General features: G+C 69.9%; 71 protein-coding genes and 2 pseudogenes. 28 read left to right on the plus strand and 45 right to left on the minus strand.

Annotation, left to right across the window (positions count from 1 at the left end):
- The 9 genes from AB0J64_RS33875 to AB0J64_RS33915 all read right to left on the minus strand — a co-directional run.
- Nucleotides 1-1,056, minus strand: a 1,056-nt coding sequence (locus AB0J64_RS33875) for a Zn-dependent alcohol dehydrogenase (RefSeq protein ID WP_364036128.1), incomplete at its 3' end; no start/stop codon positions are given.
- On the minus strand, nt 1,053-2,513 hold the full coding sequence (locus AB0J64_RS33880; protein ID WP_364036131.1) for an aldehyde dehydrogenase: 1,461 nt from the start codon (nt 2,511-2,513) through the stop codon (nt 1,053-1,055). The genes AB0J64_RS33880 and AB0J64_RS33875, both read right to left, overlap by 4 nt.
- 1 nt (nt 2,514) lies before the next feature.
- Nucleotides 2,515-2,709 carry a ferredoxin gene (locus AB0J64_RS33885; RefSeq protein ID WP_364036134.1) on the minus strand — a complete coding sequence of 65 codons (195 nt, stop codon included), beginning with the start codon at nt 2,707-2,709 and terminating at the stop codon, nt 2,515-2,517.
- Nucleotides 2,710-2,717: 8 nt separating this feature from the next.
- The gene (locus AB0J64_RS33890; RefSeq protein WP_364036137.1) at nt 2,718-3,941 is read right to left on the minus strand and encodes a cytochrome P450; all 1,224 of its coding nucleotides are present in this window, start codon (nt 3,939-3,941) and stop codon (nt 2,718-2,720) included.
- Between the two features lie 22 nt (nt 3,942-3,963).
- Nucleotides 3,964-4,737: an SDR family oxidoreductase gene (locus tag AB0J64_RS33895; protein ID WP_364036140.1), complete on the minus strand. Its 774-nt coding sequence runs from the start codon at nt 4,735-4,737 to the stop codon at nt 3,964-3,966.
- Nucleotides 4,734-5,471 (minus strand): alpha/beta hydrolase, encoded by a 738-nt coding sequence (locus tag AB0J64_RS33900; RefSeq protein ID WP_364036143.1) that lies wholly within the window; start codon nt 5,469-5,471, stop codon nt 4,734-4,736. The genes AB0J64_RS33895 and AB0J64_RS33900 overlap by 4 nt, the downstream gene beginning before the upstream one ends.
- A gap of 123 nt (nt 5,472-5,594) precedes the next feature.
- The gene (locus AB0J64_RS33905; protein ID WP_364036146.1) at nt 5,595-6,770 is read right to left on the minus strand and encodes an FAD/NAD(P)-binding oxidoreductase; all 1,176 of its coding nucleotides are present in this window, start codon (nt 6,768-6,770) and stop codon (nt 5,595-5,597) included.
- Nucleotides 6,767-6,967, minus strand: coding sequence for a ferredoxin (locus AB0J64_RS33910; RefSeq protein WP_364036149.1), 201 nt, complete (start codon nt 6,965-6,967; stop codon nt 6,767-6,769). The genes AB0J64_RS33905 and AB0J64_RS33910 overlap by 4 nt, the downstream gene beginning before the upstream one ends.
- 23 nt (nt 6,968-6,990) lie before the next feature.
- Nucleotides 6,991-8,352, minus strand: a complete 1,362-nt coding sequence (locus AB0J64_RS33915; protein WP_364036326.1) for an MFS transporter — start codon at nt 8,350-8,352, stop codon at nt 6,991-6,993.
- A gap of 183 nt (nt 8,353-8,535) precedes the next feature.
- Here AB0J64_RS33915 and AB0J64_RS33920 point away from each other — a divergent pair, with 183 nt between their 5' ends.
- From AB0J64_RS33920 to AB0J64_RS33930, 3 genes are all read left to right on the plus strand, one after another.
- Nucleotides 8,536-9,186 (plus strand): TetR family transcriptional regulator, encoded by a 651-nt coding sequence (locus AB0J64_RS33920; RefSeq protein ID WP_364036152.1) that lies wholly within the window; start codon nt 8,536-8,538, stop codon nt 9,184-9,186.
- Nucleotides 9,187-9,673: 487 nt separating this feature from the next.
- Nucleotides 9,674-10,375, plus strand: a complete 702-nt coding sequence (locus tag AB0J64_RS33925; protein WP_364036155.1) for a helix-turn-helix domain-containing protein — start codon at nt 9,674-9,676, stop codon at nt 10,373-10,375.
- A gap of 5 nt (nt 10,376-10,380) precedes the next feature.
- Nucleotides 10,381-11,598, plus strand: a complete 1,218-nt coding sequence (locus tag AB0J64_RS33930) for a cytochrome P450 (RefSeq protein WP_364036158.1) — start codon at nt 10,381-10,383, stop codon at nt 11,596-11,598.
- On the opposite strand, the gene AB0J64_RS33935 is transcribed toward AB0J64_RS33930, so the two are convergent.
- Both AB0J64_RS33935 and AB0J64_RS33940 read right to left on the minus strand, forming a co-directional pair.
- The gene (locus AB0J64_RS33935; RefSeq protein ID WP_364036161.1) at nt 11,588-13,207 is read right to left on the minus strand and encodes a CocE/NonD family hydrolase; all 1,620 of its coding nucleotides are present in this window, start codon (nt 13,205-13,207) and stop codon (nt 11,588-11,590) included. The two genes, AB0J64_RS33930 and AB0J64_RS33935, sit on opposite strands and share 11 nt — an antisense overlap.
- Complete coding sequence (locus tag AB0J64_RS33940) at nt 13,204-13,794, minus strand: helix-turn-helix domain-containing protein (protein ID WP_364036164.1); 591 nt, start codon at nt 13,792-13,794, stop codon at nt 13,204-13,206. Before AB0J64_RS33940 ends, AB0J64_RS33935 begins: the two co-directional genes overlap by 4 nt.
- Before the next feature lie 52 nt (nt 13,795-13,846).
- On the opposite strand from AB0J64_RS33940, the gene AB0J64_RS33945 reads away from it, so the two are divergent.
- The gene (locus tag AB0J64_RS33945) at nt 13,847-15,364 is read left to right on the plus strand and encodes a carboxylesterase family protein (RefSeq protein WP_364036167.1); all 1,518 of its coding nucleotides are present in this window, start codon (nt 13,847-13,849) and stop codon (nt 15,362-15,364) included.
- Between the two features lie 43 nt (nt 15,365-15,407).
- Here the strand turns inward: AB0J64_RS33945 and AB0J64_RS33950 are convergent, their stop codons facing one another.
- The gene (locus AB0J64_RS33950) at nt 15,408-16,868 is read right to left on the minus strand and encodes a family 43 glycosylhydrolase (RefSeq protein ID WP_364036170.1); all 1,461 of its coding nucleotides are present in this window, start codon (nt 16,866-16,868) and stop codon (nt 15,408-15,410) included.
- A gap of 149 nt (nt 16,869-17,017) precedes the next feature.
- On the opposite strand from AB0J64_RS33950, the gene AB0J64_RS33955 reads away from it, so the two are divergent.
- Nucleotides 17,018-18,664, plus strand: a complete 1,647-nt coding sequence (locus tag AB0J64_RS33955) for an FAD-dependent oxidoreductase (protein ID WP_364036173.1) — start codon at nt 17,018-17,020, stop codon at nt 18,662-18,664.
- Here the strand turns inward: AB0J64_RS33955 and AB0J64_RS33960 are convergent.
- Nucleotides 18,646-19,206, minus strand: coding sequence for a helix-turn-helix domain-containing protein (locus tag AB0J64_RS33960; protein WP_364036176.1), 561 nt, complete (start codon nt 19,204-19,206; stop codon nt 18,646-18,648). The genes AB0J64_RS33955 and AB0J64_RS33960 overlap by 19 nt on opposite strands.
- Before the next feature lie 123 nt (nt 19,207-19,329).
- Here AB0J64_RS33960 and AB0J64_RS33965 point away from each other — a divergent pair, with 123 nt between their 5' ends.
- The 3 genes from AB0J64_RS33965 to AB0J64_RS33975 all read left to right on the plus strand — a co-directional run bounded on the left by AB0J64_RS33965 (nt 19,330) and on the right by AB0J64_RS33975 (nt 21,363).
- Nucleotides 19,330-20,076 (plus strand): glucose 1-dehydrogenase, encoded by a 747-nt coding sequence (locus AB0J64_RS33965; protein ID WP_364036179.1) that lies wholly within the window; start codon nt 19,330-19,332, stop codon nt 20,074-20,076.
- A gap of 8 nt (nt 20,077-20,084) precedes the next feature.
- Nucleotides 20,085-20,462 (plus strand): alpha/beta hydrolase fold domain-containing protein, encoded by a 378-nt coding sequence (locus AB0J64_RS33970; protein WP_364036182.1) that lies wholly within the window; start codon nt 20,085-20,087, stop codon nt 20,460-20,462.
- Between the two features lie 172 nt (nt 20,463-20,634).
- Nucleotides 20,635-21,363 carry an SUMF1/EgtB/PvdO family nonheme iron enzyme gene (locus AB0J64_RS33975; RefSeq protein WP_364036185.1) on the plus strand — a complete coding sequence of 243 codons (729 nt, stop codon included), beginning with the start codon at nt 20,635-20,637 and terminating at the stop codon, nt 21,361-21,363.
- A gap of 1 nt (nt 21,364) precedes the next feature.
- On the opposite strand, the gene AB0J64_RS33980 is transcribed toward AB0J64_RS33975, so the two are convergent.
- The gene (locus AB0J64_RS33980) at nt 21,365-22,504 is read right to left on the minus strand and encodes an SGNH/GDSL hydrolase family protein (RefSeq protein WP_364036188.1); all 1,140 of its coding nucleotides are present in this window, start codon (nt 22,502-22,504) and stop codon (nt 21,365-21,367) included.
- A gap of 76 nt (nt 22,505-22,580) precedes the next feature.
- A complete protein-coding gene (locus tag AB0J64_RS33985) occupies nt 22,581-23,555 on the minus strand; it encodes a LacI family DNA-binding transcriptional regulator (protein ID WP_364036191.1) in 975 nt (324 codons plus the stop codon).
- 260 nt (nt 23,556-23,815) lie between these two features.
- Here AB0J64_RS33985 and AB0J64_RS33990 point away from each other — a divergent pair, with 260 nt between their 5' ends.
- The 6 genes from AB0J64_RS33990 (at nt 23,816) to AB0J64_RS34015 (ending at nt 33,059) form a co-directional block, all read left to right on the plus strand.
- The gene (locus AB0J64_RS33990; protein ID WP_364036194.1) at nt 23,816-23,977 is read left to right on the plus strand and encodes a hypothetical protein; all 162 of its coding nucleotides are present in this window, start codon (nt 23,816-23,818) and stop codon (nt 23,975-23,977) included.
- A gap of 48 nt (nt 23,978-24,025) precedes the next feature.
- Nucleotides 24,026-25,348 (plus strand): MFS transporter, encoded by a 1,323-nt coding sequence (locus tag AB0J64_RS33995; RefSeq protein WP_364036197.1) that lies wholly within the window; start codon nt 24,026-24,028, stop codon nt 25,346-25,348.
- Between the two features lie 23 nt (nt 25,349-25,371).
- Nucleotides 25,372-27,780 (plus strand): glycoside hydrolase family 2 TIM barrel-domain containing protein, encoded by a 2,409-nt coding sequence (locus AB0J64_RS34000; protein WP_364036200.1) that lies wholly within the window; start codon nt 25,372-25,374, stop codon nt 27,778-27,780.
- Between the two features lie 21 nt (nt 27,781-27,801).
- A complete protein-coding gene (locus AB0J64_RS34005) occupies nt 27,802-30,066 on the plus strand; it encodes a glycoside hydrolase family 3 N-terminal domain-containing protein (protein ID WP_364036203.1) in 2,265 nt (754 codons plus the stop codon).
- Nucleotides 30,063-32,174, plus strand: a complete 2,112-nt coding sequence (locus AB0J64_RS34010; RefSeq protein ID WP_364036206.1) for a hypothetical protein — start codon at nt 30,063-30,065, stop codon at nt 32,172-32,174. Before AB0J64_RS34005 ends, AB0J64_RS34010 begins: the two co-directional genes overlap by 4 nt.
- 72 nt (nt 32,175-32,246) lie before the next feature.
- Nucleotides 32,247-33,059 carry a nucleotidyltransferase domain-containing protein gene (locus AB0J64_RS34015; protein ID WP_364036209.1) on the plus strand — a complete coding sequence of 271 codons (813 nt, stop codon included), beginning with the start codon at nt 32,247-32,249 and terminating at the stop codon, nt 33,057-33,059.
- Between the two features lie 54 nt (nt 33,060-33,113).
- Here the strand turns inward: AB0J64_RS34015 and AB0J64_RS34020 are convergent, their stop codons facing one another.
- Both AB0J64_RS34020 and AB0J64_RS34025 read right to left on the minus strand, forming a co-directional pair.
- The gene (locus AB0J64_RS34020) at nt 33,114-33,302 is read right to left on the minus strand and encodes a hypothetical protein (protein WP_364036212.1); all 189 of its coding nucleotides are present in this window, start codon (nt 33,300-33,302) and stop codon (nt 33,114-33,116) included.
- A gap of 477 nt (nt 33,303-33,779) precedes the next feature.
- Nucleotides 33,780-34,016 (minus strand): annotated as a pseudogene (locus AB0J64_RS34025) (CocE/NonD family hydrolase); the annotation flags it as partial.
- A gap of 733 nt (nt 34,017-34,749) precedes the next feature.
- On the opposite strand from AB0J64_RS34025, the gene AB0J64_RS34030 reads away from it, so the two are divergent.
- Entirely contained in the window at nt 34,750-34,902 is a 153-nt protein-coding gene (locus AB0J64_RS34030; protein ID WP_364036215.1) for a hypothetical protein, read from the plus strand.
- Nucleotides 34,903-35,384: 482 nt separating this feature from the next.
- On the opposite strand, the gene AB0J64_RS34035 is transcribed toward AB0J64_RS34030, so the two are convergent.
- Nucleotides 35,385-36,131, minus strand: coding sequence for a transposase (locus AB0J64_RS34035; RefSeq protein WP_364036329.1), 747 nt, complete (start codon nt 36,129-36,131; stop codon nt 35,385-35,387).
- 32 nt (nt 36,132-36,163) lie between these two features.
- On the opposite strand from AB0J64_RS34035, the pseudogene AB0J64_RS34040 reads away from it, so the two are divergent.
- Both AB0J64_RS34040 and AB0J64_RS34045 read left to right on the plus strand, forming a co-directional pair.
- Nucleotides 36,164-36,328, plus strand: a pseudogene (locus AB0J64_RS34040) (site-specific integrase); the annotation flags it as partial.
- A 36-nt stretch (nt 36,329-36,364) separates the two neighbouring features.
- On the plus strand, nt 36,365-36,994 hold the full coding sequence (locus AB0J64_RS34045; RefSeq protein ID WP_364036332.1) for a tyrosine-type recombinase/integrase: 630 nt from the start codon (nt 36,365-36,367) through the stop codon (nt 36,992-36,994).
- A 494-nt stretch (nt 36,995-37,488) separates the two neighbouring features.
- On the opposite strand, the gene AB0J64_RS34050 is transcribed toward AB0J64_RS34045, so the two are convergent.
- Both AB0J64_RS34050 and AB0J64_RS34055 read right to left on the minus strand, forming a co-directional pair.
- A complete protein-coding gene (locus tag AB0J64_RS34050) occupies nt 37,489-39,525 on the minus strand; it encodes an AAA family ATPase (RefSeq protein WP_364036218.1) in 2,037 nt (678 codons plus the stop codon).
- A 411-nt stretch (nt 39,526-39,936) separates the two neighbouring features.
- Nucleotides 39,937-41,148: a hypothetical protein gene (locus tag AB0J64_RS34055; protein ID WP_364036221.1), complete on the minus strand. Its 1,212-nt coding sequence runs from the start codon at nt 41,146-41,148 to the stop codon at nt 39,937-39,939.
- Between the two features lie 161 nt (nt 41,149-41,309).
- Between AB0J64_RS34055 and AB0J64_RS34060 the strand changes: the two genes are divergently transcribed.
- From AB0J64_RS34060 to AB0J64_RS34070, 3 genes are all read left to right on the plus strand, one after another.
- The gene (locus AB0J64_RS34060) at nt 41,310-42,365 is read left to right on the plus strand and encodes a tyrosine-type recombinase/integrase (protein ID WP_364036224.1); all 1,056 of its coding nucleotides are present in this window, start codon (nt 41,310-41,312) and stop codon (nt 42,363-42,365) included.
- A gap of 997 nt (nt 42,366-43,362) precedes the next feature.
- Complete coding sequence (locus AB0J64_RS34065) at nt 43,363-44,553, plus strand: hypothetical protein (RefSeq protein ID WP_364036227.1); 1,191 nt, start codon at nt 43,363-43,365, stop codon at nt 44,551-44,553.
- A 410-nt stretch (nt 44,554-44,963) separates the two neighbouring features.
- Nucleotides 44,964-45,206 (plus strand): hypothetical protein, encoded by a 243-nt coding sequence (locus AB0J64_RS34070; protein ID WP_364036230.1) that lies wholly within the window; start codon nt 44,964-44,966, stop codon nt 45,204-45,206.
- A 106-nt stretch (nt 45,207-45,312) separates the two neighbouring features.
- Here the strand turns inward: AB0J64_RS34070 and AB0J64_RS34075 are convergent, their stop codons facing one another.
- From AB0J64_RS34075 to AB0J64_RS34100, 6 genes are all read right to left on the minus strand, one after another.
- On the minus strand, nt 45,313-46,674 hold the full coding sequence (locus tag AB0J64_RS34075; RefSeq protein ID WP_364036233.1) for a hypothetical protein: 1,362 nt from the start codon (nt 46,672-46,674) through the stop codon (nt 45,313-45,315).
- 727 nt (nt 46,675-47,401) lie between these two features.
- Nucleotides 47,402-49,567 carry a geranylgeranyl reductase family protein gene (locus tag AB0J64_RS34080; RefSeq protein WP_364036236.1) on the minus strand — a complete coding sequence of 722 codons (2,166 nt, stop codon included), beginning with the start codon at nt 49,565-49,567 and terminating at the stop codon, nt 47,402-47,404.
- A 1-nt stretch (nt 49,568) separates the two neighbouring features.
- Nucleotides 49,569-50,045, minus strand: coding sequence for a hypothetical protein (locus AB0J64_RS34085; RefSeq protein ID WP_364036239.1), 477 nt, complete (start codon nt 50,043-50,045; stop codon nt 49,569-49,571).
- 107 nt (nt 50,046-50,152) lie between these two features.
- Nucleotides 50,153-51,127, minus strand: coding sequence for a polyprenyl synthetase family protein (locus AB0J64_RS34090; RefSeq protein ID WP_364036242.1), 975 nt, complete (start codon nt 51,125-51,127; stop codon nt 50,153-50,155).
- Nucleotides 51,124-51,447, minus strand: coding sequence for a hypothetical protein (locus AB0J64_RS34095; protein ID WP_364036245.1), 324 nt, complete (start codon nt 51,445-51,447; stop codon nt 51,124-51,126). The genes AB0J64_RS34090 and AB0J64_RS34095 overlap by 4 nt, the downstream gene beginning before the upstream one ends.
- A 2-nt stretch (nt 51,448-51,449) precedes the next feature.
- The gene (locus tag AB0J64_RS34100) at nt 51,450-52,967 is read right to left on the minus strand and encodes a hypothetical protein (RefSeq protein ID WP_364036248.1); all 1,518 of its coding nucleotides are present in this window, start codon (nt 52,965-52,967) and stop codon (nt 51,450-51,452) included.
- Nucleotides 52,968-53,485: 518 nt separating this feature from the next.
- Between AB0J64_RS34100 and AB0J64_RS34105 the strand changes: the two genes are divergently transcribed.
- On the plus strand, nt 53,486-54,703 hold the full coding sequence (locus AB0J64_RS34105) for a hypothetical protein (RefSeq protein WP_364036250.1): 1,218 nt from the start codon (nt 53,486-53,488) through the stop codon (nt 54,701-54,703).
- A gap of 299 nt (nt 54,704-55,002) precedes the next feature.
- Here AB0J64_RS34105 and AB0J64_RS34110 read toward each other — a convergent pair whose 3' ends face one another.
- Nucleotides 55,003-55,620, minus strand: a complete 618-nt coding sequence (locus AB0J64_RS34110) for a maleylpyruvate isomerase family mycothiol-dependent enzyme (RefSeq protein WP_364036253.1) — start codon at nt 55,618-55,620, stop codon at nt 55,003-55,005.
- A gap of 157 nt (nt 55,621-55,777) precedes the next feature.
- Nucleotides 55,778-57,094 (minus strand): M14 family zinc carboxypeptidase, encoded by a 1,317-nt coding sequence (locus tag AB0J64_RS34115; protein WP_364036256.1) that lies wholly within the window; start codon nt 57,092-57,094, stop codon nt 55,778-55,780.
- A 32-nt stretch (nt 57,095-57,126) separates the two neighbouring features.
- On the opposite strand from AB0J64_RS34115, the gene AB0J64_RS34120 reads away from it, so the two are divergent.
- Nucleotides 57,127-57,735, plus strand: a complete 609-nt coding sequence (locus AB0J64_RS34120; protein ID WP_364036259.1) for a TetR/AcrR family transcriptional regulator — start codon at nt 57,127-57,129, stop codon at nt 57,733-57,735.
- A 173-nt stretch (nt 57,736-57,908) separates the two neighbouring features.
- On the opposite strand, the gene AB0J64_RS34125 is transcribed toward AB0J64_RS34120, so the two are convergent.
- The gene (locus AB0J64_RS34125) at nt 57,909-62,786 is read right to left on the minus strand and encodes a DUF4132 domain-containing protein (RefSeq protein WP_364036262.1); all 4,878 of its coding nucleotides are present in this window, start codon (nt 62,784-62,786) and stop codon (nt 57,909-57,911) included.
- Between the two features lie 146 nt (nt 62,787-62,932).
- Nucleotides 62,933-64,054 carry an MFS transporter gene (locus tag AB0J64_RS34130; protein WP_364036264.1) on the minus strand — a complete coding sequence of 374 codons (1,122 nt, stop codon included), beginning with the start codon at nt 64,052-64,054 and terminating at the stop codon, nt 62,933-62,935.
- Between the two features lie 168 nt (nt 64,055-64,222).
- On the opposite strand from AB0J64_RS34130, the gene AB0J64_RS34135 reads away from it, so the two are divergent.
- Together AB0J64_RS34135 and AB0J64_RS34140 are read left to right on the plus strand one after the other, a co-directional pair.
- A complete protein-coding gene (locus AB0J64_RS34135) occupies nt 64,223-64,804 on the plus strand; it encodes a TetR/AcrR family transcriptional regulator (protein WP_364036267.1) in 582 nt (193 codons plus the stop codon).
- A 364-nt stretch (nt 64,805-65,168) separates the two neighbouring features.
- Nucleotides 65,169-65,825, plus strand: a complete 657-nt coding sequence (locus AB0J64_RS34140; protein WP_364036270.1) for a GPP34 family phosphoprotein — start codon at nt 65,169-65,171, stop codon at nt 65,823-65,825.
- 951 nt (nt 65,826-66,776) lie between these two features.
- On the opposite strand, the gene AB0J64_RS34145 is transcribed toward AB0J64_RS34140, so the two are convergent.
- From AB0J64_RS34145 to AB0J64_RS34160, 4 genes are all read right to left on the minus strand, one after another.
- The gene (locus AB0J64_RS34145) at nt 66,777-67,634 is read right to left on the minus strand and encodes an SDR family NAD(P)-dependent oxidoreductase (RefSeq protein ID WP_364036273.1); all 858 of its coding nucleotides are present in this window, start codon (nt 67,632-67,634) and stop codon (nt 66,777-66,779) included.
- Nucleotides 67,631-68,563: a helix-turn-helix transcriptional regulator gene (locus AB0J64_RS34150; RefSeq protein ID WP_364036276.1), complete on the minus strand. Its 933-nt coding sequence runs from the start codon at nt 68,561-68,563 to the stop codon at nt 67,631-67,633. The genes AB0J64_RS34145 and AB0J64_RS34150 overlap by 4 nt, the downstream gene beginning before the upstream one ends.
- Before the next feature lie 251 nt (nt 68,564-68,814).
- A complete protein-coding gene (locus tag AB0J64_RS34155) occupies nt 68,815-69,030 on the minus strand; it encodes a hypothetical protein (RefSeq protein ID WP_364036279.1) in 216 nt (71 codons plus the stop codon).
- A gap of 128 nt (nt 69,031-69,158) precedes the next feature.
- Entirely contained in the window at nt 69,159-70,097 is a 939-nt protein-coding gene (locus AB0J64_RS34160) for a LysR family transcriptional regulator (protein WP_364036282.1), read from the minus strand.
- Nucleotides 70,098-70,210: 113 nt separating this feature from the next.
- Between AB0J64_RS34160 and AB0J64_RS34165 the strand changes: the two genes are divergently transcribed.
- Both AB0J64_RS34165 and AB0J64_RS34170 read left to right on the plus strand, forming a co-directional pair.
- A complete protein-coding gene (locus AB0J64_RS34165; RefSeq protein WP_364036285.1) occupies nt 70,211-71,104 on the plus strand; it encodes an NAD(P)H-binding protein in 894 nt (297 codons plus the stop codon).
- Between the two features lie 74 nt (nt 71,105-71,178).
- Nucleotides 71,179-71,544 carry a darcynin family protein gene (locus AB0J64_RS34170; protein ID WP_364036288.1) on the plus strand — a complete coding sequence of 122 codons (366 nt, stop codon included), beginning with the start codon at nt 71,179-71,181 and terminating at the stop codon, nt 71,542-71,544.
- Nucleotides 71,545-71,580: 36 nt separating this feature from the next.
- On the opposite strand, the gene AB0J64_RS34175 is transcribed toward AB0J64_RS34170, so the two are convergent.
- The 3 genes from AB0J64_RS34175 to AB0J64_RS34185 all read right to left on the minus strand — a co-directional run bounded on the left by AB0J64_RS34175 (nt 71,581) and on the right by AB0J64_RS34185 (nt 72,759).
- Entirely contained in the window at nt 71,581-71,976 is a 396-nt protein-coding gene (locus tag AB0J64_RS34175; protein WP_364036291.1) for a VOC family protein, read from the minus strand.
- Nucleotides 71,977-72,079: 103 nt separating this feature from the next.
- Nucleotides 72,080-72,610: a hypothetical protein gene (locus AB0J64_RS34180; RefSeq protein WP_364036294.1), complete on the minus strand. Its 531-nt coding sequence runs from the start codon at nt 72,608-72,610 to the stop codon at nt 72,080-72,082.
- Entirely contained in the window at nt 72,607-72,759 is a 153-nt protein-coding gene (locus AB0J64_RS34185) for a hypothetical protein (RefSeq protein ID WP_364036297.1), read from the minus strand. Before AB0J64_RS34185 ends, AB0J64_RS34180 begins: the two co-directional genes overlap by 4 nt.
- A gap of 134 nt (nt 72,760-72,893) precedes the next feature.
- Here AB0J64_RS34185 and AB0J64_RS34190 point away from each other — a divergent pair, with 134 nt between their 5' ends.
- Together AB0J64_RS34190 and AB0J64_RS34195 are read left to right on the plus strand one after the other, a co-directional pair.
- The gene (locus AB0J64_RS34190; protein WP_364036300.1) at nt 72,894-73,985 is read left to right on the plus strand and encodes a histidine kinase; all 1,092 of its coding nucleotides are present in this window, start codon (nt 72,894-72,896) and stop codon (nt 73,983-73,985) included.
- Nucleotides 73,982-74,911, plus strand: a complete 930-nt coding sequence (locus tag AB0J64_RS34195; protein WP_364036303.1) for a DUF6262 family protein — start codon at nt 73,982-73,984, stop codon at nt 74,909-74,911. Before AB0J64_RS34190 ends, AB0J64_RS34195 begins: the two co-directional genes overlap by 4 nt.
- Nucleotides 74,912-74,945: 34 nt before the next feature.
- On the opposite strand, the gene AB0J64_RS34200 is transcribed toward AB0J64_RS34195, so the two are convergent.
- The 8 genes from AB0J64_RS34200 to AB0J64_RS34235 all read right to left on the minus strand — a co-directional run bounded on the left by AB0J64_RS34200 (nt 74,946) and on the right by AB0J64_RS34235 (nt 81,391).
- Nucleotides 74,946-75,116 carry a hypothetical protein gene (locus tag AB0J64_RS34200; protein ID WP_364036306.1) on the minus strand — a complete coding sequence of 57 codons (171 nt, stop codon included), beginning with the start codon at nt 75,114-75,116 and terminating at the stop codon, nt 74,946-74,948.
- Nucleotides 75,117-75,132: 16 nt separating this feature from the next.
- On the minus strand, nt 75,133-75,579 hold the full coding sequence (locus AB0J64_RS34205; RefSeq protein WP_364036308.1) for a hypothetical protein: 447 nt from the start codon (nt 75,577-75,579) through the stop codon (nt 75,133-75,135).
- Between the two features lie 30 nt (nt 75,580-75,609).
- Nucleotides 75,610-76,386 carry a methyltransferase domain-containing protein gene (locus AB0J64_RS34210; protein ID WP_364036311.1) on the minus strand — a complete coding sequence of 259 codons (777 nt, stop codon included), beginning with the start codon at nt 76,384-76,386 and terminating at the stop codon, nt 75,610-75,612.
- 133 nt (nt 76,387-76,519) lie between these two features.
- Nucleotides 76,520-77,170: an MBL fold metallo-hydrolase gene (locus AB0J64_RS34215; protein WP_364036314.1), complete on the minus strand. Its 651-nt coding sequence runs from the start codon at nt 77,168-77,170 to the stop codon at nt 76,520-76,522.
- A gap of 314 nt (nt 77,171-77,484) precedes the next feature.
- A complete protein-coding gene (locus tag AB0J64_RS34220) occupies nt 77,485-77,787 on the minus strand; it encodes an MFS transporter (RefSeq protein ID WP_364036335.1) in 303 nt (100 codons plus the stop codon).
- Between the two features lie 463 nt (nt 77,788-78,250).
- The gene (locus tag AB0J64_RS34225; RefSeq protein WP_364036317.1) at nt 78,251-79,633 is read right to left on the minus strand and encodes an alpha/beta fold hydrolase; all 1,383 of its coding nucleotides are present in this window, start codon (nt 79,631-79,633) and stop codon (nt 78,251-78,253) included.
- Nucleotides 79,634-80,228: 595 nt separating this feature from the next.
- Nucleotides 80,229-80,843 carry a hypothetical protein gene (locus tag AB0J64_RS34230; RefSeq protein ID WP_364036320.1) on the minus strand — a complete coding sequence of 205 codons (615 nt, stop codon included), beginning with the start codon at nt 80,841-80,843 and terminating at the stop codon, nt 80,229-80,231.
- Nucleotides 80,840-81,391, minus strand: a complete 552-nt coding sequence (locus AB0J64_RS34235; protein WP_364036323.1) for an RNA polymerase sigma factor — start codon at nt 81,389-81,391, stop codon at nt 80,840-80,842. Before AB0J64_RS34235 ends, AB0J64_RS34230 begins: the two co-directional genes overlap by 4 nt.
- Between the last annotated feature and the right edge of the window lie 554 nt (nt 81,392-81,945).

Below are 81,945 nucleotides of genomic sequence, written 5' to 3' on the forward strand. Positions count from 1 at the left end.
GACGCCCTCTCCTCGTTCGAGCAGGCCGATGCCGTCGTTGACTTGGTCGAGCGTGATGCGCTTGGACACCATCGAGGCGAGGTCGAGCTGTCCGGTCTCGGCCAGGCGGATGTAGCGGGGGAAGTCCCGAAGGATCTGCGACCCGCCTGCGACCGAGCCCTGGATGCGCTTGCCGGTGAAGATGGCCGCCATCGCCGGGAGCGTCAGGGTGGCGTCCATGGCCGGGGGCATGCCGATGAGCGTGACCGTTCCTTCAGGACGGGCCAGGTGGAAGGCCTGCACCATGAGATGGGGCAGCCCGACCGCTTCGAAGGAGTGATCGGCTCCGCGCCCGCCGGTCAGGGCGCGGACCTGTTCGATGGGATCGCCGTCGGCGGGGTCGAGGGCGTGGGTCGCGCCGACCTGAAGACTCGCCTCGCGACGGCCGACGGACAGGTCGACGGCGATGATCGTGGCGGCGCCAGCGATACGGGCCCCCTGGATGACCGACTGGCCGACACCGCCGCAGCCGATGACGGCCACGCTGGAGCCGGGCCGTACCTGAGCGGTGTTGAGCGCGGCGCCGACGCCGGTCATCACGCCGCAGCCGAGCAGGGCGAGCTGCTCGTCGGGCAGGTCGGTCCGGACGGCGACGACGGTGGCCTCGTCAACGACCATGGCCTCGGCGAACGAGCCGCACCCGCACAGGGCGGGCGCCTGGCGGCCGTCGGGCAGGTCGAAGCGGGGCACCATGCGGGACGCCCCGCGCCCGCAGTGGTTGGACATGGCGTTGACGCACCACCAGCACGCACCGCAGGCGGGTGAGACGGAGGCGAGCACCCGGTCGCCGGCCTTGACTCGGCGCACGTCGGGGCCGATGGCCTCGACGGTGCCGCACGCCTCGTGCCCGGGCACGAGGGGCGACGTCCGCTCGGCGCGGTTGATCGAGGTCAGGTCGGTGTGGCAGATGCCGCTGGCCGCGACGCGCACGAGCACGTCCCGCGGCCCGATGGCGGGGGTGGGCAGGTCTTCCAGGACCAGCGGCCGGTTCGGTTCGTAGGCGACGGCGACCTTCACAGGGCCTCTCCCAGGTGCGCGGGGATGCCGATGGTGCGTGGTTCGAGGAAGCTCTGCAGCCCCTCGACGCCGAGTTCGCGGCCCAGGCCCGACTCCTTGAATCCGCCGAACGGCGTCAGCGGCATGGGGGAGGGGCTGCCGTTCACGGTGACGCCGCCGGTGCGCAGGCGCCGGGCCACGGCCAGGCCGCGGGCCGGTTCGCCGGACCACACGCTGCCCGACAGCCCGTAGCGGGTGTCGTTGGCGATGCGGACGGCGTCGTCGTCGCCGTCGTGCGGGATGAGGCACAGCACGGGGCCGAAGATCTCCTCCTGCGCCACCCGCATCGAGTTGTCGACGTCGCCGAGGACGGTCGGCTCGACGTACCAGCCCTTGGGCAGGTGCCGGGGACGGCCGCCGCCAGCCACCACGCGGAAGCCCTCGTCCAGGTTGATGTAGCCCTCCACGCGGGCGCGCTGCCGCTCGGCCACCAGCGGCCCCACCACCGTGGACGGGTCGTGCGGGTCACCGATGGGCACGGTCACGGCCTTGGCGGCGGCGGCCTCCAGCGCCTCGGCGTACCGGGCGCGCGGCACCAGAATCCGGGTCAGCGCGGCGCACACCTGACCGGAGTTGTGCATCGCGCCGCCGACCAGCGTGGGGACGACGGTGGCCAGGTCGGCGTCGTCGAGGACGAGCGCGGCGGACTTGCCGCCGAGTTCCAGGGAGACCCGCTTGATCTGGTTCCCGCACAGGCTCATGATCCGCTTGCCCGCCGCGGTGGAGCCGGTGAAGGCGACCTTGTCGGTGCCGGGATGGGTGACGAGGTGTTCGCCGGCCGCGCGATCCCCGGGCACCACGTTGACGACTCCGGCCGGCACGCCCGCCTCGTGCAGCACCTCGGCCAGGATGAACGGGCTGAGCGGCGTCTCGGGCGGCGGCTTGAGCACCACCGTGCATCCGGCGGCCAGCGCCGGGGCGAGCTTCCACGCCGACAGGGTGACCGGGGCGTTCCACGGCACGATCGCGGCGACCACCCCGACCGGCTCCGAGGTCACCAGCCCGGTCATGTCACCGCGGCGCACCAGCCGGTCGAAGTCGTAGGTGCGGATCAGCTCGGCGTAGTACTCGAATACCGGCGCGACGGTGGCGATCTGGAAGGGAGCCTGGCTGCTGGCCACGCCCATCTCCTCGACCAGCACTCCAGCGATGTCGGCGGCGCGCTCGCGGGCCAGGTGGGCGGCGCGGACCAGGACGTCGGCCCGCTCGTCCGGCGTCAGCCGGGGCCACGGGCCGTCGTCGAAGGCGGCGCGGGCGGCGGCCACGGCGCGGTCCATGTCCTCGCTGGTCGCGACCGGGACTTCGCCGACGACCTCCTCGCTGGAGGGGGAGATGACCTGCAGCACCTCGTCACCGGCCGGCTTGACCCATTCGCCGCCGACGTAGAACTCCCGGCGGTACATCAGCTGATCGTCCATGTCACTCCTCGACGGTGATCGCCAGGGCGGGGCAGACCAGAGCGGCCTGTTTGACGTCCTCCAGCCGATCCGGCGCCGGGTCCTCCTTCAGCAGCACGACGATGCCGTCCTCGTCGCGCTGGTCGAACACGTCGTCGGCGGCCATCACGCACTGGCCGGAGGCGACGCACTTGTCCTGCTCGATGATGATCTTCATGAGGGTCCTCACCAGGTGACGGGCAGTTCGTAGGCGCCGTAGACGAAGCCGTCGTGCTTGAACGGGATCTTCTCGACGTCGGTGGCGAGCGCGAGGGCAGGGATGCGCCGCAGCAGGGCGGGGTAGGCGACCTGCAGCTCCATCCGGGCCAGCGGCTGGCCCAGGCACTGGTGCACGCCGTACCCGAAGGTCACGTGCATGCGGGCGTTGCGCTGCAGGTCGAGGCGGTCGGGGTCGGGGAAGACGGACGGGTCGCGGTTGGCGGTCTCGTTGACCACGACGATGCCCTCGCCGGCCTTGATGACCTGGCCGGCGATCTCGATGTCCTCCATGGCGACCCGGCGCAGCCCGCCGTGGGTGATGGTGAGGAAGCGCAGGAGTTCCTCGACGGCCGAGGTGATCAGTTTGGGGTCGTCGCCGTCGCGCAGGAGGGCGAGCTGGTCGGGGTTCTGGAGCAGGGCCAGGGTGCCCAGGGTGATCATGTTCGCGGTGGTCTCGTGCCCGGCGAACAGCATCAGCACGCCCATCCGGGCGGCCTCCGGCCGGGTCAGCTCGCCGCTCTTGACCCGCTCGACCAGTCCGGACAGCAGGTCGTCGCCGGGCCGGTCGAGCTTGTCGCCGAGAAGCCCGTCCAGATACTCGGCCAGCGCCTGCTGGGCCTGTCCCCGCTGCTGCGGGGTCGAGTTGCGGTTGATGATGACCTTGCTGTTGTTCTGGAAGAACTCGTGGTCGTCGTACGGGACGCCGAGCAGGTTGGAGATCACCAGGGACGGCAGCGGTAGCGCGAACGCCTCGACCAGGTCGGCGGGCTTCGGCCCGGCGAGCATGGCGTCGATCAGGTCGTCGGCGATCCGCTGGGTTTCCGGCCGCATCGCCTCGACCCGCTTGACGGTGAACGCGGAGGTGACCATGCGGCGCAGCCGGGCGTGCTCCGGGTCGTCCATCATGATGAAGCTCATGCCGCCCGCGTTCTCCTGCTTGGCCATGCTCTCCATGGCCGCCGCCTCGGCGGGCGAGAGCCGGGGGATGCCATTCAGGGGTGAGATGCTGATCTTGGTGCTGCCGAGCACGGCGCGGTGCTCGGCGTGACCGGTCACCAGCCAGGGGGTGCTGCCGTCCCACAGCCGGACCCGGGTCAGCGGGCCCTCCTCCTGGCGGGCGCGCATCGCGGGTGCCGGGTCGAGCGGGCAGGTCGCTGGGCGGGCGATGTCGTACTCAGGAATTGTCGTCATATTTCCTCCTTGGGTCTGTGATTCAGGCGAGCTTGGCGGACCAGCCGCCATCGACGGGCACGACCACTCCGGTCACGAACGACGCCAGGTCCGAGGCCAGGAACGCCGCGACATGGGCCTGCTCCTCCGGCCGTCCGGCCCGGCCGAGCGCCGCCTTGCCGCCCAGCTCGCGCATGATCTCGGGTGGTGCGGCGAGGTTCTTCTTGCTGAGGGTGAAGCCGGGTGCGACCGCGTTGGCGCGGACGCCCTGCGGGCCGTACTGGACGGCGATGGCCTTGGTGATGGCGTTGACGCCGGCCTTCGCCGCCGAATAGGCCATCGAGATCCGCTCGTCGACGTTGAACGAGGCGGCGGAGGAGAAGTTGACGATGGCGCCGCCGCCGGTGGGCAGCATCGCGCGTACGGCGTGCTTGTCGCATAGCACGGTGCCCCGCAGGTGAACGGCGGTCAGGTCGTCGTACTCCTCGGCCGTGATCTCAGGACTGCGACGGCTGCCAGGGATGCCGGCCACGTGCACCAGGATGTCCACCCGCCCGAACACCTCGATGGCGCGCGCGAACATCGCCTCGATGTCCTTCTCGCGGCGCACGTCAACGCGGAAAGGGGTCACGGAGGGGCCGAGCGCGGCGGCCGTCTCGTCCTGGCCGCCGCTCAGGTCGGCGGCGAGCACCTTCGCGCCCTCGTTCACGAACACCGCGGCACAGACCTGACCGATGCCCGCACCCGCGCCCGTGATCACGGCGACTTTGTCCTCGAGCAGTCCACCCGGCCGGCGAAGCGCTGCGGTGAGAGTCATGCGAGCGTTGCCTTCTGGCTGCCGGACAGGCGAAGGAGCAGGTCGGCCACGGCCTTGGGCTCGGTGAGCATCAGGTCGTGGCCGGTGTCGATGTCCCAGACCCGGCCCGCCGCGCCGGCCTTCGCCATCCGGGCGGGATCGCGATGAGGCAGGGTCGCCGTGCAGAGGATGTGGGTTTGCGGGATCTCCCACAGTGCGGCCTCGTTGGTCAGGCGTAGCGGCGCGGTGAAGCACCGGACGGGGTGCGGGGTCAGCCGGGGCGTCATCCAGGCGATCGTGTCCGGGTCGGTCACCCCGTAGTGCGGCATCGGTTCGGTGCCCGGGAAGAGCGTCAGTTCGACGCCGTCGATCACGCGGGCGTTGTCGCGGGCCGTCGCGGCGAGCGTGGCCGAGATGTCGGACAGCGACTCGCCGTTAATGGGAGTCGCGGCGTCGAGATAGACGAGGTGGCCGATCCGGTCGGTGATGCGGTCGGCGGCGCCGGTGATGACCATGCCGCCGTAGCTGTGTCCGACGAGGATCACCTCGCGCAGGTCTTCGTAGGTCAGGACCTGGACGATGTCGTTGATGTGCACGTCCAGATCGATATCGGCGTTGAGCAGGTGGGACCGCTCGCCGACGCCGGTCAGCGTCGGGGTGTACACGTCGTGTCCTGCCTGGCGCAGGAGCCGCGCGACGGGCTGGTAGCACCAGCCGCCGTGTGCTCCACCGTGCACCAGTACGTAAGTGGCCAACGTGGGCTCCTTGTCGTAGCGATTCGAAGCATGTGTTCCGACGTGGGAGGAGTGCTCGAACTTGAACCAGTCGGATTAAAAAATCAATCAGTCGGTTTAAAGCTAGCGCAGGATACGCGCGTGTCAAGCCGTCGAAGGGATGGCGGTGAGGCTCTGCCGGTGCTGGCGGGCCTGCTTGGGCATGTTCCAGCCCAGTACGGCGGTGGCCTGACCATCGCGGCGGTAGACCGCGACGAAGCGGCGCTCGGCCACGTCGCCCTCCACGATCGACACCTCGGCGTCCGGCGACGGCCACCCGTGCACATGGATCTTGGCGTCGAACTGATCGGTCCAGAAGTAGGGGATCGGGGTGTAGGGGCGGTCGTCGCCGAGGATGTTGCCGGCAACGGCGATCGCCTGTTCGGTGGCGTTGGTGCGGTTCTCCAGCCGTACTGCCATGCCGAGCATCTCGTGATGCCAGCGCGCGACGTCGCCGACGGCGTAGACGCCCTCCGCCGCCCGGCAGCGGGAGTCGCAGACCAGCCCGTTGTCCAGGTCGAGCCCGCTGCCGGCGAGCCATCCGGTCGCGGGTGCGGAGCCGAAGGCCACCACGACGACGTCGGCCAGCAGAACCTCGCCGCCCTCCAGGCGCACCCCGGTGACACGGCCCTGGCGTTCGACGAGCCCGCTGACCGCGGCGCCGAGCCGCAGCTCGACTCCGCGCTCGGCGTGCAGTTCGGCGAGCAGTTCCGCGGCCGGCCCGCCGAGCTGGCAGGCCAGCGGCGCCGACTGCGGCCCTGCCAGGGTGACCGGCACGCCCATGCCGCACGCGGTCGCGGCGATCTCGGCGCCGAGCACGCCGTCGCCGACGACCACCAGGCGCGTGCAGGACATCAGGTCCATCCGCAGCGCCAGCGCGTCGTCGAGGGTGCGCAGCACGTGAACGCCGGCCAGCCCGGCCTGTCCCGGCAGGGTGCGCGGGCGCAGCCCCGTGGCCACCACCACGGCATCCGCGCTCAGCGCGCGCCCCGAAGCCGTGCGTACCGTGCGGGAGGCGACATCCAGCCCGGTCGCGGGCTCGCCGAGCAAGAAGTCCACGTTCAGCGCGGACAGCGTGGCCGGTGGCCGCAACCGAGCGCGTTCGGGCTCCCAGGCGCCGGACAGAACCTGCTTCGACAGTGGCGGCCGGTCGTAGGGTAGATGAGGCTCCGCGCCCAGCACCGTGATCCCGCCCTCGTAGCCCTTGCGGCGCAGGGTTTCCACGGTGGCCAGGCCCGCGGCGGACGCGCCGACCACCAGCACGTCGTCCGGGGCGCTCACGTGTCCTCGCTGAGGAAGATCGCCGCTCCTGGGCAGACGTCGGCGGCCTCGCGGACGACCGGATGCAGCTCCTCCGCAGGTCGCTCGTCCAGCAGGATCACGATCCCGTCATCGTCTCGCTGGTCGAACACATCCGGGGCGAGGAGCACGCACGTGCCGGCACCGCAGCACTTGTCCTCGTCGATGGTGACTTTCATGGTCGTCTTCCTTTCGTGGGGATTCAGCCGGCGAGGCGCCGGCGGGGCAGGAACGCGGCGATGACCAGGGCCGCGAGCGAAGCGAGGGCGCAGACAGCCAGCACCACGCGTAGCCCTTCCTGCGAGGGCAGGGCGGCGCCGCCGAGGGTGATGGTCAGGCCGGCCAGGACGGCACCGGCCACCGCGCTGGAAACGGAGGTGCCGATGGCCCGCATGAGCGTGTTGAGACTGTTGGCGGCGGCGGTCTCCGACACCGGGACCGCCGCCATGACCAGGGAGGGCATCGCGCCGTAGGCGAACCCGACGCCGGCGCCGATGATGCAGGAGACCAGGACGAGCTGCCAGATCGCCGACATCAGTACGACACTGAGGCCGTAGCCGGCGGCCACCACGAGGGCGCCAAGCATCAGGGTGACCTTGGGGCCCTTGGCGCTGGAGATGCGGGCCGACCAGCGGGAGACGACCATCATGACCAGGCCCTGCGGGGCGAGGACGAGCCCGACGGCCAGCATCGTCTGGCCGAGCCCGTACCCGGTGGCGGTGGGCAGTTGCAGCAACTGGGGGAACACGAGCGACATGCCGAACATCGCGAACCCGAACATGGCCGATGAGGCATTGGTCAGCAGCACCTGACGCCGCGCGCTGGTACGCAGGTCCACCAGCGGCTGCCGGGTGCGCAACTCCCACCAGCCCCACGCCAGCAGCACCACGACGGCCGCCACCAGCAGTCCGATGGTCAGACCGCTGCTCCAGCCCCAAGTGGCGCCCTTGGAGATGGCCAGCAGCAGGCATACCAGCACGGCCGACAGCCCGGCGGCACCCAGCAGGTCGAAGCGCCCGCCCGTACGGATCCTGGACTCCGGCACGAGGGTGAACACGAGCACCGCGGCGACGGCGCCCAGCCCGGCCGAGATCCAGAACAGCACGTGCCAGTCGGCGTGATCGGCGATCAGCGAGGCGGCCGGCAGCCCGATGGCGCCGCCCACCCCCATGGAGGAGCTCATCGTGGCGGTCGCCGCGCCCAGCCGCTCGGCGGGAAGCTCGTCCCGCAGGATGCTGATGCCGAGCGGGATGACGCCGGCCGACAACCCTTGCAGCACGCGTCCGACGATCATCGGGGTCAGGTCGGTGGACAGGCCGGCGATCGCCGAGCCGACCGTCAGCAGGGCGAGGCTGACCAGCAGCATGCGGCGCTTGCCGAACATGTCGCCCAGCCGCCCCACCACCGGGGTGGCCACGGCGGCGGCGAGCAGCGTGGCGGTCACCGCCCAGGAGGTGTCGGAGGCGGAGGCGTTCAGCAGCGCCGGAAGCCTGGGCACGAGGGGGATCACCAGGGTCTGCATCGAGGCGGTGACGATCCCGGCGAAGGCCAGGACCGCCACGATGGCGCCAGACCGCGGCGGAGCGGACGCTCGATCGGTGGCGGCAGGTCTGGCAAGGGTTGGGCTCACGGCGAACCTCCATAGAGCGGCCACAAGAGCAAATAAATCAGATGATTGACGAATTAAACCATATGATTGACTGTGCGAGTCCCTACGATGCGATGAAGGCGATTGAGGAGGAAGGCGATGGCGGCCAGGGCGGTGCGGCCCGAGCGGGCGAGTGCGACGCGGGAGGTGATCCTCGCCACAGCGGAGCGGCTGTTCGCCGAGCACGGCGTGCATGCGGTGTCGAACCGGCAGATCAGCGAGGCCGCCGGGCAGGGCAACAGCGCCGCGGTGGGCTACCACTTCGGCACCAAAGCCGACCTGGTGCGGGCGATCGCGCGCAAGCACGCCGAGGAGATGGAACAGTTGCGCGTGTGGATGGTCGCCGACATCGTCGGCTCCGCCGACATCCGCGATTGGGTGGGCTGCCTGGTGCGCCCGTTCACCCGGCACCTGGAGGCCCAGGGCAATCCTGGCTGGTACGCCCGGTTCCGTGCGCAGGTGGCGGCCGATCCCGGGCTGTATCTGATCACGGTCGAGGAATCGCTGCCCTCGCCCTCGCTGCGGCTGCTCGTGGACGGCATGAAGCGCTGTTTGTCGGACTTGCCTGCCCCCGTGCGTGACCAGCGCTGGGTCATGGCGCGTCACGTCATCGTGCACATGTGCGTTGATCGCGAACGAGCCCTCGCCGAAGGCGATCCCACCGCCGAGCCGACCTGGGACGACCTTGCCGCAAGCCTGATCGAAGCGATCGTCGGGCTGCTGCAGGCGCCGGTGATGCCCCGGTCGTGACTGGTTGTATTCCGGCAGAGGGCTTGAGTGTCGCCCGCTGCCGGGGCCGGTGGGGCACGAGTCCGGCTCAACAATGGTGACCTTGATGCCGAACGGGGGGCTCTCCGGCCAGGGACTTTGGAAGTCCTTTCGGTGCCCACTTTGACGCGCGATGCGGACCCAAGTGATGACTGGCCCGCATTGTTGACGACGACGTCCAAGCGTCCGAAGTGCTCATGAGCGAGCCGCACTATGTCGGTCGCCGCCACTGGCCGGCCACATTCAGGGTCGGCGGCGGAGCCGCCGCGCCGTACATGGCGACGAGGTCTCCCAGGGAATCGGCGTCTCGGGCGGCCGCCACGACCTCATTGCCGCGTGACAGGGCGGCCCGAGCGAACTCGCGGCTCAGACCGCGCATGGAACCCGTGATGAACGACCTTGCGCGCGACATCCTCCCGGGTGATGCGGCCTCCAGCCCGGTTAAATCACGTGAGCGATTTTGTCAATCATGTGGTTTACTGGTGGCCGAGCCCTGGGAAGGGAGAGGACGATCGCTGGCATCGAAGAACGCCGCGGCGCGACGCGGGACGTGATCCTGGCGACCGCCGAGCGTCTGTACGCCGAGCGCGGGATCCACATGGTGTCGAACCGGCAGATCAGCGAGGCTGCCGGGCAGGGCAACAGCGCCGCGGTGGGCTACCACTTCGGCACCAAGGCCGACCTGATCCGCGCGATCGCGCGCAAGCACGCCGACCAGATGGAGCGGATGAGGGTGACCTCGGTCGCCGAGATCGTCGGTTCCACGGACATCCGGGACTGGGTGGCCTGCCTGGTACGCCCGTTCACCGGACACCTGGCCGCCCTGGGCAAGCCCACGTGGTACGCGCGTTTCTGCGTCCAGGTGACCAGCGACCCCGCCCTCCACGCGATCATGACCGAGGAGGCGCTCACGTCCGCCTCACTGCGAATGCTCGTGGCAGGCCTGCACCACCGCCTGCCTGGACTGCCACCGTCGGTGCGCGACGAACGGTCGATCATGGCGCGTCACCTGATCGCGCAGATGTGCGTCGAGCGGGAGCGCGCCCTCGCCGAAGGCGCGCTCACTCTCCACCCAAGCTGGGACGACCTCGCCGCCAGTTTGATCGACGCGATTGTCGGGCTCTGGCAGGCTCCCGTAACTCCTCGACCGAGACAACAGAGAAAGGACTGATGAGCATGACGAGCACGTCGCATGCCACGAACGAGATCCCGGACTTCCCGATGGCGCGGGATGCCCGCTGCCCGTTCGACCCGCCCCCGGCCCTGTACGACCAGCGCGAGCAAGGCCCGATGACCAGGGTCCGGCTCTGGGACGGCAGCACTCCCTGGTTGATCACCGGATATGCCGAGCAGCGCGCTGTGCTGGGCGACCCGAGGGTCAGCGCCGACCTCAGCCGTCCTGGCTACCCGGCCACGGTGCCCTTGCCTCCCGGTGGTGTGAAGCGGAGCTTCATCGGGATGGACGACCCGGAACACGCCCGGCTGCGCCGGATGGTCACCGCGCCCTTCGCCATCAAGCGCATCGAGGCCATGCGCCCGGCGGTGCAGAAGATCGTGGACGGCCTGATCGACGACCTGCTGGCCGGCCCCAACCCGGTGGATCTGGTCCAGGCGTTCGCCCTGCCGGTACCGTCACTGGTGATCTGCGAGTTGCTCGGCGTCCCGTACACGGACCACGACTTCTTCCAGGACACCAGCAAGACCATCATCAACCGCACCTCCACCCCTGAGCAGCGGCAGGCCGGCCACCAGGCCCTGCACGCCTACCTGGACGACCTGGTCGGTCAGAAGCTCACCGACCCCGGCGACGACCTGCTGTCCGGGCTGGTCGAGCGGGTCAAGGCCGGTGAGCTGTCGCGGCAGGAGGCCGCCCGGATGGGTGCGTTGATGCTGATCGCCGGCCACGAGACCACCGCCAACATGATCGCCCTGGGCACGCTCGCCCTGCTGCAGCACCCTGACCAGCTCGCCCTGCTGCGTGACGGCGACGACCCGAAGCTCGTCGCCTCCGCGGTGGAGGAGCTGCTGCGCTACCTCAACATCGTGCACAACGGCCGGCTGCGCGTCGCGACCGAGGACATCGAGGTGGCCGGCCAGATCGTCCGTGCCGGCGAGGGCCTCATCATGGCGAACGAGATGGGCAACCGCGACCCCGAGGCGTTCTCCGACCCGGACAGGCTCGACCTCCGGCGCGACGCCCGCCGCCACGTGGCCTTCGGTTTCGGCGTGCACCAGTGCCTGGGGCAGCCGTTGGCGCGGATGGAGCTGCAGGTCGTCTACGGCACCCTCTACCGCCGTGTCCCGACCCTGAAGCTGGCCACCGGCTTGGATCAGGTCCCGTTCAAGTTCGACGGAATGGTCTACGGCGTGCACGAACTCCCCGTCACCTGGTGACGGGAAGGATCACCGCCGACGGGTGCTGCGGGTCGTGGAAGACCTGCTGGTCGGCGGCGAGCAGGGTGGTAGCGGTGGCGCGGGGTTCGCCGGTCCCAGGGTTGCGGTTGTAGCGGGGGAAAGCGCCGCTGGACACCTGTACGCGGATCCGGTGGCCGCGTCGGAAGCGGTAGGCGGTCGGCCACAGCGTCACGGCGACGGGTGTGATCTCGTCGGCGCCGGTGACGCTGATCAGGCCGTCGCAGACGTTGCTGGAGCGTCCGCCGGCGTCCACGTCGCACAGGCGGACGAAGACGTCGGCGTACGGCAGGCTGGAACGGAAGAAGATCTCGGCGCTCACCTCGCCGACGACCTCCACGTCCTCCTCCAGTACGGGCGTGGTGTAGATGAGGACGTCGGGCCGGGCCTCGAGGGCGGCGTTGTTGACGCGTCCGGCCTTCTCGCCGAAGGCCATGCGAACGCCGCCGAGGGCGGGAGTCGGGTCCGCGGGGTCGTAGCGGTAGCCATCAGGTGGTGACTCGGCGGGCGCCTCGGTGGCCAGGGCGCCGCCGGGCTGCAGGTGGAAGCGTCGCGGCTCGAATCCAGGAGGCGGCCAGGACGGGAAGTCGCGCCACTTCTCCTCGCCCATGACGAACAGGCGGACCGGGGCGCGCCCGGCGGGCTCCTCGCCCCGGGCCAGGGCCATGCCGAAGCCGATGGCTTCGGCGGCGGAGATCTGCCCGACGCCTGTGGAGACATGCGCCCAGGGGCCCACGGTGAGGCGGGCGAGGGGGTGCCCGTTGTCCTGCAATGTTCGGAAGTCGCGGAGCTGGCCGGGCAGGAAGATGTCGTACCAGCCGCCGACGGTGCTGACCGGCACCTGGATGCCGGCGACCCGGTGACGGTGGTCCAGGCCCTGCCAGAACGGGTCGTCGGCGTCGTGGGCGAGGATGTCCTGGAGGTAGTCGTAGCGGTGGCCCAGGGCGGCGGTGTCGGCCCGGTTCAGCGGCAGCGTGCGCAGGGCGCGTTGCACCCTCTTCCCGCTGAGCAGGGCTCGCGGCATGGCGAAGCGCCGTTCCTGCCCGGCGACCTGAACGCCCCAGACGAACGGGGTCTCCAGGGAGAACGCGTCGGCACGGAGGAAGTCCAGGGTGAGAGCCGACTCGGAGACTCCCGGGATGATGGCCTTGACCTGGGGTGGCACGGCGTCGGCCACCGCCCACTGGACGAAGCCGAGGTAGCTGGAGCCGTACAGGATGATCGACTCGCCGAACCAGGGCTGCTTGATCACCCAGTCCAGGGTGTCGAGGCCGTCCTCGCGCTCGCGACGCAGCGGGTCGAAGGGGCCCTCGGAGCCGAACGTGCCACGCGTGCTCTGGATCAGCACCTGAAAGCCGCGCTCGGCCAGCGGCCGGGCCATGGGGTCGGCAGTCATGCCGGCCCGGCCATAGGGGGCGCGGATGAGCGCGGTGGGCAGGCCGTCGCCGCCGGTCTTCGGGGCCCAGCGGTCGGCCAGCAGGACGGCGCCGTCGCGCATCGGGACGCGCAGGTCGCGTTCGATGATCAGGTCCCTGGTGAGGGGCGGGGGCAGGCGCAGCAGGCGCTGGACGAGGTGGCTGTTCAGGTTCATCGCAGGCGGTCTCCGTGGGTGAGGACGGTGGACAGGCGGACCAGCCGGTCTGTCAGTTCTTCGGGGTCGAGGGGGTCGCCGGCGCCGATCAGCCAGTCGTTGACGATCGTGCCGGTCCCGCCGCTGATCAGCGTCGCCAGATCCTGCGCCGTGGCGTCGTCGAGATCGCCGAACGTCGCCCGCAGGCCCTCCCTGGTGATGAGCGAGCCGAACAGCCTGTTGAGGGCCTGGCTCATACCGAAGGCGCAGGAGCCGGTAAGCATCGCGCGATAGAACGGGCGGTGCCGGGCGAAGTGCCGGGCCATCGCCAGCACGCGCGCGCGAACCGGCGCACCGGCGTCGCCCGCCACGGGCATGAGTTCGCGCTCGACCAGATCGGTCGCGGCCGCCACGAGCAGCGCGTCGCGGTCGCCGAACTGCAGGTACACCAGTTGCCTGCTGACATTCGCGGCCTCGGCGAGGTCGGCGACGGGCAGGGCGGTGGTGCCGCGCTCGGTGACCAGGCGGACGGCGGCGGCCATGAGAGCGGCGCGGGAGCGAAGCACCCGGCGGTCTTGTCGATCCAGCACCTCTCTGACACTAGACATGTGTTAGAAAATAGACAACTGTTAAATCGATTGATTTAGTCAAGGAGTGGCCATGCCCATGATCGAGGTCCGCACCGCCGCCGGCGTGGTGCGCGGACGCGCCGAGGACGGCCTGGCCGTCTTCCGCGGCATTCCGTACGCCGAACCGCCGCTCGGCGAGGCGCGCTTCCAGGCGCCGAAGCCCGTGGCCCGCTGGGAAGGCGTCCGCGACGCGCACGCTTTCGGCCCGCCGCCCCCGCAGGACGCCACCATGGCGGGCCGCAGCGGCGGAGACCTCTTCGCGGGTACGGGTGACGACTGGCTGACGGTCAACGTGTGGACGCCCGACGCCGATCCGCCCGCGCGCCGCCCGGTATTCGTGTGGATCCACGGCGGCGCCTACAAGCACGGCTTCTCCGGCAGCCCCGGCTACGACGCCCAGCACATCGCCCGCGACGGCGACGTCGTCGTCGTGTCGCTGAACTACCGGCTCGGCGCGGAGGGCTTCGCCTGCATCGACGGCGCGCCCGCCAACCGTGGCCTGCTCGATCAGGTCGCCGCCCTGGAATGGGTGCGGGAGAACATCGCGGCGTTCGGCGGCGACCCTGACCAGGTGACCGTCGCCGGTGACTCGGCCGGTGCCGGATCCATCGCCGCCCTGATGGTCATGCCGCGCGCGGCGGGTCTGTTCCGGCGCGCCATCGGGCAGAGCGTGCCGGGCACCTACCTGTCCGACGCCCTGGCCCGCGACGTCGCCACGGCCATCGCCGCCGAGGCGGGGCTGCGCCCGACGGCGGCGGAGCTGTCCGGCGTGGATCCACGGGAACTGCCGAAACTCGCGCATGCGGTGGAGACGAAGATGCGGCAGCACGAGAATCGCTGGGGTGCGTTCGCGCACACGCTCACCCTCTTCTCGCCCGTCGTGGACGGCGAGGCGCTGCCGCAGGCGCCCTGGCAGGCGCTGGCCGCCGGCGCGGGACGGGACGTGGAGCTCATCATCGGCCACACCCGCGACGAATGCCGTACGTTCCTGCTCTTCGCGGGACAGCTTGGCAAGGTCACCGAGGCGCAGGCGGCCGAGGCGCTGCGCCACTTCGGCCCCGGCGACGACGGCGAGCGGGCCTACCGCACCGCGTTCCCTGGCGCGTCCGCCGAGGAACTGTACGAACTCGTGCAGAACGACTGGCTGTTCCGCATGCCGACGCTGCGCCTGGCCGAGGCGCAGGCCGCCGGCGGCGGGCGGGCCCACCTGTACGAGCTGGCCTGGCAGTCGCCGGGCAGCGGCGGCGTACTGCGTGCCTGCCACGGCCTGGACGGCCCGCTGCTGTTCGGCACCTACGACGCCCACCTCGGCCCGGCCGCCATCGGCCCCGAGCACGTCGCCGAGGCCCGCGAGCTGACCACCCAGATCCGCACCGCCTGGGCGTCCTTCGCGAGATCAGGCAACCCGGGCTGGCCGGCGTACGACTCCGAGCAGCGGCTGACGCGGGTCTTCGACGCGACGCCGTCGGTCACGGCCTACCCGGAGGAAGCCTCCCGCCGCCTGTGGCAGGACCACGTCTTCGAGGCGCTGCCCCTGCTGGCCACCTGAGTGGCGCGGTCGGGCGGGAGCCTTGGTTCCTGCCTGGCCGGCGTCAGACCATCGTTTCCGGGTCGTCCGTGCCGAAGTAGGTGAAGGAGCGGAGAGCGAGCTCGCCGTCGGAGCAGGAGATGCCGATCATGCGGCCGGTGAAGCCGCCGGCGACCTCGGTGGAGAGGTAGCGGCCGTCGAGCCGTCCGACTTCGGTGAAGCCGCCGGGGCCGCTGACGCCGGCCACGATGGTATCGGGGCCCTGTTCGGCGCCGAAGCCGGGCGCCTGCTCGGTGCGCAGCTCCAGGACGGTCTCCGCGGTGGCGGGGGCCTCGCCGAGCACCACGTGGAGCGAGCCGATGTGGGCGACGGCGCGGGCGTTCTCGCCCTGGATCTCGACGGTGACGGCATGCCGGGGGTCGATGCGCAGTTCCAGGCCGCCGCGTCCGGAGGTGCGCGCCTGGGCCCGGATGTGGAGATGCTCCTGGCGGCGGCCGGCGAAGGCGCGTTCCTGCCCGGTGGAGGTGAGCAGCCAAGCGTCGCCGGTCTGTCGCAGGGCCTGGCCGGGCCAGCGGCCGGCGGTCACCCAGGACGGCGGCAACGGATCCGTGGGGGTCACTTCCTCGGTGACGGCGGTGGAAGGCGGCGGTTCGATCGGGTCGGCCGGGTGGGGCCAGCCGTCGGTCCAGGCGATGCGGGAGGCGAACGTCTCGCGGCCCAGGATGTGCCACTTGGCGGTACCGATGCCGCCCAGGGCGCGGACACCGAGGTAGAGCGCGACCCACTCGCCCTCGGCGGTCTGCACGAGGTCGGCGTGGCCGACGTTCTGCACGGGGACGTCGATGCCGCGCGCGGTGAGCAGCGGGTTGTGCGGGCACGGCTCGAACGGGCCGGACGGTGCGGGGCCGCGCGCGATGGTGGCGGCGTGGCCGCGCTCGGTGCCGCCCTCGGCGATGAGCAGGTACCAGTACTCGCCGATCTTGTACAGGTGCGGGCCCTCGGGGTGGCTGCCGCCGGTTCCCTGCCACAGCCGCCGCGGCTCGGTGAGCAGCTTGCCGGTCTCCGGGTCCAGTGCGGCCTGCAGGATGCCGCCCGGCTCGCCGATGCCGCACCAGGTGACATAGCAGGTGCCGTCGTCGTCCCAGGCGAGGTCCGGGTCGATGCCGAAGACATCGTCGACCCACACCGGTTCGGACCAGGGGCCCGCCGGGTCCTCGGCCGTGACCAGCAGCAGGCCCGGCTGGCGGAACAGGTTCGTGGTGATCATCCAGAACCGGCCGTCGTGGTAACGCAGGGTCGGCGCGAAGACGCCGCCGGAGGGCGGCATGTCGTCGATGTCGAGTTGTGACGGCCGGTCGAGCGCGTGGCCGATCTGCTTCCAGGTACGCAGGTCGGTGGAGCGGTAGATCGGCACGCCGGGCGCGTACTCGAAGCTGGAGCAGGCCAGATAGTAGGCGTCGCCCGCGCGGCACACGCTGGGGTCGGGGTGGAAGCCGGGGACGACCGGGCGGGTCGGCAGTTGCATCGTGTATCTCCGCAGCTTGTCGTGACTTCGCGCACCACATCCTTATTGACCTGGTGCACGGTCATCACACAGACTACAGCCCAACCGGACGCAAGAGTCCGGTTGTGGACGTGAGTATCGCCGTCCTCCATGCTGTGAAGGGATCTTCGATGACCGACCACTGGGACAGGACCGTTGACGTGCTCGTCGCGGGCTCCGGCGCGGCGGGCCTGGCCGCCGCCATCACCGCCGCCGCCGCCGAACTGGACGTCCTGGTCGTGGAGAGCACCGCACGCTGGGGCGGCACCACGTCCATCTCCGGCGGCGGGCTGTGGATGCCGGCCAACCCGCTCATGCTCCGCGACGGTGTCCCGGACTCCGCCGAGGAGGCCCTGCGGTACATGGACGAGGTCATCGCCGAGACCGGTCCCGCCTCCTCGCCCGAACGCCGCAGGGCCTACGTCGACACCGCCCCCGAGGTGGTGGCCTTCCTTGGCCGCAAGGGGGTGCGCTGGCGCAGGTCGCCCGACTATCCCGACTACTACCCGGACCGGCCCGGCGGCAAGGTGGGCCGCGCGATCGAGGCGGCGCCGTTCAACACCAAGCTGCTCGGCGACTTCTACGCCAGCGCCCGTTCCAAGGAGAGCGGCATCCCGGTGCCGCTCATGACCGATGACGTGTGGCTGCTGTCGCGCGCCTGGTCCACACCGAGCGGTTTCGTGCGCGGCGCCCGTTTCGTCTTCCGCACGCTGGGCCAGTTCGCGGCCGGCAAGCGCCCGGCCGGCGTCGGCGGGGCGCTGGCCTCTTCCCTCATGCACGTCGTCCGTTCGCAGCAGACCCCGGTCTGGCTGTCGGCGCCGGTCACCGATCTGATCACCGAAGACGGCGCGGTGGTCGGCGCGGTAGTGGACAAAGACGGACGCAAGCAGAACGTTCGCGCGCGCCGCGCGGTCGTCCTGGCCGCCGGCGGGTTCGCCAACAACGCCGAATGGCGCCGCAAGCACCACGGCATCCCCGGCTACTCCTCCGCCCCCGAGGGCGACCAGGGCACGGCCATCGAAGCGGGCGTGCGGGCTGGCGGCGCACTGGCGCTCATGGACGACGCCTGGTGGGGCGCGTCCCTGCTCAACCCCGACGGCAAGGCCATGTTCCTCGTCTCAGAGCGGTCCTTCCCGTTCTCGATCATCGTGGACGCCAACGGTGAGCGCTTCACCAACGAGTCAGCCTCCTACATCGACGTCGGCCACGCCATGCTGGAACATGACGTGGCCGGCCCCATGTGGATGGTCAGCGACGTCCGGCACACCCGCCGCTATCTCAACTCCGCCCTGGTCGGGCAGACCAAGAAGTGGATGAAAGCCGGCCTGCTCATCCAGGCCCCCAGCCTCCAGACGCTGGCGGAGGGAATGGGCGTGGAGCCCGCCAGGTTCCGTGCCGCCGTCGAGCGGTTCAACGGGTTTGCCCGTACCGGCGTGGACGAGGACTTTGGCCGGGGCCGGACCGTCTACGACAACTATTACGGGGACCCGCGGGTCAAGCCCAACCCCAACCTTGGCCCCCTGGAGAAGGGCCCGTTCCGCGCCGTCCGTGTCTATCCGGGCGACCTGGGCACCAAGGGCGGCCTGCTCACCGACGAGCACGCCCGCGTGCTGCGTGAGGACGGCACGGTCATCCCTGGTCTGTACGCGGCGGGCAACACCACTGCCTCGGTGATGGGCCGCACGTACCCCGGCCCCGGCTCCACCATCGGTCCGGCGGTCGTCTTCGGTTACCGCGCCGCCCGGCACGCTGCCGCCGGTCAGGCCTCGATGCCGTGACGGAGCATCTGCCAGATGCGCTCGGCGGCCTTCCTGCGTTCGGTCTCGGCGGGGATCTCGATGAGCAGGAGGGTCACCATGCCGATGGCCAGGAGCAGGTCGTGGGTCGTGACGTCCGCGCGCACCCGGCCCGCACGTTGCGCCTCGGCGAGCCCGCGCTCCAGCAACGCCCCCAGGCGCTCGCGGAGGCCGAGGATGCGCGGGTCGGGCTGTGGCGGAATGATGACCAGGCGGATGAACGTGGTGGAGGCGATGGTCTGCTCGGTGACCAGGGCCAGCACCTCCTCCAGGGCGGTGCCGGACTTGGCGGCCAGCGCCTCCAGCTCGGCGATGCTGTCCTCGAAGACTGCCAGGGCGAGACTGACCCGGTCGGGGAAATGCCGATAGAGGCTGCCCTGCCCGACCCCTGCCGCCCGCGCGACGTCGGTGAGCGAGGTGTCGTAGCCGGAGGTGGCGAAGGCTTCGCGCGCCGCCGCGATCAACGCCGCCCGGTTGTGTGCTGCGGCTTTCGGGCCTCTGTTGGGTCGACGGGCGGTGGTCACAACGATTATGGTAGCAACCGGACGATTGAGTCCGGTTGTGGGGAACTGATCCCCCTGTGAGCCCGACGAGGCCCGCGCGCTCTGAAGCCTTTGCAATGCCCTCTCCGAAAGGACGTTTTGAGTATGAACTTTGACGACCGCGTCGCCCTCGTCACGGGCGCGGGCTCCGGCATCGGTAAGGCGATGGCCGTCGCCTTCGCCAAGGCGGGCGCCCGCGTGGTGGTCTGCGACATCGATGCTGCGACCGCCGGACAGGTTGCCGCCGAGATCGGGGACGCCGCCGTCGCAGCCACCGCCGACATCGGCGACGACTCCTCGGTGGCCGCGCTGGTCGAGACGGCGGTCAGCACGTACGGGCGGATCGACGTGCTGTGCAACAACGCAGGGATCATGGACACCATGGCCCTGCCCGCCGACATCCCGCTCGCCCAGTGGGAACGCGTGCTGCGCGTCAACCTCACCGGTACCTTCTTGGTCACCCACGCCGTCCTGCCGCACATGCTGCGCCAGGGCGGCGGCGCGATCGTCAACACCGCCTCCGAGGCCGGGATCAGGGGCGCCGCGGCCGGCGCCGCCTACACTGCCTCCAAGCACGGCGTGGTCGGCCTGACCAAGAGCGTCGCCTGGGCCTACGCCAAGGACGGCATCCGCTGCAACGCCATACTGCCCGGCCCGACCATGACCAACATCGCCAACGGCGCCACCTTCGACCCGACCGGCAGCGCCCGCCTCGGCCCCGTCCTGGCTCTCGGCGAACGCCTCGCCCAGCCCGAGCAGATGGCCGACGCCGCCCTCTACCTGGCCTCCGACGCCGCCTCCTTCATCAACGGCGCCATCGTCCCAGTGGACGGCGGCTGGTCCGCAGCCTGAGGACAACGATGACATCTCCCATCTCCGCCACCGGTGGAGCGAGCGGCACGACGGTTGAGGACCACACGCTGGACGGCCCACATGGTCCGCTGCCTGTACGCGCCTACCAGCCCGCCCCCGAGGCCGCCAACGGCATCGGCCTTGTCTGGGCCCACGGGGGAGCCTTCATCTTCGGTGACATCGACATGCCCGAGGCGCACGACGTCTCCCTGGCGCTGGCCGCCCAGGGCGTCACGGTCGTTTCGGTCGACTACCGGCTCGCGCCGACCATGCCGGGCACCGCGGAGGCCGGGTTTCCCGAGCATGACGGCGTGCGCTTCCCCGTCGCCTCGGAAGAGGTCCCGGAGGCCTTTCCGCTGGGCCTCGCGGGACGAAGTGCTCCTTGAAGCGGACGGGGATATCTGGCGGGAAGCGCGCACGTCGCAGCAGGACAGCAAACACGTGTCGGTGACACGTGTCTGCAACGAGTATGCTGACGTTAACGGCAGGTATCCACGAGGCTGACAAGAGCTGGCTCCGTAACGGATCCGCAACGGCTCCTTCTCTGCGGAAAGGCCCATGACCTCCCCCGACCCCCAGCTTTCCGCATGCTGCACTCCACGCCGGACGGCCGCCGTGCACGCGGAATCGGCGGCGAAGGTGGTGGCGCGGCACGGCACGCACCTGATCGAGCAGTGCCACATCCCGGCCGGCGCCTTCCGTATGGGCGACCACCTCGGCGACGGCCTGCCCGGAGACGGGGAGACACCGGTCCACGAGGTGACGCTCGACGCCTACGCCATCGACACCACCACCGTCACCAACGCCGACTTCGCCCGCTTCGCCGGCGACACCGGCTACTGCACCGAGGCCGAATGGGAACGCGCCTCGCGCGGCGGCCTCGACGGCGCCCGCTACCCCTGGGGCGACGAACTCCTCGACGACGGCTGGCGGGTCAACATCTGGCAGGGCACCTTCCCCAGGCACAACACCGCCGAGGACGGCTGGCCCGCCACCGCCCCCGTGCGCACCTACCGGCCCAACGCCTTCGGCCTCTGGCAGACGGTGGGCAACGTCTGGGAGTGGTGCGAGGACCCGTTCGATCCGCGCGCGTACGCCAAACGCGCCCGCATGCGGGAGCCGGCGCACAACCCCCGCTCCCGGGTGTCACCGGTGCTGCGGGTACTGCGCGGCGGCTCCTACCTCTGCCACGACTCCTACTGCAACCGCTACCGCAACGCCGCCCGGTCGTCGAACACGCCCGACTCCAGCATGGGCAACGCGGGTTTCCGCACGGTGGCTCTCTGACCTACCGCAACGGACCCTCGTTGCCGAAGGCCAGGGGCAGGAAGCGCTCGGCCATCCGGCGGTACCCGTCCGCGTTCGGGTGCAGGCCGTCGGGCAGGTCGGCGATGTCGTCGGGGCCGAAGAGCGCGAGCCCGTCGAGGACGTGCAGGTGCGTGTCGCCCTCCTTGCGGCGCACGTCCACGTGCTGAGACAGGAGCTCGCGGACGCGTGTCAGCGTGAGCGCGCCGGTGGCCAGGTCAGCGGGTCGTTCGACCACGTGAACCTGGTGGTCGCCTCCCACGTGGGTCGGGCCGGGGTGGTTCTCGGCGGCCGGACAGAGGATCGGGGTGACGATGAGGATCGGCGTGGTGGGATGGCCGTCGCGGACGGTGTCGAGGAAGCCGTGGAAGGCCGAGGTGAAGGCCCGTTCGCGCAGGGAGTCGGCGTTGACGACGTTGATGCCGAGCTCCAGGCTGATCGCGGTCGCGGGCAGGTCGCGGATGGTGCGGGCGACGAACTGGTCGAGGTGGCACTGACCGCCGAGCCCGAGATTCAGCAGGGATCGACCGGCCGCTCTGGCCACCAGCGCCGGCCAGGTGCCGGTCGGGCGGTCGGCTTCCGAGCACTGGCTGATGGAGCTGCCGTGGTGCACCCACAGCGGCTCGTCCACCGGTGCCGGGCGCAGCGACGCTCCACCGGGAATCCGCACGTCCAGCACCTTCAGCGTCGCGGCGGCGGGAAACCAGATCCCGATCCGCCGCTCCTGGCCGCCCTCGCCGAGCTCGAACCTCAAGGTGGCCAGCCCGCCGGGCCGGAAGTCCGTGCCGCCGGTGACAGGATCCAGCAGGATGAGGGTCTGCTGCTCGGTGATCACCGGCTCGCGCAGGTCACCGTCGACCACGAGGTCGAAGGCGGTGCCGGTCACCGGCGTGCCCGGCATCAGGATCTTGGTGAGTTCCACGTCGACCTCCATGATCGAGGCGTCGGTGAGGGCCTCGATGCGCACCCCGGACGGCACGGCGCTCATGAAGTCGAAGGCAAGGTCTCCCAGCCGCGCTCGCGTCGTGGAGGATGAGCGATGGAAGATGACTCCCGTTGCGTCGGCGGTCGTCTCGACGGAGCCTGCGACGCAGGCGAGCACGCCCTTCAGGACGGACTGCATGGGCAAGATCCTCTCGATTAGGGCCGTGTCCGGGCAGGGGAGGGCGACGCCGTCTCCGGCGGCAGGCGGACCGGCCTCAGGTGGATGAGCGCTGGATGACGCGCGGATGGGCGGAAGAGAAGGCCCTACGGGGTTGCGCGTTCGTCAGGACCGCGACCACGGCCTCGGCGTGGTCCCGCGCGATCTCGTGGAGATCATAGGCCACGGTGGTCAGGGGCGGAACCGCGACCTCCGAGGTGGGGATGTCGTCGGCGCCGACCAGCGCGAGGTCGGTGGGGCAGCGCAGGCCGCGCTCGTGGACGCCGGCGAGGACAGCGAAGGCCGTCTCGTCGTTGAAGGCGCACACGCCTGTCACTGCCTGCTCCTTCCAATGCCCGACCGCGAGCGCCGCCTCGGAGGTCTTCAAGCCGACGGTCTGCACCACGGGCGGCTCCAGGCCCGCCTCAGCACATGCGTCCGACACGCCACGCAGCCGGTCGTCGGCCATCTGCCGCAGGGCCGCGTCCGCCGTGAACGCGTAACCGATGCGCCGATGGCCGCGGCCGATGAGATGCTCGGCCTGCACCCGGCCGACCTGCCACAGCGAGGCGTCCTCGTGCGCGAAGGGCAGGACGACGGCGGCACCCGCGTGCCGCAGGGCCTGAGCGGTGTCGGCATCGAACGGATAGAAGCCGATCACGGCCGAGGCGCCCAGCGTGGCACAGACGTCGGGCAGCGGACGGCCGTGCGCCCCTTCCAGATGCGTGACGAGGGTGAGGTTGAAGGCCGCGAGCGCGGTGGCGAGCTCCTCGACGAAGCGGCTGATGCTCGGCCCAATGGGCAGGTCGGGGACGGACAGCAGAGCGATGTCGCTGCGGCCGGACCGCAGCGCCCGCGCCCAGGCGTGCGGGCGGTAACCCAGCCGCTCGGCCGCCTCCATGACGCGACGCCTGGTCTCCTCGGGGATCGACTGGCCCGGCGCGTCGTTGAGCACGACGCTCACCGTGGTGCGGGAGACGCCGGCCTCGCGGGCCACGTCGGTGCTGGTGATCCTTCTGGCAGGTCGCGTCATGAATCCTCACGTCGCAGGCGGGGGCGGGCTCTCCATCTTAGGCGGCGCGGATGACACGTGTCTGTCGAGGATGGGCACTGGAAGGGCTGTTGCGGATCCGTTACGGGAGTCTCTCTTGTCAGCCCCGGGATACCTCCTGTTAACGTCATCCCCATCGGTACAGACACGTGTCACCTGCACGTGTCTGTGAGACACCTCGGCAGTCGCCCCATCGCCCTTCGCCCCCACGGCACCGCCGCCCCGTCACCCAAGGAACGTGCGTGCACAAGACGAACCACGAGCTCAAGGTTCATCAAACCGACCGCGCGCCCGGTCAGGCCGAGCCGATGGAGTCCCTGCCCCTAAGCAGGTGCGTCGCGATGAGCGGCAACCTGCCCGACCTCGACCGCCTGCTCGACAAGAGCGCCGCCACCAGCCGCTGACCTTCTCCATCCCTGCGAATGCCGCACTCATCCCCCTGCGAGGTTCCCATGGCATTCACCCACGCCGACCAGCCGCCCTTCGATCCACCGGCCGGTACCGGCCCCGTCGTCGGGCGGACCGGCGAAGACGATCTGCCGAAGGTGGGCGCCTCCTACATCTGGCTGCTCGTCCTGGCCGTGTTCGGCTCCTACATGGCGCTGGTCACGCCCATCTCGATCTCGCTCGCGATCAAGGTGGAACAACTCGCGCCCGCCAACGAGGAGTACCTCGGATACATCACCGGCGCCGGCGCCTTCACCGCCCTGATCGCCTCGCCGCTGCTCGGCATGCTCAGCGACCGTACCCGCAGCCGGTTCGGCCGCCGCCGGCCGTACATCGTCGGGCTCACCGTCGTCGGGTCCCTGGCCCTGGTGGTGATGGCGCAGGCGTCGAGCATCCTCGTGCTCGGCCTCGGCTGGATGCTGGCGCAGCTCGGCTGGGGCGGCATCATGGGCCTGCTGATCGCCTCCCAGGCTGACCGGCTGCCGGAGTCGCAGCGCGGCAAGGTGTCCGGGCTCAGCGGGGTCGTCCAGCAGCTCGCGCCGGTCTCCGGCACCATGATGGCCGGCGGGCTCGCCGGCAACCATCTCCTGTTGTTCCTGGTGCCGGGAGGCATCGGCGTGCTGGCCATGGTGGCGTTCGCCTGTTTCGTCCGCGAGCCGGACAGCCGCGACCTGCCCGCCACCACCACCCGGCTGACCGTCCTGTCGCTGGTACGTGTCTACCTGTTCGATCCACGCCAGAACCCCGACTTCGCCTGGAACTGGCTCGGCAGGCTGCTGTTCATGACCGGCCTGACCTTCAACACCACCTTCACCGCGTTCTTCCTGGCCGACCGGATGGACGTGAGCGTGGCCGAGGTGGCGGGCATCATCGCCGTCTTCGGGCTCGGCGGCATCATCGCCGCGTCGGCGGGCGCCATCGGCGGTGGCTTCCTGTCCGACAAGCTGCGCCGCCGCCGCGTCTTCGTGCTGCTCGGCGGCGCCGTGGTGGCCGTAGGCGCCGTCGTGATGGCGCTGTCGTCCAGCGTGCCGGTGATCCTGGGGTGTTCGATCCTGGTCAGCTTCGGCATCGGCATCTTCTCCGCCGTGGACATGGCGCTCGCCCTGGACGTGCTGCCCGACCGGGACGCCGAGGCCGGCCGCTACGTCGGCATCGTGGGCTTCTCCACCTCCCTCGCGCAGGGGGTCGCACCCCTCATCGCGCCGCTGATCCTGGCCATCGGCGCCAGCGGGGGAGAGAAGAACTACACCCTGCTCTACCTGATCGCCGGTGCGCTCACCCTGGCCAGCGGCCTGGTGGTGCTGCTGCGCGTCAAGTCCGTCCGCTGACATCTCTGTAACAAGGAGCACGCGTGATCCGCACGTCCTTCAACGACGGCTGGCAGGTGCGGCCGAAGGTCAATCCCTTCGCCGAACTCGCCGGGGTGGTGGTCCCGTACCGGGAGGTGACGCTGCCGCACGACGCCATGATCGAGCAGCCGCGCGTGCCCTCCGAGGAGGGCGCGGCGGGGGCGTACTTCCCCGGCGGGGTGTACGAGTACCGCAAGACGTTCTTCGTCCCGAAGGAACACCAGGGCAAGCGGATCGCGATCGAGTTCGAGGGCGTCTACCGCGACGCCACCGTGTTCATCAACGGCGACTACGCGGGCCAGCGCCCCTACGGCTACTCCCTCTTCCGCATCGACGCCAACCGGTTCCTGCGCTACGGCCAGGACAACGAGATCCGCGTCGAGTGCCGCGCCCACCAGGACTCGCGCTGGTACACCGGTGCCGGCATCTACCGTGACACGTGGCTGCTGGTCGGCGATCTGGTCCGGATCGCGCCGGACGGCGTCCGGGTCACCACCCCGGACATCGACGCGGAGCGGGCAGTGGTCGAGGTTGCCACCACCGTGGTCAACGACTCGATCGCGATCCACACGGCCGACCTGGTCGTCGAGCTGCGCGACGCCGCCGGGACCATGGTGGCGTCCGGCGCCTCGCAGGTGACCGTGCTGCCCGGTGAGCCCGCGACCGCCCGCCAGCGGCTCTACGTGCGCAACCCCGCCTTGTGGAGCCCCGACACGCCCGCCCTGTACACCTGCGACGTCACGCTGACCGGCCTCGACTCCGAGCGGGTGACCTTCGGCATCCGGTCGCTGCGCCTCGACCCGGAGCACGGATTCCGGCTGAACGGCGAGAGCGTCAAGCTACGCGGCGCGTGCGTGCACCACGACAACGGCGTCCTCGGCGCGGCCACCTACGCCCGCGCCGAGGAGCGCCGGGTGGAGATCCTCAAGGAGGCCGGATTCAACGCCATCCGCATCTCCCACCAGCCGATGAGCAAGGCCATGCTGGACGCCTGCGACCGGCTCGGCGTGCTCGTCGTGGACGAGACCTTCGACATGTGGATCTCAGCCAAGAGCCCGTACGACTACAGCCTGAACTTCCCCGAATGGTGGGAACGCGACGTCGAGGCCATGGTCGCCAAGGACTTCAACCATCCCAGCGTCATCATGTACTCGATCGGCAACGAGATCCCCGAGACCGGCACCCCGTCCGGCGCCACCTGGGGACGCAGACTCGCCGAGAAGGTCCGCGCCCTGGACGGCACCCGCTACATCACCAACGCCGTCAACAACATGCTCGCCGTCATGTCCGAACTGGGCGCCTTCATGCAGCAGGCCGCTGCCGACGATGGCGCGGGCATCAACACGCTCATGGCCGACGCCAGCGACGCGATGAACGCCGTCGCCGCCTCCGACCTGGTGACCGAACGCACCGCCGAGTCCTACGCCGTGCTCGACGTGGCCGGCATGAACTACTCCGACAGCCGCTACGCCCTCGACCGCGAGAAGCTCCCGGACCGCATCATCCTGGGCACCGAGACCTTCCCCACCCGCATCGACCGCCTGTGGGCGCAGGTGCAGCAGCACAGCACGGTGATCGGCGACTTCACCTGGACGGGCTGGGACTACCTGGGCGAAGTCGGCATCGGCCGCCCGCAGTACGCCGCCCCGGACGGCGAGCGGCCGCCGCACAACGCGCCGTACCCGTACCTGCTGGCCGGCTGCGGCGACATCGACATCACCGGCCACCGCCGCCCCGTCTCCTACTACCGCGAGATCGTCTACGGCCTGCGCACCGAGCCGTACCTGGTCGTCCAGCGGCCGGAGCATCACGGCAAGACGTGGACCGGGAGCCCTTGGGCCTGGAGCGACACCCTCGCGAGCTGGACCTGGCCCGGCCACGAAGGCGCGCCCATTGTGGTCGAGGTCTACAGCGACGCCGACGAAGTTGAGGTGCTCGTCAACGGCCGCTCCCTCGGACGTCGGCCGGTGGAGAGCTTCCGCGTCGCGTTCGAGACCACCTACGAACCCGGCGAGGTGACCGCCATCGCCTACCGCAACGGTACGGAGACCGGCCGTGACCTGCTTCGTTCCGCCACCGGGCCGGTACGGCTGCGCGCCGAGACCGACCGCCCCACGGTCTCGGCGGCAGGCGGTGACCTCGCCTACGTCACCCTCACCCTGACTGACGCCGAAGGCACGCTGCACACCGGTGCGGACCGGCCGGTCACTGTGGAGGTCTCCGGTGACGGCGTGCTGGCGGGTTTCGGCAGCGCTGACCCCTCGACCGAGGAACGCTTCGACGCCACCGAGCGCCGCACCTACGAGGGCCGCGCCCTGGCCGTCGTCCGCCCCACCGGCCCGGGCAAGATCCGCCTGCTCGCCACCGCCCCGGACTGCGACCCGGCCGAGATCGTCATCACTGCCAGCTGAACCGTAATTGGGAGAAATACCATGGCTGAGCCCCGTTATCTTGATCCAGCGCTGTCCGTCGAGGAGCGCGTCACCGACCTCCTGCCCCGCCTCACCCTGGAGGAGAAGGCGGGACAGTTGACCCAGTTCTTCTACTTCCGTGACGCTCAGGAGGTCCCCGACGACTTCGACCTCGACTCGCTGCCGCCGGAGCACCAGGTGTTCGCCAAGCAGCCGGCGATGGTGGAGGAGGCCATCGGCAGCGGCCGGGCTGGCTCGATGTTGTTCGTGAAGAACGCCGCGACCGCGAACCGGCTGCAGCGCCTGGCCGTCGAGCAGAGCCGTCTGGGCATCCCGCTGCTGTTCGGCTTCGACGTCATCCACGGGCTGCGCACCATCTTCCCGGTGCCGATCGCGCAGGCGGCCAGCTGGTGTCCGGCGACCATCGAAGCCGCGCAGGCCGCCGCAGCCCGGGAAGCGCGCGCCGCCGGCATCCACTGGACGTTCGCACCGATGATCGACATCTCCCGGGACCCCCGCTGGGGACGGATCATCGAAGGGCCGGGGGAGGACCCGTACCTCGGCTCCGCCGTCGCCGCCGCGCAGGTGCGGGGGTTCCAGGGTGACCTGGGCGACGGCCGCATCGTCGCCGGGCCCAAGCACCTGGCGGGGTACGGGGCGGCCCGCGGCGGACGCGACTACGACGACGCCGAGATCTCCGACTCCGAGCTGTGGAACGTCTACCTGCCGCCGTTCCGGGCCGCCGTCGAGGCGGGAGCGCTCAACGTGATGAGCGCGTACATGGATCTCAACGGCGTCCCGGCCTCCGGCAACCGGTGGTTGCTGACCGAGGTGCTGCGCGAGGAGATGGGCTTCGACGGGTTCGTGGTCTCCGACGCCAACGCCGTGCGATCCCTTGAGGTCCAGCACTTCGCCAGGGACCTCACCGACGCGGCGGCCCGCGCGGTCAACGCCGGGCTCGACATGGAGATGTGCATGTTCGACCCCGCCTTCGCGCACCTGCCCGAAGCGGTGGACCAAGGACTGGTCGAGGAAGAGGCGATCGATCAGGCTGTACGCCGGGTTCTGGCGATCAAGTTCCGGCTGGGCCTGTTCGAGAACCCGTACACGGACGAGACGTCCTCATTCGACCTCGCCGAGCACCAGGAGTCGGCGCGGATGGCGGCCGAACGCGGCATCGTCCTGCTCAAGAACGACGGCGATACGCTGCCGCTGGACACCGGGGCGCTCACCTCCGTGGCCGTCATCGGGGAACTGGCCGACAGCAAACGCGACACCTTGGGGCCCTGGGTCTTCGCGCACGACACCGACGAGACCGTCTCGATCCTCGAAGGCCTGCACGCCCGCCTCGGCGACCGGATCCAGGTCCGGTACGCGCCCGGCGCGGGCATCCCGCCTCGGACGTTCCCGTCAGTGTTCGACCAGATGGACCCCACGATCGTCGCCACCGGTGCCGACCACGACGACGACGCGGAGATTGCTCGCGCGGTCGAGCTGGCCGCCGCCTCAGAGGTCGCGATCGTCGTGGTGGGCCAGCGGCAGAACCAGATCGGCGAGAACGCGTCGTCGGCGACCCTGGACCTGCCCGGCCGGCAGCTCGAACAGCTGCAGCGGATCGTCGCCACGGGCACGCCGGTGATGCTGGTCGTGATGTCCGGCCGCCCGCTCGACCTGCGCTGGGCTGACGCGCACGTGCCCGCCATCGTCCAGGCCTGGTACCTCGGCACGCGCGGCGGCGAGGCCGTGGCCGCGGTGCTGGCCGGTGACGTCTCCCCGGCCGGGCGGCTGCCGTTCACCTGGCCCCGCCACGCAGGCCAAGTCCCGATGATCTACGCGCACCACCGCACCTTCGCCCCGCAGGACCAGCACAAACGCTACTGGGAGGAGGAGAGCACCCCGCTGTACCCGTTCGGGCACGGCCTGTCCTACGCCGAGTTCACCTACTCCGATCTGCGGGTCGAGCACGACGCCATCGCCGTCGGCGAGACGACCACGGTGTCGGTCGAGGTGACCAACACCGCCGAGCGGGAGGCCGACGAGGTCGTCCAGCTCTACATCCACCAGCGTTACGGGAGCGCGTCCCGCCCCGTGCGTGAACTGAAGGGTTTCCAGCGGATCACCCTCGCGCCGGGCGAGACGCGCAAGGTGACCTTCCGGCTCGGGCCGGAGGAACTGTCGTACTGGAACGCCGCCGCCCGCCGCGTCGTGCAAGACGCCACCACGTTCGACCTCTACGTCGGCGGCAGCTCCACCGCCGAGACGGCGGCCGTCCTGGAGGTCAAGTGAGCGACAGCGTGATCGACCGGGAGGCCGTCGTCCGGCGGCACACCGTCGAGATCACCGAGCCGGATCCGGCGGCCGTGCTGACCGTGGGCAGCGGTGACTTCGCCTACACCGCCGACATCACCGGCATGCAGACCTTCACCGCCTTCCACGACCAGGCCACCGCGATGGGTGAAGGGCGGCTCGCGGTGAACACCGCGACCATGTCGACCTGGGGCTGGCACTCCATGCCGAACCCGGACGGATACGTGCTCGACGACGCGATGTCCACCTACGACAGCCCGCGCGGCCCGGTCGAATATCCCGACAAGTTCGATATGAGCACGATGATGGGCGGCGAGATCCCGCCGGAGTACCGCGCCGGAGCCTGGCTGAACGTCAACCCGCACCGGCTCGACCTCGGCCGCATCGGGCTCGTGCTCCGCCCGAGCGCCGGAGCGGCGGCTGAGGACGATCCGGCCGTCCTGGAGAATTCGCGGCAACGCCTCGACCCGTGGACCGGCACCATCACCAGCGCCTTCGCCTATGCCGGACACCAGGTGCAGGTGACCACGGTCGCCGACCCGCACCGCGCCCGGGTGGCCTTCCGCATCGAATCGGACTTGCTCGCTACCGGCCAGGCCGGCATCGCCATTCGTTTCCCCTACGCCAGTGACGGCTTCTTCGCCACGTCCGACTGGACCGCCTCCGACCGGCACACCACCACGCTGCAGCCCCTCAACGACCGCGCCTGCCGCTTCGAGCGGGTGCTCGACGACACCGCGTACGTGCTGCGCCTGGACTGGTCGGAAGGCAACGTCCGCGCCACCGCTGAGCCGCACACCTTCGAGCTTCGCACCTCGGCCACCACGCTGGAGCTCGTGGCCACCTTCGCCCCGAGCGACGGCGGCGTCCTCGGCCGCGGCGAGTTCCTGACCATCGAAGGCGCCGCCACGGCCTGGTGGCGGCAGTTCTGGACCACCGGCGCCGCCATCGACTTCGCCGGCAGCACCGACCCGCGCGCCGCCGAACTCGAACGCCGCATCGTCCTGTCGCAGTACCTGAGCGCGATCAACTGCTCCGGCACCACTCCGCCCCAGGAGACGGGACTCATCACCAACTCCTGGAGCGGCAAGTTCCACCTGGAGATGCACTTTTGGCACGCCGCTCACTTCGCCACCTGGGGCCGCCCCGAACTGCTCAAACGCAGCCTCGACTGGTACCTGTCCATCCTCGACATCGCCCGCGAGACCGCCCGCCGCCAGCACTACGCCGGAGCCCGCTGGCCGAAACAGGTCGGCCCGGACGGCCGTGAAAGCCCGTCCGACATCGGCGCCCTGCTCATCTGGCAACAGCCACACCCCCTCTACCTGCTCGAACTGCTCTACCGCAGCAAGCCCTCGCCCGAGCTGGTGACCCGCTTCGCCGAACTGGTGGAGGAGACGGCCACGTTCATGGCCTCCTTCGTCGAGGAGCGCGATGGCGCCTACCACCTGCCTGCCCCGCTCGTCCCGGCCCAGGAGTTCTACGACGCCAAGACCACCGAGGACCCCACGTTCGAGCTGGCTTACTGGTGGTGGGGGCTGGAGATCGCCCAGTCCTGGCGGGAACGCCTCGGCCTCAAGCGCGAGGAGAACTGGCAGCACATCCAGGACAACCTGGCCCGGCCCCACCAGCGCGACGGCGTCTACACCGCCATCGCCACTGAGCCCTATCTGCGCCGCGACGACCACCCATCCCTGCTCTGCGCCCTCGGGGTCGTACCACCCACCCCGCTCATCGACCCGGCCGTCATGGAGGCCACCCTCCTCTACGTCCGCGACCACTGGGACTGGAACAGCGCCTGGGGCTGGGACTTCCCCGTCATGGCCATGACCGCCACCCGCCTCGGCCGCCCCGACCTGGCCATCGACGCGCTGCTCATGGACACCGGCAAGAACGCCTACCTGCCGACCGGCCACAGCCCGCAGATCGGCAGTCTGCTCCCGATCTATCTCCCCGCCAACGGTGGCCTGCTAGGCGCCGTCTCCCTCATGGCCGCCGGCTGGGACGGCGCGGACACCGACTGCCCGGGCTTCCCCCGCGACGGCGGCTGGCGGGTGCGCCACGAAGGCTTCACAGCCTGGCCCTGACGACGTGTCCCATAGGACTGTCCGCGCAGCCTGCGGGCGGTCCTGCCCTCCTGTTTCGCTTGAGGAGTCCGCATGCAGCACCACGACGAAACCCTTGGCAAGTACCTCGCCGGCGTTCGCCCCCTTGGCAAGTACCTCGCCGGCGTTCGCCGGCGACCACATGTGCTCGCGGTGATCCTGAGCGGATCGGTCGCCCGGGGTGACGAGCGTGAAGACTCTGACGCCGACGTCTATCTGGTCGTGACCGACGAGAGCTTCGAGGAGGCACGGAAGGCCGGCGCATTGAGCACGGTGCGCCACGATGTGGCCACCTACTCCGACGGGTACATCGACGTGAAGGTCATCTCACTGGGTTATCTCGACGCGGCGGCCGAGCGCGCGGAGGAGCCGGCGCGGGCGCCGTTCCAGTACGCGCGGGTGGCGTGGTCGCGCGTCGAAGGACTTCACGAGAGGATCTCCCGGATCGCGGCCCTGCCGGAAGCGGAGTGGCGGCGACGGGAGCAGTCCCACATCGCGGCGGCACGCCTGTACGGCGGCTACTTCCTACCGCAGGCCGACAAGCTCGATGATCCACTTCTGCGTCAGTGGGCGGCACTCCACCTGGTGACCGCGGCCGGACGGGCGCTGCTGGCCCGGCAGCACGTGCTGTTCGAGGGACCGAAATACCTCTCCCGCGCCGTCCGAGAGATTGATCGCCCGACCGAGTACGACGCGCTGGTGGAACAACTGCTGGCCGCACCACGCCCCGAGACCGCCTTCGCGCTGCTCGGCGCCCTGGAAAGCCACCAGCCCGCAGGGCTCGGCTGTGAGGAGACGCTCGGGCGATTCGTGCAAGACGACGAGCTCGCCTGGTTCTTCAGCACCCCACCGCCCGAGCGGTACTGAGTCCGTTGCCTGGCCGCACGGCGTTGCGCGCGACCGCCGACATCTGCCTGAGAATCAGACGCAGCCGGCTTTCTCGCCGAAGGCCATGTGGACGCCGCCGACGGCGGGGGTGGGGTCGGCCGGGGCGTAGTAGCCGTCGGGGATGAGCCGGCTGGCGGCTCGGCCGCCAGGGCCCCACCCGGCTGGAGGTCGAAGCGCTGCGGGTCGTACCCCGGTGGCGGCCAGGACGGGAAGTCGCGCCACTTGTCCTCGCCCATCACGGACAGGCATACAGTGGCGCGTTCGGCCGGCTGCTCGCCCCGTGCCAGAGCCAGCTCGAAGTCGAGGGCCTCGGCGGTGTAGGTATGTCCCACGTCCATGGAGATATGGACCCAAGGGGCGACGGTGAGGCGGACGGGAGAGCGCCCGGCGTCCAGAAGGGTCCGGTAGTCGCGGAGCTGGCCGCGCAGGAAGATGTCGTATCAGCCGCTGATGGAGCTCACCGGCACGGTGATGTCGGCAACCCGGTGGCGGTGGTCGAAGCTCTGCCAGAACGGCGCGTCGGCGTCGTGAAGGAGGATGTTCTGGATGTAGTCGTCGCGGTGGTCCCATCGCGGTGGTGTCGGCCTGGTTCAACGGGAGCGTGCGCAGGGCGCGTTGGACCTTCTTCCCTCCCAAGAGCTGGCGCACCATGCCGAGCTTGCGTTCCTGGCCGGCGACTGGGACGTCCCAGACGAACGGGGCCTCCAGGGAGAACGAGTCCGAGCGGAGGAAGTCCAGGGTGAGAGCCGACTCGGAGACTCCCGGGATGATGGCCTTGACCTGGGGTGGCACGGCGTCGGTGACCGCCCACTGGTGGAAGCCGCTGGAGCTGGCGGCGAACAGGATGATCGACTCGCCGAACCAGGGCTGCTTGATCATCCAGTCGATCGTGTCGAGGCCGTCCTCGCGCTCGCAGCGCAGAGGATCGAAGGCCCCGCCGGAGCCGAAAGGCGCCGCGCGTGCTCTGGATGAGGACCTGGAAGCCGCGTTCGGCCAGCGGCCGGGCCATCGGGGCCGCGGTCATGGCGGCCCGCCTAGCAATGGGAGCACCGGGGCCCTGTCAGGTGCCGGATGCAAGTGTGAGGCCGAGAGGCGATAAAGCCTCCGAGCAGCTGCCGGACGGTCGGCTGCGGGTCCGCGCGGAGGGTGTCTTGGACAGTGCCCGGATCCACGCCTAAAACACTCCAGGCGGCGGCTGCATGGTGCCGGATGCACGGGAGGCTCTGGAAGAAAGGTTCGTCAGCGGGAGGGCGCAGGTAACCGACCCCGCGCGCGGCGTGAATACCGGTGTCCAGGTGGGTTGCCTGACCATGCAAGGCACGCCCGTCGCCATGATGGCGCCAGCCGAGACAGAGGTCATTGGCTACTTTGGGGCTGGGGACTCTTCGGAAGCGGAGGGCCGAGACGGCCCGTTCCGCGAGCAGCTCCGCCACGGCGATGAGCAGGCCGCCGAACACGAGCAGCTGAAATCTCGACGACGAGCGGCTCCACCACGTCGACGATGCGACGCTGGGGGCGACCGAGATGCTGTGGGAGCGGACCGCGCGTGTGGGCCGCCTGCCGTAGCTTGAGAGGTATGGGCGGACGGGCGCGGCACTCAGGCGGCAGGAGACCGCAGCGCGCACCGAAAGCGCTCATCGCAGTGTCCGGGGCGACCATGCTGTGCAGCGTGCTGTCGAACTTCGATTCCTGGCCCACCTGGCACCAGCTCATGTTCGGACTGGCGGCAGTCGCGGGAGCTGCGGCGATGGCTCTGCCTGACGGGCGTCATCTTCAAAAAATCCGGTTCAGTGCGTGGCCTTCAAAAAAAATCACCTATTGAAGGATTATTGGACTGTTCAACAATCCGTGAGGTGGTGTCGGCGTTGCCACGACACCGCGCTCGCCCCGGCGCAGCGAGGGGACCTTCGACCTGGCCGCCGCCGACGCGGAAAGCCAGCGCCCGTGCAATTCGTGGCCGCCCGGCAGCGCCCTGCGCGGGCCAAGCTGTACCGGATCATGCTGGACGAGCTCGGCGCTCGGCTACCACCGCGCTGGAGCAGTTGCGTACGCGCTTGGACGAACAATTCGGCGAAGTCCAGGCGCGCTTGACCAGCATCGAGGCAGCAGCCAACGACGAACTCGCCGCCCGCAGAGCAGAACCACGCGATCACTGAGTCGCAGACGACGGTCTCAAGCGCAGCTCAGGCGGGGGTTCCACAAATCCGACCGCGAATGAGGAAGATCACTGCGCCGGGGGCGGGACGGGGTCGCGTCCTCGGAGCGGTGTAAAAGGCTCAACGAGGTAGGTGCCGTGGGTTGATCTTAGGCGGCGGCCGTCTCGGGTGTCGAGTCGGTCGCTGAGGTGGCTGCCGGTTGGAGCTTGGTGGGCGGAGACAGCAGGGCCCGGCGCAGGTCCTGCAGTGTGCGCAGGCCCTTGCTGGTCATGGTGAAGCCGCGCCAGCCGCGGGCGGCGCGATCCAGCACTGCCCAGACCAGGGAGACGCAGGAGGTCTCGCCGGGGAAGCGGCCGATGACCTTGACGCGGCGGCGGGTCTCGCCGAAGGTGCGCTCGATGAAGTTGGAATGGCGGATGCGCTTGTGATGCTCGGGTGGGAAGCGCAGGTAGGTCGTTAGCGAGGCGCGGTCGGCCAGCAGGCTCTTGATCGCGGCCGGGTAGCGTGCGCCCCACTTATCGGCGAAGGCGTCGATGCGCCGCTGGACCCACTCCACCAGAGGCTGGCCCGGCTCGGCCTGCTCGCCCAGGCTGCTGGTGTCGAAGATGTCCCAGTAGGCGGCCTTGACCTCGGCCTGGTCACCGGCGCTGACCTTGGACAGCACGTTGCGGCATTTGTGGATCACACAGCGCTGGCGCAGCGAGCGGGGAAAGACCTGTTCAGCGGCGCTGATGAGGCCGGGTGCGCCGTCGGAGATGAGCAGGAGCGGCGGGCGCAGGCCGCGGCCGGCCAGGTCGGTGAGGAAGTCGTGCCAGGCGTCGGTGGACTCGGCGGCTGCGGCGGACAGCCCGACGAAGACAGGCTTGCCGTCGCATGTGATGCCCCAGGCGGCCAGGACCGGCTCGGCCCGCCGGCTCCTCGGTCCACACCCGGCGCGCCTACCGCGGCGACCTGATTGCCTTCGCCGCCCATCACGGCGAGGGCATCGGCGAGCTGACCGCCGCGCCGGTCCGCGCGTATCTGGCCGAGCTCGCCAAGTTGTCGCCGGCCAGCCGCAAGCGCAAGCGCGCCGCCGTCGCCTCCTTCGCCAAGTGGGCGGTCCGCCACGACCTCCTGGCCGCCAACCCGATGGACCGCATCGACACGGTCAAGGTGCCCAAGAACCTGCCCCGCCCCGCCGCGGCCGACGTCGCCAAGGTGCTGGCGGTGATCTGCTCGCGGCGGCCGCGCAAGGAGACTCCGCTGGACCGGCTGCGCGACCGGGTGCTGTTCGAGACCGCCTACGTGTGCGGCGCCCGCGCCTCGGAGGTGTGCGGCCTGTACGTCGAAGACCTGGACCTGCGCCTGGACGACGAACACGTCCGCATCCACGGCAAGGGCGGCAGCGTGCGCACCGTCCTGCTCGACGACCGCGGCTACGTCACCCTACTCAAGCTCTACCTGGCCCGCGCCGGCTACACCGCCGGGCCGCTGTTTCGCGCCTCCATCAACGGCCGCGGCGGGCCGCTGTCCTACGACGCCGCCCACCACCGCTGGCAGACCTACTGCGCGCAGGCCTGCGTCGAGATCGACATCCACCCGCTGCGCCACGCCCACGCCACCGAACTCATCAACGCCGGCGTCTCCATCGAGGCGGTGCGCCGCCGCCTCGGACACGCCTCCACCGAGACGACGCAGCTGTACGCGCTACTCGACGACAAAGTCGCCGACGCCGAGATCCGCGCCGCCCGACGCCGCCGCGACCGAGCGGCGCGTTGATCGCACAGTTAGCCATCTCCAAGTTCAGGCGGCTTTGAGCAGGGACAACGCAATCGCGTGTACCTGGTGACAGCTTCGTTAACGGCAGGCCGACGCCTGCCATGCCCACGTCCAGGACCTGTCCTAGATGGTGGACCACGGCCCGTACTCGGCGGGCAGATCCCCCATGGATTGACAGTGCGAAAGCGCCACATCACCGCGTTGAAGTGGTGCCGCAGATTCGGGGTCGGGCCTCGCTCGCCCAAGGGCAGGTGAGGCTCGAACAAGGACCATTCCTCGCCAGTAACGTCTCCACGCGCCATGGCGATGGCCTACCCGGACCGCATACTAGAGCGCAGGCGATCCCTCTGATCTCAACTTTAGAGCCGTTCGGTTCCCCTGCTGGTACAGTCCAGTCTCACCCCCGCCCGAGACCTCCTACCTGACGACTGGGGGCACTTCCGGGAAGTTGGCTCCGCCAGCGCGCCACGTCTTACCCATCGGGCGATCAACGCTTAAGGGAGTCCCTTGTTGATCGCGGCAGCTAGGCTGGTCCAAGCCTGCTGCTCGTCGGCGGTGAGGTCGGCCCAGCCGTGGGCAGGCAGCCAGCGGAGGAACGCCTTGACGAGCTTGTACTTGGAGAAGCCGGCGCCGACCTCGGCCTTGAAGACGTCGACGATCCGGCGGGCGGGTTGTGCTGCAGCGGTCGCCGTGACGTCCCAGCCGAGTTCGGTACGCGCGATCTCGACGAGGGTGTCGCGCAGCAGGTCCTCGATCTCCGGGCCGGTGACCGGACCTTGGTAATGGTCCTTGGTTCGCAGGATCTGGTTGGATTTGAGCAGTCGGACCAGCTCGTCCTGGGTGGCCGCCTTCTCCCCGGCGGCGTCGGAGTCCAGGAGCGCGGCGACTTTGAGGCGCTGGCTGTGCAGCAGGGTGCAGTAGTAGACGACCTTGCTCGCGCTCTGGGCGGGCACGATCGCGACAGTGTCGCGCACGGTCGCCATGTCGGCCTCCCGCATGGTCGCCGCGATGCCCTCGATCAACCACATGTCGGTGAGACCCTCGACGACGAGGTTGCGGCGCTGACTGAACATGCTCTGCGCGAGGTCATAGCCAAGAGCGGCCTGCAACGGGAACACCGAACGGGGGTCGTCGGACACCAGGTTGCTGTGGACCTTCGTGCCGATGGCGCGGTCCGTCATCTCCACCAAGCGCACCATGTGCAGTTCGTCCGAGCCAACCATGAACGGCGAGTGAGTGGTGTAGATGATCTGGTTGTTCTCCGCCAGTTGCGACACCGTGGAGCGGAACTCGCGCTGCTTGAGGGCGTGCAGGTGTAGGCCCGGCTCGTCCAGCAGCAAGATGGCGTTGTTCAGCTTGCCCTTGGCCTGGGCGTGGAAGACCACGAAGAAGCTGACCAGCCAGCGAAACCCTTCGCTGCGCTGATCGAGCTCGACCTCAACCCCAAGGTCGTCGACCACGACGACCTTCAGGTACTGGCCGTCGACGACCAGCCGCAGCTGCAACTGCTCATCCCCCCACACCTTGCGGATCATCTTGGTGAGCAGAACGCTCGCGGCGTTAAGCTCGTACTGCCTCTTGTCGCGTTGCGCCTGCCAGGCCTCGACCTGCTCGCGATAGGCGGCCATCTGGTTCTGGTCATTCTGGTCTGCTGGCAACCCAGGAGCTGGCCGACTGTCCAACTCCGACAACTCCTTGGCAGTGAAGCCCAACAGCTCCAGCAGGCACAGGTTCCCGAAGTCGTAGTCGCGATCCATCTCCCCACTCGCCTGACGCTGCGCCAAGTTCGCCAGATGGATCCGGGGCCGCACCGTGAAGTACTGCGAGTAGTAGACGAACACCGGCACCCGAGAGCTCAGAACCTGCCAGGCCTGGTTCCGGATGCCGTGATAGCGGACTGCTGCCCGGATGCGATCGAACTGGGCCTCGGCCCTGTCGTTGTCCTCATCGATCACGACGAGCGCACGTTCCAGCCAGCCGTCGAACTGGTCGGCCAGGGGTCCGTGCAGCATCTTGGAGTCGGAGACCCCGACGAGCATCTCGTCGACCTCGGTGACCAGCTCGGCCCCGCCCTCTCGGGACTTCAGGTGCGCCTTGAGCCTGGTCAAGTCCTTACTCACCGAACCGAGGCTCTTGGCCCAAGGCACGCCTGGCAGGCTCCACCGGCGTGCATTATCCAGGTAGCGAGTCAGAACCAAGGTAGTAGCGTCGGCGAAGACTCTTGCGTCGACCGCGTGCAACGCGGCCAGGTCATCGGGTTCGAGCGTAAAGGTCGTCTCGGCGACCTCGACGTCGCTGGGGTCGTGCTGCCCCCTGCTGATCTCGGTGTAGCGCGAGCGCGGGTAGTCGCGCAGCGGATCAAGCCCAGCGCCCTTACCGTCCGGGGGATTGATCGTCTGGAGCGCCAGCAGCAGCGCGGTCTTGCCCGCCTCGTTCGCTCCGACCGCGATGGTCTTATCGACCTCGACGTCGAACGAGGTTGAGTCGTGGACGGACCGGTAGTCACGGATCCGAGCTGCCGCAAGCTTCATTGCCGCAGACCTCCCGCCAGATGACGAACGCCAAGGCTACTGAGAATACGCCCGTAGTCACGCATGTTCTCCTCCGTCATCAGCCCCCATGACCGCGACGCACTCAACCAGTGCGCCTCACGGGGGAAGACCCAGCCGAGTACTACCAGGTCCCTGGCCGCGCAGCCCTGGCGAGCCTGGAGAGGCAGCGAACTAGCCGCCATCCTGGGCATCGAGAACGTCAACAGCCTCCGCGTCCAACTCTCCCAATGGTCCCACCGAGGGTTACATCAACAAGATCGGAGCAGCCCTGTATGGCGCCATAACCACGAGCACTTCAGTCTTTGCCAGCAGGCTCAAAGGGGCCGCCCAACGTCACCCCAGCAGGCCGATCCTCACCTCCAATGCCTCCCGACCCGGCCCGGCCCGGCGCTATGCGTGCTCCGACGGCGGCGCGTCACCTGCACTCCGTTCGCCTGAGGCCGGCACGCGATCGGGTGATGGGTCGGCCGGTACGGTCGCGTCTGGGCTGCAAGGACGATGATCCGCGACAGGGTCAATGCGGTCGGGGCGGTGTGACGAGTCCTGGGCGCGCAGTAGGGCTTGCGTCACGGCGGCGGCGGTGACCGCCTCTTCACGCTGCTGCTCGGCCGTTTTCAGAGTGCTGGTGACGTGGGCGAGTTCGGCGCGTAGGCGGTCGATCTCGCTGTCGGCTGCGGCTGCGACCTGTTCGGCGGCCGTGCGACCGTGCTCGGCTACGGCCGCCGCGGTGACCGCCTGCTCTCGCCGCTGTTGTTCGGCAGCCAACGTCACACGGAGCCGATCGGCCTCTTCGGCGCGCGCTGCCGCGGTGCCGCGAGCCTGCTCGCGCTCCTGCTCGACCTCGCGGATCCGGGCCTCCTGCTCCTGCCGCTGTCGGCGGAGGTCGGCGAGCTCGCGTCGCCCGGCGTCGGCCTGCTGCTCAAGTTCGGCGAGCCGGGCGGCCGTGGCGGTGTGCAACTCGGCGAGCTGGTCGAACCGCTGCCGGGCGGCGTCCCGGTCCGTCTCGGCCCGGTGCTGCTTGGCAGCCGCGTCGGCGGCGGCCTGCTCGGCTTGGGCGCGTGCGTTTTTGTGCTCGCCGACCTGTCGCCAGGCGTCCTGCTCGCGTTCCTCGGCACGGTCGCGCGCACTCTCGGCCTGTGAACGCTTCTGTTCGGCAGCGGCGATCCGGGCAGCGGCGGTGTTGACGGCGGTCACGGCGCGCTGCTCGGCGGCCGCCGCGGCGGCGCGGGCCTCCTCGGCGGCCTGTTCGGCAGCCTCGACCTGGGCCAGCGCGCCGCTGCTCAGCTCGGCGAGCTGGGCGCGCAGCGCCTCCTGGGCGGCCTGCCACTGCTCGCCGGCCGCCAGCAACGGCCCGAGCAGATCCTGGGCGCGCAGCAGCGCGTTCGTCACGGGGGCGGCGTGCACGGTGGTGCGCGCCCGGTAGGCGGCCGCTCGGCAGGCGTCGCTGCAGTACTTGGCGCGGCTGCTGCGCCCGGGCAGGGTCTTGGCGCAGCCGGGGCCGGCACACCGCGGCTGCGCCATCATTCCGTTCGTCCCGCTATCGGTCTTGTCGTCATGTTCGGCCGGTACGTCCGCCAGCACAGTCTCCTGATCGTTCGCCATAAGGAGCAGAGTAGCGTTCGCAGCGTTCGATCGCAGCAATTCCGGGCGCTCGCAAACGCATAGGTCGAGTACTCTGACCCGTGATAACCTTCCTTATCGCGGGTCAGAATCGCGGCGCCGGACCGGTGCCGAACGGGCCACGAACCGGGCGGGAGACGGGCGTGCACGACGAGCAGGAGACGTTGCCGGCACGAGCGGCGGGGGAGCGCCCGCCGATTTATGCGCTTCCAGAAAATACGGCGCACGAAGGCGGGCATACCGCCGCGGACTACACGCTCAGCGCGCGCACCCAGGAGCGGATCGCCGATGGCGTGCCAGCCAACACGCGGCGCGCCTACGCCCGGCAGTGGGCCCTGTTCACCGCCTGGTGCGCCGAGCACGGTCGCATCAGCCTGCCCGCCACCGCGCACACGCTGGCCGAATACACCTCCCGGCTGTGCGAGGCGGGGCAGGCCCCGGCCAGCATCGAACAGGCCATCGCCGCGGTGCGCACCATGCACCGCCTGGCCGGCCACACCGGACGGCCCGCCACCGACTCCGCCCGCCTGGCCCTGCGCGCCTACAAGCGCCAGCGCGCCGAAGCCGGCGGCCGCGGCCAGCGCGAGGCCCCGCCCATCACCATCGACGCGCTACGCGCCATGGTCTCCGCCTGCGACCTCGACACCCCCATCGGGCGGCGCGACCGGCTGCTGCTCGTCCTCGGCCTGGCCCTGATGGGCCGCCGCAGCGAACTCGTCGCCCTCACCCGCGACGATGTACGCGAGGTGCCCGACGGGCTCGAAGTCACCATCCGCACCTCCAAGACCGACAAGGACTCCACCGGCGAGACCATCGCCATCCCGCGCGGCACCCACCCGCTCACCGACCCCGTCGCCGCCTGGCGCGACTGGCTCTCCGTCCTCGACCAGGCCCGACACACCTCCGGGCGGCTGCTGCGCCGCGTCAACCGGCACGGCACCATCGGCCCCTCCCTCAGCGCCGACGCCGTCAACACCATCGTGCGCGACCTCGCCGTCCGCGCCGGCGTGCCCAGCGCCGACACCTTCACCGCGCACAGCCTGCGCGCCGGCGGCGCCACCGTCGCCTACGCCGCCGGCGTCCCCGTCGCCGTCATCGCCAAGCACGGCCGCTGGGCGCCCGCCTCACCGGTCGTGCTGCGGTACATCAGAGCCGTCGACCGCTGGCGCGACAACGCGATGCGCAATGTAGGGCTTTGACCAGCAAAAACGCAGCAGCAGTGGCAGACCACGGGGCCGCGCCTCTTTCCTCAGGCGAGTTCGTCTGCCGTAGATGCTGCGTGGGCAGGAGTTGGACAGCGTAGGGATGGCGGTGCCCCGGGACGCATGAAACAGAGGCGAGCCCGGGGCTCATGCCTCCACGCTAGCAGCCAAGATCCGGCTCGGGGGCGAAGGTCGTCACAGCTCCGCTGGGCGCCCTGCGCACCCATGGCCTTGCGATACATCAGAGCCGTGGACCGCTGACGAGACAACGCTATGTGCAAGGTAGGGCTCTGACCAGCCAGTACCCGCAGAACCGGGCCAGCCTTGGCGCGCAACCCCGATCATGCGTGAGGCGGCGGGCACCAGGCCCCGGCCCTGTTCATGACCAGGTTCACTGCAATGGAGCTGACCAACCGCTGCAATCGCCTGACGTAACCGCTGGTGGGGCCATCATTGGTCACGAGGCTTGCAGTGCTGATGCGTCACAGCCTTGCACTGCCCACAGTCCGCAAGCGGGCGGGAAATCGGCTGACTTCGTTGGCCACATCCCTCGCAGCAGGGGGGGCCGGAGGAGCAATTCATGCGAAACGACGCAGAACCCCTTCGGAGAGCGTTCACCGTCGCGGGCGGTCAACTACCGAGCCGCGATTGACTGGCAGGCCCAAGTAGGAGAGGAAACAACCGCTATGAGCGGCTTTGTCCCGCCTTAAGTGCTGCAATCAGCTGACCAATCCACTGAAAGGGTGTGGCGAACGCCCATGAAATTTACGTGGCTGGTCCCAGTTTCCGCTGTCAACAACGCTGCGCTTCACACCACCAGCCCCAAAGTAACGGGGCAATCCGCACCAGCAGTGGCGCTCCGAGATTCTTCGCGCTTCACCATAACTTGCGGGAATGTTGCCTTCTCGCAAGTTACGGCGAACCGGCCTTGCTGCAGCGGATCCTAATTTTAGATTTCTATTTTCTAGAAAATCAAAAATGGTAAGCTGTCGCAGTGACTGTTGAGAGCAGCGTGGTGACGCCTTGTAAGCACTGCGGAGCGCCGATCGAGCAGCGGCGGGGGAGAGGGCGCCCCAAGGCGTACTGTCCCGAGAAGGACTGTCAGGCAGCTGCCAAACGAGAGCGGGAGCTGCGGCGGGCCACGCCGGGGCTCGAGGGGGCCCTGGCCAGGGCCGAGCAGTTGTACGACCGGATGGAGAGCGGGCTGGCGGCTGCCATCGAGCCGCTGGCGCGAGCGCTGGCCGAGGAGCTGAGCCCGGCGGGGGTCGAGGCGAAGCTGAGCGCGGTGCAGGCCGAGGCGCACACGCGGGTCGCCATCGCGCGCACCGAGCGGGAGCAGGCATTCGAGCAGGTACGGCTGGCGCGAGAGGCCGCCGAGCACGCCCGCAGGCAGACGGCCGAGATGCGGGCGCGTCTGGAAGAGGCGGAAAGCGAGCGGGAGACCGCGCTGGAGGATGCCGAGCGGGCGAGGGAGCAGGCGCTGGCGGCGTTGCGGGAGGCGGCGAGCACCGAACGGCAGGCGTTGCAGACGGCCGAGGAGGCGCAGCGGCGCGCGGAGGCGGCAGAGCATCGGGCCGAGGAGGCGCTCCACCAGGTGGAGCTGGCGGAGCGGGCCAGGGATCAGGCCGTTCAGGAGCTGGCCGAACGGGCGGAGTTGGCGGAGCGGCGTGCCGCCGAGGCTCGGGCGCAGGCCGTACAGACTCAACAGGACGCCGATCAGGCGCGGGAGGAACGTGATCGAGCCCGGGACGAGACGGCGGCGGCCGTGCGGGCGCGCGAGCAGGCCCAGCGGGAGGCGGTCGGCGCGCAGGCCCGCGCCGAGGCGGCGGCGCAGGAGCGGGACCGGGCGGTGGAGCGGGCCGTCATGTCCGAGCGCGCGGCGGCCGAGGCAGAGCGGGATCGAGCGGTGGCGCTCAAGGACGCCGCTCGGGCGACGGCCGAGGTGGAACGGCTGGAGGGGAAAGCGGCCGAGGACTCGGCAGCGCTGTCCCGGGAGCGGAAGCAGGTGTCCCGGGAGAAGTCGCGCGCTGACGCCGCGGCGAAGGAGCAGGATCGGTTGCTGGGGGAGTTGAGGCTGGAGCGGATACGGCTCGAGGACATGCGGGCGGAGCTGGAGGCGGTACGGGCGGAGGCGGCGCAGTTGCGGGAGCGGGCGGTGGCTGCCGAACTCCGTTCCTCGTCATAGAACCCTGGAGGGGCTTCCGATTTCCGGGCTGGGGGACGAGAGTGCCCCGCGTAGATGAAATGCCGAGTTCCTTGGCACCACATGCGGCACCGGCCGTGGACCGGTCAGCACCATGCGGGCGGCTTCGTCCTTGAACTCCTGGCTGAATTGTCGGTCAGAGGCGCGATGGCCTTCCGGAGCTGCCCCGCCGTCCAGGCGCGCCGGCCCATGGTGTCGGTGACGGTCTTCCATGGCACGGTTGTGGTCCGCGCCATCTCGCCATCGCTGGTCTGGGGCTCGGCCACGCACCCGAGCTGCCGCTCATGGGCCCTATGCCGCCGAACGGAGCTCCGGTAGCAATCGGGATCATCCATCTCTGACTTGCAGGGATGGCGCAAGAGGGTGCGATGGCCCTGCGCGGTTTGTCGTCAGTGGATCGCTTGGTCGCGGCGTCGGCGGGCGGCCTCGATGAGCTCGGTGGCGTGGGCATGACGCAGCTGGTGGATGTCGATCTCGACATCGGCGGCGGCACAGTAGCCCTGCCGGTGCGCACGCTGCTGCCCTTGCCGCGGATGCGCACGCGCTCATCGTCCAGCGGCAGGTCCTTACGAGGCCGCCGGGTGCAGATCGCGGCCAGGACCTTGGCGACGGCGGCCGCCGTGGCGGGACCCTGACGGCGGCGGTGCCAGGCTGAACAGGTCTACGCCCATTTGACCGCGACGATGTTCCGCCGCGAATACCGGAGAGGCACTCCCTGACCGGTACCTGTGGTCAGGCCGTTCAGGGGATGCGCCGTACGGTGTCGGTGACCTTGCCGTTCTTCATCTCGGCGGAGAGCTTGAACGAGCGGGACTTCACCTCGGTAGAGAACCAGCGGACGCCGCCTGGACCGTCCGCCGGGCCGAGCGGAAGCTCTGCCGAGGTGCCGTCCGAGTAGCTGATGCGCACCTTACGTACTCCGGTCCCCGCGAAGCCGATGAGGATGTTGTCGCTGGGCAAGTCGAGCGCTCCAACATCATGCATGATCGTCATCGGCACCCGGCCGTACTGCGGCTTCCAGCCGAAGGTCCCGCCGCCGCCATCCACGATCTCGTCCCGGCGGGAGAGCACGCGGAGCGCGGACGTGAAGGTTCCGTCCCGCAGTCCGGCGCTCATGGCCCAGGCCCGTTCGACGTTCCTGCCGTGCGTGACGACACGCAACGGACGGTTCTCATCGTCGACGGGCGGGAACAGAAGATCGGGAGGGTACTCCAGGATCTGGCCACGCGCCCGCTCGACGGCTTCAGGGCCGGCCGGGCGCAGACCTCGTACGAACGCGTCCACCACGTGGTCGTCCAGCCCCAGCGCGGACACCTTGACGATCACGCCGTTCTCCCGCCAGAGCCGGATTTTGGGCGTCATGAGGGCCCGGTCCTGGTGCACCCAGTCCAGGCTGAGCGATCCGCTGGACAGCAGGTCGCCACCCGCCAGGCCGGTGGTGCCGCGGATCTCCCGAGGCTCTCCCATGACCGTGGCACCGGCGAGAACCGCCATGCCGGCATCGCCGGGCAATTGGCTGACGGAGACTCTGGCGCGCGCCTGTCGGTTGGTCCAGACCTGCTCCGTTCCGCCGAGTTCCGCCTGCCAGTTGCCGATCGGCAGCGAACCGGTCTTGACGAGGTCCAGTCCCTGCGGCAGATGCGCGGCGTCGATCCGGGGCCGCCGCAGATCCGCTGCCACTCCGTTGGCCGCCCTGATCAGCTCGGCATCCGACAACCCGTGGCCCAGCACCGCGAACGACTCGAAGTCCTGACTCGTCTTAACCGGCCAGCTGATCCAGCGGTGCTGTCCCGCACCGCCCATGGTCGCCTCGTGCTTGTCCAGCTTGATCGGCTTTCCAGCGTACGGCTGCTCCCAGTTGTACGGCTGCTCCCAGTCCTCCGACTCTGTTACCAGGACGGCCAGCGTCCTGTCGCCGAGTGCGTCACCTTCCGCGTACGCCGTGATCGGATCCTGCTCGGTGTCCGATGTGACGATCTGCTCCAGATGGAGATCTCCTGGCTGCTCCGGCAGAAGCAGCGCCGCAGAGGCCGCCACGTCGCCGCCGCATCCGGCGCTCAGGACGATGAGGGCAGCCGCCAGGAACACGCGGAAGGATCTCATGCAGCCTTTGACGCGATCTCCCATATGCGAGTTCCCCAACAGATCAGCCGTGATCGGTATCGGCAAATCACTGGACGGTCTGACGTCTATCGGCCGAGGGGTGTTTGGCGGCTCATCGCACAGTTCTCAACGGCACCCCACGATCGTGGTTCTTCCAGGGTTCGGGGCATCAGGGGTTCAGCGCGAGGATCTCGGCGGCGCGGGCGGCGGTCTCGTAGGCCCATACCGCTGGGATGGTCTTGGACGGCGAGCTGAGCGCAGTGCTGCAAGAGGCCGCAGAACGGGGAAAGGGGCTACACCAAAGGGGCAGAACGCCTGCGGCGGCGACCCCGGCGAAGGCGGGCATGGCGGCGGGGACGGGCGACGCCGGATACGCCGTCGGCGCCGGTTCCGGCTGACGGTGCAACCGCGCCTACCTGCGCCGACGCGGGATCAGGACGGTCATCCCGGAGAACACCGCGAACGGTGGGCGGATCTGGGACAGGCCGTCCCCGGTGGAGTCCACGACGTGAACAGATTTGTGGTGCCGGTCCCGTTCAGTGGCCTGGGTGGTGAATGCCACCGTAGGCGATGGCCGCAGGCCACAGCGCTGGACGCCGACGCACCTGCGCGTCCTGGCACAACCGCTGGGCCTGCTGGGGCAAGGTGGGCCGTGGCGCTGCAGTTTCGAGGGCCGCGGCAGCAGCCGGGGGCGTCGAGCAGGGGCCGGCCCCGGCTCCTATGGTCCTCAGGGTCGCCTCGCGACGACGGCCGGTTCCTGGGACAGGAGGAGATGGGCCAGCGATCGCCTGGCGGGGCAGTCGGGGAGCACCGCGAGGCGGGCCGCCGCCTCGTCCGTCAGCCGCCTGATGCGGGCCGCGACATCGGCCGCCATGCTGGTACGTGCGCAGCGCCGTACGAGGCTCTCCGCGTCCAGGCAGCCGTCGCGCAACCCGGGGTCCTCGCGCATGGCCAGCAGCAGGGGGAAGCTCGGGACCTCCTCCTCCAGGTCCGCCCGGGCGTCCCTGCCGAGCCGATCGATCCCGCCGAGCAGCCGGGCGGCGTCGTCGGCCAGTTGCAAGCACAGGCCGAGCCCCCGGCCGATCTCGCGCAGCTCGGCGGTGACGGCATCGGGCGCGCCCGACGTACGGGCGCCCAGCTCGCAGGCGGTGGCGAACAACGCGCCCGCACCTGAATGCGCCGCGCTCTCCAGCCGCTCCTCCGGCGAGCAGCCACCCGCTGCGCGCAATTCCCGCATCCGGCCCACGCACGCCGTCTCCACCATGCGCGCCAGTTCGGGGACCAGCTCGCCGTCCAGGCACAGCCGCAAGGCACGGGCAAGCATGACGTCGGCGGCGAGCACCCCGAACATCGTCCCCCAGTTCGGCCGCGCGTCGGCCTCCGGACAGGTGAGGGTGCGATCCGGGGCGCTCGCGTCTGTGACGGAGCGGTGGGGGATGCTGGACTGGGCCACAGCGGCCAGCCCGGCCAGCTCCAGTGCGGCCGCGAGCGAGGTCAGGCCGGGATGGGCCCGGTCGCCGAAGCGGGCGGCCAGCAGCACCATCAGGGCGGGCCTGATCGACACCTGGAACGCGCCCGACGACAGCACCGGCAGTCTGGTCAGGAACGGCCAGTCCGAGCGCACGGTCGCCGCCAGCATCTCACCCACCTCGACCAGCTCCGAGGCCAGGCAGAGCTCCGGGTCCAGCAGGGGGCGGGCGTCGGTGAGCACGCCCGGCGACCCGAACCCCACCATCCCCTCGGGCGCCAGCGCCGCCCGGCGGACGAGGGCGAAGATGGGGCGTTCGCTGTCGAACGTGTCGTCGAGGACGTGCCACACCAGGCGGTGGCGCTCGGCGGTGTGCCGCCCGGTCTCGAAATACCCCTGGAAACGGCTGCCGAGGCGGCGGGCGTATCGGGACAGCTCGTGCGGCCGGCCCGCGGCGAGCTGCTCGTCGATGACCTCGGCCGCCACTTTGCCCGACTCCAGTGCGAAGCTGATCCCCTCGCCGGTGAACGGGCTGATCATCCCCGCCGCGTCGCCCACCACGACCAGCCCGGGGGCCCAGCACCGCTGCGGGGAGAAGTCGAACCGCATGGGAGCGCCGCGCCATGGGCCGGCCTGCCGCATCCGGCGAAACCGGGGGTCGGTGGCGCGCAGGTGCTCCATGAAGGCGGTGAAGAGGTGGTCGGTCCGCGCGTCGTCGGTCCGCTCGATGAGGCCGATGCCGACGTTGGCGGACGTCGGACCGATGGGGAACGCCCAGCCGTAGGAGGGCAGCCAGCGCCGCGAGCCGGTGTCCGTGAGCGGCGCGGTGAACTCCAGCAGGTCGTCGAGCCCCTCCACGTCCTCGACGTAGGCGCGCAGGGCGTACCCGAGCCGTCCTGGCGGGGTGGCGGTGAGCCCGGCCTGCCGGGACAGCGCCGACGCGGCCCCGTCGGCCGCGACCACCACGGGCGCGCGCAGTACCTCACCGCCCGACACGGCGACCCCGCGGAACGCCCCCGCCTCCTTGATCAGCCTGCCGGCTCGCACCCGCTGCCGGAGCGACGCCCCTGCGGACATGGCGAGCCGCACCAGGACCGCGTCCAGCCGCGCCCTGGGCAGCACGAGCCCGCCCCATTCCGGCTCGTGCTCTGGGGCCTCGGCGTCGCGGAACTCGCGGGGAGCGTGGCCGCGCATCGTCACGCGGAGTCCGCGGACCCGCCAGGCGTCCGGGAGCAGCTCAAGGGCGCCCATCTCGGTCAGCAGCTCCACCCCGGCCTTGGTCACCGCGTCGCCGCAGCTCTTGTCACGCGGGAACGCGGTCCGGTCGAGCAGCACCACCCGCCTGCCGCGCCGGGCCAGATGGTAGGCCGCGGTGGCGCCGGCGGGACCGGCGCCGACCACGATCACCTCGGTGTCCGCTGCCATATCAGACAACGAACGGGGAGGTCATCGCCGGGGTCGCCGCACGGGCGCTGCCGGCCGCACGCAGGGCTCTGGCCAGCAGTCGGCCGCGTTCCGTCTCTTTCGAGGTGAGGGCGAGGACGGTTTCGACATCTGAGGCGGCGGGCCCGTTCAGGAGGGTGTTGAGGCAGGCGATCCTGGCCGGACCGTCCAGGGTCGCGAGCTCGTGGCCCACCGCGTCGATCGCCTGGTCCAGCCGGGCGCGTTCAGCGGGGGACGCGGCGGCGTAGCGCGCCGAGGGACTCCCGGACTCCGCGAACGCGGGGAAGAGCGCGGCCACCGTCTCCTCCAGAGCCTGGACCGTGCGTAAGCGCTCGGCACTCAGCGCCGCTGTGCTCGCTTCGGCCGGGCCGACGGTGCCGGCCGCGGCCAGGGCCGTGCCGCCGGCCAGGAGGCCCGCCGCGCGGATGAACCCCCTGCGGTTACGTGGTTCCTGAGGCATCGCCGTCTCCTTACTCTCTTGATGGGGGCCTTGGCGGGCTCGGTTTCTCAGGGCTCGGTTTCTCAGGGCTCGGTTTCTCAGGGCTCGGTTTCTCAGGGCTCGGGTTCTCAGTGAGCTCGGAGCACCACGTAGGCGGCGAGCTGGATCATCGTCCGCCTGGCCGGGCCGTCGGGCAGGCACAGCGCGGCCGACACCGCCTGTCTGGAGTAGTCCTCGGCTATGGCGGTCGCGTGCTCGGCGGCCCCAGAGCCGAGGATGAGGTCGCGGGCCTCCGCCAGGTCCGCGTCGGCGGGGTCGTCGAGCGTGAGCAGGGCGCGGAGCCGTTCGCGATGGGGCGAGTGCGACAGCGCCACGAGCGTCGGCATCCCGTACACGCCTTCCCGCAGGTCGGTGCCGGGACGTTTGCCGAGGCCGCGGGCCTCGGCGGTCAGGTCGAGCACGTCGTCCACGGCCTGGAAGGCGAGGCCGAGCGCCCTGCCGTACAGGCCGGCGGCCTCGCAGACCTCCTCGCTCGCGCCGCCCAGCGCGGCCCCGGCCCGGCACGGCAGCTCGAACAGGGCCGCCGTCTTCTTCGCGGCCACCTCCAGATAGCGGGCAAGCTGGTGGTCGGGGTTGTAGGCGTTCTCGGTCTCCTGGAGCTGGCCGAGGGCGAGTGCGAGCACGCCCTCGCCCGCCCACCGCGCCACCCGTGCGTCGAGCCCACCGAGCAGGCCGATGGCTCGGGCGAAGATGAATGTGCCCGCGGTGACCGCGACCGCCTGCCCCCACCGGGCGTTGGCCGTGGGCGCGCCCCTGCGGGTCTCGGCGCGGTCCATCACGTCGTCGTGGTAGAGCGTCGCGACGTGCAGCAACTCGACGGCCGCCCCCGCGCGCAGCAGCGCCTCCTCGTCGGCGGTCCCGCCGTCGAGGTCGGCCGCGAGGAACAGCAGGGTCGGGCGCAATCGTTTGCCGCCGTGCGCCAGCAGGTGGCGGGCCACTTCGGACAGCTTGGCGTCCGCGCACGTCAGCAACTCGTCCAGGTACGCGTCGAGCCGCGCGAGCCGCGCCAGGCACGGCTCGTACATCAGCCAGGCCCCGTTCACCCGCGGAACTCGCCGGTCACGGTGAACGAGATGGGCACCCCGTCCACGAAGCGCGGCCCCCTAGGCATGTCACTGTCGTCGGCCAGGTACACGACGATCCCGTAGGCCCGCGCACCGACGCGTTCCGGATCGGCGACGACCACGCCGACCCCGTGCCCGACCGAACGCGGGTACTCGCGGTCGATCAGGTTGCCTCGCTCGGCCAGCACGCGCCGGGCCGTCGCCAGGTCCACACCCTTGTCGTACACGGGACCTCCACTGGTCGCGCATCCCGCCGAGACCGCGATCGCCACGGCGACGAGCATCGTTCTCCGCTTCATGGTCAGCCGCGGTACGGGTCCGCCAGGTAGCCCACCTCGCCGAAGAGCGTGATGACGAGCTGGTAGATGCCTGGATCGTCCAGCATCGCGATCAGATCGCTGGGCTTCTTGCCCACCTGGCCCTGGACGATGCCGTAGAGCACGTCGGCGGCGTTCGCCTCGTCCTGAGTGAGGTAGTGCTTCAGGCTCGCCAGCGCCGCCTGCACGTCGGCCAGATGGGCGCTGGTGAGCTTCAGGTCCTCCCTGGTGGGGTCGGCCACGGCCAACTTCACCTCTCCGAGATACCGCGTGTAGAGGGCCTGCGCCAGGGCCCGGTCGCCCGGCTGCACCTGCGTGTCCTCGCCGCGCCGGAACAGCTCCACCTGGTTGACGTACACCATGTCGATCAGCCAGCGGCCCAGCTTGGTCTTGGCGAGGTACTTGTCCCTGGCGGTCCGTACCAGGTCGCCCTCCTGGCTGAAGGGGATGCCGGTCAGGCGTTCGGCGGTGGCGAGGAACGCGCACGAACCGGCCTCCGTGCATGGCACGGAACCGTAGGTGGCTCCCACGGGGACCCGGCAGATGATCGAGCCCGAGTCTCCTGGACAGCCCATGACGTTCGCGGTGATCTGGCCGACGAAACGAGCGACCTTCCCGCCTTCTTCGTAATTGACGTTCACGCTGACGTCGATCTCCATCAGGGTGCGCCTGGTCACCTCGGTCGTTCGGCCGGACTTGGCCACCGAGATCTTGTAGGGCTCCTCGCGCTCAGCGATCTCGGTGTAGCCGGCGGGATCGAGGAGCTCGACGTTGAGCCGGTCCAGGACGGACTTGATGGGGTTCATGATCGTACGGACGCCGCTCCCCGCGAACAGCAGGCCCAGTGCCGGCTGCGTCCTCGTGGGGACCTTGATCACGTTCGGATCGCCCATGACCTTGTTCACCACGTCGTTGCCGTTGATGACGTGGGCGATGGCGGCGTCGACGTGGTTCGCCCCACCGGAGAAGTTCATCGGGACGAACCTGGCCAGGGTGGCGATGGCGCCACCGGTGGGGACGTTCTCGAGGAGGCCGGGCTGGACGATGGAGTCGCCGATCTTCGCCCGGTTCAGGTCGGCTATCACATGGTTGTTGGACAGGATGGACAACTTGTTGCCGTTGGCCTTGTCGCGGACGAGGCAGCCGAACGTGCCCGCCGCGTTCTGGGTGGCCAGGCTGATGCTCACGCCGGCCGGGGCCGGGCGGATCCGCTGGGTGTACGACAGCGCGTGGAACGGGCCTGTCTCCACCACGTCCACCTCGACGGTGACCCCGTTCACCTCCATGGTTCTGGGCAGCAGGCGCTCGGGGGGCAGCTCTTCAGCGGGGAGCTTACGGACGACGTAAACGACACAGGCCGGGGTGGTGAGCCGCACCCCCGCCGTTGACCTGCGCCCGAAGCCACCGCCGACGATGTTGCGGTCGCCGCGACCGATGATCTGCTGGAGAGCGGCGCCGGAGCTGCCGCGGGCTTCACTGAACGACCTCGGTGTGTGGGCCATGCCGAAAAAATACGAAAAACGCTGATCTTCGAAATCTCCCGCAAGTTGGACCTTTGACGTCAACTTTCGCGGTACGGCGGGCCCCGCCTCCACCTACGGCCGTATGCGTGCCGCCCCATGCCAGGCCGGCCGCGGCTACTCGGGGTGCCAGTAAGAGGTGCCGCCGGAATACGGCAGAAACGGGCCGGGGGCCGAGGTAGTTGCTGATCAGCGGATTGGCGTCGACGGCGTAGATCGGTCTGCAGGCCGCGCCGGATGAGCACGGGACGCAGGGCGAGGATGTCGGCGACGGAACGGAACAGACGGGCTGCGTCGGCGATACGGATGGTGTCGCCGACGGCGGCCTCGTGCAGGAGCCGGGTGAATCCCGCACGGTCCAGGGAAGGTAGATGCGGTCGGCCATGCCCGATCGTGTCCCTTCCCAGGTCGGTTCTCGATGGCTTCCTGGTGGTGGCGTGGCTGGCCTCGCCCGTACACGCTGATGATTTCTGACGGTGGAGATCTCTACGCTGCCCCGTATGAATCGTGAGCGGATTCTCCTGACCCATCCCGGCACCTCGAAGCCCAAATATCTGGAGCTCCGGGCCGACGGGGTCGAGCTGCACCGCAGCTGGTGGACCGGCGCCGCGAAGCCTCAGGAGCGCATGAAGTCGTTCGGCAGCGGGCGCGCGGCACGCGAGGCCTTAGAGAAGATCGTCACCGAGAAGATGCGTGACGGGTACGCCGTGCTGCGTGACGTCGCCGCGACCGAGCCGGGCGACGTCGTCGTCCAGTGCGCGACGCCGGCGACCAACGGGATCGTCGCGTTCGCCCTGCACCCGGACGGCGGCACCCTCGCGGTCGCCCGCGGCATTCCTGACCGGGTCAGGCCGCAGCTCGGCTCCGAGGTACAGACCGTCGACTTACGGACCGGCGCCCGCCGGGTGGTGTACGCCGATGCGTCGCGGAACTCAGCGGTCCATGACATGGCGTTCGAACCGGACGGATCGCACCTGACGTTCACCGTCCGGAACACGAGCAGCGGGGGAGACACGAGCCACACGGTGGCACTCACCACCGGTCACGTTCAGCGCCTGCCCCGCACCCGCTTGGGCCGGGACGCCGTCGCCGGCCGGATGCTGGTGGCCGACGATCACACGTTGCGCGTGCTGGACCCGGATGGCCATTCGTGCCTCGATCTTCCGGCGGGCGAGCCCTCGCGGACCGGCGCCGCCGCCCTGTCTCCGTCGGGCCGGCTCGTCGGCCTCATCCACCACCCGGACAACCGCGATACGGAGTACGGCCTCGAGATCTGGGATGTCGACACCGGCCGGCGAGTGCTCGGTGCCCCGCACCCCTTACCGACGAGAGCCGATAATGCCCATGGGCTCGGCAAGCTGATGTTCGACCGGACAGAGCAGCTTCTTGTCGCGAGCGGTGAGACGTGGGGATGCTGCGGCGTCTCAGTGGAATCCGGTGCCTTGTGCTGGACGATCGAAGACAGGTTGGCTGACGTCGCGCTGTCACCCAACGGCACCCGGCTCGCCGGCGCCCGCATCCAAGGCCCGGTCGTCGTTTATGACGCCGCGACCGGACAGCCGCTGGAGCCGCGCTTCGTCGTACCCGGCGAGCCATCACTCTATTACCGCACGGTTGAGTTCTCCGCCGATGGCCGGCTTCTGGCGGTCGGCGACCACCCCGGCCGCGTCACGGTGTTCCGGTTCGACGGCCTGGAGTTCACCAAGCCCGGCGGCTGACCGGAAAGGAGGGGCGGAACCGTGGTTCGGATCCGATTGGATCGACGGCCCATCGATGCAGGTCAGGGCCGGGTTCCTGAGGGGATCCGCCGATGGAGGCGGAGTCGACCGATTCAGCCCCCCGCTCTTCATTCGACAGGTATCCAGACGATCATTCGCCATACCGATGCGGCGTGTCGAGGGAGATCACGGGTGTGTGGGTGGTCCTGACGAGAGCAGGCGGCGCAGGGCGGCTGACTGCCGCCCGGTTCAGCTGAGGTGATGTCGACATCCGATCCGCTGAGTCGGGACATAGCGGTTCACACGGCGCTGTATCGATCCCGTGCCGTGCCGTGGAGGTGTCCCGGGGGGAGCTTGCGGCCGTAGGCGACCAGCAGGAGGTCCTGGGCGGTGCCGGTCAGGGGTGTGCCGGTGCCGAAGGACCAGTCGAGGTCGTCGGCGCGCAGTTCGACGCCGTCGAGATCGGCTCCGAAGAATTTGAGGGTTCGGGGAGTGACGTGCTCCAGGAGGAGGCGCACGCGGTCTTCCGGGACGCGCCGGTCGATGCCGAGTGCGACGGTGATGTCCAGGCTGTGGATCACGTCGTGGCCCAGGGCGGCCGCGATGCCGCCGACCGGTGGTTTCCAGGGATGGTCCGCGTTGTCGCGGATCGCGCTGACCAGCTCGGCCGTGGACAGGGTGGCCGCGTCCTGGCGGGCCCGCCGGTCTGCCATCCGGTTGACGTCACCTCGCGCCTTGATGAGTTCGAGCACCATCCTGGGCAGCGGGTAGCGGAATCCCATCGACATGTGAGCCGTGACCTCTCGTACGCGCCATCCGGCGCACAAGGTCGGTGCGTCCCACTGGGCGGGTGTCAGGCTGTCCAGCATCGCCGCCAGTTCCCGGCGCTCAGTCGCGATTGCGGTGGTGATGTCCATGGTTCTGCTCTTTCTTGGGAGTTCAGTGCACCTGCTGGCCGTTGCGTGACAGGGTTGGCTCGCTGCGATCAGCGGTGGCCAGGACCAGGCGGGCGATCAGTTCGGCGTGGTCGGCGGCGAGCTGAGCCGCCCGTGGACATGCCGAGCACATTCATCATCACGCCGTCCGTTCTGCCAGGTGGAGGGCGACGGTCAGAGCGGCACCCAACTGGACGGCGACCAGCTTGCGCAACTCGATCGGCAGGCCGGGAGGGTCCGCTTCGGCCTGGCCGTACCACGTCTCAAAGCGCTCGGCGAGCAGGCGTCGCTGCTCGCGGATGGCCGGCGTCAAGTTGCCGGCTGCGATCTCCGCGTCGAGCATGCGCAGGAATGTCCCGAGTAGGCGCAGCCGCATCAGGTGCAGCATCTGGCGGTTGCCGAACTCCTCGGCGACCGTGGCCGGGCGGTCGAGATCGGGCACTGTCTCTTCCAGTTCGCCGAGTCGGCGGAAGGTCTCCAGCGTGTTCTCGGTCGAGCGGCGGAACGGCGAGCGCACGCTCAGGTCGCCGGCGACAGCCCGCATGCCCGCCTGGATCGTGTCGATCAGCTCACGCCTGGCCGCTGCGCCCTCGGCGAGGAGCTGCCCGTAGGTGCGGCCGGTTGGGCTCTGGTCGGCCACCCGTTCGTCGGCCCAGGTGGGCACCTCGGTGACCAGGTGAAGCGCGCCGAAAGCGGCCGCGTAGTCGGCGCTGCTGCCGCCCGCGCCAAAGACCTTGCCCACCTGCGACCCGGGCGGGGTCAGGTAGACGGCGGGGATGATCGGTTCGGCGCCGGGCAATTCGGGCTCGCCATGGTGCAGGGGGAGGGTCTCCAGGCCAGGCAGGGCGGCCAGCCGCTGCGCCAGCATTGCATCGTGGCGGTCGAGGTAGAAAAACGCGCCCTGGTACTCACCGTTGTGCAGCGAGCAGACCAGCGACGGGCGTACCTCGTCCATGAGGCGCATCAGCGCCTGTGTTTCCGGCAGCGGGCGGTCGAAGCAGTAGTCCCCCGTGGTCAGGGGGAAGGTCCATTCGACCTGGTCGGCCAGGTCGGGGCGGTAGAAGTGCTCGGCGTACGCGCGGCGGTCCCCGGGTCTGCCGTACCAGCCCTCGTTCAGCCGGGCGCCGTCCGGGTCCGCACACGCCACGACGTGCCAGCGAAAGCCGAGCTCCGCCTGGAGTTTCGAGTCCTCGCAGAGCAGTCTGATCAAGGTGAGGGCGGTCAAGGCCCCGACGGGCTCGTTGGGATGCGGGCCGGCGATGACCACCGCGTCCGCCGGGCCGTCGCCGACCGTGAGAGCGTGCAGCGGCTCGCCCAGCCGGGAGGCGCCGATACGGCGGGGCCGTACCCGGTTGGGATGGGCGGCTGCCAGCTGCCGCAGCTCGGCCTGGAGCGCGTCGACGGACGGGAACACGGCACAGCCGGGGACGTGGCTCATGTACTCAGCAACGTTCATAACGGGATTACGGTAATAATAGAATTATGAGAATGACAAGGGCTGAGGCCAAGGAGCACAACCGGCGGGCCCTGCTGGACGCCGCGCGCCTGATCGTCGCCCGCGACGGCCACCGGGCCAAGCTGGAGGAGATCGCCGAGCAGGCCGAGCTGACCACCGGCGCCGTCTACTCGCTGTTCGGCAGCAAGAACGGACTGCTCGTCGCCCTGGTCACCGATTACCTCGCTCCGCACTACGACGGCATCGAGCAAGCCGTCCCCGCCGGCATGGGCCTCATCGAGGCGGTGGAGGTCTTCGCCCGCCACTACCGCCGCCTGTGCGACGACCCCGACGCGCTGCGCCATCTGTCGTTCGAGATCAGCCTGCAGGACCTGGCCCTGCGCGACCCCGAACTGGCGCCCAGGCTCGCCGCATCCGTCCGGGCACACGAAGAACGCCTAACCGCGCTGCTGTCCGGCAGGGTCCACCATGGGACCGCCGTCACGCCGCGGCAGGCGCAACGCCTGGCCACGGCGCTGCGTGCGCTCCTGGTCGGCCTCAGCCAAGGTGTCATCCTCGGCCTCGCCGACGCCGCCACCGGCGACTATTTCGCCGCCACCGCCCGCGCCCTGATCACCCCGGACGTGCTCGGACCGCCCTGACGTCCCTGCCCGAAGCAGAGGCAGCGGTCCGACGTAGCCGTACCGCCGATCACACCAGCGGCTTGCACTCTGTCCTCGCGCCGACGCCCGCTGCGCGGACGAGGAACCCCGGATGCGGTTGCCGGCCCCGGACCGCTGGATCGCCTGCCATCACCCGCATGCCTCCCGGAACGTCACTCCAGCCGGGCCGCGGCCTCCAGCGGCTCGGACGAACGGAGGAAGCGCAGGTCCTCCATGACCAGGGCGGCATTGGCAGCGCCGCCGCGGCGGAGGGCCGGGGCCAGCGCGTCCAGGTCGGACCAGCGGGACGGGCGCAGGTGGACGCGGTAGCCGTCTCCGGCGGGCTCCAGGGTGAGGGCTTCGCCGATGGCGAGCCTGCTCTCCGGGAGGTGGGCCGCGGTCGCTCCGGCGGCTCGTTCCAGGGCGGTGACCGAGGTGACCCCGGCGGCGATGGGCAGGGTCGTGTCCGGGCCGGTGACGTGTTCGCGCAGGTCACGCAGGCGGGCGGCGGCGGTCGTACGGGCGGGGTGGTCCTTGGGCAGGCGGTCGGCCAGGAGCCTCGCAGCGCGGGCGATGTGACCCAGCGGCGGTATGGACGGACGCTCGCCGAGCAGGGCGATCAGCGCCTCCAGGGCGTCCTCGGCGCCGGACGCGAGGGTGACCCACTGCTCGGTGGTGAGCGGGGTGAGCCTCGGGTGGCGTTCCGTCCAGTACGCGACCGCCCGGTCCAGGTCGGGGCCCGTACGCCAGAGGTCGGCGGGGTCGTCGGGCATGAGCAGCTCGACGACTTCGACGGCCTCGTCGGTGGTGGTGAGCGCCTCCAGGGAGAGCGCGGCGATGCGCAGTTCGATCTCGGTCAGGTCGAGTTCGCGGGCGCGGGCGGCGTCATCCTTGCGGAAGGCGGCGACGCGGCCCCGCGCCCAGCCGTCCGGCCAGGAGAGCGTGCGGGCCGAGGTGGACAGCAGGATCAGGCACTGGGCCGGTGACAGGCCGGTGGCCTCGGCGAACGCCCCTACGGTCGCCTCCCGGTCCACGGGCGGCGGGCCGTTCTCGGCGATCAGGTCGAGCGCCCGCCGGAGCCGGTCCGGGTCGCCCCAGCCGCGGCAGGTCAGCAGCTCGACGACGCGGTTGCGGGTGAACAGGAGCGGGTCGGGGCCGTCCGGCGTGTGGAGGAGCGCCGTGACCGCGTACCCGTGCCCCACCCGCTCGTGGTCGGCGACGGCGACGGCCGCGATGGGGCCGCGGCCCGAGAGGATCTGCCCGAGGTCGTACTCCGGGCGCAGCCGGGCGACGTGCCAGGAGCCGTCGGTACGGAGGAGTTCGGGGACGGCGGCCAGCTCCAGAAGGTCCGCGCGCCCGCCGCCGTCGCCCCACGCGGCCTCCAGGACGGCGGCGCCGAGGCGGCCCAGCGTGTTCTCGACCCCCCTGACGGCGGAGGAGTCGAATATCGCGATCTCCTTGTCGTACGGCACATCGACGGCGGCACGGGCGAAGTGGACGATCCTCTCGTACGCGGACTCAGGCCCCGGATCGTCCGGCTCGTGGGAGGTCTCGGACGGGACGGCGGATGCCGCGGAGGCGGGCGCCGGGCGCAGGTGCGGCGGCGGGGTCAGCGCCAGGCGTTCCAGCAGGGCGAACGCGCGCTCGCTGCATTCGACGGCCGTCCACACCAGGAACGTGACGCCCTTCCAGAGCGACTCATCGGTGATCTCCGGCAGGAGCGGGCGGAGCCGTCCCGCCAGCTCGTCGCGGGCGGCGCCCCTCTCCGGGTATCCGCTGTCGGGGTCCAGCAGCCGCATGAGGTCGGCGGCGAGCGCGGCGTCCGCGACGTCGATCAGGGCCTGCGCCTTCTTCTCGTCGACGGCGCGCAGCGCCCTGGATCCTTCGGGGTCGCGCGGCCGCATCGCCGACCACCGGCCGGGAGGCGCGACCAGGCGGGTCCCGGACGCGTAGCGGTGGTGCTCGACCGTGAGGACGTTCTCGGCGCCGTGGTGCTCGGGCACCCTGCCCCAGCCGCGGACGTAGCGGCCGATGGTCCGCCCGGCCGGGTCCCGCAGCTCGATGATCCGCCCCTGGCCGCGCCACACGGTGGCCTCGGCGCCACCGGGGAAGACGACCCGTTCGCCGTCGGCCGGTACGACGCGGCGGGCGGCGGGGTGCGCGCTGCCGTGCGGGCAGTGCGGGCCACCGTGGTCCAGTACGGTCACCCGGCCGTTCACGGCGATCAGGCAGCGGTCGTAGAGGTCGCGCGCCTCGGTCCGTTCGTGGGACCGGTGGGAGATGTCCTCGTACGTGCCGAAGCCGTGGGACGGGCCGACTCCATCCGGTGTGACGACGGAGGCGCGGAACTTGTGCTCCCAGAGCCGGCCGGACTCGATCAGGAGCAGGTCGGTGCCACTCTCTTCCAGGTAGTCGATGATGGTGTTGACGTGGCCGGGGACGAAGGCGGGCAACTCCAGTTCGTCGAGGACGCCGCCGCTCAGCGTGGCGGCGAGGGCGCGGACCGGGTCCGTCCCGGTCGCGATCGTCCGGACGCTGTCCAGGAGAGGGCCGGGGACTCCGGCGATGGTGAACCGTTCGGCGTCGCACAGGGCGGCGTGCGCGTCCGGAAGCCCTTGATTCGGGACCCGCTCGGCATGCTCGGCCAGGATGGCGGCGACGATCTGCGCCGTTCCCGGTGTCGCGGTCAGGGCCCGTACGGTCTCGGGGGCGGTCTGCTTCGGGACGGCAGGCTCGGTGACGTTGAGCAGGTTGGTCACGTTGCCCACGATCGCGTCGCGCAGCAGCGGGGCCCAGTCCGGGTCGGCGGCGACGGCGGCGAGGTCGGTGCCCACATCGGAGGCGAGCCGGTCGTACAGCTTGAACGTGTGCAGCAGCCGGGGCCGTGCGAGCGGGACGCCGCGGTCCAGGAGGAGATCGAGGAGCGGGAGGTCGGCGGCGGTCTCCTCCCAGCGGTTGACCTCGTCCTCGTCCGCTCCCAGTACCGCCTCATGGCCGTCGCAGGTGAGGCCCTCCGCGCGCAGCCGCGTACCGGCGTCGTGCAGGAGGTCGCCGAGACCGGCGACGGGGAGCGCGAGCCCCGCGTACAGCTTCAGGAAGCGGCCGAGCCAGTCCTTCGCCGCCATCCCTGTCAGCCCGGGGGACGTGGTGAACGGCGCGGTCAGGCCCGCGCCCGCGAGGTTGCCGAGGAGGAGCGACACTGCCGCGCTCTCCGCCTTGGGGGTGTCCTTGGCGGGCAGCGGCAGGATGCCGAGGAGGGCGCGGCCGATGCCCGCGTCCGCCCGTGCCATCGGGCCGAGCAACGGAAGGACGAACGTCCAGAGGGACTGCGGCGCCGACTCCATGCAGCCGCTCTCCAGCAGGGCCCGCACGGCGCGTTCGTCCTCGGGCCCGCCGAGCGCGTGCCCGGCGGCCTTCGCCAGCGCCGCCCAGCCGTCGGCCAGGGCCAGCGCGCCGTCCGCGCCGTCCGGGACCTCCTCGCACCACTCGGTGAGCAGGCTGCGGTGCCAGCGGTACGCGCCGGTGGCGGGATGGCGGGCGGCGAGCCGCTTGCCGTGCTTCTTGAGCGTGGCCGTTCCGGCGGCGTCCGGTCCCGCGGCGAGGTGCGCCACGACGAGCGCGGCCTCGTCGACCGGCAGCGCGTGCGCGCCCTCGGCGGCGCGGGCCTTCTCGAAGAAGGCGGCGGCGAAGCGGGCGCTGCCCGCGGCGGCCAGGATCCGCGCGCACTCCTCGTAGAACGGCGGCAGCAGCTCGGGCGCGTGCGTCTCCAGGTCGTCGCCGGTACGGGTGAGCGCGGTGCGCGCGAGGCCGGGCTTGCGGGCGGCCAGGCCGCGGGCGGCCCGCAGGTCGGTGTGCGCGGCCAGGATGCGGGCGCGGTGCGCCGGGTACCGGTGCAGGGCGGACGCGAGGAAGCCGAGCGGGCCCGCGTGCACGGTGCCGACGCCGGTCTCCGCCACCGGGTCCAGGTCGTACAGCGACTTCTCGGCCTTGTCGCCGTCGACGGCTGCGCGCCGGACGAGTTCGACGACCGGCTCGTCCAGGACGGAGTGCTCGTAGCGGACGGCGACGCACGTGTCCTCGTCGGAGCCGGCGGGCGTGCCCGGCAGCACCGCCCCGGCGCGCAGCAGCAGGTCGCGCGTCGGGGCGGTGATGCCGGAGGGCGCCACGGTGCCGGGCTCGCCTTGGTGGGCGTCGCAGTAGTGGGAGTACGCCTCCGCTGCTTCCATCACCGGCTCCGTCTCGTCCACGGTGCGGTCCGCGTACAGAGCCATGAGAATGCGGACGCCCTCGGACCAGGCGATGTCGCCGATCTCCCGGCCGCCCGCGGTGAAGCTCAGCCCCGCCATGTAGGCCGGGCTCATCGGCCCGCTCCAGTGCAGGTCGATCTCGATGCCGAGCGGCTCGGGCGTGTGCACGGTGAACCGCGCCTCGTCCCCCTTGATGCGCCCGCCCAGCTCGTGCACGCGGCGCTCGAACGCGGCGCCGCTCTCGTAGCGGGCGTCCACGTATCCGAAGGTGTCGACCACGCCGAACGTACGGTCCATGCTGACGGGACGCGTCCACACCTCGCGGCGTACCTGCTCAACGACCTGCGCGAGGTTCCGTCCCCGCCAGATGGGCAGCTCGTCGCCGAGCAGCAGCGGGTGCGGGATCGCGAAGGCGTCCGCGCCCGTCCACGCGCCCTCGCGCAGGAGCGCGCAGCGGCCGAGGTCGGGCGCGCCGTCGACGATCGGTGCGATGACCAGGTCGGTGAGCGTCTCGCGCCACACCGGGTCGTCCCATACGGCCGCGAACACCGCGGCCGGGACGGGCAGCGACCGCACCATCCAGGACTCGACCTCGTCGTGCACCGCCCGCGCGTGCTCGCCGAGCCGGTCGCAGAGGGCGGCGAGCCGTACCGCGCTCGGATCCTTCCTGACGTTGGCGGGCACCTTGGCCAGCACGTGGCCCGCGGCCGTCCGGCAGGCGAGCACCGGCCGCCGCGTCCCCTCGACGGTGAGCTCGTGGCCCGTCGCGATCCCGATCCATCCCATGGCGCCATTCTTGATCATCTCTACGACATTCTGCGGGAATCGGATGATTTACCCGCAGGGACGGGGCAGCCGGTAGGGCGTGGGAAATATCGACCTTACCGGCGGACAGCCATTAACGAGGTGAGGAGTCTCCGACCTGCGGGGCGATCAGAGATCACCTGAGGTCATCGCAGGCTCTCGTTTCGGCGTGCACTCCACACGGCCGGCCCGGCAGCCAGGACGAGACCACCGGCGAGCCACAGGATGCCCTGGAGCGGCAGGGCGTCGACGACTGCGCCGCCGGCCAGCGCGCCGAGACCGATCGAGAGGTTGAACACCGCCACCCACAGAGCGGAGGCTTCCTCGACCGCCTGTGGCGCGGCCTTGATCATCCACGTCTGGAGGCTCGTGGAGACCCCGCCGTACACCAGGCCCCAGACCACGAGCAGCGTCACCCCGCCCGCGCCGGTGAGTCCTGCCACGGGGTAGAGCAGCACGGTCACCCCCAAGGCGGCGGCGATGGACAGGACGGTGCGATGGAGCCTCTTGGCCACGGCGGCACCCGCGATGAAGTTTCCCACGATGCCCGCCACGCCGAATCCGAACAGCAGTGGCCCGACAAGTCGCTCGTCGATGCCGGACAGATCCCGCAGCACAGGGCTGATGAACGTGTAGGCCGAGAAGTGGCCGGTCACGATCAGGAAGGTCGCCAGGATGCCGACCCGGACGCCCTGGTTGCGGAACTGGCCGGCCAGTCGCCGCAGGCCGACGGGCTGAGCCGCCGTCAACGGTGGCAGCACGGCCAGCAAGGCGACCAGCACGGCAAGCGCGAGGGCGCTCAGCGCGCCGAACGCGATCCGCCAGTTCGCCAGCCCGCCGATCATCGTGCCGATGGGAACGCCGAAGACGTTCGCGGCCCCGACGCCGCCGAAGATGATCGCAGTGGCCCGCGGCACGTGTGCGGCTGGGACGAGCCGGATGGCCAGGGCTCCGGCGATGGCCCAGAACCCGCCGATGGCCACCCCGACCAGCACGCGGGCAGCGATCAGGAGCGGGTAGGCAGGAGCCAGGGCGGATGCCAGGTTGGCGAGCGTCATGAGTCCCATCAGGGCGACGAGCAAGAGCCTGCGGTCCATCCTGCCGACGAGCAGTGGGACCGCCGGCGCCGCGACGGCAGCGACGATGCTGGGGACCGTGACCATCAACCCCGCTGCGCCCTCCGACACCGACAGTGCCGATCCGACGGGGGAGAGCAGTCCAATCGGGAGCTGCTCCGCCGTGACCAGGAGAAATGTGCCGAAGGCCACGGCGGACACCGCGATCCAATGACTTTTCGGTGATGTGTCTCGCTCGCGCAGGGTTGGGTCGGTTGCCGTCACGTGGAATCCCTTCTCCAATTCGGGAGCGATCGCTCCCATATGGCGGCACACCCTAATACGGGAGCGATCGCTCCACAACTTTGGTAGGATGGGGCCATGGCACGGCCCAGGGAGTTCGATGAGCAGGACGTGATCGCCAAGGCGACCCACCTGTTCTGGTGCCGCGGCTACAACGCCACGTCCGTCCGTGACCTGGGCGCCGAGCTCAACCTCAAGCAGAGCAGCCTGTATCGGACCTTCAACGACAAGCGCACACTGTTCCTGCGGGCGCTGGACCACTATCGGGCCACCGAGTCCGCTCAAGCCGAAGAGCGACTGAACGTCCCCGGCTCCAGCCTCCAGACCCTGCGGGAGTGGCTGATCTGGATGGTCAACCACGAGGCCGGGCGTGGCTGCTTCGTGGTCAACACGGCCACCGAGCTCGGCGCCACCGACCCCGCCGTCCAGCAAAGGACCGAGGCTGCGTTCGAAGGCACCCGGACGACCCTCGCGTCGCTCCTACGCCGCGGCATCCGCGACGGCGACCTGCCTGCCACATTGGACGTCGAGGCTGCGGTGGAGTCGCTGTTCACGACGGTGCTCGGGCTGCGCGTGCGCGAACGGGCCGGACACGATGCCCAACGGCTGGCCACGGCTATCGACTTCACGCTCAAGATGCTCGCGGGACCTGCGGCCTGACTGGCTTCCGGATCTGGGCGGCCCGCTCCTCAAGCTTGACGGGTACGACAGGAGTGTGTTCCGGGTCGTCAGCCGTCATCGGGGCCCTTTCCGGGGGAGGGTAGAAGGACCTCAATGCGCGAAACGTCCTCTCAGCGTCGGCGGTGTCGGTCACGTACGTGCCCCGCCAGAACTGCTCTCGTTCGAGCGTGGTCATCGCGAGTGCCGGCGGGGCGTCTTTGGTGTCGAGCTGGGCCAGCAGTTCGCTGCACTGTTCCTCGTCAGCCGGCCACGGTCGGATGTTAGAGCTGCGCCCGCAGCAACGGGCGGCCGACGGCGTGCGACTTCTCCGAGATGGTCATGGCTGGGAGGTTAGTGTCGAAGCATGACTGTGACGATCGCCGAGGAACTCCTCCTGCTCACCTACAACGACGAGAAGGGCACGCAGCTCGTCTCCGGGACCCAGCTCGACCCGGCCCTCGCCGGCGCGCTCCTCGCCGAGCTGGCCGTCAACGGCCGGCTGGAGCTGTCGGACAAGAAGGTGACGGTCAAGGACCCGTCCCCGCTCGGCGACTCGGAGATGGACGCCACGCTGGCCCGCATCGCCGAGGAGGGCAAGGAACGCAAGCCCGCGTGGTGGGTCCAGCGGCTGCAGTCGGCCAAGCTGCGCAAGCGCCTGCTCACCAGGCTGGCGGAGTCCGGCGTGCTGACCGAGCAGCGCGGCAAGGTGCTGGGCATCTTCCCCACCACGCGCTGGCCCGAGGCCAACCCCGACGTGGAGGCCGCGGTCAGGGACCGGGTGACCAGCGCGCTGGCGGGCGCCGACCCCGACGCCCGCACGGCCGTCCTGATCGCCATCGCGCACGCGGCCAAGCTCGACCGCAAGGCCTTCCCCGAGGCGAGCAAGCAGCGCGTCAAGGAGATCGCGGAGGGCGCCTGGGCGGCCGACGCGGTCGCCCAGACCATCGCCGCCATCAACGCGGTCATGATCACGACGATCACCGCGGCGACCGTAGCCGCGACGACCACCGCCACGGGGTGAGCCGCTCTAGCTGCCGGTGTCGATGACGTCGCGCGCCGATGCGCGCGGTGCGGGCGGTGGTTCGCCCTCCGGCTGCGGCCACCGCCATGGTGCCGTCTGCGACACCAACACCTGCCGAACCGCCGCCTACCGGGCGCGACGCCGAACCACTGTGTGACGCCTTCGCGTACGGATCTCGAACGGCTCGAGAGTTGTCCGATCGGAGCCGGCTTGGGGGGGAGGGCCTGACGCTCCTCCACAAAGGCCAGTTTCTTCGACTGACCGCATCGCCCGTCACCGCCCCGATCCTCCCAGGCGCGAATTGGGTCCCGCGCTGCGCGTCAGCGCTGGTCCATCGGCCCAAACGTCACGAAGACCCGCGCCATTGGTCGCTTCCCAACCGATGTCATCGAGGTGGTAGTACGGTTGCCCCGCATCGTCGTTGCCGACGTAGCGACCGCTGACGTAGTACGCATCGTTGGATTCGCCTTTGCCCCATGCGTCCGGGTGGACCACGCCTCGAGGAGAGACGATATGCGCGGCTTGTTCGCGAGTGAGGCCGGAGTTGGCGCCCGCGGCGCAGCGCCTCAGCCTGCGAGGGAGTGAGCTGGACGTCCTGGACCTCGACCTGCACCCGCGGCGTGTCCGACGCAGGGGAGGCGGAGGCCGAGGCGGCGGTGCCGGACAGTGCCGTCAGCGTGCTGGCGGCCACGGCCAGGGCGGTGGGTGCCGGTGGTTGCTTTCGCTTCCCACCACAGCCGTGCGATTGTTGATCAGCTAGCCGGTGGCCGGTGTGCTGATCGATGACGCAGGTCCATTTCATCGAGAGCGGCGCGCATCCCGCCACAATGCCAAGATCAGGCACCCTCAACCTTCCCGTGCCGGAACGTGCACGGGCTGCTCGGTCGCGTCGAAGCGCTGGTGCAGGGCGCGGTGATCCTTTCTGCTCGGGCACGGCCAGGGTGCGGGCGGTCAGCGGCGGGATGCGGCGGGCTCCCGGCGGGAGGCCGCAATGTGGCCGGTGTCGCGGGGACGGGTGATGCGGGCCTGGCGGGCGGCCTTGATCGGTTCGGGCAGGATCCGGCTGACCAGGGCGGTGAGCTTGGTGGCCAGATCCCCGCCGACGACATGGTGCTTGCCCGCCATCAGCGCACGGAAGCCTTGGGCGGCGACCTGGACGCGGCTGTTCTTCTTGGCGCCGGGACCCAGGCTGGTGTTGCTCATCCCGGCGTTGGCGTGGAAATCGCTGTCGGTCGCGCCGGGCAGCAGCGCGGTGACGGTGACACCGGGGGCGCGCTCTTTGAGCTCCTGGCGCAGCGACTCGGCGAAGGAGTAGGTGAAAGCCCGGGTCGGCCCGTACACGGTCTCGTACGGGGTCGGGGTGAGCGCCGAGATGGAGGAGGCGATGAGGATCCGGCCGCTGCCGTGCTCGGCCATGTGCCGTACCACGGGTTTGGCCAGCGCCACCACCGAGGTGGTGTTCAGGGCGATGAGGGCGAGCTCGTCGTCCAGGTCGGTGTCGAGGAACGCACCGCCGAGGCTGCGTCCGGCGTTGAGGACCGCGGCCCTCAACGGCCGCCCGGTGTCCTGGACGGCCTGCCAGACCGTGCGCACCCCCTCGCGGTCGGCCAGATCGGCCTGGACCGGGAAGACGCGCGAGCCGTACTGCTCGAAGTCGGCGGCGATGCGGTGGATCTTGTCGCTGTGGCCGGTCGCGACCAGGTCGTAGCCGTCACGGGCGAACAGCAGGGCGAGCTGGTAGCCGATGCCGGAGGACGCGCCGGTGACCAGCGCCAGCGGACGCGCGGTGGTGTGGTGGGTGGTGCTCATGAGGTGCTCCCATCGGTGCGTGGACTGTGGTGGCCGGAGCCGGTGGCAGGCAGAGCGGTGTGCACGGCCTGCGAAGGGTCGGCGGGCGCGGGATCGGCGGCCCAGCTGGCCAGCAGCCCCCAGGCGTCCTGGGACGCCTGCTCCTGGGCCGGCAGGTAGAGGAACAGGGTCTGGTCGTCCTCGCCGGGCAGGGTGAAAGCCTGGTAGTCGATGGTCAGCGGACCGACGACCGGGTGCCGGAACCGCTTGTGGCCAAAGGTGCGATCCAGCACCTTGTGATCGGCCCACCAGCGGCGGAAATGCTCACTCTTCATCGACAGCTCCCCGACCAGTTCCGCGGTGCGGGTGTCGTCCGGATGGCGGCCGGCGTCCAGCCGCAAGATCGCCGTCATCTCCGAGGCGATCTGCTTCCAGTCCACGTACAACGCTCGGGCGGCCGGGTCCAGCAGGATCCAGCGGGTCAGGTTGCGTTCCCGGTAGGGCATGGCGTCGAAGTCGGCCATCAGCACCCGGCACAGGTGGTTGGTGGCCAGGATGTCGCCGCGCCGTCCGAGGATGAAGGCCGCCTGGTCGGTGAAGGAGTCCAGGAACCGGTGCAGGCCCGGCCGGACCCGCTGCACCACGGGCCTGCCGCGCCGGGCCCGGCCGGTGTGCGGGCGTATCAGGTCGGTCAGGTGAGCGCGCTCGGCATCGTCCAGCCGCAGCGCCGCGGCGATCGCCTCCAGCACGCCCGGCGACGGGCTGATCGGCCGGCCCTGCTCCAGCCGCGTGTAGTAGTCCGTGCTCACTCCCGCCAGCTGGGCGACCTCCTCACGCCGCAGGCCGGGCACCCGCCGGTAGGCCCCCCGCTCCGGCAGCCCGGCCGATTCCGGACTCACCCGGGCCCGGCAGCGGCGCAGAAACTCACTCAACTCCACATTCCGGTCCATATCTCCATGCTGCCCCGCCCGAAGGGCCTGACCAGCCCGTAACGTAGGACGCTTCGTCCCAGGAACCAGCTGACCAGGAACAACAGGGGACCTCACGCGTCCCTCGACCTCGCGAGCGGGTCATGGACTGGACATCGGGCCGACCGGAACACCGGTCGGACACGCCTGCCCCGGCCCCGCCAGGCCGGTGGTACGCACCCCTGTCGCGGGCGTCGTCCGCGCAGGGGGACCCGTCGTCAAGTTTTGGGAGATCACTCGGGAAGACCTGGCTCATCACCGGCTGCTCGTCCGGGTTCGGCCGCGCCCTGGCGCTCGCCGTCCTCGACCACGGCGATCAGGCCGTGGTCACCGCCCGCCGCCCCGAGCAGATTCGCGACATCGTCGAACGTGGCGGCGTCCGCGCCTTGGGCCTGGGCCTGGGCCTGGGCCTGGATGTACCGACCCCGGGCAGGTGCGGGCGCCTCCACTCAGGCCCAGCACGTCACTGAATGAACGTCTCGGCCTCGGATCGGGGAGCGGCCTTCTTCCCCCCGATCACGGTGCGCCGGTACTGAAGCGACCGGTCCCCGGCCGACGCCGTACCTCTGAGATCACGTCAGGCGGCCCCGGGCGCGTGGAGTGTGCGGCGAACGGCGTCGCGGAGCCAGCGGTGGGCTCCCTCGGCCGCATGGCGGGGATGCCAGGCCATGCCGATGGTCAGGGGTGGCAGCGGCAGGGGAATGTCGAGGAGACGCAGGCCGAGTGCGGTGGCGGGGTGGGTGAGAGGCGATTCGGGGTTGCCTGGGAGCGCGGCGGGGACGAGGCAGACGACATCGCTGCGTACCGCGAGGGTCATCGCCGCCAAGTGGCTGGGGAGGACGGCGGTGACGCGCCGGTGGAGGTTCAGCTCGGCCAAGGCGGTGTCGAGAGGGCCGGTGAACTGGCCTCGTCGGCTGACCACGACATGGTCGGCGGCGGCGAGCCGCGCTGGGTCCAGCTCCTCCTCGGCGAGCGGGTGGCCCGGGCGGACGGCCGCCACCATTCGAAGCGTGACCAGTTCTTCGACCTGGGTCTCCGGGTCCACGTGGTCGATGGATCCGACCTCCAGATCGATCCGGCCGTCGCGGAGGGCCGGACCGGCCTCCAACTCCTCTGCCCGGAGCCGGAACGAGACGCCCGGCGCCTCCTGCCGGGCCAGGCGCAGCAGCCCGGGGGCCAGCGCCGCACCGACCAGGTCGGCGGCCTGGAGGGTGAAGGTACGACGCAGGGTGGCGGGGTCGGTGCTGTCGGCGGGGCTGAGCAGCGATGCGAGGCGGCTTACCACTGCGGCGGCTTCGTCGCGCAGGGCCAGGGCGCGGGGGGTGGGGACCATGGCCTGTCCGGCCCGTACCAGGAGCGGGTCCTGGAGGGTACGGCGGAGGCGGGCGAGGGTGCGGCTCATGGCGGCGGGGGAGGTGCGCAGACGGGCTGCAGCGCGGGTGACGCTCTGCTCGGTCAGCAGGGCGTCCAACGCGACGGCGAGGTTGGCGTCAAGGGCCGAATGTGGGCTGTTCACCAGCGTAATTCCATTTCAGGCAATACCTCCTTGCTGAAGTTCCCATTGTGGCATCACTGTGGCGCTCCTCAGGATGGAGGCGTACCTACCCGACACGAACCCTTGAGGTTTTCATGATCGTCATCACTGCCCCCACCGGGAACATCGGCCGCCACCTGCTCGCCCGGCTCCTGGAGTCCGCCCCCGCCGCCGGCGAGGAGCTGCGCGTGATCGTGCGTGACCCCGCACGGCTGCCGGACGCGGCACGCGGACGCGTCGAGGTCGTCACCGGCTCGCACGGCGACGCCGAGGTGGTCGACAGGGCCTTCAAGGGCGCGGACGCCGTCTTCTGGCTCGTCCCCCCGGACGCCTCCCTGACCCCGCAGGCCGCCTTCACCGGCTTCACCCGCCCCGCCGCGAGGGCGCTCGCCACCCACGGGGTCGGCCACGTCGTCGGCGTTTCCGCCCTCGGCCGCGGCACCCCGCTCGCCGGCCGCGCCGGACTCGTCACCGCCTCTTTGGCGATGGACGACCTTCTGGCCGGCACCGGCGTCGCCTACCGGGCCCTGGCCAACCCGTCCTTCTTCGAGAACCTCCTGGAGGAGGCTGCCTCGATCCGCGACAGGGGCGTCTTCACCGACGTCGTCGACGCCGACCGCAAGGCGCCGCTCGTCGCCGTCGCCGACATCGCGGCCGTCGCCGCCGGCCTGTTGCTGGACCGGTCGTGGACCGGCACCGGCAGCGTTCCGGTCCTCGGACCGCAGGACCTGTCACCCAACGACCTTGCCCGCATCATGACCGAGCAGCTCGGCCGCCCCGTCCGCTATGAACGCCAGCCGCTCGACGAGCTGCGCGCCGACCTCGTCGGCTATGGCCTCGACGAGGAGTTCGTCCAGGGCATCGTCGACATGAAGCGGGCCAAGGACGAGGGCCTCGATGCCGGCGTCGCCCGCACCCCGGACACCGCCGGCCCCACCACCTTCGAGCACTGGTGCGCCCAGACCCTCAAGCCCGCCGTCCTGTCCTGAAGCCACCAGCCCTTCTGCCGTCGGACATGGCGCCCATGGCGTCAAGACCACCCACCACTTGGGAGACACCCATCATGCCCGTTGAGGAAACCGAACCGCCGGTCACCGCGTTCATGCTCGTCAAGACCACGCCCGAGTGGCTGGCACTGACCGTGCCGGAGCGGATCGACGCCTTCGCCACCCAGGTCGTCCCCACGATCGAGGCCAGGACCAGCGGCGTCCGGTCACGTTTCTACGACACGGAGTTCTACTCCGCACGCGTCACCGACGTCTGGGTCTGGGAAGCGGACGATCACCACGCCTACCAGCTCCTCATCGACGCACTGCGCGAAACCCCGTTCTGGGACCGCTACTTCGAGGTCGTCGACATCCTCGTCGGTACCGAGAACGGCTATGCCCGCAACTACCAGGTCGACCCCGCTGCCACCATCAGCACCTGACGCACTGCTCCGGATAGACCTTGTTCGCAGGGAACATCATCGAGGGCGATGTGCCCGGATATCGACAGGGCGTCCGTCGGGATCGCGAGCCGTCATCGTCCATTGCGTGGGCAACGTCTCGATCGGTCCGACCGACCGCCCAGCATCCAGAATCCGTTCGCGAAGCTCACACAGTTGTTCATATGTGCCCACACGCAGGCCCCAACCCGCCCGGTTCAGAGGATCAAGATCGAGTGCGGGGACAGTAACGGTTTCGACGATCATCAGATGGTCGGCCCCGCCGACATCGAGGACTGCGATCCGAGGGTCGGTAGAAGTTGCTGCGCGCTCGAACGCGAGCTTTGCTCCGAGCAAATCCGTGTAGTACGCCACGAGCCGGTCGAGTCTGGTCGTGGACAGTGTCAGATGGTTGATTCCAAGCAGATCGGCCATGATCAACCGAGCGTAGCTCAGGGACATCGCGATCGTGCCCTGGAGTTGAAGACACCCTCTCATAGGGGGATCCGGTTTTCGTAATTCAGGGAAAGGAGCCGTCCTACGGCTGCCTCGTGGCCACCATGGTCTTCTTGCGGCGCTGTTCCTGCTGCTTGCGCCAGCCGTACCGGGTCAGGCCCTGCGGTTTGACCACGGACAGGACCGTGATCAGGAGCAGCACGACCAGGCCGCCGATGGAATGCGGCAGGGTGCCGGTCATCGTTCCGGGATCGGGGCTTGAGGCGGCGTGCTCTGCCATGGCGGCGACGGTCCGCGTCTCCGCCGGCAGGACAGCGGTGGCCAGGACCGTGAGGAGGAGTTTCGCCAGCACCCAGTAGTGCCGGATCAAGCCCCATGAGGTGCCCAGGGCCTGAATGATGCCGGTGGCCAGGGCCGCCAGGGCCAGCGGGACGATGACGTACGTGATCGTTAGATCCATGGCGAGACGCGCGCCACGTACGATCTCGACGTTCTGGCTGGTCACCGCCGCGATGTCGAGCGCGGCATAGGCGGCGACCGCGCCGAACCAGCCGAGCGAGCTCGTGACATGGGCGATGAGCGCGGCCTTGCGGAGGCCAGGTGACAGGGTCATGCGCCACCTCGCTGAGCAGTGATGCCGGTTCCCGCCGACAGGTCCCCTCCGGGTGCGTCGTCGCCACCGGCACCGATGAATCGCACGGCGATGAGCAGCAGGATGAGGATGCCAAGGACGATCACGGACGTTTTCACCCAGCGGGGCATGGGCGGGGGCGTTCCACGGTCAGGAGACCAGCGCGGATCGGCTCTTCGCGACCCGACCCCCGTGGGGCACGCTGCTCGACTTCGCGCTCACGATCGCCGCTTTCAACGGGTCGCTGCTGCTGATCGCCCACGGCTTGAGGCTCCTGCCTTACCAGAGCCCGGCCGCCGCCGGATCCGGTGACATCGATGTGCTCGCCCTGGTGCTGGTGGGTTGTTCGGCGCTGCCGCTTGTGCTGTGGCGGCGATACCCACTCGGCGTGTTCGCGGTGACCGCCGTCGCGAGCGTGCTGCTCGCCGGTCTTGACTACCACTCCGCGCTGACGCTCGGTCCCGCCGTCGCGCTCTACCTGCTCACCGCCGGCCGCGAGCGGCACGCCCCCTGGACCTGGTACACGACGGTCGTCGTCGTCGGCTTCGGCATCGCCCATGTGATCGCGATCGCCCTCTCGGCCGGCGGCGCGTCGGGCGTCGTCGCGTTGTTCCTCACGCCCGGGGCCTGGCTGGTGGCCTGGTTCGCCGGCGAGCGGACCAGGCTGCGGGGTGAGCAGATCGCCGAGCTGCGGGCCCGCGCCACGCACGCCGAGCGAGAGGCCGAGCAAGATCGGCGGCTCGCCATCGCAGAAGAGCGTGCCCGCATCGCCCGCGACCTGCACGACTCTGCCGGCCATGCCATCAGCGTGATAGCCGTACGCGCCGGCGCGGCCCGCCTGCGGCATCGCCAAGACCCTGACCGCTCGCTCCAGGCACTGGAGGCCATCGAGGAATTGGCGCGGCAGACCGTCGGAGAGATCGACCAGATCGTCAGCACCCTGCGTACGGAAGGCATGGGCGACGAAGCGCCGCCCGGACTCGCGTCGGTGGACGGCTTGATCGCGCATCACGCGGCGGCGGGGATGCGGATCACGCTGGACACCTCGGGCCCGCCTCCGGCCCTCGGCGGCCCGGCCAATCAGGCCGTCTACCGGATCCTGCAGGAGGCACTCACGAACGCCGCCCGCCACGGCACCGGCAGCGCCCGCGTCGAACTGACCTTCGGCCAGACGGATGTCGGGCTCACCGTCACCAATCCCGTGGCCGCCGACGGCGAGCGTCGCCGCGGCGGCGGTCATGGACTGATCGGCATGCGTGAACGCGCGACGCTGCTCGGCGGCAGTCTCGACGTCGAGCGCGTCCACGACGCCTTCCGCGTACGCGCCCGCATCCCCCACGGAGGCCGCCGCCCATGACTCGGGTGCTGATCAGCGACGACGACGACCTGATGCGGGCCGGCCTCGCCGAGCTGCTGTCCAACGACCCCACGATCGACATCGTCGGGCATGCTGCGACGGGGCGGGAAGCGGTCGAGCGGGCGTCCCGGCTGAGGCCTGATGTCGTGCTCATTGACGTCCGCATGCCCGACCTGGATGGCATCATGGCCACCCGCGAGGTGTCACGAACCGCCCTCGGAGTGCGGGTTCTCATCCTCACCACGTTCGAGCAAGACGATTACATCTTCGGCGCCCTACGCGCCGGCGCCTCCGGATTCCTGCTCAAACGCACCCGCCCCGAAGAGCTCATCGCCGCCCGCCGCGGCCGGACCAATCAGATGCTCAAACGGGTTCGCGACACCCTGAGCCAGATGCGACGCGACCGCATGGAGATCGAACTTGCCGTGGTCGCCCGTCGAGCCGATGTCTCCCGCACCTTCCTCTACACCAACAATCAGGCCCAGCAGCTCCTCGCCGAAGCGAAAACGGACGCCACGGCCACATCGTCACCGAGCCCGACTCGACCGGCCGATGCCACTGGATCCTGGAAAGACCGGGCGCTCAACGCGGAGGACGCCCCCAGAGCCGCCTACGCCGAGATCGGCAACCAGCGCGACCAGATCAGCCGGCTGCTGGGCCAGATCCGCGACCTGGAAATCGACCTGCCCGCCGACGCCGTCGAACGCATCACCACTGAAAACCGAACCCTCCGTCAGGACAATCGGAAGCTCACCACAGATAACCAGCGGCTCACCGACCGGCTGAAGGCCGCCCGCGAGAACAACCGCTTTCTCGACACCCGTATCGCCCGTCTCGAAGCCGAACTCGTCGAACACCTGAACCTCGGCCAAAACCCGCAGCAAGATCATGCCGCAGACCTCCGCACCGAACCAGGAGAACCATGAGGGCCCTCACGATCAGCTTGGACGGTCAGAACTATCAGGCAGGTTCGAGGTGATCGGCGAGGCGGCGGAGGGTGACCGCGAACCCGCCGCGGAGGCGCGGGAGAACACGCCGACGCGAGCGCGGCGGGATCATGCGTAACCGTGCGGCCTCGGCTCGCCGCTCAGCTAGGTCCGCGCGGACGAGCTCCTTATACATGTCATACATGGAAGGCTCCTCAGGGTTATTCGGGGAATGCGTGGTAGAAAACGAAGATCGGCCGTGTATCCGGCGGAGCCTCGTTCGATTCGACACGCGATTTGGTCAGCTCGCGCCACGGCTGCAACACGGCATTGAGCTGGTCGGCGAGCTGCGCAAGCTCATTCGTGGTGGGCCGTAGGTGGCGGCTGCTTCTGAAGGCCACGTTCTGCCAGTCCTCGGGAAGCGTCATGCGAGTGCGTTGGAAGTCGCGCAGCCGCTCGAACTGGTCGATCACCCACTGCGAAGTCCACGCCTGCACCGTGGCTCTGGCTTCCGGGGCTTCCTTCTCCCTCAGGTTGTACTGCGTAGCAGCCCGCGGTGTCCTGCTCGACGAGCTGATTGCCTGCCTAGCCGGGATCACCGTGTGCAACGGGGGACCGCCGAGGGCCGGATTGGCCCACTCGGGGCTCAGCTCAGCCAGCGAAGCCATCACGGGATCCTCACAATCAGGGCCAGCTCATCACCCTGGAATTTCGGCCACCACCAAGAACAGCAAGGCCGAGGCCAGGAATGGTTGAGAGCTGAGGTCGTCGATCCATGCTTCGGCGTCCGGCTTGAGATAACCGGCATCGACAGCCCGGGCGACGTTGCGGCGCAGCCCGAAGATGTGATCGGCGGTCGTGAAGTCGCGGAACACTGGCGCGGCTGTTACCACGGACCGCACCACGAGTCCTGCCTCCCCGCACACCCGGGCCAGGCTGCGGCCGATGGTCGGGTTACGGATGATTTCTGCGACCAGGAACCGGCCCAGCGCGCGGCTCATGGCCGGCTGAGGGGAATCGATCAGCAGTCCCTCCCAGTCGGGTTCGGCCATGACGATCCGCCCTCCAGGGCGGGCCACCCGGCGAAACTCCGTCAGCACCTGCGTCGGATCCGCCACATGCTGGAGCACACGGTCAGTGCGGGCTCGATCGACGCTCCCTTCGTCCAACGGCAGCGCATGGACGTCTCCAGAACGGATCTCGACCAAGGGTTGTTCTGCCAGGCGGGCGCGAGCCTCGGCGATCATCACGGGATCTCGGTCCACCCCGATGACCTGGCCGGCCGGTGCGACAGCGGTCGCCATCGCCGCCAAGTCGGTCCCCGGTCCGCAACCGATATCGAGCACGGTCTGCCCGGGGTGGAGATCCAGCAGTTCCAGCACCTGCTGCTTGTAGTCCCGGCCCGCTGTGCTTGCGGCGACGTGGTCGAGATAGGCGATCGGATCCGGACGAGACCGAGAGTCGTTGTTGATCATGCGCACAGCTAACCAGACGCAGATGTAGCTCTCGAGGAAGAGATGTCGAGATCTCGTGCACCTTGCACTCGTCCCTCCCGGTCCAAAGGGCTTAGCCTGCCAGTAGGAGTGGAACGGCGAACCGGGTTTAGTGTCACATCTGTTGACACTGTAGATCTGACCAGGCCAGTCTTGCCCGATGGCGGATTCCGAGGGTGTGGCGTTCCTGCGTGCTGTTGTTGATCGTTTTTGCCGGGAGATCGTTTGATCTCGCGCCCGCGCTGCGGCTGCGGCGGCTGGCGGAGTTGCGCGTGATGCTGGAGGAGGTGACCGGCGCGGCGCTGATGGTGGCGATGGCGGACGCGCGGGGTGTGAGGGATGGGGTCTGCGCAAGATCGGCCTGAGCGCCGAACAGGGAGTCTCCCGGGTGGCAGAGGCCGTCCACGATGAATCCGAGATTCGGGCAGCCGGGCAGTCCGTCGATGACCTCGGCGTGCACGCCGCCCACGGCCTTCACGGTGAAGCCGGCGGCGGTGAAGGTCTCGCCCGCGGCGAGCGCGACCGCTCCCTCGCCGAGCTCGGCGGCCAGCGCCGCATGGGTGTGGACGGTCAGCGCGGGGTTGCTTGCCCGGGCGGCCTTGAGTGCCTCGACGTCGACGTGGTCGGGGTGCTCGTGGGAGACGAGCACGGCCGTGGCTCCGTGCAGCGCCGCCTTCGCGTCGGAGAAGGTGCCCGGATCGATCACCAGCACCCCATCGCCGTGCTGGACGCGCACACAGGCGTGCCCGAAATGCGTCAGTCTCACTGGATCACCCTATCGGCCAGCCTCGGCGTCGACGCCAACACGATCACCCCCCGGCGGCCCCGGATCGTCTGGTGCCTGCCCCGCAGCGGAGAGATTCGGCAGGTCGACGATGTGCACGCTGCCGGGGCCGTGTCGCCGTCGAAGGTCGGGCCGCGGGCGATCAGTTCCGCCGCGTACCGGCCCATGGAGGACCAGTGTTCTTCCAGCAACGTGTCGCGTAGCGCCGCAGAGCCGGGCCGATCGCGGTGGTGACAGAGGAATTGCATGTCGAGACTCCTTGCCATGGGTCGTGGCAAAGGCCCCCATCATCCGAGTCAACGGATGGGGGCCGGTGCGCCGGCGTCGGTGCTGTCGGGGCTGCTGGTCAGCAGGGCCGCTCCGGCGTAGTCGATGCGCGGCCGGCCGCGGGCGCCGGGCGGCAGGTGGATGCGGCCGGCGATGAGCAGCAGGGCCAGAGCACCGATCGGCAGGTTGACGTAGAAGGTCCAGCGCCAGCTGAGGTGGTCGGTGAGCAGCCCGCCCAGCAGGGGCCCGCCGACGTAGGCGATGGGCATGATGGCGCCGATCATCGACTGCAGCCGGCCGCTGTCGCCGGGCGGAACCAGGACTCCGATGATGGCCCGGCGCGGAAGGCGATGAGCTGGGGCATGGTCTGGGGCTCGGCGCGGGCGGGCTCATGGTCGGCGCGGCACCCAGCTTAGGGGTCAGCGGTGGTCCCGATGTTCCTGACGCTCGAAAGGCTCGCGAGCATGCGGTAGAGCGCGGCGCGTACTTGAGGAGTCGTCGGCAGTTGGGAGAGCAGCCTGGTGGCCTAGGTGTTCAGAAACTCCTCATCGGCCGGGTGACCACCTCGCCGGGCCCACTTTGGGAGGACTTTCTTGAGCCGCACCGGATCCGCCAGCAAGGCCATGTGTCACGGTCACCTGTCGCGACGGCGGCGAGATGCGGGCCGATCTGCTGGTTGGGGCGGTGACTGGCGCACCGTCAGGGTCGGCGGAACCCTCGACGACAGGGTCGGTTCCCAGGAAATGGTGATGGAGCCGTGCCCGGTGCGAGGCGGGCACGGCTCGCGCTATGGGGTCACGACCTCACCCAGCCGGGGAGTCCGGGAACCGGGCCGGGGAGTGGCTGGTAGGTGGGAATCTTGCCTGTGGATGAGGTGGGTGGGATGGCAGGGCATCTGGCGCCCTGGGCGGGCAGCTCCAGGGAGACCAGGTAGCGGTCGATGCCGCCCGCAGCGCACGGGCCATGGTCGTAGATGCGGTGGCCCCAGCCTTCGTAGGTGAACAGTCTTCCCGCGCGGCCGAGTTGCTGGGCCGTGCTCACTGCCCAGTTGTAGCCGGTGGCGGGGTCGTGCAGGGCGTTGGCTACCAGGACCGTGGGGCTGTACACGCGCAGGCGGTGCTGAGGGTTGGGGATCGGGGCTTGCTGGCCGAGGCACGCGGCCATCGTGGCGAGGGCCTCGGGGCCGGCCTTCATGTCGGGAGCGATGCGGCGGGAACTCGCCAGGAGGGCCGCGTATTCGTCGTAGTTGCGAACCGGCAGCAGGTAGTCCAGGCAGAAGACCTGGGTCGCGTCGTTGACCACCTCCTGGTCGGGCAGGGGCTTGAGCAGCGAATTGGCCTCGCCCTCGCCGCTGTCGACCGCCACCAGGAATTCGGCCAGGTCGGCCCAGTCGGGGCCGAAGAACGCGCCCGTGGCCTCATAGATGAGCAGCAGCTTGGTGAGAGGGGTGTCCGGCTGGCCCGGGTAGTGCAGTTCGCCGCGATCGGCGCGCGCCAGCAGGTCGGCCCAGAAGGTGCGGATGTTCTTGCCGTGCAGGGCGCACGAGGAGGTCTTGTCGCACCATTTCACGAACTCGTCGAAGGAATCCTGGGTCGTCCATGCCTGGGTGTCCAGGAAGTCTCTGGTGCCCAGACTGTGGTCCATGTTGCTGTCGAGCGCCAGGGCACGGACCCGGTTGGGGAAACGCTCGGCGTAGATCTGGCCGATCAGTGTGCCGTAGGAGATGGCGTAGAAGGAGAGCTTGTCGTCGCCGAGACCAGCCCGCATGGTGTCCAGGTCACGCGCGACGCTACCGGTGTCCACATGGTCGAACAGCGGGCCGGTGCGGGCTCGGCAGTCCTGCTTGTAGCGTGCGTTGAAAGCCAGCAGCCGCTCGAAGTCGGCCTGGCTCTTCAGGAACGGATCGGGCGCCTGCGCGGCGAGTTCCTGCGAACACTGGATGGGATGGCTGCCCGCCACCCCGCGCGGGTCGAAGCCGACGATGTCGAACCGGCTGGTGATCTCCGAGGAGAAGGGGAGCCGGTCACGCAGGACTATTTGCTTGCCCGAGCCGCCGGGCCCGCCGGGATTGACGACCAGCGAGCCGATCCTCGCCGAGGGGTTGGTGGCCTTGCGCCGCGCCAGCGCCAGCTGGATCTCTCCGCCACCGGGGTCGTCCCAATCGAGGGGTACGGTCATTGTCCCGCAGTCGACCGCTGGATCTTCCGTACACGGCTGCCACGAGATCGAAGCCGTGTCGGCCGCGGCCGGCGCCACGGGCGCGACCGAGACGGTGAGCGCAAGTAACGAAACCAGGAGTGCGATGTGTCTTCGCACAGGCTATCCAATCATCGGAGTTTTTGATCTTGATCTAGCTTGATGTCCAGCATGGCGCCTGGGGCCGGAGCGGGATCCGCGCCGCTCCACCGGAGGGGTGTGCACGAGTGTGCCTGGCCTGCGATAAGGCGGGCGCCCAAGATCGCTTGCCAACACGGCGCTGATCGCTTCCCGAACGGCTCATGCGGCGAATGCGCACACAGCCCCTAGCGATCTTCTGTCACGCTGCGCCCCCCGGGGGGCGGGAAGACCTCACGTGTGCGGCAAGGAGGGAACCCGCGTCGCCTGGCCGCGACCACGGCCGGGTGACGCATCCTTGTTCCCGCGCGATAACGTGCCTCGTCCTGTCGCGAGGTCGTCTCCTGCGCGCCAGCGGGCGTCGTCGGCCGGCCTGCCCGCAGGCAGAGCCGACGGCGCCTCTGAGTAAGCCCGCGGCGGTTGCCGCGCTCAGCCGGGGTCAGCGTCCGCCGGACGTCGAGGGCGTGGGACCGCCGCGCAGCTCATAGTGGGCGTCAACGACGGTGCAGGGCTTGACTTTGCCCGTGATCAGCAGGCGGCGGAACACCAGCCTGTCGCGTGGTCCCTCGGGGGCGGGGCCGGATTCGGAGATCTCCATGAGAAGGGTCTGGCCCTTGCCGATGTACTGAGGATGGATGGCGACATTGTTCTCATCGGTCACCTCGGCCGCCTTCTCGTGGACGGAATTCATCCACTCCTGCGGCGTCGTGGGCCACATGCCCCCAACAAGCTGGCCCCGGTCCTTCTGGCAGCCTTTTCCAGGCTTGAGATAGGTGATGTCGGCAGGGACACCCATCCTGGCGAGGTCCCACTCCAGCTTGTCGGCGTCTTTGAACTCCTTGATCCGCACGCTGATCGTGCCGTCGGGGGTTTTTGTCACCGCGTACGCCGGGCTCTCCGTGCCCGTCAGCAGCGGTACCGCGATGGCCGTTGCGGCGGCGAGGCCCGCCACCGCCGCTCCCACGGACATGCGGCGAACAGTGCGGCGGCGGTGTTCGGTCCGCGCGGCGAATTCGACTTTGAGATCCATCAGCAACTGCTCCTCGAAACTCATCTGTCGGTTCCTTCCATGACAAAGGGCACTTCCTTGAGCGTCCGGCGAGCGCGGTGCAGCCTGACCATGGCGGTCCCCGACCGAATGCCGAGGGTGCTCGCGGCTTCGGTGACCGTCAGCTGGTCGAGGACGATCAGCTCCAGTACGGCGCGTTCCCCCTCGGGCAGCTCGGCCATGGCCTGGAAGGCCCGCCGGGCAGGCCGCTCCGCGTCGATTCGCTCCTCCAGCCGGGCGATGTCATCGGTGTCCAGTGGCCGCCGTCTGCTCACGCGGTCGGTCAGCTGGGAGTCCTGCAACGTCCTGCGCCGTTCGGCCGAGAGGGTGTTGCGTGCGACTCCGTACAGCCATGCGACCTCGCTGCCCCGTCTCGGCCGGTAGGTGTGGGCGGACTCCATCACCGCTAAGAACACGTCCGCCACCAGGTCTGCGACCATTTGGGGGTCGTCGACCCGGCGGGCGAGGAATCGTGTGATTCCTTCGACGTGCCGCCGGTAGAAGGCCTCGAACGCCACGGAGTCTGTGGCGAACTCTGCCTGTTTACGACGCACCGGCCATGCTCCCTTCGTCGATCTACACCTATACTTGGTAAGAAGTGACCAAAGGCTTACAAGCGCACGTCGTGGACGGCGTTGGCTGCCCGAGCGGTGGTGCCGCTGGGAGCAGCGCTGTCTGAGCTGACGGAAGAGCAGCGCCACATGGCTCGCGGCCCTGGACGCGGTGGCGTTCGTCTCCGATGGAGCCCTGTCCCTTCCGCGCCAACGTCGACCACGCCTACCGCCACGGCGTCCATCACGGCGTCCGCTACATCGCCGAGCCCGGGCGGTTCGATCCGGTCCGCGGAGGTGCACGGCGCCTGCCGGCAGCGCCAGATCGCGCTCGCCCGACGATGCATGGCCGGAAAAGGATCTTTAACCGCCGTACAGACCGCCCTCGCTGACCTCCTTCCCAACAGCCAGGCCCGGCCAACCACCCATAATGACCACGCATCGTGACCGCGATCACTCACAGCTACTAATCACTCTTAACGAGTCCAGCCGCTCCGGCAGACTCGGGCCTGGACAGCCGCCGGTGGGTGAGCACTCATAGCTACTGGACCTTGAGT

It is taken from the genome of Nonomuraea sp. NPDC049695 (assembly GCF_040674955.1).
Lineage (GTDB): Bacteria > Actinomycetota > Actinomycetes > Streptosporangiales > Streptosporangiaceae > Nonomuraea > Nonomuraea helvata.

Excerpts from the sequence above, each read along its gene's own strand:
- AB0J64_RS33955 (WP_364036173.1), top strand. The coding sequence starts at position 17,018 with ATGACCGACCACTGGGACAGGACCGTTGACGTGCTCGTCGCGGGCTCC.
- AB0J64_RS34210 (WP_364036311.1), bottom strand. The coding sequence starts at position 76,386 with ATGATCAACAACGACTCTCGGTCTCGTCCGGATCCGATCGCCTATCTC.
- AB0J64_RS33910 (WP_364036149.1), bottom strand. The coding sequence starts at position 6,967 with ATGAAAGTCACCATCGACGAGGACAAGTGCTGCGGTGCCGGCACGTGC.
- AB0J64_RS34050 (WP_364036218.1), bottom strand. The coding sequence starts at position 39,525 with ATGAAGCTTGCGGCAGCTCGGATCCGTGACTACCGGTCCGTCCACGAC.
- AB0J64_RS33885 (WP_364036134.1), bottom strand. The coding sequence starts at position 2,709 with ATGAAGATCATCATCGAGCAGGACAAGTGCGTCGCCTCCGGCCAGTGC.
- AB0J64_RS34125 (WP_364036262.1), bottom strand. The coding sequence starts at position 62,786 with ATGATCAAGAATGGCGCCATGGGATGGATCGGGATCGCGACGGGCCAC.
- AB0J64_RS34015 (WP_364036209.1), top strand. The coding sequence starts at position 32,247 with ATGCAGCACCACGACGAAACCCTTGGCAAGTACCTCGCCGGCGTTCGC.
- AB0J64_RS34200 (WP_364036306.1), bottom strand. The coding sequence starts at position 75,116 with ATGTATGACATGTATAAGGAGCTCGTCCGCGCGGACCTAGCTGAGCGG.
- AB0J64_RS33975 (WP_364036185.1), top strand. The coding sequence starts at position 20,635 with ATGACCTCCCCCGACCCCCAGCTTTCCGCATGCTGCACTCCACGCCGG.
- AB0J64_RS33935 (WP_364036161.1), bottom strand. The coding sequence starts at position 13,207 with ATGAACCTGAACAGCCACCTCGTCCAGCGCCTGCTGCGCCTGCCCCCG.
- AB0J64_RS34150 (WP_364036276.1), bottom strand. The coding sequence starts at position 68,563 with ATGGACCGGAATGTGGAGTTGAGTGAGTTTCTGCGCCGCTGCCGGGCC.
- AB0J64_RS34100 (WP_364036248.1), bottom strand. The coding sequence starts at position 52,967 with ATGGCCCACACACCGAGGTCGTTCAGTGAAGCCCGCGGCAGCTCCGGC.
- AB0J64_RS34175 (WP_364036291.1), bottom strand. The coding sequence starts at position 71,976 with ATGGCCGATCTGCTTGGAATCAACCATCTGACACTGTCCACGACCAGA.
- AB0J64_RS34095 (WP_364036245.1), bottom strand. The coding sequence starts at position 51,447 with ATGAAGCGGAGAACGATGCTCGTCGCCGTGGCGATCGCGGTCTCGGCG.
- AB0J64_RS34165 (WP_364036285.1), top strand. The coding sequence starts at position 70,211 with ATGATCGTCATCACTGCCCCCACCGGGAACATCGGCCGCCACCTGCTC.
- AB0J64_RS33920 (WP_364036152.1), top strand. The coding sequence starts at position 8,536 with ATGGCGGCCAGGGCGGTGCGGCCCGAGCGGGCGAGTGCGACGCGGGAG.
- AB0J64_RS33945 (WP_364036167.1), top strand. The coding sequence starts at position 13,847 with ATGCCCATGATCGAGGTCCGCACCGCCGCCGGCGTGGTGCGCGGACGC.
- AB0J64_RS34170 (WP_364036288.1), top strand. The coding sequence starts at position 71,179 with ATGCCCGTTGAGGAAACCGAACCGCCGGTCACCGCGTTCATGCTCGTC.
- AB0J64_RS33940 (WP_364036164.1), bottom strand. The coding sequence starts at position 13,794 with ATGTCTAGTGTCAGAGAGGTGCTGGATCGACAAGACCGCCGGGTGCTT.
- AB0J64_RS33995 (WP_364036197.1), top strand. The coding sequence starts at position 24,026 with ATGGCATTCACCCACGCCGACCAGCCGCCCTTCGATCCACCGGCCGGT.
- AB0J64_RS34080 (WP_364036236.1), bottom strand. The coding sequence starts at position 49,567 with ATGGCAGCGGACACCGAGGTGATCGTGGTCGGCGCCGGTCCCGCCGGC.
- AB0J64_RS34140 (WP_364036270.1), top strand. The coding sequence starts at position 65,169 with ATGACTGTGACGATCGCCGAGGAACTCCTCCTGCTCACCTACAACGAC.
- AB0J64_RS33970 (WP_364036182.1), top strand. The coding sequence starts at position 20,085 with ATGACATCTCCCATCTCCGCCACCGGTGGAGCGAGCGGCACGACGGTT.
- AB0J64_RS33980 (WP_364036188.1), bottom strand. The coding sequence starts at position 22,504 with ATGCAGTCCGTCCTGAAGGGCGTGCTCGCCTGCGTCGCAGGCTCCGTC.
- AB0J64_RS34085 (WP_364036239.1), bottom strand. The coding sequence starts at position 50,045 with ATGCCTCAGGAACCACGTAACCGCAGGGGGTTCATCCGCGCGGCGGGC.
- AB0J64_RS34205 (WP_364036308.1), bottom strand. The coding sequence starts at position 75,579 with ATGGCTTCGCTGGCTGAGCTGAGCCCCGAGTGGGCCAATCCGGCCCTC.
- AB0J64_RS34135 (WP_364036267.1), top strand. The coding sequence starts at position 64,223 with ATGGCACGGCCCAGGGAGTTCGATGAGCAGGACGTGATCGCCAAGGCG.
- AB0J64_RS33950 (WP_364036170.1), bottom strand. The coding sequence starts at position 16,868 with ATGCAACTGCCGACCCGCCCGGTCGTCCCCGGCTTCCACCCCGACCCC.
- AB0J64_RS34115 (WP_364036256.1), bottom strand. The coding sequence starts at position 57,094 with ATGAACGTTGCTGAGTACATGAGCCACGTCCCCGGCTGTGCCGTGTTC.
- AB0J64_RS33930 (WP_364036158.1), top strand. The coding sequence starts at position 10,381 with ATGACGAGCACGTCGCATGCCACGAACGAGATCCCGGACTTCCCGATG.
- AB0J64_RS33965 (WP_364036179.1), top strand. The coding sequence starts at position 19,330 with ATGAACTTTGACGACCGCGTCGCCCTCGTCACGGGCGCGGGCTCCGGC.
- AB0J64_RS33890 (WP_364036137.1), bottom strand. The coding sequence starts at position 3,941 with ATGACGACAATTCCTGAGTACGACATCGCCCGCCCAGCGACCTGCCCG.
- AB0J64_RS34045 (WP_364036332.1), top strand. The coding sequence starts at position 36,365 with ATGGACCGCATCGACACGGTCAAGGTGCCCAAGAACCTGCCCCGCCCC.
- AB0J64_RS34195 (WP_364036303.1), top strand. The coding sequence starts at position 73,982 with ATGACTCGGGTGCTGATCAGCGACGACGACGACCTGATGCGGGCCGGC.
- AB0J64_RS33880 (WP_364036131.1), bottom strand. The coding sequence starts at position 2,513 with ATGGACGATCAGCTGATGTACCGCCGGGAGTTCTACGTCGGCGGCGAA.
- AB0J64_RS33985 (WP_364036191.1), bottom strand. The coding sequence starts at position 23,555 with ATGACGCGACCTGCCAGAAGGATCACCAGCACCGACGTGGCCCGCGAG.
- AB0J64_RS33895 (WP_364036140.1), bottom strand. The coding sequence starts at position 4,737 with ATGACTCTCACCGCAGCGCTTCGCCGGCCGGGTGGACTGCTCGAGGAC.
- AB0J64_RS34055 (WP_364036221.1), bottom strand. The coding sequence starts at position 41,148 with ATGGCGAACGATCAGGAGACTGTGCTGGCGGACGTACCGGCCGAACAT.
- AB0J64_RS34230 (WP_364036320.1), bottom strand. The coding sequence starts at position 80,843 with ATGAGTTTCGAGGAGCAGTTGCTGATGGATCTCAAAGTCGAATTCGCC.
- AB0J64_RS34225 (WP_364036317.1), bottom strand. The coding sequence starts at position 79,633 with ATGACCGTACCCCTCGATTGGGACGACCCCGGTGGCGGAGAGATCCAG.
- AB0J64_RS34185 (WP_364036297.1), bottom strand. The coding sequence starts at position 72,759 with ATGCCCCGCTGGGTGAAAACGTCCGTGATCGTCCTTGGCATCCTCATC.
- AB0J64_RS34105 (WP_364036250.1), top strand. The coding sequence starts at position 53,486 with ATGAATCGTGAGCGGATTCTCCTGACCCATCCCGGCACCTCGAAGCCC.
- AB0J64_RS34110 (WP_364036253.1), bottom strand. The coding sequence starts at position 55,620 with ATGGACATCACCACCGCAATCGCGACTGAGCGCCGGGAACTGGCGGCG.
- AB0J64_RS34120 (WP_364036259.1), top strand. The coding sequence starts at position 57,127 with ATGACAAGGGCTGAGGCCAAGGAGCACAACCGGCGGGCCCTGCTGGAC.
- AB0J64_RS34005 (WP_364036203.1), top strand. The coding sequence starts at position 27,802 with ATGGCTGAGCCCCGTTATCTTGATCCAGCGCTGTCCGTCGAGGAGCGC.
- AB0J64_RS34075 (WP_364036233.1), bottom strand. The coding sequence starts at position 46,674 with ATGAGATCCTTCCGCGTGTTCCTGGCGGCTGCCCTCATCGTCCTGAGC.
- AB0J64_RS33925 (WP_364036155.1), top strand. The coding sequence starts at position 9,674 with ATGTGGTTTACTGGTGGCCGAGCCCTGGGAAGGGAGAGGACGATCGCT.
- AB0J64_RS34180 (WP_364036294.1), bottom strand. The coding sequence starts at position 72,610 with ATGACCCTGTCACCTGGCCTCCGCAAGGCCGCGCTCATCGCCCATGTC.
- AB0J64_RS34145 (WP_364036273.1), bottom strand. The coding sequence starts at position 67,634 with ATGAGCACCACCCACCACACCACCGCGCGTCCGCTGGCGCTGGTCACC.